This is a genomic window from Bacillus marasmi, assembly GCF_902168435.1.
Classification (GTDB): domain Bacteria; phylum Bacillota; class Bacilli; order Bacillales; family Cytobacillaceae; genus Bacillus_BU; species Bacillus_BU marasmi.
Genome location: NZ_LR656171.1, coordinates 1 through 115,343, shown reverse-complemented (window position 1 = coordinate 115,343; position 115,343 = coordinate 1). Strand labels below are relative to the sequence as shown.

General features: G+C 37.7%; 114 protein-coding genes, 3 pseudogenes and 3 riboswitches (1 of these 120 running past the window's edge). Of the genes and pseudogenes, 90 read left to right on the top strand and 27 right to left on the bottom strand.

All coding sequences use genetic code 11. The annotated features are described in order from the left end of the window. The 4 genes from FXW34_RS12320 to FXW34_RS12305 form a co-directional block, all read left to right on the top strand. On the top strand, positions 1-1,768 hold the 3' portion of the coding sequence (locus tag FXW34_RS12320) for a M3 family oligoendopeptidase (RefSeq protein ID WP_147534302.1). The gene continues 38 nt to the left of window position 1, outside the view; the window shows 1,768 of its 1,806 coding nt (coding positions 39-1,806); its start codon lies beyond the left edge, outside the window; the stop codon is at positions 1,766-1,768. Between the two features lie 567 nt (positions 1,769-2,335). After that, positions 2,336-3,136 (top strand): DUF2935 domain-containing protein, encoded by an 801-nt coding sequence (locus tag FXW34_RS12315; RefSeq protein ID WP_147534301.1) that lies wholly within the window; start codon positions 2,336-2,338, stop codon positions 3,134-3,136. A 297-nt stretch (positions 3,137-3,433) separates the two neighbouring features. Then, the gene (locus tag FXW34_RS12310) at positions 3,434-3,874 is read left to right on the top strand and encodes a BclA C-terminal domain-containing protein (protein WP_147534300.1); all 441 of its coding nucleotides are present in this window, start codon (positions 3,434-3,436) and stop codon (positions 3,872-3,874) included. A 110-nt stretch (positions 3,875-3,984) separates the two neighbouring features. Then, complete coding sequence (locus FXW34_RS12305) at positions 3,985-4,368, top strand: DUF4183 domain-containing protein (protein WP_147534299.1); 384 nt, start codon at positions 3,985-3,987, stop codon at positions 4,366-4,368. Between the two features lie 54 nt (positions 4,369-4,422). On the opposite strand, the gene FXW34_RS12300 is transcribed toward FXW34_RS12305, so the two are convergent. Next, on the bottom strand, positions 4,423-4,776 hold the full coding sequence (locus FXW34_RS12300; RefSeq protein ID WP_147534298.1) for a DUF4183 domain-containing protein: 354 nt from the start codon (positions 4,774-4,776) through the stop codon (positions 4,423-4,425). A 264-nt stretch (positions 4,777-5,040) separates the two neighbouring features. Between FXW34_RS12300 and FXW34_RS12295 the strand changes: the two genes are divergently transcribed. After that, positions 5,041-6,009 carry a PstS family phosphate ABC transporter substrate-binding protein gene (locus FXW34_RS12295; protein WP_147534297.1) on the top strand — a complete coding sequence of 323 codons (969 nt, stop codon included), beginning with the start codon at positions 5,041-5,043 and terminating at the stop codon, positions 6,007-6,009. 75 nt (positions 6,010-6,084) lie between these two features. Here FXW34_RS12295 and FXW34_RS12290 read toward each other — a convergent pair whose 3' ends face one another. The 4 genes from FXW34_RS12290 to FXW34_RS12275 form a co-directional block, all read right to left on the bottom strand. Beyond that, positions 6,085-6,360: a hypothetical protein gene (locus FXW34_RS12290; protein WP_147534296.1), complete on the bottom strand. Its 276-nt coding sequence runs from the start codon at positions 6,358-6,360 to the stop codon at positions 6,085-6,087. Positions 6,361-6,739: 379 nt separating this feature from the next. Then, positions 6,740-7,903, bottom strand: coding sequence for an iron-containing alcohol dehydrogenase (locus tag FXW34_RS12285; RefSeq protein ID WP_147534295.1), 1,164 nt, complete (start codon positions 7,901-7,903; stop codon positions 6,740-6,742). A gap of 109 nt (positions 7,904-8,012) precedes the next feature. Next, positions 8,013-8,366, bottom strand: a complete 354-nt coding sequence (locus FXW34_RS12280; protein WP_147534294.1) for a hypothetical protein — start codon at positions 8,364-8,366, stop codon at positions 8,013-8,015. Between the two features lie 80 nt (positions 8,367-8,446). Further along, positions 8,447-8,848 (bottom strand): hypothetical protein, encoded by a 402-nt coding sequence (locus tag FXW34_RS12275; protein WP_147534293.1) that lies wholly within the window; start codon positions 8,846-8,848, stop codon positions 8,447-8,449. Between the two features lie 157 nt (positions 8,849-9,005). Here FXW34_RS12275 and FXW34_RS12270 point away from each other — a divergent pair, with 157 nt between their 5' ends. Further along, complete coding sequence (locus tag FXW34_RS12270) at positions 9,006-10,196, top strand: DUF885 domain-containing protein (protein ID WP_147534292.1); 1,191 nt, start codon at positions 9,006-9,008, stop codon at positions 10,194-10,196. Positions 10,197-10,275: 79 nt separating this feature from the next. Next, the gene (locus FXW34_RS12265; protein WP_147534291.1) at positions 10,276-10,536 is read left to right on the top strand and encodes a DUF2621 family protein; all 261 of its coding nucleotides are present in this window, start codon (positions 10,276-10,278) and stop codon (positions 10,534-10,536) included. A 342-nt stretch (positions 10,537-10,878) separates the two neighbouring features. Here FXW34_RS12265 and FXW34_RS12260 read toward each other — a convergent pair whose 3' ends face one another. Continuing rightward, positions 10,879-11,298: a ribosomal maturation YjgA family protein gene (locus FXW34_RS12260; protein ID WP_187118935.1), complete on the bottom strand. Its 420-nt coding sequence runs from the start codon at positions 11,296-11,298 to the stop codon at positions 10,879-10,881. A gap of 194 nt (positions 11,299-11,492) precedes the next feature. Then, a riboswitch (glycine riboswitch) is annotated at positions 11,493-11,572 on the top strand. Positions 11,573-11,719: 147 nt separating this feature from the next. On the opposite strand from FXW34_RS12260, the gene FXW34_RS12255 reads away from it, so the two are divergent. The 8 genes from FXW34_RS12255 (at position 11,720) to FXW34_RS12220 (ending at position 17,696) form a co-directional block, all read left to right on the top strand. Beyond that, positions 11,720-13,096: an amino acid permease gene (locus tag FXW34_RS12255; RefSeq protein WP_147534289.1), complete on the top strand. Its 1,377-nt coding sequence runs from the start codon at positions 11,720-11,722 to the stop codon at positions 13,094-13,096. Between the two features lie 257 nt (positions 13,097-13,353). Continuing rightward, complete coding sequence (locus tag FXW34_RS12250; RefSeq protein WP_246141021.1) at positions 13,354-13,716, top strand: ArsR/SmtB family transcription factor; 363 nt, start codon at positions 13,354-13,356, stop codon at positions 13,714-13,716. A gap of 12 nt (positions 13,717-13,728) precedes the next feature. After that, positions 13,729-14,733: a permease gene (locus tag FXW34_RS12245; protein WP_147534288.1), complete on the top strand. Its 1,005-nt coding sequence runs from the start codon at positions 13,729-13,731 to the stop codon at positions 14,731-14,733. Between the two features lie 24 nt (positions 14,734-14,757). After that, on the top strand, positions 14,758-15,003 hold the full coding sequence (locus FXW34_RS12240; protein WP_147534287.1) for a thioredoxin family protein: 246 nt from the start codon (positions 14,758-14,760) through the stop codon (positions 15,001-15,003). A gap of 191 nt (positions 15,004-15,194) precedes the next feature. Further along, positions 15,195-15,527, top strand: a complete 333-nt coding sequence (locus FXW34_RS12235) for an ArsR/SmtB family transcription factor (protein WP_147534286.1) — start codon at positions 15,195-15,197, stop codon at positions 15,525-15,527. Between the two features lie 31 nt (positions 15,528-15,558). Beyond that, entirely contained in the window at positions 15,559-16,614 is a 1,056-nt protein-coding gene (gene arsB / locus FXW34_RS12230; RefSeq protein ID WP_147534285.1) for an ACR3 family arsenite efflux transporter, read from the top strand. A gap of 25 nt (positions 16,615-16,639) precedes the next feature. Next, entirely contained in the window at positions 16,640-17,062 is a 423-nt protein-coding gene (arsC, locus tag FXW34_RS12225) for an arsenate reductase (thioredoxin) (RefSeq protein WP_147534284.1), read from the top strand. A gap of 265 nt (positions 17,063-17,327) precedes the next feature. After that, positions 17,328-17,696, top strand: coding sequence for a Gp49 family protein (locus tag FXW34_RS12220; RefSeq protein WP_147534283.1), 369 nt, complete (start codon positions 17,328-17,330; stop codon positions 17,694-17,696). Between the two features lie 15 nt (positions 17,697-17,711). On the opposite strand, the gene FXW34_RS22930 is transcribed toward FXW34_RS12220, so the two are convergent. Then, positions 17,712-17,852, bottom strand: coding sequence for a hypothetical protein (locus FXW34_RS22930; protein WP_187118934.1), 141 nt, complete (start codon positions 17,850-17,852; stop codon positions 17,712-17,714). A 143-nt stretch (positions 17,853-17,995) separates the two neighbouring features. Further along, positions 17,996-18,137: riboswitch (cyclic di-AMP (ydaO/yuaA leader) on the top strand. A gap of 147 nt (positions 18,138-18,284) precedes the next feature. Between FXW34_RS22930 and FXW34_RS12215 the strand changes: the two are divergent. The 6 genes and pseudogenes from FXW34_RS12215 (at position 18,285) to FXW34_RS12190 (ending at position 23,638) form a co-directional block, all read left to right on the top strand. Then, positions 18,285-20,110: pseudogene (locus FXW34_RS12215) on the top strand (APC family permease). Between the two features lie 167 nt (positions 20,111-20,277). Continuing rightward, positions 20,278-20,724: a MarR family winged helix-turn-helix transcriptional regulator gene (locus FXW34_RS12210; RefSeq protein WP_147534282.1), complete on the top strand. Its 447-nt coding sequence runs from the start codon at positions 20,278-20,280 to the stop codon at positions 20,722-20,724. Between the two features lie 138 nt (positions 20,725-20,862). Beyond that, a complete protein-coding gene (locus FXW34_RS12205) occupies positions 20,863-21,711 on the top strand; it encodes an SDR family oxidoreductase (protein WP_147534281.1) in 849 nt (282 codons plus the stop codon). Between the two features lie 108 nt (positions 21,712-21,819). Further along, entirely contained in the window at positions 21,820-22,914 is a 1,095-nt protein-coding gene (locus tag FXW34_RS12200) for a DUF6920 family protein (RefSeq protein WP_147534280.1), read from the top strand. A 153-nt stretch (positions 22,915-23,067) separates the two neighbouring features. Continuing rightward, positions 23,068-23,253: a hypothetical protein gene (locus tag FXW34_RS12195; RefSeq protein WP_246141019.1), complete on the top strand. Its 186-nt coding sequence runs from the start codon at positions 23,068-23,070 to the stop codon at positions 23,251-23,253. Between the two features lie 115 nt (positions 23,254-23,368). Then, positions 23,369-23,638, top strand: coding sequence for a hypothetical protein (locus tag FXW34_RS12190; RefSeq protein ID WP_147534278.1), 270 nt, complete (start codon positions 23,369-23,371; stop codon positions 23,636-23,638). Positions 23,639-24,105: 467 nt separating this feature from the next. On the opposite strand, the gene FXW34_RS12185 is transcribed toward FXW34_RS12190, so the two are convergent. Next, on the bottom strand, positions 24,106-24,582 hold the full coding sequence (locus tag FXW34_RS12185) for a PAS domain-containing protein (RefSeq protein ID WP_147534277.1): 477 nt from the start codon (positions 24,580-24,582) through the stop codon (positions 24,106-24,108). Between the two features lie 469 nt (positions 24,583-25,051). Beyond that, positions 25,052-25,384, bottom strand: coding sequence for a hypothetical protein (locus tag FXW34_RS12180; protein WP_187118933.1), 333 nt, complete (start codon positions 25,382-25,384; stop codon positions 25,052-25,054). Between the two features lie 501 nt (positions 25,385-25,885). Here FXW34_RS12180 and FXW34_RS12175 point away from each other — a divergent pair. Next, on the top strand, positions 25,886-26,239 hold the full coding sequence (locus FXW34_RS12175) for a hypothetical protein (RefSeq protein WP_147534276.1): 354 nt from the start codon (positions 25,886-25,888) through the stop codon (positions 26,237-26,239). A gap of 583 nt (positions 26,240-26,822) precedes the next feature. Here FXW34_RS12175 and FXW34_RS12170 read toward each other — a convergent pair. Continuing rightward, a complete protein-coding gene (locus FXW34_RS12170) occupies positions 26,823-27,671 on the bottom strand; it encodes a bifunctional 5,10-methylenetetrahydrofolate dehydrogenase/5,10-methenyltetrahydrofolate cyclohydrolase (protein WP_147534275.1) in 849 nt (282 codons plus the stop codon). Positions 27,672-27,715: 44 nt separating this feature from the next. Then, a riboswitch (ZMP/ZTP riboswitch) is annotated at positions 27,716-27,800 on the bottom strand. 446 nt (positions 27,801-28,246) lie between these two features. On the opposite strand from FXW34_RS12170, the gene FXW34_RS12165 reads away from it, so the two are divergent. The 5 genes and pseudogenes from FXW34_RS12165 to FXW34_RS23360 all read left to right on the top strand — a co-directional run bounded on the left by FXW34_RS12165 (position 28,247) and on the right by FXW34_RS23360 (position 31,680). Further along, complete coding sequence (locus FXW34_RS12165) at positions 28,247-29,080, top strand: DUF2238 domain-containing protein (protein ID WP_147534274.1); 834 nt, start codon at positions 28,247-28,249, stop codon at positions 29,078-29,080. Between the two features lie 46 nt (positions 29,081-29,126). Beyond that, the gene (locus FXW34_RS12160; protein ID WP_147534405.1) at positions 29,127-29,489 is read left to right on the top strand and encodes a hypothetical protein; all 363 of its coding nucleotides are present in this window, start codon (positions 29,127-29,129) and stop codon (positions 29,487-29,489) included. A 145-nt stretch (positions 29,490-29,634) separates the two neighbouring features. Beyond that, positions 29,635-30,207: a class I SAM-dependent methyltransferase gene (locus FXW34_RS12155; RefSeq protein ID WP_147534273.1), complete on the top strand. Its 573-nt coding sequence runs from the start codon at positions 29,635-29,637 to the stop codon at positions 30,205-30,207. Further along, positions 30,208-30,786 (top strand): annotated as a pseudogene (locus FXW34_RS23365) (DedA family protein); the annotation flags it as partial. It abuts the gene before it with no gap. A 33-nt stretch (positions 30,787-30,819) separates the two neighbouring features. Then, complete coding sequence (locus FXW34_RS23360) at positions 30,820-31,680, top strand: RCC1 domain-containing protein (RefSeq protein ID WP_246141033.1); 861 nt, start codon at positions 30,820-30,822, stop codon at positions 31,678-31,680. Positions 31,681-31,813: 133 nt separating this feature from the next. Here the strand turns inward: FXW34_RS23360 and FXW34_RS12145 are convergent, their stop codons facing one another. Then, positions 31,814-32,431 carry a hypothetical protein gene (locus FXW34_RS12145; RefSeq protein ID WP_147534271.1) on the bottom strand — a complete coding sequence of 206 codons (618 nt, stop codon included), beginning with the start codon at positions 32,429-32,431 and terminating at the stop codon, positions 31,814-31,816. Between the two features lie 195 nt (positions 32,432-32,626). Between FXW34_RS12145 and FXW34_RS12140 the strand changes: the two genes are divergently transcribed. From FXW34_RS12140 to FXW34_RS12130, 3 genes are all read left to right on the top strand, one after another. Then, positions 32,627-33,094 (top strand): hypothetical protein, encoded by a 468-nt coding sequence (locus tag FXW34_RS12140; RefSeq protein WP_147534270.1) that lies wholly within the window; start codon positions 32,627-32,629, stop codon positions 33,092-33,094. 347 nt (positions 33,095-33,441) lie between these two features. Continuing rightward, the gene (gene katG, locus FXW34_RS12135) at positions 33,442-35,643 is read left to right on the top strand and encodes a catalase/peroxidase HPI (RefSeq protein WP_147534269.1); all 2,202 of its coding nucleotides are present in this window, start codon (positions 33,442-33,444) and stop codon (positions 35,641-35,643) included. A gap of 622 nt (positions 35,644-36,265) precedes the next feature. Next, the gene (locus FXW34_RS12130) at positions 36,266-36,907 is read left to right on the top strand and encodes a DUF421 domain-containing protein (RefSeq protein ID WP_147534268.1); all 642 of its coding nucleotides are present in this window, start codon (positions 36,266-36,268) and stop codon (positions 36,905-36,907) included. 100 nt (positions 36,908-37,007) lie between these two features. On the opposite strand, the gene FXW34_RS12125 is transcribed toward FXW34_RS12130, so the two are convergent. Next, positions 37,008-37,571 carry a lysophospholipid acyltransferase family protein gene (locus FXW34_RS12125; protein ID WP_246141017.1) on the bottom strand — a complete coding sequence of 188 codons (564 nt, stop codon included), beginning with the start codon at positions 37,569-37,571 and terminating at the stop codon, positions 37,008-37,010. A gap of 167 nt (positions 37,572-37,738) precedes the next feature. On the opposite strand from FXW34_RS12125, the gene FXW34_RS12120 reads away from it, so the two are divergent. The 4 genes from FXW34_RS12120 (at position 37,739) to FXW34_RS12105 (ending at position 40,944) form a co-directional block, all read left to right on the top strand. Then, complete coding sequence (locus FXW34_RS12120) at positions 37,739-38,539, top strand: hypothetical protein (RefSeq protein ID WP_147534266.1); 801 nt, start codon at positions 37,739-37,741, stop codon at positions 38,537-38,539. Continuing rightward, positions 38,536-39,030, top strand: a complete 495-nt coding sequence (locus FXW34_RS12115) for a hypothetical protein (protein WP_147534265.1) — start codon at positions 38,536-38,538, stop codon at positions 39,028-39,030. Before FXW34_RS12120 ends, FXW34_RS12115 begins: the two co-directional genes overlap by 4 nt. Before the next feature lie 53 nt (positions 39,031-39,083). Beyond that, positions 39,084-39,473 (top strand): iron chaperone, encoded by a 390-nt coding sequence (locus FXW34_RS12110; protein WP_147534264.1) that lies wholly within the window; start codon positions 39,084-39,086, stop codon positions 39,471-39,473. 295 nt (positions 39,474-39,768) lie between these two features. Further along, positions 39,769-40,944, top strand: a complete 1,176-nt coding sequence (locus FXW34_RS12105) for a coiled-coil domain-containing protein (RefSeq protein ID WP_147534263.1) — start codon at positions 39,769-39,771, stop codon at positions 40,942-40,944. 118 nt (positions 40,945-41,062) lie between these two features. On the opposite strand, the gene FXW34_RS12100 is transcribed toward FXW34_RS12105, so the two are convergent. Further along, positions 41,063-41,629 (bottom strand): NAD(P)/FAD-dependent oxidoreductase, encoded by a 567-nt coding sequence (locus FXW34_RS12100; protein WP_147534262.1) that lies wholly within the window; start codon positions 41,627-41,629, stop codon positions 41,063-41,065. Between the two features lie 238 nt (positions 41,630-41,867). Between FXW34_RS12100 and FXW34_RS12095 the strand changes: the two genes are divergently transcribed. From FXW34_RS12095 to FXW34_RS12075, 5 genes are all read left to right on the top strand, one after another. Continuing rightward, positions 41,868-43,706 carry a diguanylate cyclase domain-containing protein gene (locus tag FXW34_RS12095; protein WP_147534261.1) on the top strand — a complete coding sequence of 613 codons (1,839 nt, stop codon included), beginning with the start codon at positions 41,868-41,870 and terminating at the stop codon, positions 43,704-43,706. Positions 43,707-44,279: 573 nt separating this feature from the next. Next, entirely contained in the window at positions 44,280-44,636 is a 357-nt protein-coding gene (locus tag FXW34_RS12090) for a hypothetical protein (protein ID WP_147534260.1), read from the top strand. A 226-nt stretch (positions 44,637-44,862) separates the two neighbouring features. After that, the gene (locus tag FXW34_RS12085; protein ID WP_147534259.1) at positions 44,863-46,830 is read left to right on the top strand and encodes an ABC transporter ATP-binding protein/permease; all 1,968 of its coding nucleotides are present in this window, start codon (positions 44,863-44,865) and stop codon (positions 46,828-46,830) included. Between the two features lie 123 nt (positions 46,831-46,953). After that, positions 46,954-48,135: a methionine gamma-lyase gene (megL, locus tag FXW34_RS12080; RefSeq protein ID WP_147534258.1), complete on the top strand. Its 1,182-nt coding sequence runs from the start codon at positions 46,954-46,956 to the stop codon at positions 48,133-48,135. A 254-nt stretch (positions 48,136-48,389) separates the two neighbouring features. After that, a complete protein-coding gene (locus FXW34_RS12075) occupies positions 48,390-49,214 on the top strand; it encodes a YitT family protein (RefSeq protein ID WP_147534404.1) in 825 nt (274 codons plus the stop codon). A 49-nt stretch (positions 49,215-49,263) separates the two neighbouring features. Here FXW34_RS12075 and FXW34_RS12070 read toward each other — a convergent pair whose 3' ends face one another. Continuing rightward, positions 49,264-49,719: a CBS domain-containing protein gene (locus FXW34_RS12070; RefSeq protein WP_147534257.1), complete on the bottom strand. Its 456-nt coding sequence runs from the start codon at positions 49,717-49,719 to the stop codon at positions 49,264-49,266. A gap of 185 nt (positions 49,720-49,904) precedes the next feature. Here FXW34_RS12070 and FXW34_RS12065 point away from each other — a divergent pair, with 185 nt between their 5' ends. Further along, positions 49,905-50,342 carry a MarR family winged helix-turn-helix transcriptional regulator gene (locus tag FXW34_RS12065; protein WP_147534256.1) on the top strand — a complete coding sequence of 146 codons (438 nt, stop codon included), beginning with the start codon at positions 49,905-49,907 and terminating at the stop codon, positions 50,340-50,342. Between the two features lie 165 nt (positions 50,343-50,507). Beyond that, positions 50,508-51,767, top strand: a complete 1,260-nt coding sequence (locus tag FXW34_RS12060) for an ATP-binding protein (protein ID WP_147534255.1) — start codon at positions 50,508-50,510, stop codon at positions 51,765-51,767. 81 nt (positions 51,768-51,848) lie between these two features. On the opposite strand, the gene FXW34_RS12055 is transcribed toward FXW34_RS12060, so the two are convergent. Together FXW34_RS12055 and FXW34_RS12050 are read right to left on the bottom strand one after the other, a co-directional pair. Next, positions 51,849-52,127, bottom strand: coding sequence for a phage holin family protein (locus FXW34_RS12055; protein WP_342780721.1), 279 nt, complete (start codon positions 52,125-52,127; stop codon positions 51,849-51,851). A 101-nt stretch (positions 52,128-52,228) separates the two neighbouring features. Continuing rightward, a complete protein-coding gene (locus FXW34_RS12050; protein ID WP_147534253.1) occupies positions 52,229-52,639 on the bottom strand; it encodes a vWA domain-containing protein in 411 nt (136 codons plus the stop codon). Between the two features lie 230 nt (positions 52,640-52,869). Between FXW34_RS12050 and FXW34_RS12045 the strand changes: the two genes are divergently transcribed. From FXW34_RS12045 to selB, 7 genes are all read left to right on the top strand, one after another. Then, on the top strand, positions 52,870-53,088 hold the full coding sequence (locus FXW34_RS12045) for a DUF1659 domain-containing protein (protein WP_147534252.1): 219 nt from the start codon (positions 52,870-52,872) through the stop codon (positions 53,086-53,088). Between the two features lie 37 nt (positions 53,089-53,125). Then, positions 53,126-53,341: a DUF2922 domain-containing protein gene (locus FXW34_RS12040; RefSeq protein ID WP_147534251.1), complete on the top strand. Its 216-nt coding sequence runs from the start codon at positions 53,126-53,128 to the stop codon at positions 53,339-53,341. 125 nt (positions 53,342-53,466) lie between these two features. Further along, a complete protein-coding gene (locus FXW34_RS12035) occupies positions 53,467-53,610 on the top strand; it encodes a YvrJ family protein (RefSeq protein ID WP_147534250.1) in 144 nt (47 codons plus the stop codon). Between the two features lie 203 nt (positions 53,611-53,813). Continuing rightward, complete coding sequence (locus tag FXW34_RS12030) at positions 53,814-54,014, top strand: cold-shock protein (protein ID WP_147534249.1); 201 nt, start codon at positions 53,814-53,816, stop codon at positions 54,012-54,014. A gap of 171 nt (positions 54,015-54,185) precedes the next feature. Next, complete coding sequence (locus FXW34_RS12025; RefSeq protein WP_147534248.1) at positions 54,186-55,328, top strand: exonuclease SbcCD subunit D; 1,143 nt, start codon at positions 54,186-54,188, stop codon at positions 55,326-55,328. 1 nt (position 55,329) lies between these two features. Further along, positions 55,330-58,467, top strand: coding sequence for an AAA family ATPase (locus FXW34_RS12020; protein ID WP_147534247.1), 3,138 nt, complete (start codon positions 55,330-55,332; stop codon positions 58,465-58,467). Positions 58,468-58,492: 25 nt separating this feature from the next. Beyond that, positions 58,493-60,382 (top strand): selenocysteine-specific translation elongation factor, encoded by a 1,890-nt coding sequence (gene selB / locus FXW34_RS12015; protein WP_147534246.1) that lies wholly within the window; start codon positions 58,493-58,495, stop codon positions 60,380-60,382. 65 nt (positions 60,383-60,447) lie between these two features. Here the strand turns inward: selB and FXW34_RS12010 are convergent, their stop codons facing one another. Both FXW34_RS12010 and FXW34_RS12005 read right to left on the bottom strand, forming a co-directional pair. Further along, positions 60,448-61,677, bottom strand: a complete 1,230-nt coding sequence (locus FXW34_RS12010; RefSeq protein ID WP_147534245.1) for an NAD(P)/FAD-dependent oxidoreductase — start codon at positions 61,675-61,677, stop codon at positions 60,448-60,450. A 257-nt stretch (positions 61,678-61,934) separates the two neighbouring features. Then, entirely contained in the window at positions 61,935-63,143 is a 1,209-nt protein-coding gene (locus tag FXW34_RS12005) for a TIGR04053 family radical SAM/SPASM domain-containing protein (protein ID WP_246141031.1), read from the bottom strand. A 307-nt stretch (positions 63,144-63,450) separates the two neighbouring features. Between FXW34_RS12005 and FXW34_RS12000 the strand changes: the two genes are divergently transcribed. From FXW34_RS12000 to FXW34_RS11990, 3 genes are all read left to right on the top strand, one after another. Continuing rightward, complete coding sequence (locus FXW34_RS12000; protein ID WP_147534244.1) at positions 63,451-64,668, top strand: MFS transporter; 1,218 nt, start codon at positions 63,451-63,453, stop codon at positions 64,666-64,668. A gap of 124 nt (positions 64,669-64,792) precedes the next feature. Further along, a complete protein-coding gene (locus FXW34_RS11995) occupies positions 64,793-65,437 on the top strand; it encodes an IMEF encapsulin system ferritin-like cargo protein (protein WP_147534243.1) in 645 nt (214 codons plus the stop codon). A 17-nt stretch (positions 65,438-65,454) separates the two neighbouring features. Beyond that, complete coding sequence (locus tag FXW34_RS11990; RefSeq protein ID WP_147534242.1) at positions 65,455-66,303, top strand: family 1 encapsulin nanocompartment shell protein; 849 nt, start codon at positions 65,455-65,457, stop codon at positions 66,301-66,303. A gap of 87 nt (positions 66,304-66,390) precedes the next feature. Here FXW34_RS11990 and FXW34_RS11985 read toward each other — a convergent pair whose 3' ends face one another. Continuing rightward, the gene (locus FXW34_RS11985; protein ID WP_147534241.1) at positions 66,391-66,855 is read right to left on the bottom strand and encodes a hypothetical protein; all 465 of its coding nucleotides are present in this window, start codon (positions 66,853-66,855) and stop codon (positions 66,391-66,393) included. A gap of 176 nt (positions 66,856-67,031) precedes the next feature. Here FXW34_RS11985 and FXW34_RS11980 point away from each other — a divergent pair, with 176 nt between their 5' ends. The 3 genes from FXW34_RS11980 (at position 67,032) to FXW34_RS11970 (ending at position 70,255) form a co-directional block, all read left to right on the top strand. After that, positions 67,032-67,391, top strand: a complete 360-nt coding sequence (locus tag FXW34_RS11980) for a 2Fe-2S iron-sulfur cluster-binding protein (protein WP_187118932.1) — start codon at positions 67,032-67,034, stop codon at positions 67,389-67,391. Between the two features lie 256 nt (positions 67,392-67,647). Then, entirely contained in the window at positions 67,648-69,096 is a 1,449-nt protein-coding gene (locus FXW34_RS11975) for a tryptophanase (protein WP_147534239.1), read from the top strand. A gap of 196 nt (positions 69,097-69,292) precedes the next feature. Beyond that, positions 69,293-70,255, top strand: a complete 963-nt coding sequence (locus FXW34_RS11970; RefSeq protein WP_147534238.1) for a PDR/VanB family oxidoreductase — start codon at positions 69,293-69,295, stop codon at positions 70,253-70,255. Between the two features lie 97 nt (positions 70,256-70,352). Here the strand turns inward: FXW34_RS11970 and FXW34_RS11965 are convergent, their stop codons facing one another. Next, a complete protein-coding gene (locus FXW34_RS11965) occupies positions 70,353-71,084 on the bottom strand; it encodes a hypothetical protein (protein ID WP_147534237.1) in 732 nt (243 codons plus the stop codon). A 318-nt stretch (positions 71,085-71,402) separates the two neighbouring features. On the opposite strand from FXW34_RS11965, the gene FXW34_RS11960 reads away from it, so the two are divergent. From FXW34_RS11960 to FXW34_RS11935, 6 genes are all read left to right on the top strand, one after another. Further along, positions 71,403-71,819 (top strand): cupin domain-containing protein, encoded by a 417-nt coding sequence (locus tag FXW34_RS11960; protein ID WP_147534236.1) that lies wholly within the window; start codon positions 71,403-71,405, stop codon positions 71,817-71,819. 97 nt (positions 71,820-71,916) lie between these two features. Continuing rightward, a complete protein-coding gene (locus FXW34_RS11955; protein ID WP_147534235.1) occupies positions 71,917-73,137 on the top strand; it encodes an acyl-CoA dehydrogenase family protein in 1,221 nt (406 codons plus the stop codon). A gap of 60 nt (positions 73,138-73,197) precedes the next feature. Continuing rightward, complete coding sequence (locus tag FXW34_RS11950) at positions 73,198-74,589, top strand: ammonium transporter (protein ID WP_147534234.1); 1,392 nt, start codon at positions 73,198-73,200, stop codon at positions 74,587-74,589. A 31-nt stretch (positions 74,590-74,620) separates the two neighbouring features. Beyond that, the gene (locus tag FXW34_RS11945; protein WP_147534233.1) at positions 74,621-75,157 is read left to right on the top strand and encodes an FAD synthetase family protein; all 537 of its coding nucleotides are present in this window, start codon (positions 74,621-74,623) and stop codon (positions 75,155-75,157) included. A 72-nt stretch (positions 75,158-75,229) separates the two neighbouring features. Then, positions 75,230-76,225 (top strand): heme-dependent oxidative N-demethylase family protein, encoded by a 996-nt coding sequence (locus FXW34_RS11940; protein WP_147534232.1) that lies wholly within the window; start codon positions 75,230-75,232, stop codon positions 76,223-76,225. A 6-nt stretch (positions 76,226-76,231) separates the two neighbouring features. Beyond that, complete coding sequence (locus FXW34_RS11935; RefSeq protein WP_147534231.1) at positions 76,232-76,648, top strand: dimethylamine monooxygenase subunit DmmA family protein; 417 nt, start codon at positions 76,232-76,234, stop codon at positions 76,646-76,648. 74 nt (positions 76,649-76,722) lie between these two features. Here the strand turns inward: FXW34_RS11935 and FXW34_RS11930 are convergent, their stop codons facing one another. Beyond that, positions 76,723-78,546, bottom strand: a complete 1,824-nt coding sequence (locus tag FXW34_RS11930; RefSeq protein ID WP_147534230.1) for a helix-turn-helix domain-containing protein — start codon at positions 78,544-78,546, stop codon at positions 76,723-76,725. A gap of 301 nt (positions 78,547-78,847) precedes the next feature. On the opposite strand from FXW34_RS11930, the gene FXW34_RS11925 reads away from it, so the two are divergent. The 16 genes from FXW34_RS11925 (at position 78,848) to FXW34_RS11850 (ending at position 93,526) form a co-directional block, all read left to right on the top strand. After that, positions 78,848-79,987, top strand: a complete 1,140-nt coding sequence (locus tag FXW34_RS11925; RefSeq protein WP_147534229.1) for an acyl-CoA dehydrogenase — start codon at positions 78,848-78,850, stop codon at positions 79,985-79,987. 90 nt (positions 79,988-80,077) lie between these two features. After that, on the top strand, positions 80,078-81,721 hold the full coding sequence (locus tag FXW34_RS11920; RefSeq protein ID WP_147534228.1) for an AMP-binding protein: 1,644 nt from the start codon (positions 80,078-80,080) through the stop codon (positions 81,719-81,721). A 21-nt stretch (positions 81,722-81,742) separates the two neighbouring features. Further along, a complete protein-coding gene (locus FXW34_RS11915; protein ID WP_147534227.1) occupies positions 81,743-83,110 on the top strand; it encodes an acetyl-CoA carboxylase biotin carboxylase subunit in 1,368 nt (455 codons plus the stop codon). Between the two features lie 12 nt (positions 83,111-83,122). Beyond that, positions 83,123-83,338, top strand: coding sequence for an acetyl-CoA carboxylase biotin carboxyl carrier protein subunit (locus FXW34_RS23355; protein ID WP_147534226.1), 216 nt, complete (start codon positions 83,123-83,125; stop codon positions 83,336-83,338). A gap of 38 nt (positions 83,339-83,376) precedes the next feature. Beyond that, complete coding sequence (locus tag FXW34_RS11905) at positions 83,377-84,282, top strand: hydroxymethylglutaryl-CoA lyase (RefSeq protein ID WP_147534225.1); 906 nt, start codon at positions 83,377-83,379, stop codon at positions 84,280-84,282. Between the two features lie 25 nt (positions 84,283-84,307). Then, positions 84,308-85,090 carry an enoyl-CoA hydratase gene (locus FXW34_RS11900; RefSeq protein WP_147534224.1) on the top strand — a complete coding sequence of 261 codons (783 nt, stop codon included), beginning with the start codon at positions 84,308-84,310 and terminating at the stop codon, positions 85,088-85,090. Positions 85,091-85,200: 110 nt separating this feature from the next. After that, complete coding sequence (locus tag FXW34_RS11895; protein ID WP_147534223.1) at positions 85,201-86,745, top strand: acyl-CoA carboxylase subunit beta; 1,545 nt, start codon at positions 85,201-85,203, stop codon at positions 86,743-86,745. A gap of 30 nt (positions 86,746-86,775) precedes the next feature. Then, positions 86,776-87,477 (top strand): CoA transferase subunit A, encoded by a 702-nt coding sequence (locus FXW34_RS11890; protein WP_147534222.1) that lies wholly within the window; start codon positions 86,776-86,778, stop codon positions 87,475-87,477. A 39-nt stretch (positions 87,478-87,516) separates the two neighbouring features. Continuing rightward, entirely contained in the window at positions 87,517-88,158 is a 642-nt protein-coding gene (locus tag FXW34_RS11885) for a CoA transferase subunit B (protein ID WP_147534221.1), read from the top strand. Positions 88,159-88,478: 320 nt separating this feature from the next. Then, a complete protein-coding gene (locus FXW34_RS11880) occupies positions 88,479-88,775 on the top strand; it encodes a rhodanese-like domain-containing protein (RefSeq protein WP_147534220.1) in 297 nt (98 codons plus the stop codon). A 50-nt stretch (positions 88,776-88,825) separates the two neighbouring features. Then, positions 88,826-89,422 carry a sulfurtransferase TusA family protein gene (locus tag FXW34_RS11875; protein WP_147534219.1) on the top strand — a complete coding sequence of 199 codons (597 nt, stop codon included), beginning with the start codon at positions 88,826-88,828 and terminating at the stop codon, positions 89,420-89,422. Position 89,423: 1 nt separating this feature from the next. Then, positions 89,424-89,819, top strand: a complete 396-nt coding sequence (locus FXW34_RS11870; protein ID WP_147534218.1) for a DsrE/DsrF/DrsH-like family protein — start codon at positions 89,424-89,426, stop codon at positions 89,817-89,819. A 69-nt stretch (positions 89,820-89,888) separates the two neighbouring features. Continuing rightward, positions 89,889-91,016 carry an MBL fold metallo-hydrolase gene (locus FXW34_RS11865; RefSeq protein WP_425457431.1) on the top strand — a complete coding sequence of 376 codons (1,128 nt, stop codon included), beginning with the start codon at positions 89,889-89,891 and terminating at the stop codon, positions 91,014-91,016. Between the two features lie 65 nt (positions 91,017-91,081). Then, the gene (locus FXW34_RS11860; protein WP_147534216.1) at positions 91,082-91,858 is read left to right on the top strand and encodes a sulfite exporter TauE/SafE family protein; all 777 of its coding nucleotides are present in this window, start codon (positions 91,082-91,084) and stop codon (positions 91,856-91,858) included. Positions 91,859-92,320: 462 nt separating this feature from the next. Continuing rightward, entirely contained in the window at positions 92,321-92,971 is a 651-nt protein-coding gene (gene cdaS, locus FXW34_RS11855; RefSeq protein WP_147534215.1) for a sporulation-specific diadenylate cyclase CdaS, read from the top strand. Positions 92,972-93,067: 96 nt separating this feature from the next. Further along, a complete protein-coding gene (locus FXW34_RS11850) occupies positions 93,068-93,526 on the top strand; it encodes a branched-chain amino acid aminotransferase (RefSeq protein WP_147534214.1) in 459 nt (152 codons plus the stop codon). Between the two features lie 57 nt (positions 93,527-93,583). Here FXW34_RS11850 and FXW34_RS11845 read toward each other — a convergent pair whose 3' ends face one another. The 3 genes from FXW34_RS11845 to FXW34_RS11835 all read right to left on the bottom strand — a co-directional run bounded on the left by FXW34_RS11845 (position 93,584) and on the right by FXW34_RS11835 (position 96,045). Then, positions 93,584-94,561 carry an MBL fold metallo-hydrolase gene (locus FXW34_RS11845; RefSeq protein ID WP_246141015.1) on the bottom strand — a complete coding sequence of 326 codons (978 nt, stop codon included), beginning with the start codon at positions 94,559-94,561 and terminating at the stop codon, positions 93,584-93,586. Positions 94,562-95,106: 545 nt separating this feature from the next. Continuing rightward, positions 95,107-95,325 (bottom strand): hypothetical protein, encoded by a 219-nt coding sequence (locus FXW34_RS11840; RefSeq protein ID WP_147534212.1) that lies wholly within the window; start codon positions 95,323-95,325, stop codon positions 95,107-95,109. A 102-nt stretch (positions 95,326-95,427) separates the two neighbouring features. Then, positions 95,428-96,045: an RraA family protein gene (locus tag FXW34_RS11835; protein WP_147534211.1), complete on the bottom strand. Its 618-nt coding sequence runs from the start codon at positions 96,043-96,045 to the stop codon at positions 95,428-95,430. A gap of 163 nt (positions 96,046-96,208) precedes the next feature. On the opposite strand from FXW34_RS11835, the gene FXW34_RS11830 reads away from it, so the two are divergent. After that, positions 96,209-96,502 (top strand): hypothetical protein, encoded by a 294-nt coding sequence (locus tag FXW34_RS11830; RefSeq protein ID WP_147534210.1) that lies wholly within the window; start codon positions 96,209-96,211, stop codon positions 96,500-96,502. 67 nt (positions 96,503-96,569) lie between these two features. After that, a complete protein-coding gene (locus FXW34_RS11825) occupies positions 96,570-99,773 on the top strand; it encodes a DEAD/DEAH box helicase (protein WP_147534209.1) in 3,204 nt (1,067 codons plus the stop codon). Between the two features lie 496 nt (positions 99,774-100,269). Here the strand turns inward: FXW34_RS11825 and FXW34_RS11820 are convergent, their stop codons facing one another. Beyond that, positions 100,270-101,088, bottom strand: a complete 819-nt coding sequence (locus tag FXW34_RS11820; RefSeq protein ID WP_147534208.1) for an SGNH/GDSL hydrolase family protein — start codon at positions 101,086-101,088, stop codon at positions 100,270-100,272. Between the two features lie 190 nt (positions 101,089-101,278). Here FXW34_RS11820 and FXW34_RS11815 point away from each other — a divergent pair, with 190 nt between their 5' ends. Then, positions 101,279-102,298: a DUF3231 family protein gene (locus tag FXW34_RS11815; RefSeq protein WP_147534207.1), complete on the top strand. Its 1,020-nt coding sequence runs from the start codon at positions 101,279-101,281 to the stop codon at positions 102,296-102,298. A 493-nt stretch (positions 102,299-102,791) separates the two neighbouring features. Here FXW34_RS11815 and FXW34_RS23680 read toward each other — a convergent pair. Next, a pseudogene (locus tag FXW34_RS23680) lies at positions 102,792-102,932 on the bottom strand (LPXTG cell wall anchor domain-containing protein); the annotation flags it as partial. 146 nt (positions 102,933-103,078) lie between these two features. Beyond that, positions 103,079-104,152 (bottom strand): hypothetical protein, encoded by a 1,074-nt coding sequence (locus tag FXW34_RS11805; protein WP_147534206.1) that lies wholly within the window; start codon positions 104,150-104,152, stop codon positions 103,079-103,081. 256 nt (positions 104,153-104,408) lie between these two features. On the opposite strand from FXW34_RS11805, the gene FXW34_RS11800 reads away from it, so the two are divergent. The 11 genes from FXW34_RS11800 to FXW34_RS11755 all read left to right on the top strand — a co-directional run bounded on the left by FXW34_RS11800 (position 104,409) and on the right by FXW34_RS11755 (position 115,149). Then, positions 104,409-105,995, top strand: a complete 1,587-nt coding sequence (locus tag FXW34_RS11800) for a class I adenylate-forming enzyme family protein (RefSeq protein ID WP_246141013.1) — start codon at positions 104,409-104,411, stop codon at positions 105,993-105,995. A 246-nt stretch (positions 105,996-106,241) separates the two neighbouring features. Next, complete coding sequence (locus tag FXW34_RS11795; protein ID WP_147534205.1) at positions 106,242-108,023, top strand: TIGR04190 family B12-binding domain/radical SAM domain protein; 1,782 nt, start codon at positions 106,242-106,244, stop codon at positions 108,021-108,023. A 216-nt stretch (positions 108,024-108,239) separates the two neighbouring features. After that, positions 108,240-109,382 carry a hypothetical protein gene (locus FXW34_RS11790; protein WP_147534204.1) on the top strand — a complete coding sequence of 381 codons (1,143 nt, stop codon included), beginning with the start codon at positions 108,240-108,242 and terminating at the stop codon, positions 109,380-109,382. After that, a complete protein-coding gene (gene fdhF, locus FXW34_RS11785) occupies positions 109,360-111,495 on the top strand; it encodes a formate dehydrogenase subunit alpha (protein WP_147534203.1) in 2,136 nt (711 codons plus the stop codon). The genes FXW34_RS11790 and fdhF overlap by 23 nt, the downstream gene beginning before the upstream one ends. Positions 111,496-111,509: 14 nt before the next feature. After that, the gene (locus tag FXW34_RS11780; RefSeq protein WP_147534202.1) at positions 111,510-112,079 is read left to right on the top strand and encodes a 4Fe-4S dicluster domain-containing protein; all 570 of its coding nucleotides are present in this window, start codon (positions 111,510-111,512) and stop codon (positions 112,077-112,079) included. After that, on the top strand, positions 112,076-112,576 hold the full coding sequence (locus FXW34_RS11775; protein ID WP_147534201.1) for a QcrA and Rieske domain-containing protein: 501 nt from the start codon (positions 112,076-112,078) through the stop codon (positions 112,574-112,576). The genes FXW34_RS11780 and FXW34_RS11775 overlap by 4 nt, the downstream gene beginning before the upstream one ends. A 70-nt stretch (positions 112,577-112,646) precedes the next feature. Further along, complete coding sequence (locus tag FXW34_RS11770; protein WP_147534200.1) at positions 112,647-112,841, top strand: hypothetical protein; 195 nt, start codon at positions 112,647-112,649, stop codon at positions 112,839-112,841. Between the two features lie 12 nt (positions 112,842-112,853). After that, the gene (locus FXW34_RS11765) at positions 112,854-113,219 is read left to right on the top strand and encodes a group I truncated hemoglobin (RefSeq protein ID WP_147534199.1); all 366 of its coding nucleotides are present in this window, start codon (positions 112,854-112,856) and stop codon (positions 113,217-113,219) included. Positions 113,220-113,424: 205 nt separating this feature from the next. Then, entirely contained in the window at positions 113,425-113,583 is a 159-nt protein-coding gene (locus FXW34_RS22925; protein WP_187118931.1) for a hypothetical protein, read from the top strand. A gap of 224 nt (positions 113,584-113,807) precedes the next feature. Beyond that, a complete protein-coding gene (locus tag FXW34_RS11760; protein WP_147534198.1) occupies positions 113,808-114,599 on the top strand; it encodes an ABC transporter ATP-binding protein in 792 nt (263 codons plus the stop codon). Between the two features lie 151 nt (positions 114,600-114,750). After that, positions 114,751-115,149: an RDD family protein gene (locus FXW34_RS11755; protein ID WP_147534197.1), complete on the top strand. Its 399-nt coding sequence runs from the start codon at positions 114,751-114,753 to the stop codon at positions 115,147-115,149. Positions 115,150-115,343 lie beyond the last annotated feature (194 nt).

Genomic DNA, 115,343 nt, shown 5'->3' with positions numbered 1-115,343 from the left:
TCCAGGTGGGACAAAATCACCGGAATTACAAACAAAATTACAAAGTGTACAAAAAGAAATACAAGAATACCGACAATTAATTCAGCAATGGAACTTCGCGGAAGATTCTACTGCTGCTCCGCTGAAAGCGATTCTAAAAAAACAGGAAAGCATCGGGAAAGGTTTAGGGCAGGCTGGCACCTTTGTACATATGTATCACGACGCCAAAATGAATGATGATTATGCGAATGTAGTTAAAGGACAAGTCATTGAACTTTCAAGTGAGGTAGAAAATCTCTCGAAGGCATTTACGAAAAAAATGGTTGCCTTGCCAGATGAGGACTGGACAAATCTTTTGCTAGACCCCGAGCTAACCCAAGTTTCCTTCGCGTTGAACGAGCTTCGAGACCACGGAAAACGACTGTTGTCAGAGGCAGAGGAAAAATTGATCACTGATTTGAATAAAGATGGTTTAACCGCATGGAGTCGTTTATACGATACGGTCGTTTCAATCATGACGATTCCATTTACGGATAAGGAAGGAAAGACAACGGAATACTCAGTTGGTCAGGCGATGAACCGGATGTATGCCGACCCTGACCCAGAGGTGAGAAAGCAGTTATTCGAAAACTGGGAGGCAGCCTGGACAAAATATGCACCAATATTTGCCGATACCCTGAATCATTTAGATGGCTATCGAATTACTTTGCAGAAAGCTCACGACCGGGAAGGTTATTTAGATGAGCCATTAGAGTATAATCGCATGACAAAGGAAACGCTCGATGCGATGTGGACGGCTGTTGCGAATCATAAACAACCATTTATTGATTTTCTCAATCAAAAAGCAAAGCTTTTGGGCATGGAAAAATTAGGCTGGCAGGATGTTGATGCCCCTGTTGCGCTCGGAAATGTAAAACCACCGCGTTTTACTTATGATGAAGCTTGTGATTTTATCATTGAGAACTTTGCAAGTTTTGGCCAGGAAATTTCAGCCTTTGCCAAGCATGCTTTGGAAAATCGCTGGGTAGAAGCGGAGGATCGTCCGAATAAGCGCCCGGGAGGCTATTGTACAGGACTACCAGAATATGAAGAATCTCGAATCTTTATGACATTTACCGGTTCACCTTCTGATGCTAGCACTTTAGCACATGAGCTCGGCCATGCATTTCACAGTCATGTAATGAGAGATTTGCCAACCTTAAACCGCAACTATGCGATGAATGTTGCTGAAACAGCTAGTACCTTTGCCGAAACGATTATTAATAATGCAACGGTAGCTAATGCAAAAACGAAGGAAGAGAAGATTACACTATTAGATGCTAAGATGGGGAACGCGATTGCGATGTTTTTAAACATCCATGCTCGCTATCTGTTTGAAAATAAGTTTTATAAAGAGCGTTCTAAGGGGATTGTCTCTGAGCAAAGATTGAATGAATTGATGGAGAATGCGCAGAAAGAAGCATATGGTGACAGCTTAGCTAGCTACCACCCGCATTTCTGGTGCAGTAAATTGCACTTCTTTATCGACGATATACCATTCTACAACTTCCCGTATACGTTTGGATTTCTGTTTAGTTTAGGCATTTATGCCGAGTTTTTGAAAAATCCTGCTGGCTTTGAAGAAAAATACATTGCTCTCTTGCGCGACACTGGTAGCATGAAAGTTGAAGATTTAGCGCTGAACCATTTAGGAGTAGACCTGACGAAACCGACTTTCTGGGAAGCTGGAATTAAATTGATGGAAAAAGACGCTGAGGAATTTATTCTCTTAACGAATGAAATTAGCTAAAATAACGGTTAACTGCGATTGTGAGGAGTGCTCAGTGTTGATTTTTATGTAGGTATGAGAATAAATAAGGGGAGAATTTCCCGTTATTGTATGTCAGGGAGGCTAATTGAGCTGAAATAAGAGGATAATTTCCGCTTAACTACTTCCCAAAAGACAAAATCCTGTGATTTTTATGAAATAAGCGGAAAAACTCCTTTTATTCTTAGCGAAATAAGGGCATTTATCAAAATAAGCGGAATTCTTCCACTTATTTTCAAATACAGGGAAATCAACATTCGGGTTAACAGACTCACATGCCAAAAATTTAACAAACCAATGAAATCCACAGTTGTTTCAGGGTAGTGCCTATTGTAAAAGTAACAAAAATTAAAAAATCGAACTATTAGGAAATTCTAAGTTAGAATTTCGCATGATAGTTCGGTTTTTTTGTTTAGCTGAAATACTTATGTCTCTGCCTCTTCCTTTATGCTTACCCCAATTCGGGTGGTGACTAGGCACGCATAAAAACGAAGTTCGAGAATATATATTTTATAGCGAGGATATTTTTCAGGGAGGAAGATGCATGCCATGAATGATGTGTTTGAAACAACAGCAAGATTTGAACATAAGTTTTGGCTTCAAATACTTGGCGATCATTCAAGGTTTATCAATGAAGCACTAGCTCCCATCCAAACAAAGGAAATTCGCAAGGCTGAACAATTTATCAAGGTCTTTGACACACTATTGGAACAAGCAAACACCAATGCCCTTGCACAACTGACTATTCAGGCTGAATCAGAGGCAAAAAAATTACGGATCTTCAAATTGGAGCTTATAAAGGAGCACCTGGTTGGAAATATCAAAATTCATCTGCCCCCTACATTCATCAATCATATGGTGAATGAATTAGAGGAATATTTAAGAATCTTAACCCATTTAAAGGCAGGTGAGGTTCCTCCGATTTATCATGAGGTTCATCATCATCTCCTATGGTTATTGGATGCCGCTGGTCACGCAGAGGCGATAACCTCAAATTTAGATGGCGTCGAGAAGAAATTAAAAGAAAAAAGTAGTGAATTTACGAAAACATTTGAAAGCTTTTATTTAAAGGCAGTCGAGTTTGCAGGGTATTTAAGAACCAATGTGTCGGAGTTTCCGGCATTGTCAAAAATGAATCTTGATGCCCAACTCGAAATAAAGTTGTTTCAAGGTTTCTTACTAGAATTAGAAGAACTTAGGCTTACAAAACAAGCATTGGGAACGCTAGCACCACTCATGGCAGATCATATGTATCGTGAAGAGTGCTATTATTTATTGAAACTGGCACAATCAGGAAAGATTGACCCACCAAACTGTAACCCAGCAAAACCTCGATTAAAAGAACTGTGAAACACTCTGTGAAACAAGAAAATTCGGGTGGTGACAGGCACTCGGAAAAGGGGGAATTGATCATGGAGAGATGTATTTCATGTGGTGTTGAGCTGTGCAGAATGGAGAGAAACCGGTGCGAGTGTTGGGAGTGCCGCGAGAGGACGTATGAAGCTTACGGCGAGGAACAAGCTGAAGAATAAAGCTCTATAATGAAAGATTTTAGAATAAAAGGGGTAGTCTCCAATTGTGGAGGCTACCCCTTTGGAATATCGCTAAACGAATGTAATAAATTACCAGCAAGAAGGAGAGGCACTGATGAGTTTAGAGTATATGAAGGCCGTTGATGCAACGGAAGACTCGATGTATGCATCGAATACTACGGGGTCTGTCATTTCAGTTGTGTTAGGAGGAACCAACGTTCCATTACCAAACAATCAAAATCTTAGTAGTTTTTCCGTTAATGGAGCAAACGACACCTTTACTATTCCGATGAACGGGCTGTATTTTATTTCTTATCAAGTCAATATAACCGCAGCACTTGCAGTAAACTCAAGGCTAATCCTTAATGGGTCAACGCCTCTTCCAGGTTCAATTATTGATCCTGTTTTAAATGCCTCAAGCTTTCAAAATAGTATGATTGCTACACTTAATCAAGGTGATACGATTACACTTGAGCTTTTTGGGCTGCTAGGTCTCGCTACACTTCTTGGAGGTGGTGCAACAGGGGCTGCACTAAATATTATTCGCTTAGCATGATAGCAATCTGAGAAAATAGGCAAGTAATTTCGGAAAAGAAAATGGTTTGTCCAAGCACCTCCATTTTTTACGAATAAACTATAAAAGATTCGTGGAAAGGAGGAAAATGCATGGCACTCCAATTAATGAAGCTTTATGTTGGTGTCACAACAACTGTGGATGCTGATCCGGAAAATACTAGATTCTTTTACGTAACGGGTGCTCCAACCGCTGCAGGAGCAACTTTGAATATTGATGCAGCTGCATTCTTTATGGATAACGGGGATCCAAACGTTGAATTACCGGTTCTTGAAGCAGATAATAGCTATTACAATGTGTATGTCAATGGAGTATTACAAATGGAAGGTCTTTCAACGTATACACCTGGTATAACAGCTGTTGGTTCACTTGCAATTGATGTTCCGGCAGGAGGACCTGGAATACCTATGAGCACTCCAGTTGTGTTAGAAGTAGTGAACTTCACTCCTACCGCTTCAAATACTGTGGAAACATAATCATCAAAATAGCCAAAAAACGGGTCCAAACACGAGACCCGTTTTTTCTATTTACTAATTAAGATAAAAATCAACCATCTCAATAATAATTGGAGTGCCGGCAAAAATCGTCCCACTAACAGCGTTGATGGTTAAGCCTTTTGTTGATATAGAATAAATGCTTCCCTGCTGCATTAACCCATTGATAAATAAATTGTTATAGCCATTAGGCTTTTTGTATGGAAATCCAGTAACCAATATACCTTGATCATTTGTGAAATTGTTAGCAGGAATCAATTGTTTTACCGATAGGTCGATATCTTCTTCACAAATGTAAAAGAATCGCTTGACCGCCGGGGTAATTTTGACAAAGTTGTTTTGGTTTGATGAAGAACGATTACTTTGTTTTTTAGGAGGTTTAGGGGGCATAAAAAACGCTCCTTTCTATAAATATCCTTGTATTATACCTATTTTAATATCGTACAAAGGGTATAGGCGTATGTTTATTTTTGAAAAATTTTTAAAGCAAATGCCTAATATACATGAGTGGGCAATAATCGAGACATAGTGTTTACAAAACTACATTGTAAATTTACTGAAATTTACAAACTGTTTAAACCAGATTAATAGTGGGCTTGTATATTGTTACTTGTAAGACAAACAATAACCAATTCACTAGGGGGAACAAGTCAAATGAAGAGCTTTAGAAAATGGAGCGTACTATTATTAATCGCTGCAGTCATGATGTTCACAGCAGCATGTGGGGGGAAAGATTCTGCAAGTGGTAACGATAGCTCAAGCAGCAGTGAAGAATTAGAAGGAACAGTCATCATCGATGGATCTGGTACGGTTTATCCATTAATGGCTAAAATGGCTGAAAATTACATGACGAACGAGCAAGAAGGCGTTTCAGTTGAGGTAAGCCGTGCCGGAACTTCTGCAGGGTTTAAAAAATTCTTGGTGAAAGACGGAAATGATTTTAATAATGCATCACGTGAAATGAAAGAAGAAGAAAAAGCTGAGGCTGAAAAGTTAGGCATTGACGTTCAAGAATTGAAAGTTGCTTTAGATGGTATCACAATCGTTATTAATAAAGATAATGATTGGGCTAAAGAACTTACGAAAGAAGAAATTGTTGATATTTTCTTAGATAGCAAGGGTATGAAGAAATGGTCAGATGTTCGTGCTGACTTTCCTAATGAGCCAATCAAAACATACGGACCAAATGAAAACCATGGAACTTATGAATTCTTCTTTGAAACGATTTTAGAAGAGCAAGACCTAGTAAAAGGCATTAATTTACAACAGGATTATTCAACACTAGTTGACCTAGTTTCTAAAGACAAAAATGCAATCGGATTTTTGGGATATGGCTACTATGCGAGCAATAAAGACAAGCTAGCTGCAGTCAAAGTTGACTTTGGAAAAGGGGCAGTTGCACCAACACTTGATACGATTTCTGAGGATGGAGATTACGCACCATTCACACGTCCAGTATTCACATACTTAAACATTGGACATGCAAAAGAGAAGCCAGAAGTACTTGATTATGCAAAATACACAATGGAAAATGCCCAAAAAATTGCCGAAGAAACCGGATTTGCGCCATTAGCAGATGAAGACATTGACAGTGCAATGAAAGCATTAAACGAAATTAAATAATTTATGTAATAAAGAAAATAAAAAAGTGTCTTTTAGTAGTTTTGGTTACGTAAACAAAACACTGAAAGGCACTTTTTATATGCATTGAAAAATATTAAACTCCTTAAAAATCGGTTGTAGCTTGAACATAACAGAATTGTAGATTTCATTTTTGTAAGCATGTAATAGGGCTTTTTTTATCTGCAAAGAGTTGAAGTAGAAATCGATTTTCTTTTTAATAAAACGTACAATTTGTTCTTTATAGATTAATTCTTTTTTAGAGATTTTTTCACGTGTTTCGTTAGTTAAGGTAAAGACAAGCTTCATGGCTGATAATTCAATAGTGTTTCCGCAATATTCCTCTATGCCCAAATCTATTTCTCCTTTCTGTTACAAGGTCTTGTAATAAAATTTACAAAACTTAATATTTCCTTTACATTAGTTTAATATTTTCTTCGTAAAAGTCAATGGATTTGACAATGAAAGACAAAAGATTCATGTTGATGGTTTGGGCGGACACAGAATACCCTATTTGCATTAAAACGCCTCCATTTAATAGTTTTGCGGACACCAGATACTTTATTTAGTGAGAATCTTCAAAATCAGACTGTTTTGATGGCAAATAGAGGATCGTATGTCCGGTTTCACTTTGAAATTGTTGATTTTCGTCTAAATAAGGGCTTCATTGTCCGAAAATAATTTTCCATACAAAAAAATCCACTCACGCTATCAACAGCGGAGTGGATTATAGTTATTTTGCTAATTCGAAGATTTCGATAAGGTCTTGTTCATGTAATTTTACAAAATTGCCAAGCGGACCATTCTCAGTTCCTTTTTTAGCCATTTCTTCAAAATGCTCGTCGCTAATGTTTGCTTCCGACAAGCGGACAGGCAAGCCGATGGAACGGAAGAATTGTTCGGTTTTTAAAATCCCACGCTTTGCGGTTCTTTCTAAATTATTCACATCAAATTCAACGTCCCAGACGCGATGGGCAAATTGAGCAAAACGGTTGATATCATGCTTGTACACGTATTTCATCCAGGCTGGGAAAATGATTGCTAGTCCGGCGCCGTGAGCAATATCATAAATGCCACTGATTTCATGCTCGATATCATGACTGCCCCAATCTCCGATTCGTCCAGTACTTAGCAAATCATTATGCGCTATCGTTCCGGCCCACATAATTTCAGCACGCGCTTCGTAGTTGGTAGGGTCATCAAGGACGATATGTGCGTTGTTGATAATCGTCTTAAGTGTTGCTTCACATAGCCGATCCGTTAGCTCGACGTTCTTTTCGTTTGTGAAGTATCTTTCTAAAATATGTGCCATCATATCGGTTATCCCACAGGCAGTTTGATATGGAGGCAGAGTATAAGAAAGCTCTGGATTTAGGATCGCAAAACGCGGACGCAAGCTCACATGACCAGTCGAGCGTTTGTACCAACCATCTTCGTTTGTGATGACTGTACCACTGCTGGATTCGCTTCCTGCAGCCGGAATTGTCAGGACAACACCAATTGGCAGTGACTCGGTAACCTCAGCTTTGCCATCAAAGAAATCCCAAACATCTCCTTCGTATGTAGCACCAATCGCTATCGCCTTAGCAGAATCAATAACACTTCCTCCGCCAACGGCGAGGATAAATCCAATCGAATGTTCTCTACAAAGAGCGATGCCTTCACGGACAAGACTAACTCTTGGATTTGGTTTCACTCCACCTAGCTCGAAAATTTCTATTTCTTGTTCATGAAGAGAGTGAATTATTTTTTGATATAAACCGGTTTCCTTAATACTTCCTCCACCGTAATGCAAAAGAAGCTTCTTACCAAATAACAATGCTTCTTCGCCAACTGTTACCTCTTTATTTTTGCCAAAAATAATCTTGGTACTGTTTTGAAATATAAAATCTTGCATGACATCCATCCTCCTAAAGTGCAATTAAATCTTACTTTGTTATTTTAATATAACTAATTATCAAAAGGAATAAATGTAATGGTAAAATAAAACAAGGGAAGATGATGGCTTAGTATCTTCCCCAGATTTTTGTATCGTTTTGATCTTTCATTAATTTTACCTTAGAATCACCAGGATATGATTCAGTGGTTTTCTGATATTGTTTGTTAACTTCCAGTAATTTTTCAACAGCTTCTTCAAATTGCTGACGGTCAATTTGCTTGTTAGCATAGGATAATACCAAAAAGGCAAGTGCGATTGGCATTGTATCTACATTTACGTTGACCTTAACATCAACATCTGAATTTCCACTGTGATTGACGGCAGATGAAGCGTCTGTTTTGACCTGATTGACTGATTTTGCTTTTCGTAGCATTAGATCATCAAAAAAACGGCTGGAAGATTTAGCATCTTGATCGTTCATGATAAATCCTCATTTCTATCCTAAATTTTTAAGAAGGGGAATGTATATACATTCCCCAATTTTCCTAGCTTCTGTTTACATTAATACTTGTGGTTTTTACCAGAGCCAGAGTCATGACCGCCATCTTCTTGACTTTGTTTGCCGAAGAAATAATCGTGTTGTTTGTTTTTCATGTGTTGTTTTTGGTCTTGGTCTTGATCTTGGTCTGATTCAGCTTTCGCACGAACTTTCGCGCTAGTGTCGGAGTAAACTTTTGCATCAACATAAACTTCAGAGTTACCACTTTTGAAAACCTTAGCAACAGCAGAGTTTTTGTTTCTTGATTTACTAGCGCTATCTACTTCGTTATCGAATTCATTGTCAAAGTCAAGATCTGATTTTGACTTTGAATCTGAATCGCTGTGTGATTTGTTGTCGCTTTTGTTGTACCCCTTGTTGAAGCCTTTGTTATAGCCATTGCTTGAGAACCATGGATTGCTCAATAAAATCCCCCCTTTCAAGCTTTCTACATTCAATATATGCAAGCTTGTCATATATGGTTGGACAAACTGATTAGGGGATTGGTGGAATTTTAAAAATATATTAAAATAATTATTTAAAGTTGTTTTCATGCAGTATTTGTCAGGGAGGAGTATTTCGATGAGTTTAACCTGGATACAAAGATATGTTCTTCTTGTACTCAGAATCGGTAAGGCGATCCAAAATGAAACGAATGATATATTGTACGATTTTTATGGAAATCAAAGTATAAAAAAACAAGTGGACAGTGAGCCTGTTTGGTCAGGTAAGCAACTTTTCGAAGAAGTAACTTTATTAATAAATGATGTGTCACAACAGGGATTTGATGCCAGGCGAGAGGACTACCTAACTAAACACTTAGTTGCTTTAGAGACAGTCTGTCGTCGAATCGCGGGGGAAAGAATAACGTTAAGAGAAGAAGTGCAAAAGTATTTTCATGTACCGTCTGAATGGATTTCAGAAACTGTGTTTGAGGAGGCATGGGAGCTTTATGAGAAGTCCTTGCCAGGTAAAGGCAGCATTGAAGAGCAATTAGCAAATTATCAACTAAAGTATTTACTTCCGATTGAAAAGAAGGAACTCTTGCCAGAACTGATTCAACGTGCAGCTGCTGAAGCTTTTAGAAGGACTAATGAAAAATTAATCATGCTACCCAAAACACAGATTCATGTTGAAAAGACGGATTTACCAGTGAAGGCAATGGCTGAATATTCCGGACATTATCAAGCCAAAATCTATGTGAATACCAATATGCCCTTTAATATTGCTGAATTATTATCGATTGTTTGCCACGAGGGATACCCTGGCCATATTGCTGAATTTTTGCTGAAGGAAGAACACTTGGTGAATCGTCAAGGATACGAGGAGCAGCAGGTAAGTTTGTTGCTGACGCCTTCTTTCGTTGTTAGTGAAGGTATTGCACTAATGGCGATGAAATCAATATTTGCACCAGGCGAGGCTGAACAATGGATGGCTAATCATATTTATCCAGAATTGGGGATTGAACCTGAGGAAATGGATTTACTTGGGATTCAAAAAGCAATAGATTTGATACGTGGTACTTGGTGTAACGCAGCCTTGCTTCTCTATGAAGGGAGACCAACTTCTGAGGCAGTCAACTACCTCATGAAATATGCCAAATATGATGAAAGTCGAGCAAACTATGCTATCCAATCATTACAACGCCCTTATTGTGAATCTTATATATTTACATATTTTTATGGAAGAAAGTATATGGAAGCGGCATTAACGCAAAAATCGAATTCCAAATGCCTCGCCTATTACTTAACAGAACAGAATTGTTTTAAATAACATTTAAATGGTGTTAAATGTGTTAAAGGGTGTATAATAGATTTTGTATATTTTTAAAATAAGGAAGGTATTGAATATTATGGAATGGAATCAAGATGCAAAAGACCTATTGGAAGAGTTAGTATCACCAATCCCAGTTTTTGTTCGCCCAATGGCGAAAAAGAAAATTGAAAATGTGATTTTGGCCAGTGTTGAAGGCGATGTAGTTACTAAAGACGCTGTTGTAAAGGGCTATATCACTTCATCACCTGGAGATATGCAGGACCGTGCTGTTAAGCTGTTAAAAGCAAAGGGTGTTGACCTTACTCCATACGAAGCATTACTTCAACAAACAAAATAATAGAAATGAGGCTGGACATAAGTATTTCAGCTAAAAAAAATCGAACTATGATGCGAAATTCTAACTTTGAATTTCCGAATAGTTCGTTTTTTTGATTCTTGAAAATAAGCGGAAGAATTCCACTTATTTTGGGTAATGCCTGTATTTTGTTAAGAATAAAGGGAGTTTTTTCGCTTATTTCATAAAAATCACTGGATTTTGTCTTTTTGGGAGCAGTTAAGCGGAAATTCTACTCTTATTTCACCTCAATTAGCCCTCCATACATACAATAACGGGAAATTCTCCGCTTATTTATTCTCATACCTACATAAAAATCAACACTGAACTTTACTCATTCGGTTTTTACTTTTGTCCCAGCCTCTTTTTTATTACAATCTTATCTAACACCACCGCGAGAATAATTCCTAACAGATATCTTACCAAATCAATTACAAGAAACCCTTTCCCTAAAACAAGCGCTCCGAGCACAGTACCCCGAACAGCATTTATCCAATCAGCTTGATAAAGCTGGCTTAGTTCAATTGAAAAACTAAACATAACACTAAGTACCATTGCGAATAACAGAGTCCTACGCACAAATAATAATCGAAATCCAAAATAAACCATCATCGCCCAAAGGGCATCACCTGCGTGCCCTGCAACAAAAGCAGGTAGTCGTTCAGCGAATGCTCTTGAAGCCAAGCCGAGTGCTATTGTAATGATTACAGCAACTATATAGATTCCTCGTTGTGATGGAGGTCGTGCAGCTTTTAATAATGCCAAATTTATCACTACCTATAAATAGTATTGAACAAATTATATATTTTTAATTTTTGACTAGCAAACTATTCTATAAGGCTATTGACCATTAGAAATAATACTGATAAAATTTTATATTATTCCGAAATAATTAAAGTGTGGAATACGGCAAACAAATTAAATAGCTAGCTATGATTGCTGTGGATCAAACTATAGCAGGAGCAGCTTCTGGAGAGACCGCGAATTTCCGCGGCGCCGAAGGGTTCACAATCTCAGGCAAAAGGACAGAAGAGTATCGAATCGAATTGTTATTTCCCCGTGGAAGTAACCATTTTGATTTGTTATTCTGTCAAACCGTGAGATTGGAGAAATTCCAATCTCATTTTTTATTTTTCTAGAAAAGAACACAGCTCAGAATGACAAATGATTATTGGGGGAATCACATGTGGAACACAAAGAACTAAAGAAAGATTTGAAAAATCGGCATGTCCAGCTTATCGCAATTGGAGGAACGATTGGAACAGGGTTATTTCTAGGCTCAGGAAAAGCAATCCAATTGGCAGGACCTTCGATTATCTTTTCCTACTTAATTATCGGAATTATGGTATTTTTTGTAATGAGAGCATTAGGAGAATTGCTGCTATCGAATGCAGGCTATCAGTCTTTTACCGATTTTGCAGCAGATTATATCGGACCATGGGCAGCTTATGTAACTGGTTGGACGTATTGGTTTTGCTGGATTATGATTGGAATGGCCGATATTATTGCCGTTGGGATGTACGTTCAATATTGGTTTGACATACCGCAATGGATACCTGCGGTCGTTTGCTTAGTGATACTATTAGGCTTGAATTTACTAACCGTAAAGCTGTTTGGTGAATTGGAATTTTGGTTCGCTTTAATCAAAGTGATTACCATTTTGGCCCTAATCGCTCTCGGAGTTATTTTATTAGTGATTGGCTTTAAAACAGATTCAGGTGTTGTCTCAGTTTCGAATTTATGGAACTATGGAGGCTTTTTTCCAAATGGCATCGGAGGATTTTTATTATCCTTCCAAATGGTTCTGTTCGCCTTTGTTGGGGTTGAGTTAGTTGGTGTGTCGGCAGCAGAAACTTCCGATCCAAAGAAGAATATCCCGTCAGCTATCAACAAAATTCCCCTGCGAATTCTATTTTTCTATGTCGGAGCGATTTTTGTTATTTTAGCAATCAATCCATGGGAGCAATTAAATGCTTCGAATAGTCCATTTGTGCAAGTATTTAGCCTCGTGGGCATTCCTGTTGCAGCCGGGATCATTAATTTTGTCGTATTGACTTCTGCTGCTTCAGCTTGCAATAGTGGATTGTTTTCAACAAGTCGAATCCTTTATAACTTAAGTCAAAATAAGCAAGGTCCAACACATTTTGCTAAATTAAATAAAAACCATGTTCCAAGTAATGCATTGTTTACGTCGACGATTGTGATTTCAATTGGCGCTCTTTTAAGCAAGCTTATTCCTGGCCAGGCATTTGGTATCGTAACAACCATCAGTGCAATTTGCTTTATCTGGGTTTGGGGCGTTATTTTAGTGTCTCACCTTCGCTATATGAAAACTCGTCCAGACTTGCGCAAAAAATCAAGCTTTAAAGCGCCACTCACACCATTTATTAACTATGTCGTGCTAGCATTTTTTGCTTTTCTACTTATTATCATGTTATTTGCAGAAGAAACACGCGTTGCGTTGTTATTAACCCCTCTATGGTTTGTGCTATTGTTCGGCTTATATGCTATGAAAAAGAAAAAGGAAGCTGTGGTCGACTACAGAGAAGAAAAAGCGGTTTAATTCTGTTGATGATTCAAAAAAGTCATTGTAAGAAAAGAAGTTTCGTATACCCCTTTGGAATTTATCCAAAGGGGGTTTTTTATAGTTTTACAGAAAAGGGGATTTAGAAGGTGAAAAAGAAAGGGAGTTTTATACCATTTAAGGGAACAAGCTTCATTTAGAATATCATCAATAATTAAACTACAAAACTAGAAAAATAGGTGTATAATATTAATTAACTTAACGCACTAAGTATTAAGGCAAGGAGGCATTAAATTTTGGATGCAAAAACAGTGTGGGATATAAAGTCTAATGAGGAAATGGATAAAATCCGTCAATTAGCTGAAGGGAAATTCCCAAAAGTATTAAACAGTGGAGAATTGGAAAGCATCGCTGCTTTTTTTAAGGGATTAGGAGATGAAACGAGACTAAAAATTGTATCGCTGCTTTGGATCGAGGATATGTGTATGTGTGAAATTGTATCTGGCTTAAATGGGGCTTCTTCAACCATCAATCATCATTTGAAGATTATGGAAAAGGGAGATATTATAGAATCAAGACGAGAAGGGAAATTTACTATTTATCATTTAAATAAAGAAAAATTAGAACATCTAATTCCTTATTTAATCGAGGATAAATAAGGAGATGATTTTATGATTATTTTTGAATGGTTAAATAATCAGCTATTAAAAATGGAATGGCTTCATAATCTTGTAACCTTGCTTGTAAGAGATGTTTTCGGTTTAGATGTGGATGGTAGGGTTGGTGCAAGCGTTCATTTCTTTATTTATGATGTTATCAAAATATTTATTTTGCTATCGGTTTTAATTTTTGGCATTTCCTATATTCAAAGTTTCTTTCCACCTGAAAGAACGAGAAAAATTTTGGGGAGATTTAATGGAATTACTGCCAATATTTTAAGTGCCTTACTGGGTACGGTTACACCTTTTTGTTCTTGTTCATCGATTCCATTATTTATCGGCTTTACAAGTGCTGGATTACCGATTGGCGTTACTTTTTCATTCTTGATTTCCTCGCCTCTTGTAGATTTAGCTTCCGTTATTTTATTGGCTAGTATTTTTAATTGGAAGATTGCGATTGCTTATGTTGTAGTAGGATTAATCCTCGCTGTTATTGGTGGAACAATCATAAGTAAACTGAAACTCGAAAAGTATGTAGAACCATTTGTGTTTAATAATAAGATGCTTGATTCTCAACAAGAAGAATTGACAACTCGTGAAAGGATAGATTTTTCGAAGGATCAAGTTATCGACATCATAAAAAAGGTATGGCTATACATTTTGATTGGAGTCGGAATTGGTGCTGCTATTCATAACTGGATTCCTGAGTCCATCATCACGGCATTACTTGGTCAAGATAAATGGTATTCGGTTCTTCTAGCAACGCTCGTTGGAGTTCCTATGTATGCTGATATCTTCGGAACATTGCCAATAGCAGAAGCTCTTGTTGCGAAGGGAGTAGGTATTGGGACTGCGCTAGCCTTTATGATGGGTGTTACAGCACTTTCTTTACCATCCTTAATTATGTTGAAGAAAGTGGTGAAGACAAAGCTGTTAGCTACATTTTTTGTCATTGTATCAGTTGGGATCATCATCATTGGATATAGTTTTAATGCTTTTGGGTATTTATTTTTATAGAAAAGACAATAGGAGTGAAGTTTTATGGTAATTAAAATTTTAGGTACTGGATGTAAAAATTGTATTATTTTAGGTGAAAACACGGAAGCAGCATTGAAAGAGTTAGGTATGGAGGCTGAAATTGTTAAAGTCACAGAAATACAAGATATTATGGCATATGGCATTATGTCAACACCTGGATTAGTCATTGACGAAAAGGTTGTTTCGTTTGGCAAAGTTTTAAAACCAAAGGATATTGTTAGAATTTTTGAGAAGGAAAACCTAGTATAAAAAACAAAATTCTAAAGGTAAAAAGGGTTTGGAAATGTATCCAAGCCCTTTTTGATTTGAGGTAAAATGTAAAGACTATGTAAAACTAGGTCTATTTCTCTTGATTTATATAAGTAACTAGTTATATACTTGTTTCGGATTAATAAGCATATAAGCAAATAATTATATATCAATAGAATGGAGGGAATCAAATGGAACAAGTATCGCATGTGTTAAAGTTATTAGGTGACAAAACACGCTTAACAATGGTGACAATCCTCAAACAACGAGAATGTTGTGTTTGTGAGTTCTCGGAAGTATTTGAAATGAGTCAACCATCCATTAGCCAGCACCTGCGGAAGTTGAAGGATGCCGGTTTGGTGAAAGAAGAGCGAAGAGGTCAGTGGATTTATTATTCATTAAATGTACAGAATCAATATTATCGCTTGATTGATGATATTTTGAAACATATCCCTGAGCAGGATGAGAAAATTAATCAAATTATTCAATGCAATCCCACAGCTAAGTGTGGTTGCGAAAGTTAGTAGGAAAACGTGATAAGGGAGTGTAGAAAAAATGAGTACTTCGGAGAAAAAAAGGTTAGGATTCTTGGATCGATACCTTACACTTTGGATATTCCTTGCGATGGCATTTGGTATTGGATTAGGGTTTATCGCACCAGGGTTTGTAGATAGTCTTAATAGTATGCAAGTAGGTACCACATCGATTCCATTAGCAATAGGTTTGATATTAATGATGTATCCTCCACTTGCGAAGGTGCGCTATGAGGAAATTGGGCGAGTGTTTAAAGATGTAAAAGTTCTTTCGTTGTCTCTTGTTCAAAACTGGATTATTGGGCCTATTCTAATGTTTTTTTTAGCAATCATTTTTCTTCAAGATAAACCAGAGTATATGGTTGGCCTGATCTTGATTGGTTTGGCTCGATGTATTGCGATGGTTATTGTATGGAACGATCTTGCAAAAGGAGACACGGAATATGCAGCCGGACTGGTTGCCTTTAATTCTATATTTCAATTGTTATTTTTCTCGGTTTATGCATACGTGTTTGTGACCGTAATTCCTGAATGGTTCGGAATTCAAGGGGCAGTAGTAGATATTACTATGGTTGAAGTGGCAAAATCTGTATTCATTTATTTAGGGATCCCATTTATTGCTGGAATGATTACCCGTTTTACTTTGGTAAAAGCTAAAGGCAGACATTGGTATGAGAAAGTATTTATTCCAAAGATTAGTCCAATGACTTTAATTGCACTGCTATTCACGATTATCGTTATGTTCTCCTTAAAAGGGGACGCGATTGTAAGCTTGCCGTTAGATGTAGTTCGTATCGCCATCCCATTATTAATTTACTTTGTTGTGATGTTCTTTGTATCTTTCTTTATGGGAAAGAAAATTGGAGCAAACTATCCTGTAACAACAACTCTTGCATTTACAGCTGGAAGTAATAACTTTGAACTAGCAATTGCAGTTGCTGTCGGGGTATTTGGAATTCATTCTGGTGCAGCGTTTGCAGCAGTTATTGGACCACTTGTCGAAGTACCGGTCATGATTGCCCTGGTAAACGTGGCATTGTGGTTTAAACGGAAGTATTTTAAAGAACAGTCAGTATAATGACAACTGAAAGGTGGTAATAAACATGGATAATAAGAAGAAACTATATTTTTTATGCACTGGAAACTCATGTCGTAGCCAAATGGCTGAAGGATGGGCAAAGAAGCATTTAAGTAAAGAATGGGAAGTTCGCAGTGCTGGAATCGAAGCACACGGCTTAAATCCGAATGCAGTGAAAGCAATGAAAGAAGCTGGTATCGACATTTCAGAACATACTTCTGATATTATCGACCTTGAATATTTAAACAATGCAGATCTAGTAGTGACTTTATGTGGTGATGCTGCTGATAAATGTCCAATCACACCACCGAAGGTAAAACGCGTTCATTGGGGATTTGATGACCCAGCAAAAGCGCAAGGAACAGATGAAGAAAAATGGGCCTTCTTTCAGCGGGTTCGTGATGAAATCGGAGATCGAATTAAACAATTTGCTGAAACTGGTGAGTAAGAATTTAATGAGGCTGGGACAAAACTAGCTTATATACATGAAAAAGGCAAAGCCTGTGAAATTTTACCCATCGTAAAAATGAGCTTTTGTTTAACAAGCCTCTTTTATTCTCATTTGTGATGTAGTTCTATCGGAAATTTAGAACCTCCCCTTCGTTCGATTATTCAAATAAACTTCATATGTTGGTGAGTTGCCTTGAATTTGTATATGCGATAATTTCCGTAGAATCATTGATAATAAATTCGTTTTAGAAGGGGAGAGTAGAATGGTTATTGAAAGTATTTGTCCTAAATGTGGTGAGATTAATAACGTAGAACACAATGGGGAGCAAATTCTTATTGTACAGTGTAAGAACAACCATTTTTACGATCATATTGTGGTGCCCTATTCTCGAACAGCTGAAATTAATGATGACAGACGTAAAAAATTGGAAGAGATGATCATCGAGAAGAAATTTTGCAGAATGAGTGATAAATCAACCATTTGTCTTCTAATCTTTGAAAATGGTTATGAGGTAGAAGGGCGCTCAACTGTTAAAAATAAAGATGATTTCCATATAGTAATTGGTAAAGATAAAGCATACGAACATGCATTAAAAAATGCCATGGTTGCATTAGGAGCATATTTAGTTTGAAATAACAGATGATTTTTAGGATTTATTTTCTTCATCTTTTTTTGGTAGTGTTTCATCTTGCTTTTTTTGAGTATTACTACCATATAGTTGATTTATTTCATTTGCTAGTTCGTCTAAGTACTCATCCGATAATAAGGGTTTTCTTTCTTTTGGCACGTTCGTTCCTCCTTGAAGTATAGGGACATGGACTCTTCATGCTTCCGTTACATAATATTGCCTTCTTTTAGTTTTTTTATCTTTTTCAAAAAAAAATCGTTTACTTTAGTCAAATAGAGGAATAAAATATTCACAGTTTCAAATTTCTTATTTCGCTGAAACCAATTGGTACGGGGGAACCATTTTTAGGGTGATGATCATCCTGGGGGTGAATCCTTTTTAGGTAGGGCTACTCAATGGCCCGAATCCGACAGCTAACCTCGTAAGCGTTATATGAGAAGGAAGGTGGAGCTTGTGATACTTTAAATGTGTCTACAGGTCTTTTAACTATGACTTGTAGGCTTTTTTTTATTGTACTGATGATGTTTAAAAGATTAATTTGGGCAATATATTACTTAGCTAAAAAATACACTTCAAGGCGGTGATGAATAAATGCTTTCATCCATAAAGAGGCTCTTAATTGGAAGACCTTTAAAATCACATGAATTAGGAGAACAAAAAATTAACAAACCAAAGCATTGGCAATCCTTTCTTCAGATGCATTATCATCTGTAGCATATGGTCCTGAACAAATTCTAATCGTATTAGTTACATTAGGAATAGTCGCATTTTGGTACTCCATTCCTATCGCGGTGGGAGTATTAATTCTGTTAGCTGCACTTATATTATCTTATCGACAAATTATTTTCGCTTATCCGCACGGTGGAGGAGCCTATGTTGTTTCTAAGAGTAATTTAGGCGTAAATCCAGGCTTAATTGCTGGGGGTTCACTTTTAGTTGATTATATCCTAACTGTTGCAGTAAGTGTGTCAGCTGGAACTGATGCCATCACATCAGCTTTTCCAAGCCTACATTCCTATAATGTGGAAATTGCTATTGTTTTTGTAATTTTTATTACATTATTAAATTTAAGAGGAGTAACAGAGTCAGCATCCGTATTAGCATACCCTGTCTATTTATTCGTGCTAGCATTATTCATTTTAATTGGTGTGGGTATCTACAATATCGTAACAGGAAGTGTGTCACCACAATTACACACTCCGATAGGAACTCCGGTGGCTGGTGTCAGTTTATTCATTCTATTAAAAGCTTTTGCTTCGGGAAGTTCAGCCCTAACCGGAGTCGAAGCAATATCCAATGCGATACCAAACTTCAAAGACCCAGCACCAAACAATGCTGCGAAAACATTAACCATGATGGGGCTTTTGTTGGCTATCCTTTTTTCTGGGATTGTTACCCTTGCTTATTACTACGGTGTGTCACCTAAAGTAGAGGTGACAGTCGTTTCCCAAATTGCAGAAGAAATATTTGGTCGAAACTTTATGTATTACTTTATCCAAGGCACTACAGCACTCATATTAATTCTTGCAGCAAACACGGGATATTCAGCATTCCCGTTACTTGCAGTGAATCTTGCTAAAGATAAATTTATTCCTAGGATGTTTCTTATTAGAGGGGACAGGTTAGGATATTCAAATGGAATTATCATGCTCGGTGTTGCGTCAATCATTTTAATAATTGGGTTTCATGCAGAAACAGAGCATCTGATTCCACTTTATGCCGTTGGTGTGTTTATCCCATTTACATTGTCTCAAACTGGAATGATGGTAAAGTGGATGAAAGAGAAGCCTCAAGGATGGATTTTGAAATTTGTGGTAAATACAACCGGTGCCGTTATAAGTTTTGTTGTAACCATCATGTTCTTTATTACAAAATTTAAGCAGGTTTGGCCGGTTTTAATCTTTGTTCCAATTATTATTTTGATGTTTCACCGAATTAAAAAACACTATGATGCCGTTGGCGATCAATTGAGAATAACATCGTATGATACTAACATTAAGATTGAAGGAAATGTCATCATTGTTCCTGTAGCGGGGATAACTCATGTCGTTGAAAATTCGATTAACTATGCGAAATCTCTTTCTCCAGATCAAATTATTGCGGTATATGTTGCATTTGAAAGAGAAGACGAGCATAAGTTTGAAGAAAAATGGAAGAAGTGGCAGCCTGACGTAAGACTAGTAACACTACACTCGCATTACAGAAGTATCATCGCTCCATTAACAAAGTTTGTTGATACAGTTGAACACAAAGCGAAAGAAGCCAACTATCAAGTGACCGTCATCATCCCGCAATTCATTACAAAAAAAGCTTGGCATAATATCCTTCATAATCAATCTAGCTTACTTATCCGAGCTTTCTTACTTTATCGGAGAGACGTGATTGTTTCGACAGTACCTTTTCATTTGAAAAAATAATACAGGGCAACTATCGAAAAAATTTTAAAAATTTTTTATATCGAGTAAAAAAACAAGTCTCTGTTCTTCCAAGTCAGAGACTTGTTTTTTTGATTGACAAAACAAGATATAGTTAGTACGCTAAGTATATCGTTAGTATACTAACTATCTTCAAGGGGTGGTATATATTGGACAATATAGGGTATTTATTGATGAAGGTTTCCAAGGAATTGAGATATACATTGACTAAAGAATTATCGACATATGGTCTTACAACCTCACAATGGTCGGTTTTAAAAAGAGTTGAAATAGAAGAAGAAAATAACTCCTCACTACTTATGAGAACAGCTGTCGAAATTGCCTCAAATCTCAATTTAGATAAACCAACAATATCTGGGATTGTTAATCGTCTTTTTGAAAAAGAAATGTTAAGAAAAGAACAGCATCCAAACGACAAAAGAGCATTTATTTTATTTTTGACTCCAAAAGCAAAAGAAATGATCCCAATTCTTGAATCAATAAGTGATCGTGTTATTGAAGATTCTTTAATAAACTTTACTGCTAAAGAGAAAGAGATATTTGTTCGTTTATTAAGTAAGATGGATATGACGTTAAGCAAGGATAAGATATTATGACAAGAAAATTATTAACAATTCACTAAAAATCTTTGAGTTAATGTAAAAACCAAAGGGGAATTCTATCATTTTACAAAAAACAATATTTTCCTTTGTTCTATATCAAACTATAAATATGAAACGAAAGTTGGGCTTCTTGTGAAGATTCTAGTTACTGGTTTTAATGGTAAAGTTGGATTTGAGGTTGCAATGAAGGCGAAAGAAATGAATATTTCCTTAGTCTGCGCTGTTAGAAATGTTGAACTAGCAAAGAAAAAATACGGTGATCAATTTGAGTTTGTTTGCCTTGATTTTGCAAGACCAGAGACATTTTCAGAAGCATTAAATGGTGTAGATAGAATTTTTTTAATGTACCCACCTGGAGATAATATAAAATTTGATACTTTTATTGATAAAGCAAGAGAAAACGGAATTAAACATGTTGTATACCTTTCATTAAAAGATGTTCAGTTTATGCCTTTTGTTCATCATTTTAAAAATGAAAAACTTATTAAAAGGTCAAAAATTCCATACACTTTTTTGAGAGCTGGCTATTTCATGCAAAACCTTACTGATTTTCTCTATAAAGAAATAAAGGAAAGGAAACGTATATTCGTTCCTGCTGGAAAAGGGAAAACAAGTTTTGTGGATGCAAGAGATATTGCCGAAATGGCGGTGGTATCCTTACTACATATTGAAGACCACAAAAATAAAAAATATGTTATAACAGGTGATGAAGCATTAAATTTCTTTGAAGTAGCAAAGATTATGTCAGAGGTGCTAAATACTGAAATTATTTATGAAAATCCTTCAGCTAAAGAGTTTAAAGCATTTATGATTAAGAATGGAGGAAACGAAGAGTTTATTAATGTTGTTGTAGGGATTCATATTCCAACCAAATTAGGCTTGGCAAAAGGAATAGTAGTTGATGATATTAAAAAATTAACTAATAAAAGTCCAAGAAGATTAAGAAACTACATTGAGGATTATAAAGAAAGTTGGATTTAGTCTTCATTATGTTGCAGACTTCTAGTTGCATAAGAAGTCTACTAAATTAAATAAATACATATTGAAGCATGTTAAGAAATCTGAATAGTAAAGGAGGTTATGGTTGGAATGAGGATATTCATCTCTATTATTATGTTTATGCACGGACTCATCCATTTTCTTGGTTTCATGAAGGCGTACAACCTTTTAGAATTACCTCAATTAACCTTAATGATTTCGAAACCAATAGGAGTTTTCTGGTTGCTCTCAGCACTACTACTTTTAATAACTAGTATTCTTGTTTTATTCAAGAAAGACTGGGTGTGGATGCCTTCAAGCATGGTTCTAATTTCATCTCAAATCCTTATTCTTCTATCTTGGAATGACGCTAAATTTGGTACTATTCCTAATATCATTATTCTCTTATTTATCATTTTTTCATTTTCGTCCTGGAGTTTTAATGCACAAATAAACAGGGAAATTAGTAATCTATTATCACATGGGAAAATGTCGAGAAATAACATTATTACTGAGCAAATGCTTGACCAATTACCAATAGCAGTACAAAAATGGTTAAAGTATATTGGCCTTGTTGGGAAAGAATCGATACAAACGGCCTATTTTAAGCAAAAAGGTCAAATGAAGCTGAAACCGAATCAAAAAGAATGGGCTGAGGCTTCAGTGGAGCAATATGTCATAACAGGTAAGCCGGGATTCCTATGGAAAGTAAATATGAAGATGAATCCACTAATAGTCATCTCAGGTAGGGATAAATATCAAGATGGGATTGCAAAGATGACTATAAAACTTGGTTCAATGATCCCTGTTGTAAATACAGTCGATGATTACAAGACTAACCAGTCTACAATGCAGCGATATTTAATGGAATTACCTTGGTATCCTTCAGCTGCGCTGAACCCATATATTAGTTGGGAGGAAATAGATAAAAACTCAGCAAAGGCAACTATGACTTATAAAGGGATAACAGGATCAGCAATATATCACTTTAATGATTTTGGAAAATTGTTAAAAGTAAGCGCGTTGAGATACAAGGATAGCAACGAAAATTCTGAACCTGTAGAATGTATTGGAGAAGTGAAAGCATACAGTTCAATTGACGGAATTGAGATTCCAACAAAAATGAACATTATTTGGGTATTGGATGATGGATTATTTAATTGGTATAAACTTGAAATCATAAATGCTAAATATAATTCTTTGTAATGAATTTTTTGGTATTGCATAATTTTATCCTCAATATGAAACTCTTGTCGGTGCATTTCAAAAGAATTGCGCCCTTCTTTTTGGGTAAGGGGATTTGGTTGAAAACGCACATGGATATTTATGGTAATATGTATTTGAGGATGGTGAAAAATCTTGAAAAAAAATTATACTGTGTTCTTTTTATTTTTGTTTAGTGCATCTATTGCTGGCGGTATGGCACTTAAAGATATTTTTGAGTATTCAATGATTGTTGGTGTGGGATTAGCATCAGTTTTTCTTTTAGCAGCTGCGTTTTCACTTGGGAAAAAGAACAGGGATAATCATAAAAAAAGGGTGTAAGTTAATCGATAATTGGGAGCGTTTCAAGGGTCAAAGTAGCATTACACTTATAAATATGTAGTAGTTGGGGGGGCTTTTTTCCAAATTAGTTTGAATTTAAATAAGGGGGATTATAGTGGTTATAAATTCTATTCTTAATCCGGTGTTCGCTTTAATACTTTTTGTGACAGGAATTTGGTTGGGAAGCATGATCAATCCGTTTTTTGGATTAATATCGATTTTAGGAGGCTTGTTACTAGGGTTTTCAAACTTCTTTAAAAACGGTGTTGAAATGAATAAACAATCAAAGGTGTTACTTTATGCATCTTTTGTTTTCTTGCTAAGCTTAATGTTATTAGCTTATTTAACTATATCTGGATTTTATCTTTATTTATTAATGTATTAAATTATACAAGCTAATATAATAGACAAGATATACCAGAAAAGGCCGATTCAAAAAGAGTCGAGCCCTTTCATTGTCGGGGAGGCTTTAAGGATTCAAATTCATAGGTTTAACATACGCTACTAATAAATAGACGGAGAAATTCCACTTATTTTAAAAATAGCATTGAAACTAGCCTAAATAGACGGAGAAATTCCACTTAATGACTCAAAAAAACGAGAAGATAGTCAATTTATATGAGCATAAGCGGAAAATCTCCACTTATTTACCCCGAAACGGGCTCTATTCTATTATTAACGGGAAAATCTCCGCTTATTTTACTTTTGTTGGTGGCCTTGCTTTAAGGAAACTGACCCAATAATTGTTTAACAATAATTTTGATGCTTTATATGATGGAAGCTGTCATCAAAGCATCCCGGGGGATCTAGTGTGTTTTTCATCATCCTCTCAAATTCAAAAGATATTTTATATTAAGGCTTTAAAGCTATAAATTCGTCAATCGTTTCAGGTGTATGTTTACCTTCTTTTCCTTTGAAAAAGTCAAGATTAATAGTTACATCCATGCAGCCAAGGTATTTTCCATTTTCATCACGTACTGCCATGAACTTTTGGAAAATTTGGCCTGTTTCTTCTCCAGAGCGTTTTGGAAACCAAAATTCCCACTCGTCTCGTGCTCCTGAACGGAAATCATTCAACAACTTTTCAACGTGATGTGCCAGTTTTGGGTGAAGCTCTAGCACATGTCGACCAATTGCCTCTTTACGACGACCATGGACACGGTTCGGATTATTTGAATACCAGCGGAAAATATCTTTAGCATCACAAAAACCCATTTCAAATGGTAATAGATTGATAATTGAATCTAAAGTGCTCGCTTTAATTGCACCTGTTTCAAAATTAATGATAGCTTCAGGACTAATTAATTCTGACAGTTTATTTTCAGACATGTATAACACTCCTTTATGCAATCTCTCTTTATGAAAACACTATAATAGTAGCGTGAAAATACTTCCGCCTTTAGGTGTTTATTATCTAAGCTCATTTATAATGATAGCATTAAGAAGGTTAACTGATTGTGATTTATCTCACAAAAAAAGCGACTCTTTTTTCTGATCAAGATTATGGTACAACTTTCTAATGACCATAAAGGAAAATAATGTTTATTTGTGAAGCAGCTGTAAATATTAATCGAGGGTGCCTTAATTTGAGAGCGCCCTCGATTCTCTTAGTAGTTTATCCCCAGAAACAACGATGTAAAATCTCATTAATTGTGAACAGTGTAAATGGAAAAAGGTAGATATTTAGTCTTAGTTGTATATGAATGATATTTAGTGGGGATATGTATCGACATAAGTAATTGAAGATGGTCAAATGACTGGAGGGTTATTTGGAGAAATTCATAAACATTTAAACAATTTAGCCAAAATACACCTTTACGCAGCCTTCCTTTTGCGCTGTTACTAAACATTTTTTAATAAAATCTTCTATTTGTTGTTGATCCATTTTTAAATATTTATCGTTTGGTAGTAAAGAATCATCATATTTGTATAAATGTTTATATTTTTTTAGTGCTTTCTCAATTTGTTTTTTTGAAAAAGTTGAAGTGCCGCCACAGCCGCTGACGCCCGCATAAAAATTATTGGCATCTAATAAAGAGTAAAGGATGGTAGCATTGCTATTCCACATATTAAAACGCGCATAAGCAACTTCTTCTCCAGATTGATTGAAACCTAAGATATCATGGCCCATTTATTTTTCCTCCTAAAAAAATCTCCATGGCATGAAAACGACAATATCTCAAATTTAGACGATCAAAAATCGTTTACATTGTTAATCACTCCTTTCATGTTTCTAATGAAATGAAAAATAAACTATGAAAACATTATTGTGAAAAAGAAATGATAAGAAGAATGACATGAAAAAACACATATGAGGTTGACTTAAAATGGCATATTTGTAGAATTGTTTAGTTGAATTAAATATGGATTTACTTTAATGGATGATAATTGGAAGAGTTTCTTTGTACATTTTGAATGTATAAGTGGTTGGGTCAACTAAAAGAATAAGAGGTTTTCGATATTATATTTGCATAATCTACAAAACCTGTCAACAATTAATCAATCAACAAAATCACAAAATTTTAAAAAGTTAACAATTTTAGGGAGAACAGTCTATTAGGAAATATTTTACAAGCTAATATCAATAGTGTAAAATTACACTATATAAAACTTTTAAAAGAGTGATATTGTAATGACTTACAATAATGGGGGCGGGAAGGTTTTGAAAATTATAGTCTATATACCAGCTATCATTTTTTCAATTTTTTATGGTGTGATAGCGATTAACGATGCTGGAGCTATTTCTTCTATTGTTTTAGTTTGGTTAGCCTTTTTCTATGTTAGTGGTTTTATGTTAAATAAGAATATTTTTTGGGGTAGCTTAATGGGAGCATTACCTGGAATTCATCTAATTTATATGGGAACACAAGAAACAGGACAAATAATAAATGAAAAGCCATTAGGAATTGTTATTTTAATTTTTTATATTATATGTGGATATATTATCCATAGAAATAACATAAAAGCAAAGTGTAATGTATTATGATTGCTATGTGCATAATCTTAGGAATATTGTCTTGAATTCTAACAGAATGAATAATATCGGGAAGCTATTGATGATATTGAATCAGCTATAAGTATGAATCTTTTTTGATTGTAAAAGAAAGAGGCAAGGACATAAGTATTTCAGCTAAACAAAAAACTGGACTATTATGAAAAATTCTTACTTAGAATTTCCTAATAGTTCGGTTTTTTTATTCTATTTTCCAATATGCACTACCTTGAAATAACTGTGTGCAAATTTTTTTGCACGTGAGTCTGTTAACCAGAATGTTGATTTACTTGTGGTTAAAAATAAGCGGAAGAATTTCGCTTATTTTGAGAAATACGGGTTTTTTGCTAAGAATAAAGGGAGTTTTTCCGCTTATTTCATAAAAACCATTGGATTTTGTCTTCTTGGGAGCATTTAAGCGGAAATTCTCCTCTTATTTCAGATCAATTAGCTCCCCTTGCATATAATAACGGGAAATTCTCCGCTTATTTTTTCTCATACTTACATGAAAATCACTCTGACCTTTATATAGACTTCCGTAAGATCATTTAGATCTGTCACAGCTTTATTTTGATTATTAATGGGACTGTTCGGTAGAAGTCTCTGCCGATATTACTGTATGTTTTAACAACATTGAGATTGTCACCGGACCAACACCACCTGGAACTGGAGTGATTGCTCCTGCCTTTTCGAAACATTCCTGATAGTCAACATCACCTATGTTTCCTTTATTATAACCCGCATCAAGGACAACTGCGCCCTCCTTAATCCAGTCACCTTTAATAAAGTTTGGCTTCCCTACAGCTGCAACAACTATATCAGCCTGTTTTACTATTTCTGATAAATTTACAGTGTGAGAGTGACAAGTAGTTACGGTTGCATTCCCATTTAAAAGTAAAGCAGAAACTGGTTTGCCGAGAATAGGGCTTCTTCCCACAACCACAGCAAATTTCCCATTAATAGGGATTTGATAATAATTTATGATTTCCATGATTGCTGCAGGGGTACAAGAGGGATATTTTCCAAAACCAAAGGCAGTTTGACCAAAACCCAAACTTGTCACGCCATCTACATCCTTCGTAATAGCAATAGCTTCAAATGCTTTTCTCTCATCAATATGTGAAGGGACGGGATGTTGAAGGAGTATTCCATGCACTGACTTATCTTGATTTAATTCTTCAATTACGTTTAACAGGTCATCTGTAAGGGTTTCTTTTGGAAGATGAATCCTTAACGATTTTATACCAATTCTTTCGCAAGCATTTCCTTTCATTTTCACATATGTTTCTGACGATGGATCATCACCTACCAAAATTGTCGCCAGGCAGGGAGTTACTCCTCTTGCTTTCAATTCCTTGACACGGTCAACCAACTTTTCTGTAACATGTTTAGCAACAGTCCTACCGTCTAAAATGATCTTTTCCATTGGAAATCCTCCTTAAAAAAAAAAGAGATAGGAATACATATCCCTATCTCTGCCCAGACGACCCGACTAATTAATAATGCGGCTTCCTTGTGGTTAATTCCACAATTGCCGTCAGTTACCGCACCAAAATATGATTATTTCTTTGAGCATATCATACATAAATTAGCTGTTCAATAGTTGTGTGTCTATAAAAAGCGTTACAATGGAAATATATTACATTTACCAAGGTGTACTAGTAATTGCTTAACATTATTGAGACACCCTCAAAAATGTGGTTTATGATTTCCTTCGTGTGCTTTTTGTTCGTTGGAGTGTCAAAGCTATACTTAGAAAAAAAGAAAAGCAAGATTTACAAAAATAAACTGGCTTGATTTGTTATAAACGGGAAAACTGTAGATTAATACAATTGAAATTCCTGTATTTCGTAATTTTGAGCATAGGCAAATTGCCTGTGCTTTTTTGCTTGCTACATAATGGTCATTTTTTCAATGTGGATTAGAAGTGTTTACAAAGGGATTATTAAGCAAACGATATGAAAATGAGATGTTATTGTAATGAGTTGGAGGATGTGGCACATGAATTTAATAAAAAAATTCTTTACTAGTAGCACGAAAACAGCTGACAAAAAGGTTGTTGTAGTGTATGTAGTATTTCGAGCAATCGCTATTTTTATGTTAATCAATCAAATATTTATGCAAAGATGGGGAAACGCATTTATTCTTGTGCTAACGCTTGTTTTATTTGCTATACCACTTGTAGTGGAACGATTGTTTAACATTGAATTTCCAAATATGTTGGAAATGATTATCATATTATTTATATTTAGTTCGACTATTCTGGGAGAACTGAGCGATTTTTACGGATATTTCAAAATTTGGGATACAGCACTTCATACGCTCAATGGTTTTTTAGCTGCGGGTGTCGGTTTTTCACTGGCCTATCTATTAAATAAGAATGCAGAGGGGATGAATTTAACCCCATTGTTTCTTGCGATAGTCACGTTCAGTTTTTCAATGACGGTTGGGGTTATGTGGGAGTTTATCGAATACTCCGCAGACCGTTGGATGAATCTCGATATGCAGAAAGACCGCATTATTACACAAATAAACAGTGTAAGTGTGGGCGAGGAAAAAAACACAGTCTTACATATTGAGAATATTCAACGCACCATTATTGAAAGAATAGACGCTTCGGGAAATAAGATTGAAACCGTTATTAATAACGGATACCTTGATATTGGTATTATCGATACAATGAAAGATTTATTTGTAAACCTGCTTGGTGCAGTCGTCTTCAGTGTGTTCGGCTATCTATACGCTCGGCATGATCAGAAAAGATATAAGTTTGTACGGAATTTTATACCCAAAAAAGGGAGTAAAGAATTGAATTGGATTGTTGAATCGCCATGATTATGCAATACTATATTTCTAAAATGAAAAGGGAGGGGATGTAATGATGAAGAATGTTAGCGAAGAAATCCAAGAATTGTCGATCAATTCCTTAGAGTCGACTTTAAAAAAACTATCAAATGCTTATCATAGCATGAGCGATAAAGGTTCAAATACAACCCTTGTCAAAAAGAGACGAGATGCAGTTAAAATCGGTTTAGAAAGCCTCAAAGATGATTGGAATGGGTATACTTTTATTCGTGACAAAGAAGCCATTTTGAATTCAAAGGATGTTTTACTAGGGGTTCTTCCATCTATCGAACGACAGATAGAGAAAGCAAAAGAAGGTAGCTCACAAAAAACATTAAATAAACGTCGCTTAACTGCGCTTCAACTGGCAATTGAATCCTTGGAAAACCGTCTAAAATAATTAGAGTTTTTTATGTAATGCTGACGGTCACGAAAGTGTCTCTATCGGAAGTAAATCCTAATAAAATATTAAGAAATACATCTACTAATTCTTAATATCTGTCCTTCATACTTGAAGAAATATGACGGGTATGAGGTGAAGTGGGATGCAAATGATTACTTTCATTAACGAGTTTATTAAACATCCTCGATACATTGGAGCTCTAATGCCTAGTTCAGCGATGCTGGCGAAGAATATGATTGCGGCAATTAACTTCGAACATTCAAAAACGATTGTGGAATTGGGACCAGGTACAGGAGCATTTACTGAAAAAATTGCAAAACAAAAAAAGAAGGAAACATTGTTAATTCTCATTGAAATTAACGGAACTTTTGTGAAAAATTTAAAGCAACAATATGCTCAAGATCCAAGTGTCCAAGTCATCCATGGTTCAGCTGAGAATTTGAAAAAATACTTAGAAGTGCTAAATGTAGATCGTGTAGACTATGTATTATCCGGATTGCCGTTTGCGTCAATGCCTTTAGACGTGTCAGAACGAGTTTTACGGAATGTTAGAGACTCACTTCTTCATAGTGGCAAGTTCATTACTTTTCAATACTCTCTTGTAAAAAAGAAATTCATTCAGAGGTTTTTCCCGAGAATAATAGAAAAAAGGGTATTGCTTAATTTTCCTCCAGCCTTTGTTTTGTCATGCGAACAATGGCAGGAGACACGATAAATGGAAACGAATGAACTATTAAGCTATATTCACCAATACGGTTATTTCGCCTTATTTTTTTGTTTATGGCTTGGGATTATCGGTATGCCTCTTCCGGATGAAATGATTGTTGCGACTGGCGGCTTCGTTGCTTCTTTGGGGATATTAAAGCTTGTCCCTGCTTTTATCATTACTTACTTAGGTGTGGTATCCGGGTTATCACTGGGGTTTATTCTAGGCAGAATACTTGGTGCAAAAGTGATCGATAGATTCATTAAAAAGGAGTCTAAACATTATAATAAAGCTGAGGAAGTCATACGAAAATATGGAAATGTCGCTTTGGTCTTTAGTTATTTTATCCCGGTAGTCCGACATATTGTCCCATATATTGTTGGGATGAATAAAATGACCTTTAAGAAGTATTCCCTTTACTCTTATTCAACTGCATTTGTATGGACTATGATTTATTTTATCCTAGGTTTCCTATTTGGTGACAACATAGAGACCATAGTAGATTTGGGGACAAAATATGGTCTTGTTTTTGGGGCGATTGCTGTAGCCTCTATTTTCATAATTTATAGACTTCGTCCTAATATGATTGAGCATGGAAGAAATAATGATAGAGGTGTTAACATGGAATGGTGTTCTAGAGATACCATTGCCGCAGGCCGTCGTCATACCGTGGGGCTTAAATCTGATGGTACGGTGGTGGCAGTGGGTGATAACAAATGTCGCCAATGTGATACAAGCGGATGGAACGATATTGTGGCGGTAGCGGCTGGTAATGTTCATATGGCAACAAACACGGGCAACGCCCACACAATTGGTCTTAAATCTGATAGAACTGTGGTGGCTGTGGGTTGGAATAAGTATGAACAATGCGATGTAGGTGGATGGTGCGATATTGTAGCGGTTGCAGCGGGTTGGCGTCGTACGATTGGTCTTAAATCGGATGGTACAGTGGTAGCAGTGGGCAGAAATAATGAAGGCCAATGCAATGTAAGCAGCTGGCAGGATATTGTGGCGCTTGCGGTTGGTGACTGGCATACGATTGGTCTTAGGTTGGACGGCACATTGATGGCAACAGGTAATAATCGGTATCGCCAATGTAATATTGGCGATTGGCGCGATATGGTGGCGGTCGCAGGTGGTTATCTTCATACAATTGGTCTAAAAGCTAACGGTTCGGTGACGGCGGTGGGTTTGAATAAACATAATCAATGCAATGTAAGCAGCTGGACCAATATTGTGGCGATAGCAGCAGGAAGTAATCATAGTATTGGCTTAAAATTGGACGGTACTGTTGCGGCGGTAGGTTGTAATAGGTATGGTCAATGTAATGTAAATGATTGGTGCGATATTGTTGCGATAGCGGCTGGTTGTGCCCATACAGTTGGTCTAAAATCAGACGGCACAGTGGTTGCAGCGGGTGATAATGAATATGGACAGTGCGATGTTAGCAGCTGGCGAGACATTCAATTGCCTAGCAAATAAATATGGAATATTAAAGTTTTTCACACAACTCAAAAAGGTTAGCATTCAACAGGGATTGTATCGTTTTCATAAGGCTTCACGAGTTTGTCTTTTAATAGTAAAGAAGAATCCATGAAGCCTTGTCGTACATGTATCAATCTCTCATTTCATTTCCATCGTAAATCATCTTTCCATCATGATTATATACTGTCACCTCTACAGGCAATTTGATGTTTTTACTCCGAATAATAGCATACCAAACCGATAAATTATCACGAACAAAAAACCTGTTCGGCTGTATGTTGCCCTCACTATTAATCATGATCGTCTTTGCTTCATCTTCAGCAAATCCGTATATTATGGAAAGTCCTTCTTGAGCAATATTATTAACGCGCCAGTCTATTGGACCACGCTCTACTTTTTCTTCTTTAAACTCCTGAAAGTCCATCATTGGAAAAATAAACTTTTTAAAGTTAGTAAACTCTTCGTTCGTAAGGACTGGGATGATTCCGGCGCTACTCTCTGCAAAAACGATTTTATTATCGGAATCATACAAAAGAATTCTTTTGCAATCACCAAATTGTTTCGATACTTTTTCACAAATACTTTCCTCCAAGGATGTACTATGAATACTGGCTGGAGGAGAGGTAGTCGGATTATTGATGTTATTAGAAATAGGCTTAGAAGGAGAAGGATTAGGGCGCAAAACAAAAAATGAAATGACAAACACTACTCCCAAACATAGTACGGCTATTAAAACTTTTTTACCCATAATTAACTCTCCTAATAATTCAAGTCTTTAACAAATTGTACAACATTTTGGATAGGATTAAAGTGATAATGAATACTTCCATTGTAATCCTCATTCTTTTTTGTGTATACTTTACGCCATATTAGTAAATTTAAAATTAACCAGGGCTGGTATTTCATTCTTACCCGAGCGAGGTTTGCAATTAGGAGGAGAACAATGAAGGGAATAGAAAATAGGCTGGTGTACTTATTTTCGGGAGAATTTTTTGCGGTAGTAGCTTTTACACTTGTGTACTTTTACCAATTTTCCTCGTATCACAGTTATTCACTGATGTATACATTGTTTGTTTTAAACTTTATCTTATTACAAGGCAGTTTTTTCTGGGTTATTAAATGGAGAAGAATGAGGGAAAGAAGAACTATTTTACCTAATTTAAACAAGTTTTTTTTAGCCCTGAAGAAAATTAATCTAGTTCTCATATGTATTGGGCCTTTTATTGTGATTATAGATAAAATTGTGGACCATAGTTCGTTTTTTATTTTATGGCTAGCTTTAATTATTTACGTATTTACCATTATCGAATATATTAACTATTTTCATATACAATTAACCAATTATAAGGACGGAAAGGGAAAGAAATCTACAATTGCAAAAGATATTGAGCGAATGACAAAAAAGTTATAAATTTGAGTATTGAATCCTACATCACTCCTCGAATACTGGGCGCAAATGGTACCACCTTCAAAATGTGCCCAGTCCACAACATCCGAATCCAAAAATTTATCTTAATTTTTAATCCTTTAATTATAGTGTTTTTCGGAATTTTTTATCAATTGGACAAATAATATATAAACAAGCGTATTATGATTCATTGCCTGAGAATACACTATTTAACAGATACGATGACCTATCGAGACATTTTGTTGTCATGTTGGTAAATGAGTCTAAAAATTGGGAGTTTAGTATAATTTCAGTGTAAGAATCTTTCCACTAGAAGTATTTTCATAAATACATAGAAAGGGGAAAAGTATATGGATGCTAAAAACAATGCTAACACTGGAGGCTGCCCATTTCATGGTGGAGCTACAAGTAACACATCTGGAGGTACATCAAATCGAGACTGGTGGCCAAATCAGTTAAACTTGAATATACTCCATCAGCATGACAGAAAATCTAACCCTATGGGAGAGGACTTCAATTATGTTGAGGAGTTTGAAAAATTAGATTATTTCGCTCTTAAGCAAGACCTTCGGAATTTAATGACAGATAGTCAAGATTGGTGGCCTGCAGACTATGGACATTATGGTCCATTATTTATTCGTATGTCGTGGCATGCCGCTGGAACGTATCGCGTTGGTGACGGCCGAGGTGGCGGTGGATCAGGATCACAGCGATTTGCTCCACTCAATAGTTGGCCTGATAACGTAAGCCTTGATAAAGCCCGTCGACTGCTGTGGCCAATAAAGCAGAAGTACGGTAACAAGATTTCTTGGGCCGACTTGCTTGTTTTAGCAGGAAATGTTGCGATTGAATCAATGGGCGGTAAGACACTTGGTTTTGGAGGAGGACGTGAAGACATCTGGCATCCAGAGGAAGACATTTATTGGGGTGCAGAAACAGAATGGCTTGGTGATAAACGTTATTCTGGCGAGCGTGATTTGGAGAATCCACTTGCTGCTGTCCAAATGGGGCTAATCTATGTTAATCCAGAAGGTCCAAACGGAAAACCAGATCCGATTGCAAGTGCGCGTGATATTCGTGAAACCTTTGCACGAATGGGAATGAACGATGAAGAAACAGTTGCACTAATAGCTGGTGGGCATACATTTGGTAAAGCACACGGTGCAGGAGATGCTGCACATGTTGGTCCAGAGCCTGAAGCTGCGCCTATTGAAGCACAAGGTTTGGGGTGGTTAAGCACCTTTGGAAAGGGTAAAGGGCGCGACACCATTACCAGTGGTCTTGAAGGCTCTTGGACTGCCAACCCGACACAGTGGGATAATGGTTACTTTGATTTGTTGTTTGGATATGATTGGTGGCTGACTAAGAGTCCAGCAGGTGCTTTTCAGTGGCTCGCAGTGGATCCTGATGAGAAGGATCTTGCACCGGATGCAGAAGATCCATCGATTAAAGTTCCAACGATGATGTTTACGACGGATATGGCATTGCGTTTTGACCCAGCATACGAAAAGATTAGTCGACGTTTTCATAAAAATCCAGAGGAATTTGCCGATGCATTTGCCCGTGCATGGTTTAAACTTCTTCATCGCGATATGGGTCCTAAAACGAGATATCTTGGCCCGGAAGTTCCAGAAGAGGAACTTATCTGGCAGGATCCTGTACCAACAGTTGATTATGAATTATCAGATGATGAAATAGAAGCTCTGAAAGAAAGAATCCTCACTTCAGGACTTACAATCAGTGAGTTAGTAACAACTGCTTGGGCTTCGGCTAGCACATTCCGTGGCTCAGATTATCGAGGTGGTGCTAATGGTGCCCGTATTAGACTAGCCCCACAAAAGGATTGGGAAGCCAATCAGCCTGAACAACTCGCAAAGGTTCTTCATGTACTTGAAGATCTTCAAAATAAGTTAGATAAGAAAGTCAGCTTAGCTGATTTAATTGTACTGGGTGGAAGTGCTGCAGTAGAAAAAGCAGCACGTGATGCAGGCTTTGATGTAAAAGTTCCTTTTAGTCCAGGGCGAGGTGACGCAACAGAGGAGCAAACAGATATTGAAGGCTTTTCAGTGTTAGAGCCAATCGCTGATGGGTTCCGCAATTATCAGAAGAAGGAATATAGTGTAAGTCCAGAAGAATTATTGGTTGACAAGGCACAGCTTCTAAACCTATCTGCACCAGAAATGACTGTACTTGTTGGCGGTATGCGTGTGTTAGGCACAAACCACGGTGGCACAGAACATGGTGTATTTACTGATCGTGTTGGCAAACTCACCAACGACTTTTTTGTAAACCTACTAGATATGGGAATTGAATGGAAACCTGATGAAGCAAATGAAGCAAACGTGTATGTAGGACGTAATCGCAGTACAGGAGAAGTGGTGCGTACAGCAACTAGAGTCGATCTAGTGTTTGGCTCAAATTCTGTTCTGCGTGCGATTGCGGAGGTTTATGCTCAAGAGGATAACAAAGAGAAGTTTGTTCGTGACTTTATCGCTGCTTGGGTAAAGGTAATGAATGCAGACCGCTTCGACTTAAAGTTGAGGAAATCTTAAGCATCAAAACAATAGTGTATCTAAAGTTATTCTTGAAAAGAAACTGGGACAGAACTAAATCGTTCGCTATTAAAACCAAATGATTTTTATGGAGGAATATATTAAAGTTCAGTGTTGATTTTCATGTAGGTATGAGAATCTAAATAAGAGTAGAATTTCCCCTTATTGTATATAAGGGGGGCTAAATGAGCTGAAATAAGAGTAGATTTTCCGCTTAACTACTCCCCAAAAGACAAAATCAACTGATTTTTGGAAAAACTCCCGTTATTATAAGGGAAATATGGGTCTTTTCCAAAATAAGCGTAATTCTTCCGCTTATTTTCAAACACAAGGAAATCAACATTCGGGTTAACAAACCCTCAAGCAAAAAAACTGCACTTAATGTGTGATCCAATCCACATTTATTTCAGGGTAGCTCTATAGTAAATAGTAATATAAAAATCGAACTATTAGGAAATTCTAAGTTAGAATTTCGCATGATAGTTCGGTTTTTTGTTTAACTGAAATACTTATGTCCCAGCCTCTTTTTAAGGAATAGTTTGGACATGAGCGATTGGATAATGGAGTGAAATTTGGGAAAGATAGCATTAATTCTTTTTAATCGAATGGTGGTTTTATTTATATGGAATGGGATTTTATATGGAAAGCAATATTAGTTGTTGTTGCGGGCACAGTGCTATTGAGAATTGCAGGTCGGAAAACTATCTCACAAATGACATTGGCTGAAACAGTCATAATGGTGGGAATTGGGTCCCTGTTGATTCAACCTGTAGCTGGAGATAATATTTGGACGACGATATTGGTTGGTAGTGTTCTGGTCGGAACATTATTGGTAATGGAATATATTCAAATAAAATCAGACACACTTGAAAAAATGATTACTGGTAAAGCCAAGGTGATCATTAATAACGGATCGTTAAATGAAAAAAACTTGAGGAAACTTAGATTATCAGTAGATCAGCTTGAAATGAAGCTTAGACAAAATAGTGTATCTAAAATAAGTGACGTAAAATGGGCAACATTGGAACCGAATGGTCAATTAGGTTTTGAGTTAATAGAGGATGCCCAACCTGTAACGAAAAAGGATTTCGAGGATTTTAAACAAATAATAATTAATTTAATGCCAAGTAATTCCCAAATTACTCAGATTAACGAAATATTAAACGTTATTAATAAAAAGTTTGAGGTCGATAGCCAAGAGGACCTATTCGCAGAAGTTCAGAATAAGGCACATGCTAACAATCCACCAAAGCATTTACAATAATTGACGAAGTAGTACTTTGGGAATTAAGCTGATGTAATCAAAAACCGCACGTTGACAATTAAGCTACGTGCGGTTTCATTTGTTTCCTTGAGATTATTAGTTATTGTTCTGGCTTCAGTTTTTTAATTTCTTCAGCGATTTTATTTGCAATTTCTTCAGGATTTAAGCCATCCTCAAAAGTCATCGGTTTCCCAAAAATCATTCCAGCTGGTTTAAACCAACCGTTTTTTGTCCCGAAAACATAAGTAGGGACAACAGGTGCTTTACTTTTTGCGACAATAAAGCCAATGCCTTTTTTAGCTTCCTGCATTTCACCAGTTTTGGAACGAGTTCCTTCTATAAAAATAGAAAAAATATTTCCTTCTTTTAAAAGCTTTAACGTATGTTTAAGAGATTTGATATCAGCTTGTCCTCGTTTAATAGGGAAGCAGCCTAACTCCGTAATTAGCCAAGCAAAAAACTTTTTACGGAATAACTCCTCTTTTCCCATAATATACATTTTTCTTGGAGTATAGACGCCAACCATCGGTGCATCGAAATTACTCGTATGATTCATGGCTAATATCGTTGCGCCTTCAGGGATATTTTCTAATCCAATAATTTTCATTTTAAAACGGATATTTAAAAAGACTCTTACGACAAAAATAGCTATTTTATAAACCAATCCAACCAACCTCTCCAATTTTTAAGCATAATATCTGTATATTACCACATGTGCAAAGTTAAAAAAACACTGATTTAAGAATAAAAACACCGCCTTCCATATTATGTATTTTATTAGCGTTAATTCCAAATACTACAGGCATTATGATGAAGAACAGGATGATTTTTTTGAATGATAATAGTTCCAAATTTTACAAAAATCAATCAGTTGTCGCATCCGTCAATCCTTTTGTAATGAATACAATAGGGATTTATCATCCTGGTGTAATTGCCTGGTGGTCAGCAGCATTACCAGGTTTTGGTCACTTGATATTAGGACATTATTTAATTGGCTTTATTCTAATCACGCATGAAATGATTACAAATACGCTGTCAGGATTAAATTCTGCAATTGTATATTCAATGATCGGGGATTTTGAGATGGCCAAACAAATGCTAAATAAAAAATGGATTATCGCTTATATTTGTCCATATATTTTCGCGATATGGGATGGCTATCAACGGACAATTCAACTAAATAATGATTATAAGATTGCAATGAAAAGAGGCTATGAAATTGCTTCAAAGGATTATTCAATTTTTGGTTTAAACAGACTAAGTATCAAAAATCCGATTCTTGCTGTGCTATGGTCCATATTTGCACCGGGAATTGGCTATGTTTATATTAATCAAATGCTCATGATTCTATTGGTACCGTGGTTTGTGATGGTTTTTCATTTATCACATTTATTACCCGCTTTCCACTTTACCTTAGAAGGAGATTTTCTCAAAGCAAAACAAAACATCGATCCGCAATGGGTGTTATATCTCCCTTCCATATATTGCTTTATATGGTACGATGTTTTTGTTCAAACGTTATCAAACAATAAAATTTATATGTTGCAGCAGAAACGATTCTTGAAAAAATTTTATCAAAATCAACATTTTCCAATTAGTAGTATTAGAGGTATGAAGGAGAAAATAAAATGATGAACGTAGTCGCATCTTTTAGAATAACAGAACAATTTGAACATGCGATTGCAGAACTAGAAATGATTGGGATTGAAAGTGATGCTATTTTAGCCTTACCACTTGAAACAAAAATTGAACGAGAATTACTTCCGGAAAAACAGAGGATGTTATTCGAGTCTGCTCCAATTGTTGGGATGATATTGATGTTACTTGGAACGATTTATGGCTATGTACTTAAATGGGGCCCAATAATCTGGGCGATTATTGGATTAGTTATTGGAATGGGCATAGGATTTTTTATTGATTATTTAAGAGTGAAGCAAAAGGAGAGGAAGGGAAGTATCCGAGACAGAGCTACAACGGAAGTTTTTCTGCTGATTTATTGCGAGAATAAAGCCCAAGCGAATATTGTAAAAGAAAAATTATGGCAGCACTCACCGAACGGTATTACAATGTACGGTGTTGCAAGTAAAGAAACCAGTAAAAATGATTATTTTACAGAATTATAGTGGATGGTTTGGTAAAATAATTTCTAATGAAGCAATTAAATGAAGGAGTGATCATGGAAGTGAGCAAACAGGCTGTTGATGTAATTAATGATTACATATCCCAATTTCCTCCTGATGTACAAGAAAAACTACATGAAATTAGAAAGGTGATAAAGGAGGCTGCACCGACTGCTACAGAGAAAATTAGCTATCAAATGCCAACTTTCTATCTCTATGGTAACCTTGTTCATTTTGCAGCGCATAGTCATCATATTGGTTTTTACCCAGCACCAAGCGGAATCGCCAATTTTACAGATCAATTGAATGGCTACAAACGCTCAAAAGGAGCGGTTCAATTCCCTTTCGATCAACCTCTACCAATCAAAACCATCTCAAAAATAGTCCAGTTTAGAGTCGAAGAAAACACACAAAACGCTCTCGAAAAACAAAAAAAGAGAAAATAGATAATGTAGACAATCTCCATTAATCGATGGGAATTGTCTTTTTTTGTGAAAAAAGAACAAAATAACTGCTTGATATGTGAACGTTTTGTGTAAAATGTCGCATTGTGTAGCAATTGAAATATATTTGTAATGTTTTTATAACGTAACTGACAAATTACAGTGCTATACTTCGGTTTGTGTGTTGAATATAAAAGGGTTTCAACCTAATTGCACAATGTAATAATTCAAAACATTAAAACTATGATTACATGTATCTACAATACATAAATAGAATGATAGAGAAAGCAGGGAAAAAATGATTAAGAAGAAGCTCCTAGTGCTAAATACAACCGTGTTGATTGGCTTAGGAAGCGTTTTCTCGCTTCCGGTTGCACATGCAGACTCAATCTCGACTCAGCGTTCTAGCCTCCAGGCTCAAATTACACAAGCAAACCAACAAATCTCAGCTGTACAGAATGAGCTTGCACAACTTAATGAACAAATTAAACGTACTGAAAAAGCGATTCAAGATAATGAAGCAATGATTGCAAAAACTCAAAGCGATATCGATGCTGCTAATCTCGAAATTCAAAAGCTTGAAGAAGAGATTGCGAGTTTAAAGGAAGCAATTGAAAAACGAAATGAGATATTAAAAGAACGGGCACGTTCTTATCAAGAGACTGGCAACGTAAAATATGTTGATGTAATACTTGGCTCATCAAGCTTTACAGATTTTGTTGATCGTATTGGAGCAGTTGCTACCATTATGAATGCTGACAAGGAGCTTCGTGAAAAGCATGAAGCAGATGTAAAAGCAGTTGAAGAAAAGCAGGCTTCTGTTAAAGGTAAGCTTGGTGATCTTAACAATATGAAAGTTGAATTAGAAGGAATGCGTACTGGAATTATGATGCAAAAGGAGCAAAATGACAATTTACGTGCGGAGCTTAAGGCGCAGGAAGCAGCAGGTCTTTCCACAAAGGCATCTTTGCAGCAGCAAGATCGTAGCTTAGCAGCGCAACAAGCACCAACAAAAACTCAAAGCACTTCAGGTGGGAATTTTAGCACAGGCGTACCATCATATGTTGCATCAGCTTCTGCAAGTGAAAAAATTCAAATTGTTACAACTGTAGGAAACCGATATATTGGCAATTCTGTCTATGTATTTGGTGGCGGTCGTAATGCATACGATGTGGCTAACGGTAGATTTGATTGTTCAGGGTTTGTTCACTGGGCGTTTTCTCAAGCTGGAATTAGCATTGGGGCAAGTACAGACTCTTTGAAAAATAGCGGTCGCAGAGTATCGACTAATGAAATGCGTCCTGGAGATTTAGTATTCTTTAATACTTACAAAACAGATGGACATGTAGGCATTTACTTGGGTGGAGGTCGATTCATCGGATCTCAAGACTCTACTGGTGTGGCAATTGCTAATATGTCTAGTGGTTATTGGGCCAATACTTTTAGTGGTCGTGTAATTCGAATTATCGAATAGTAGATTGATATAAAAACAAGGTTAGCAATCTCAGCTAACCTTGTTTATTTTTTTCTAATGTAATATTTTAGTGAGATTCCCGGAATCCCACCTGGAAAATTCAACAAACATCTATTGATTATTTATCATGCCACATATATTTTTCGCCAGTGGATTTCTGAGCAATCCTTACTCCGACTGCTGCACCTTGACCAGCGACTATCATAACCTGGCTAGCAACACCAGCAAGTAGACCTGCAATAAATAGATTTGGAATGGATGTTACTCCTTCCCAATTTACCCCAACAACTTTTTTTATTTTTCCGCTTTTTATATTTTCATTTATTCCAATTTCAAGCCCCATATTTTCTAAAAGTTGAGTTTGAAGATTTGTTGATACAACTACTGTATCCGCTTCATAACTTTCACCAGCTGCCTTTACAATAAAGACATCGCCTTCTTTTTGAAGAAATTCGACTTCCGCATCACGGTACTCTACAAATTCATTAACCTGCTCACGGTATTGATTCAGAAGCTGTTCACCTGAAATACCTGGTGTCCCTAAATTGTTATTTAAAGTTGATACTTGTTTAATTTGTGAAGCTCCGGAATCGAACACCAAGGTTTTTAATCCAGCATGACCAGTGAACAAAGCGGCTGAAAGACCAGCAATTCCTCCGCCAATAATCGCTACATCTATTTTCATGTAAAGCACCTCTTTTTTCAAATTTTAACTTAAGTATAAAACAACTTGTCAACACAAACTACAGTATAGTGACAATATTTTAACTTATCAAAAAAATAGGGTAAAACCCTTATCTCACAATGATGAATACTATAATGAAAGGATGTTTCAATAAGTGTTAATATTTTATTAGAATAATTAATATTGGGATTTTTTTGAAATGTATAGTAAAATTAACCTATAAAGGGTGGTGATTCTTATGGATGATGACTCACTAATAAAATATCGTAATAGTTTAATGGTGAAAGGAGTATGGATTTTCATCATTTTAGATATTCCTTTAAATATGATTTTTGAGGATATCGAAACGGGGCTTCTAATTGCTTCTTTTACCATACCTCCAATGTTACTTTTAACCTTTTTAATTAAAAAGGGATTTGGCCCTAAGCTTACTATGTATTTTTTATCAATATTAAGTATTACAGTTTTATTTATTTTGAATACGATTGAAGAACATTATATAAATTTATTTTTCCTTTTAATACCGCCAATGTTAAGTGTAGCATATCGAAATTGGCAGAACATCATTTTTACGACTCTATGTAGTGCTGGAGCTTTTACTTATTTTATGATTTTTAATGGACAAGGCTTTTTCGTTCAGTGGAAAGAGACAGATATTTACTATTTTTTATTGTTCTTTTTTAGCTATTCTCTATTAAAAATATATGAATCCCGTTTTACAGAGGGTGTACGTGGACAATTAATCAATGAATTGAATCGGGTTAAGCTATTGCAAAATAAGCTTCATGATAGTGAAATACGCTATCGTTCGATGTTAAAACAATCTACAGAAGGCATTTACGCATTTAACCCTTTTAATAAAACGATAGTAGAGACGAATGAACGGTTTTGTGAAATGCTTGGTTATAAGGAAGAAGAGTTACTTAAGTTAACGCTTGAAGATATTATCATATCCGATATGGCTACGGTTGAGGGAAATATTGAAACTGTACTGAAAAAAAATCAACATTTTGTTGGTGAGAAGGTGTACAGACGGAAAGACGGGAGCTCCATCATTGTTGAAGTAAGAGGTTCGCTCATTCATTTTAATAATGAATCTGCCATTCTAGCAAATATCCGTGATATTACTGATCGGCGAGAAATGGAAGAAAAGCAAAAAAGAAATGCTGCAAGACTTGAAGCGATTATTTCACATATGCCTTATGGAATTGTGGCTGAAGACAAAGAAAATAAAATTACTCTCATAAACGAACAATTCAGTAATGTATTTAAATTATCTGTATTACCTACTGATGTTTTAGGGATGAAACATGTGGATTTATTTAATTTAGGTAAGGATCAATTTTTAGAAGGTGACTTAATAGAAAATCGTATTAAAGAAATATTCGCAAGTCGAGAAAAGGTGATAGGGGAGGAATGGAGATTAAAGAATGGAGATTTAATAAGCCGCGACGCTATTCTAATTTTTACAAATGGAGAATTCGAAGGTTATCTATGGCAATTTAAAGATATAACGGAACAAAGAAAACTAGAGCTAGAACTAAAGGAAGCCTCCATTGTTGATGGATTAACGAATATCCTTAATCGTCGTTTCTTTGATGAAGCGATTAATAATGAGTGGGGACGTTGCTCAAGAGTTTCGAAGTCTCTTACTTTAATCATGCTCGATATCGATTGTTTTAAAGCCTACAATGATACATACGGACATCAAAGTGGTGATGAGTGTCTCATAAAAGTTGCCCAGACAATTAAAGATTGTATTCGTCGACCATCTGATATTGTGTGTCGATATGGTGGGGAAGAGTTTGCCATTATATTACCGGAAACAAATCAACAAGGTGGTCTGATTATTGCAGAGAAAATAAGGCTAGCAATTGAGGGGCTGGAAATCCCACATATTTCCTCAATAGTAAGTAATGTTGTAACCTGCAGTCTTGGAGTTGCTACTGTTATCCCAAGTCGCTTTTTGACACCGATGGATATTATAAGAATGTCTGATAACGCACTCTATACATCAAAAAATGCCGGAAGAAATCAAGTAAATCTATATAAAAGGGAACCTAGTTTAAAACGTTGATATTTCAACCAAACCAATATTGATTAACAAAAAAAGGATGAATCATAGCAAATAGCTTATGAGATATCCTTTTTTTATCATTCTAAGTCGAAAAGACCACTTCATCGAGGAATGTTTGTGCATGAGGCATATTTAGCCTAATGCAGTTTTAATATATTTTTTGTGTTGGTGTTTAGTGAATCTATGTGTATGAACCAAATATCAAGTTGAATTTGCGTTATTTCTTGTGATTTTATCCAAATGCATTGTTAATAAATAATAAATATGTTGACACAACCCAAGAATATCATGTATATTAATATTAAATATATTCAGAATTTTCTAAATTAATAATTTATTCGCGCGAATAATTTGGAAAGCTTCTGAACCATAGGGAATATGAGTAATTTGCAGCTAAAGTAATATGTGCTTTATTTTTTGCAATGGCTTGCTCATTATCGAACATTTGAAATCAAATGAAACAATCCCTGTTCAAGCCTCTATAACTAGTGGGCGTTTAAGAATGAATCATTTTGATTAGAATGACCATTAATATTCTAATCTAAATACCTAAGTTATTAAGGAGGTTTTATTATGAAGAAAAATTCAGGGAAACTAGCACACGAACATGCACTAAAGGCTCTATCCATTTTATTAAATGAATCTTGGTCATTTGAACTACTAGGCTTAGTCCGGTATGAGCTGGGGCAGGCATATTACAACATGAATAAACACTTGAAGAAAGGTAGTTGTACTTGCGGTGATAAGACTGAAGATCTAGAATTCTATCGTGAACTTTTAATTGATGTACATTCAGCAATTTCTAGTTATTCAATGAATCCGATTCCGATTGTTGTAGAAGAGCTTAAATCCTTTTTTGCAAATCGCAAAGATGCGCATCGTTGTATAGCTTTTATTTTAAATAAATACTCCATGACACATGATATTTAGAGGGCCCAGAGGTAAGGAAAGGCACTATAACAATGAAAAGCAGAAATAATAATAATATGCAATAAACAAAGGTCATGTTCCTACATGGCCTTTGTTATTTTATTTGAAGATATTAGGTGTTATCACTATTTTGTTAAATTTTCCTACCCCTGTGAATGCTATAATTTATGAGAGAATACAACCATTGCGAACGGCACCTCAAAGACACAATTAAGGGGATAGTGGGATGGAATTGCTGCAATTAAAAAATATTAACAAATCCTATAAGCTATATGACAAGGAAAGAGTTCAAGTACTTTATGATGTGAACTTGAGCTTTGAAACAGGAGAATTTGTCTCGATTCTCGGTGAATCAGGCTGCGGGAAATCAACCTTGATGAATATCATCGGCGGGATGGATTCAGATTTTGAAGGGGATATCCTAATTCAAGGGCAGAGCTTTAAAGCGATGAAGGAAAAGGAAATTGATGATTATCGGAAAAATAAAATAGGTTTTGTGTTTCAAAGCTTTAATTTGATACCACATTTAACCGTACTGGAAAATGTCACGATTGCTATGCAAATGACTGATACGAGTGAAAAGGAACGCAACCTTCGAGCTAAAGAAATATTGACCGAGCTTGGTTTAGCCGATCAACTAACAAAAAAGCCAAATCAGCTTTCCGGTGGTCAAAAGCAGCGTGTTGCAATTGCCAGGGCGCTTGCGAATGATCCGGAAATTATCTTAGCTGATGAACCGACAGGCGCACTAGATCAAGACACAAGTGAACAAATTCTAGATTTACTCGATAAAATCGCCCAAAAAGGTATTTTAATTATTACTGTGACTCACTCACAAAAGGTAGCAGATAAAAGCAGTAGAATTGTGAAAATTGAGGATGGAAAAATTAAAGAGGATCGCAAACTAAAGGAACGATATCAAACCTTAACTGAAAAAGTACATAATAAAGCAAAATCGTTTAGTTTAAGCGCTTCGTTTAAGCTCGCAATAAGAAATATGCGGTTAAAAGCTAGTAGAAATTTATTGGTCGCATTAGGAAGTTCGATTGGGATTTTAAGCGTCATTTTAATGTTAAGCCTCGGAAGTGGTGTAACAAATTATATCAATGATGAAATAAATGCCAGCTTGAATCCTTTAATGATTGATGTAACGAAGCCCGATAAAAGCGCACCATCTGAACAAGCACATCCGGGAGCAGCTGTTCAACAAACCTTGCTACCTTTTGAACAAGAGGATATTGATAAAATTAAAGCAATTAACCATGTCGAAAGTGTTGATAGCGTTGCCTCATTAATGCGGCAAAGCAGTGTTGTTTATGGCGAAAACAGAACAGAAATTAATCAACTTTCAACTTTGACGAAGGATACAGATGAAAGTATTTTAGTAGTAGGAGAATTCCCAGCTTCAAATGAAATTGTCCTAACTGCCGATCAAGCGAAGGCAATCAGCAGTGAAAAAAGTTATAAAAAGCTGGTAGGTAAAAAATTAATGTTTTATGTGAATGATATTAATGAACAAAATAAGCCGATCATTCTAGAAAGAGAACTTACGGTATCTGGAATTGCGGATATTGAAAATGCGAATGTTGCCAATGCCAATATCGCATATTTACCATATGAGACTCTGGAAAAAATGTATGAAGGTAGTGGAAAGACGCTTAAACCGATGCAATTGAATGTTTATGCCGATGACCAGGATCACCTCGAAGCGTTAAAGACTAATATCGAAAAGGCGGGCTATTCAAGCGCGAATTTAGAAAAACTGTTAAAGCAGGTGACCAACTATTTGGACATGGCTACCTTTGTTTTAGCTGGCATTGCTGGAATCTCTTTAATCGTTTCAGGAATTATGATTTTAGTCGTCCTGTATATTAGTGTGGTAGAGAGAACCAGAGAAATTGGGATTTTACGGGCGATCGGAGCACGAAAGAAGGACATTAAGCGTATCTTCTTTTCTGAATCAGCTCTATTGGGACTGTTAAGCGGATTGATTGGCGTCGTTGCAGCGGTAGCCATAGGTGCGATATTAAACAGTGTCCTCCAGGACAGTTTTGGTGCAGAGTTGATAAATCTTTCGTTAGGGAACATCCTGTTTGGCTTGGCGACCAGTACGATCATCAGTATCGTTGCTGGATTATTACCATCTTCAAAAGCCGCAAAGCTCGACCCAATTGAATCGCTGAGATACGAATAAATGAATGAAGCTGAAATATGCTTCATTTTTTTTGGGTTGAGAATGCGACTATTGCATCCCATAATACAGGTTCACTCATATACTATAGGAAAAGGCCTATATGTTGGCAAAGGAGTGCGCCAAATGGAAGAAAAACAGGTCCGATTCGAAACCGAGGTCATTCATTCTGGATATTCACCAGATAAGCATCAGGATAGTTTAGTTCCACCCCTTTACCAAAGCTCGACGTTTACGTTTTCATCGGCAGAGCAAGGGGAAAGAAGATTTGCTGGCACAGAAGCTGGATATGTTTATTCAAGATTAGGGAATCCAACCGTAACAATATTGGAAAGTCGTATAGCCGCATTGGAAAAAGGAGAAGCTGGATTAGCTTTTTCATCGGGGATGGCAGCCGTTTCCGCCGTTTTATTGGCTTTAACAAAGACGGGTGATCATATCCTCGTTTCAAAGGGTATTTATGGCTGTACTTTCGGCTTGCTTCAGCTTTTAAGAACAAAATACAAAATAAATCATGATTTTTCAGAAATGAAGTCAAAGGAAGAGTTAGAGAAACAAATTCTTCCTAATACTGCTTGCATTTATATCGAAACCCCAATCAATCCAACGATGAAGCTTATAGACTTAGAGTTAGTCGTGCAGGCAGCCAAGCAAAAGGGAATACCCGTTGTCGTCGATAATACGTTTTGTTCGCCTTATTTACAAACACCATTAACACATGGTTGTGATATCGTCATTCACAGTGCCACAAAATACATTTGTGGACATGGTGATGTGATTGCAGGTTTGGTAGTTGGAGGAAAGGAATTTATCGCTGATGTGTCTAAGACGACACAAAAGGATATCGGGGGAACAATCTCTCCGTTTGATGCCTGGCTGTTGCTTAGAGGAGTTAAAACACTGGCAGTTCGGATGGACCGTCATAGTGAAAATGCTGCAAAGCTTTTTGAGTATTTACAGGGGCATCCGAAGATTTCAGCCGTTTACTATCCGGGCGACCATCAGCACCCTGATTATGCCATAATGAGAAGGCAAATGAAGCAAGCGGGTGGTCTTATTTCTTTTTGTATAGAAGGAACAAGGGAAACTGCCCAGGATTTTATGAATCGGTTAAAATTAATCAAGCTTGCTGTTAGTTTGGGCGATGCGGAAACATTAATTCAGCATCCGGCAACAATGACGCATGCAGTGGTCCCGAAACAGGAACGTGAAAAAATGGGTATTAGTGACACGTTGTTAAGATTATCCGTTGGCTTGGAGGCTTGGGAGGACATAAGAGATGACCTCGACCAAGCATTATCGGAATGAGCATGAATGGATTATAGGCTCCTTGCATCTAAATGCTAGGGGCTTTTTTTCTGAGAAGGTCATTAATTAATATGATACAATGCAAAATATTAGGAAAAAGTAAACCCCGAAATTACCATAGGTTAGGTATATTTTGATATAATAAACTGTATTTATAATTTATAAGAGGTGGTTGTGTGACAGAATTGACAAAAGCGGCGGAATTAGCTGGTGCTGTAGCAAAGCATCGTAAGCTTACAGCAAGAAAAAAGATTATGAGAACAATAGGGATTACTCTTGGGGCTATTTTAATGGCTACTGGATTAGAAATATTTTTAGTTCCAAACCATGTTATTGATGGCGGAATAACCGGGATATCCATCATGCTTTCACATTTAACAGGCGTGGCACTAGGAATCTTTCTTTTCCTATTAAACTTACCTTTTGTATATCTTGGATTTAAACAAATGGGAAAAACATTTGCAATCTCCACTATATATGGAATTATCGTGTTATCTGTGTTTACATCACTCTTTCATACAGTTCCAGCCTTTACAGATGATATCCTGTTAGCAACCGTTTTTGGAGGGATTATCCTTGGTGTTGGAGTGGGCTTGGTTATCCGAAATGGTGGAGCTTTGGATGGCACTGAGATTCTTTCCATTTTAATAAACAAAAAGGTTCCATTCTCAGTCGGCGAAATTATTATGTTTATTAATGTTTTCATTCTCGGAACAGCTGGTTTTGTATTTGGTTGGGATCGTGCAATGTATTCATTGCTTGCCTACGTAATTGCTGCAAAAGCAATTGACACAGTCGTAGCTGGATTAGAAGAATCGAAATCAGTTTGGATTATTAGTGATGAAGCGGACAAAATTGGTGAAGTAGTGAATGCGCGTTTGGGTCGAGGTGTTACCTATTTAAAAGGTGAGGGTGCATTTACTGGTGATGATAAGAAGGTAGTCTTTTCGATTATCACCAGGTTAGAAGAATCAAAATTAAAATCAATTGTGGAAGAAATCGATCCTTCAGCCTTTTTAGCGATTGCTGATATTACAGAAGTAAGAGGCGGGCGCTTCAAAAAGCGCGATATTCACTAAAATGAGAGGACCTGTCACTATTTGTGACAGGTCCTCTTTAATAAAAATATCAAATCATCGACTTAAAGGCGTGTCTAATTATGTCACCACGACTGATGATTCCCACCAAGACACCATTTCTAACGACTGGCACTTTCTTAATTTGTCTGTTACCTAATAATGCAGCGATGTCTTCAATATTCTCGTTCCAATCTACCGTGACACTTTTCCTCTTCGCTATTTCCATGACATTTAGACCTAGCAACCTTTGTTCGCGTTCTTGGAAATCCTCTAAATCATCCTTTATAACAAAGGAATAATAAAAATTGTCAACATAGTAATCCTTCCGCTTACCGATATAACGCATTATATCGCCATCACTAATATAAGCAACAATTTCATTATGGTCATTTACCACCGGGAGACCACTAATGCGATATTTGATGAATTTTTCAATTACCGTTCGGACCGTATCATATTCCATTACTTTGTATACCTCGCGAACCATGATATCATGAGCCTTCAAGTTATAATCACCAACTTTAAGTTAATCTATATGATTATTTTATATTAATCCTTTGATTGTGTCATACAACTATTAATTGGGAATAGTAATATTAATTCACTTATGTGAAAAATCATACAAAAAATAACTTTTGCATGCTATGATTGGCATAATAATAATATTGTTCATTGCGAGGTTGGATAGTCATGGAGCAAGATGGTTTGGACTTAATCAGTATGGAATTAGCTGTATTAATCCGAGGAGTTACTTATATATCAACAAAGCAAAAACTTGGAAATCTAGATCGATCTGGTTTTTTATTATTGCATCAAATTTCAACACATGGGTCAGTCGGAGTTAAAACACTAGCAAATGAGTTTCATTTGGATATTTCGACAGTAAGTCGTCAAGCAAGTGCGCTTGAGAAGAAGGGCTACTTAACAAGAAAGCCTGATCCTTATGATGGAAGAGCCTATACTTTACACATTACAGAACTAGGGGCCAAGGAATTCAACCTTTACAAAAATAACCGATTAAACGCAATTAGAGAGGTTTTGGAAGAATGGTCTGAAGAAGAACGTGTTGCCTTTGGTAAATACCTAAGAAAATTTAATCAATCGCTTATTTCAAAAGACTATCCGTAATGGATGGTTTTTTGTTTACAAGGCACTTTTGTTTCTATTTATGAAATTATTTCGAATTATTCACCATTATAATTATATTTATATAAAGAAATAACTTGATAAACATTGCCAAATGAATGGGATTATTTTAAAATTTTAACAGTGGACTTTTTTGGTGGTGATTAGATGGAAATGGCAAAACACTTGCTTTTTAATTTATCTCTATTATTAGTTTTACTATTTTTTATGCAAATGTGGTTTGAGAAAAACTTTTCATATAACAAACAAACAAAGACTGCATATATGTATGGTATCATCGCGATTGTCCTCTGCATGCTTTTTTCCAGTTATCTTAATCCTGGAGTTCGCATGGACTTAAGGCTTGTACCATTAATCATTTCGGGTTTATATTTAGGTTCAGCCTTTTTATTTGCCGGTGTTGCTATTTTCGTCCGGGCGATAATCGATTTCGATTCCGGCTTTTTAGTAACGGTCTTCTTAAACTTATCAGTGGCTTTATTGCTTTTATTAGTAAAGCCATATTTTTTAAAGCTTACAAGCAAAAATAGAATCGTAGTCTCCATCATGTTAAGTATCATTGCGTCAATGATATTTTCAGCTTTTGTTTCTATATTTACCCAACTAGCGTATGGTTTGCAAATATGGATTCCTTATTTTATTATTGCTGCGCTAGGTACGGGCATTATCGCTTACTCAATAGAATCAATGCATTCAAACATGAAAATGCGTGAACAATTACTAAAATCAAAAAGGATTGAAGCGGTCAGTCAAATGGGAGCGGCCATATCTCATGAAATCCGCAATCCACTAACATCAGCAAGAGGTTTTTTGCAATTTTTGAATGAAGGAAAAAATCTCGACCAAACTCAAAGAATGTATATTGAAATAGCAATATCAGAATTGAATCAAGCTGAGGAAGTAATTGGAAATTATCTAACCTTTGCAAAACCCGCCATTGAGAAGGTAGAAGAAGTGAATAGTCATTGGATTTTTCATCAAATATTAAGTGAATTATCACCTATGATAAGTAATCAAGACATTAAAATTGTGAAAAAATTCACATCCAAAAGCACTCTTGTTGCCGATAAAGAAATGCTGCGCCGTTGTTTTCATAATTTAATAAAAAACAATATCGAATCGATGCCAGAAGGTGGTAACTTAACGATTCAAACCTCGGATCACAAAGGATTAGTCATTATTACGATAACTGATACTGGATATGGAATGTCCGAGGAAATCCTTAACAGATTGGGTGAACCATTTTACTCAACTACTGAAGGGCATGGAACAGGGCTCGGGATGATGGTTGCCCACAGCATTATTCGAGCGATGAACGGAACAATTGAAATTATTAGTAAGCCTAAACATGGTACGCAATTTATTGTAAAATTTCCAAATACTGAGAGAACGAGGCGTGTAATTTAGCCTCGTTCTTTTTTGGGGATTCAGAAAAATAACCGAAAAGAGATTATGGTGATCGGAGTTTAAAGTTAGTGGTTTTCTTAGTTATTGTTTATTATTGTTATTTTTTGATAGAATGGAATGTTTTACTAACTGGTGACCATAAACGGCTACACCGGCCGCGACCAGGCCATTGGTAATAGCATCAACGTTAAAACCATAGGCAAATACAGCCAAACCTAGCGACAGAATTGTTAAAATCCAAATAATAGACCAGTTCGGAACCTTTGGCGTTTGTTTTAATGCAAATCCCAATACCCATAAAGCTGGTACTAGCATTAAATAATTTTCATTTAAAGCACTTAGTAGGTCCAATCTATTCACCTCCATTCATAGCTATTAGCATTGTATGGAAAAAATGGTGGAATGGATTGGACAAAAAACTAATCAGTTAAAATAATTACTAGAATGAGGTAGAGCTTGATTTAAGCCACTTTAATGGCTTTTCCAAACGGTACTTTAGGGATGAAATCATTCGGAACCAACCAAAACATTTCAAAGTTTAGTTCTTCCATATCTTCATAAAAATAACCAGTTACATCGGTAATATAAAAAACAGTGTCTATCTGTTCTGTTTTTGCCCACTCTAATACAAGTGTATAGGATGATTTACCATGACTGTAATACTTTATCGTATCAGATTTAATCGGGGTTATGCTGCGGATTTTATAATCAGCCTGAACTAGCAGCGTATCAGGCTTTAATTGTTCAAATAATTTCACAATATTATTTATTAATATGGTGTTTACTTGATTGGAAGAGGTATCAATCGCTAATGCTACCTTCTTTGCTTGACGCTCCTGAATTAATGATAATACCTTTTTATGCCATCTCAATAAGACCAGCTCCCTTTGTAAGAATGAAACAACAGTTGTTATTTTGACAAAATACCCGTCAAAATATAATGGAGTTCTTTTGATATTCTACCATTTAATTCTAAAGATAGAATTAATTTTTACCTCCACTTAAAAAAATAGTTCACTAATTATTCATAAAGAGGCGTAATTTACCATGTCTTTTTTTACCCTTTCTCCCTATATAAGGGGTGAAAGGAGGTGAGGAAAACATGGCACAGGAAATGTTAAAAAGCACTCAGTTGCGTTTGATTTTTGAGACGGGTCTAAATGATAAAGGCGAACCAATCTTCAAAACAAAGTCATTTAATAATGTGAAGAAGGAGGCAGAAGCAGAACAGATTTATCAAGTAGCACAAGCGATTTCGACATTATGCACACATCCACTTGTTACAGTCGAACGTAACAACAGCTTTGATGTGATTGCGTAATGAGCATTACAAATAAATTAACAGGGAGGTGTATAGAATGGCTAAAACATTGGAACTTGTTTTTGGAACCGACTCTGGAAAAAGTGCTAAATTATCATTTGAAAGTCCGATTGAACCGATTGATCCTGCTGCAGTAACGCTAGCAATGGAGCAAATTATTACAGCTAATGTTTTTCATACAGCAAATGGAAACTTAGCTTCAGTTAGTGGAGCGAGAGTAATCGATCGGAATGTTACTGAATATGAACTTTAATCATTAAGTTCCGACAAGGCTGGTTTCATTCACGATACCGGCCTTGTTTTTTTGAAGCAAATCTCACGCCCATCCTATGTTGGTTTGAGCGGAATTCAGCATTAGAAGAAAAGGAGTGTATAACTGTGGATCAAGTCATACCTTTCATTAGCGATGTCGGCTTTCCTATCGTTGTTACTTTGTATTTATTGCATCGAATCGAGGCAAAATTAGATACTGTTGTAATGTCGATTCAAAGCCTCCCAGAGCGCATGAAGGAAGGGTTGTAAACCATTGGGAATATTGACATTATGGGCAAAAAATGTTATATTTAACTAAGCCGTTGCACCGTGTTAGATTTATGCAAAAGCTTGTTCTAATGTCTTTGAAAACGTTTGGATAAGTAATGAAGGTAAAGCTATCAACGTTGTAAATTGGTGAATTTACAAATGGTCACTCCTAAGAGGACCAGCCAATAGGAGGATTTTGTTACATGAAAAACGGTAAAGTTAAATGGTTCAACTCAGAAAAAGGTTTCGGATTTATCGAAGCTGAAGACGGAAATGACGTTTTCGTTCATTACTCTGCAATCCAATCAGAAGGTTTCAAAACATTAGAAGAAGGTCAAGAAGTATCTTTCGAAGTTGTTGAAGGTGCTCGTGGACCACAAGCTGCAAACGTTCAAAAGTTATAATAATCATTACATTCCTAACAGCTCAACCCGAAGAGGTTGAGCTGTTTTTTGCGTTTAAGCTGAAAAGTTTTATAGAATTCAGTCGCTAGCCAAAATCATTACGAAGATATGTTTGGTATAATAGAGAATATTGATGAAGTAAGCTGTATTTAGCTAGAAAGGATGATAGGCATGAAATTTATTCATACAGCAGATTGGCATTTGGGTAAGCTTGTTCATGGAAAGTATATGACAGAAGATCAAAAATTGGTACTTGGTGAATTTGCAGATGTAGTAGCAGAAGAGAAGCCAGATGCCGTTATTATAGCTGGTGATTTATATGACAGATCTGTGCCACCTACCGAAGCGGTCGAACTATTAGATGAAGTACTATATAAGCTAAATGTTGAATTAAATACGCCAATCGTTGCGATTGCCGGTAATCATGATAGTGCAGAACGACTTTCCTTCGGTAGCTCATGGTATCGCAACAGTCATTTTTACTTAACAGGCAAGTTGACGAACGATTTTCGGCCTGTTCACATAAACGGTGTTAATTTTTACTTAATTCCATATGCAGAACCCGGAATTGTCAGGCAGCTATTGGGGGATGACTCAATCCATTCTCATCAAGAGGCGATGCGAGCGATTATTGACCAAATTGAAAAAAATATGAATCCTAATGAGCCAAATGTTTTAGTCGGACATGCGTTTGTATTAGGCGGACAAACTTCAGATTCTGAACGGACGTTATCTGTTGGAGGCTCTGGCTGTGTTGGTGCAGAATTGTTTGCGCCATTTTCCTTTACCGCATTAGGTCATTTACATAGCCCCGATGCGATTCGGCACGAAACTGTAAAGTATTCTGGTTCATTATTAAAGTATTCTTTTTCAGAAGCAAAGCAGAAAAAATCAATATCGATCATTGAAATGGACGATAAAGGGAGATTTGAACAGCGTTATCGCTCGTTATCACCAAAATTTGATATGCGCGAATTAGAGGGACATCTCGAGGAACTACTCGACCCAAGTTTTTATGAAAAACAAAAGTGTGATGATTATTTAAAGGTGACTCTTCTCGATGAAGGAGCATTAATTGACCCCATTAACAAGCTGCGTCAAGTATATGGGAATGTGCTTCACCTTGAGCGGAAACTCTCCCAGACGGATACAAAGAAAAAAGGTTCATTTTCAATTCAAAGAGATGAACGAAGATCAGAATTGGAGCTGTTTGAACAATTTTACCAAGAAATGACGACGGCTGAATTTAGCGATGAAAAGCGTGAAGTGATGGCGACGGTTATTAATAAGGTCCATAAAGAGGAAGGTGTATAGGATGAAGCCAATCCATTTAATGATGCAAGCATTTGGTCCATACGCCGGAAAGGAAGAAATAGATTTCTCGATTTTAGGAAATCGGACGATGTTTGTAATTTCAGGAAAAACCGGTGCCGGAAAAACGACGATTTTTGATGGGATTAGCTATGCCATTTACGGCAAAGCTAGTGGTGAAGATAGGAACGGGCCTGAACTGCGCAGCCATTTCGCACATGAAGATGCTTTAACTGAGGTGTCGCTTGATTTTACATTGCGCGGAAAACGTTATTACATTTGGCGCTCCCCGCAACAGCAAAAGAAAAAAAAGAGCGGTGAAGGATTTACAACGATAAACGCCAAAGCAGAGCTATATGTCTATGATGAACATGGAAATAAACAACTCCTTGCGGCAAATGTCCGTGACGTGGATGAGCGCATAAAGGAAATTATGTTAATAGATAGCAATCAGTTTCGCCAGATTCTCATGATTCCACAAGGAGAATTCCGCAAGCTATTAACTTCTGATAGCAAGGATAAGGAAGTCATATTACAACGGCTTTTTCACACTGAAATGTATAAAAGGATTGAGGAAAAACTTAAAGAAGAAGCAACGGAATTAAAGCGGGCAGTTGAAAAGCAAATCGATGAACGAAATCAAGCAATACGTGGAATACAAGTGCTTGAAAATGAGGAATTAAAGGACTACTTAGCTGCTGATAGTGTGAATGATACATTAATCCTTCCATTGCTTAAAGAAGAAATCAGCTTCCAAACCGAAAAGCTTCAACAATTAAAGCAAGAGTCTGACCGTAAACAGCTTGAACGCGATGGCCTCCAACAAAGCATTTACGAGGCTGAAGTAATTGTGAAGCAAATGAATACAAAACAAGAGCTTCTAGCAAAAAAGAAGGAATTAGAAAATCAAAAAGATAGCTATGATCAAAACGAAAAAATGGTAGAGCTAGGACAAAGGGCTGCACTCTTAGCTAAGCAAGAAGAGATTTGTCATCATTTAAAACGAGAACTAAAACAAGCCGAAGATACTAAGAAGCTTTTACATAATAAGGTAGAACAGCTTACGATTACGGTAGAAGAACTTAAGCAGCAATTCGAAAAAGAGAAGGCACGCGAGCCTGAGCGTCAAGAAGCAGCAGATCACCTCAAGCGCCTCCAGTTAATAAAGGAAGATGTCTTCTCTTTTGCCAACTTAGAAGCAACTGTCCAAAAGTTGAATCAACAGCTTTTAAAAGCGAAGCAAGATCAGCAACAAATGGAGAAAGAGAGCGAAAAAGCTAGCGAAACGCTCGTAATGCTGCAGGCTGAAAAGGCAGAAATTGACCAAGGGCAAATTTCGTTTTTAGAAAATAAACGGAAATTAGAGTTGCTACAAACGGAACTGGAGCAGTTGCAAAAATACGGGGTCCTTTTTACCCGAATTGAAAAATCAAAGGCAGTGTTAGTAAAAGCGAAGCAATTTTTTGAAAATGCTGTTCTACGCTTGCAAGATGGTAAGGCATTAGTAGACAAACTTGAGCAAACCTGGCTACAAAGTCAAGCTGCAATTCTAGCTAGCACATTATCAGAGGGAGATGACTGCCCAGTTTGTGGTTCGAAACATCACCCGTCTCTTGCAAAGCATGACGAGGGTCATATTGTAACACAGCAAGACATTAAAGCCGCAAAAGCTCAGGTTGTAGAATTAGAATCTGAGAAAAGCAAGGTAGAGTCAGATTATTATAAATACCAATCTGCTCAAAGTGCACTTATTCAATCTTTACAGGAGCTAAAAGAAGAAATTGTGCAAAATCGTCCTGATTTTTCAGACGAATCCTTTGACCTTTTACGAAATTCAATTCTGACTGAGCAAACAAAATTAAATGAACAGCAACAGCTATTGGCTACAAAAATAAATCGGCTAGATGCTTTAAACAAGCAAATAGAAGCAACGGAAGCGGCAAAGCTTCAATTTAACGATAAAAGTAAGGCGTTAGGTGAAAGCATTAATAGCTTAACGATCCAATATACAGAAAAGCGAACCACTTTGACTAGGATGGTTGAGCAGATACCAGAAGAGCTTCGCTCGATTCAGGCTTATGAATCAGCAGTAAATGCAGCATTTGAACAAAACGCCAAACTGCAGGCACAGTTTGAAAAAATAAACCAGCAATATCAAGATTCTCGGGAAAGCATTGCTACCGAAACAGCTCGGCTTGACACGGTAAATACGCAAGTTGTCAGCACAGCAATGAAGCTAGAACAGGAAAAAGCAGCTTTTTTAGAAAAATTGACTGAGCAAGGCTTTTCAACCTATGCTAATTACAATGGAGCAAAAAGGTCGGAGCAAGAGCTTAAACAATTGGCTGAAATGATTCGTGCCTATCGCGAAGAGCTGCGCTCTGTTTCAGACCGCTATACTGAGCTCGTGGAGCTGTTAAAGGATGTTAAGACTCCAGATTTAGAAAAACTGAACGAAGCATTTGCAACCGTAAATCAGGAATTGAGCATCCTTCAGAATCAATACATGAACATTTATTCGCAAAAACGGACGAATGAAGATATTCTGACTAGAATCAATGCACTGAACGAACAGCTAAAGGAATTTGAAGAACGATACAAACTAATTGGCCATTTACATGAAATTGCCAAAGGTCAGAATACTTATCGAATAACGTTTGAACGGTTTGTATTAGCGTCTTTCCTTGATGATATTTTAACTCAGGCGAATGTTCGCTTAACAAAGATGACAAGTGGACGATATCAATTGCAACGTAAAACAGACCGTTCTAAAGGTGCTGGGCAGAGTGGTTTAGAATTACTTGTTTTTGACCAATATACAGGTCAAGAGCGCCATGTCAAAACACTTTCAGGTGGTGAAAGCTTTAAAGCCGCGCTTGCACTTGCTTTAGGTTTAGCCGAAGTGGTTCAGGCATATGCCGGAGGGGTCTCCTTAGAAACGATGTTTATTGATGAGGGCTTTGGAACATTGGATCCGGAGTCATTAGATCAAGCAATTGAAGCGTTAATTGACATACAAAGTAGCGGTCGTCTTGTCGGCATCATTTCACATGTTCCAGAGTTGAAGGAAAGAATGGATGCCCGCCTTGAGGTATTTGCAACTCAAACTGGAAGTACAACAGAATTTCAGCTTATGAATTAACTAGATAGAAGAGTAGGTGTCATAAATGGAGCACAAAAGATATTTTACCATCGGCATGGCTGGTCATATTGATCATGGCAAAACGACATTAACGAAAGCATTAACGAATGTTGATACAGATCGTCTTAAAGAGGAAAAAGAAAGACAAATATCAATTGAATTAGGGTTTGCACCACTTTATGAGGATGAAGAAATTCAAATATCTGTTATTGACGTACCAGGGCATGAGCGGTTTATCCGGCAAATGATTGCTGGAGTAGCAGGAATTGATTTAGTTGTGTTAGTGGTCGCTGCAGATGAGGGAGTTATGCCACAAACGAAGGAACATTTAGACATTCTTGGATTTTTGGGAATTAAGAATGGGATTGTGGCGATTACTAAAATTGATCGTGTTGAAGAGGAATTTATCGATCTAGTCAAGGATGATATTTTTGAAGAATTACAGGGAACGGTGTTTGAGCACGCTCCATTTGTTTTAGTAGATAGTTTATCTAAAAAGGGAATCGATTATTTGAAAAAATTGATCATTGATACGCTAAAAGAACAAGAAATGCGCGATGCAAAAGGAGCATTCCGCCTCCCAATTGATCAAGTATTCACGGTTAAAGGGCAAGGGACTGTTGTACGCGGAACGGTTTATGAAGGAACCGTTGAAGAAGGCCACGCACTAAAGATTATGCCAGAGGGGATTGAAGTCCGTGCAAGACAGCTTCAAGTCCACCATCAGCCAGCAAAAATGGCTTTTGCTGGTCAACGTGTAGCTATTAATCTTTCCAATGTTTCTAAAGAGGATTTAGAACGAGGCGATGTTTTAGTTTCTTCCGAACATTTTAATGTAACGCGTACTCTTGATGTCGCAATTCGAGTTGTCGAGGATCTCGATTACATGGTGAAGCAACGGATGCCAATTAAATGTCATATTGGCACAGCCGAAGTAATGGGACGTATTGTTTTCTTTGATCGGAATGAATTAAAGGAAGAGAATGGAGAAATCCTTTGTCAGCTTCGCTTGGATGAAGAAATTGTCACTAAGCGTGGCGACCGCTTCATTATCCGGCGCCCAAGTCCCCAGGAAACGATTGGTGGCGGTTGGGTAATTGACCCAAGAGGTGAAAAGCATCGCTTTGGTGTTCAAACGATTGAAGAGCTGGAGAAGAAAAAGGTCGGGACCCCGCATGAGCGAATCGTTGCAGCGTTGACTGAGGGCAAAAGCCTAGGATTATCAGAGTTAATTAAAAGAACGGCATTGGATGAGGAAACATTATTAAGTGAACTAAATAGTGAAGACTTCCTATTATACAATGGGAAGGAATACACTTTGAAATCGCTCGTAATGATGATTGAGGATGAATTGTTTGATCGTTTAGGTGATTATCATCGTAGCTATCCAATGAAGCAGGGGATCAATAAAGCGGAAATATTGCAATCTATGCAAAAGCAATATCCAAGAGCTTTGCTTGATTTTGTCATTGAGCAAGGTGTTAGTAACGGAACTTTTGGACGAAAAGATCAGTTTGTTTCGCAAAAGGAATTTGTTCCTCATGTCCCAACGAACTGGGCAAAACGTACAGAGAACATGCTTCAGGTGATGAAAAAAGATGGCATGAAGGTCCGTTATCTGCTTGATTATTTTAAAGAAGCTGGTATTCCAGAATCGTTAACAGGGGATTTAAAGAGATTCCTTGAAGATCAAGGGCAAATCGCACCTCTAGATGATCAATATTATTGGGATGGGGAGATATTTGCCAATGCGGTAGAATTACTGCGCAGTAAGACAGGTCCGGAGTTTGAGGTAGGGGATGCAAAGGACGTTTTAGACCTTTCAAGAAAATATATGATTCCATTTTTAGAGCGCCTTGATGCGAAAGGCTATACGAAGCGAATAGATAACAAGCGAGTGTGGCAAAAACAGTAACTAATAAATTAGGGCTGCCCGATAAATCAATACTGATTTACCGGACAGCCCTTTTGTATTAATCATTACTGTGCTTGTTTAATTTGTACTTCTGTTGGTTCTGGTTTACGCTTTAAGAATTGCTTAATCATAAATCCTGGACCGTTCAAATGGAATAAGTATCTACATTCGATTACTTCCTTCATGAACGCTGCGAATTTACCTTTAATGACAACTGGTCCAACTTTACCAACAGCGTAACCACCGCCAATTGATGCAACGGAACCTTTATGGTGGTATTCAAATGCTTCTAGTTGTTCACCACGAATTGCAGCAACGATATTTTTTGCACAAACTGGAGCTTGTTGAAGGGCAACTTGTGCAGTCGGAGGAAGGGCAGTTTTTTCATCCTTCATGAACCATGCATTGTCACCGATACAGAATACATTATCTAACTCAGGCACTCGTAATTGCTTATCAACTGGCAATTTGCCACGAACAGTCTTTAGTCCAGCTTTTTCGAATAGCTCATGTCCGCGAACACCACAAGACCAAATCAAGGTTTTTGTCGGAATTTCAACTCCTGGAGCTACTTTAACATAGTTTTCAGTAACCTCTAGGATTTTAGTAGAGGTCATTACTTGAACTCCGCTTTCGATTAGTAGTTTGTTTGTATAATCAACAGCTTCTTTTTCGAATCCAGGCAATACCGTTGGAGCTGCTTCAATGTTGATGATTTTTACTTTATTGAAAGGCACACCACATGATTGGGCGATTTTAGGAAGCTTCTCAATTAATTCACCAATCATTTCAATTCCAGTGAAACCAGCACCTGCAACGGCGAAAGTTAAACGTGATTCATCTTGATCCTGCTTGTATAAAGAAAATTGCTTAATGATATGTGGGAAAACAGCTTTTGAAGTACGGAAGCTTCGTAGATTAAAGCCGTGTTCATTAACGCCAGGTGTTCCAAATGTTTCTACTTTAAAGCCAAGCGCAACAAGAAGGTAGTCGTAGCTAATTGTTTCTCCGCCTTCTAATAGAATCTGTTTGTGATCAAAATCTAGCGAGTCTACTGTGGCTTTTTTAAACGTGATTTTATTGCTATCAATTAAGTCACGGATTGGCATAGCGATTTTTTCATCTGAAGCTGTGCCAGCACAAGTTTTGTGTAATTGTGTAGTAACGTAATGATAATCATGCTTGTTAATTAACAGAACTTCAGCTTCATTTGCCTTCAGTTGTTTTTCTAAATTTTTTGCAGTCATAATACCGCCGTAACCTGCTCCTAGAATGACGATTTTTGGTTTACTCATGATAATCTCTCCTTTTAATTACCGTTAATGTGAAAGTATTCACATTTGAAAATAAAAATAAAAGTACTAAATAAGTGCTATAAAAAAGTTATTGTGAAATCATTCACATTTTAGTATGTATACATATTACGATATGTAATGCACTGATACAAGGTATTAATACTAAGTAAATGTGACAAATTGATTAATTCACAAAGATAAGAAAAGGAGGCTACAAAATGATTCTTAAACCTGCTGTAGCCTCCTGTTTGTTTTTATTATTTAACTGGTTCTTTTTCTTTTTTGCGCAGTGCTTCTGGAATATAAACGCAGTATGGTTCGCTCTCTAAATAATCACCTGTTGCACCGTAAGCACGGGAACGTGATCCACCACATACAAAACGGAATTCACAAACTCCACATTTTCCTTTGTAGTTGTTAGGGTCACGTAATTCTTTAAGAACTGGTGATTCACGGTAAATTTCTGCAAGTGGCTGTTCACGAACATTTCCTACAACAATCGGAAGGAGGCCACTTGGTAATACCTCACCAATATGTGAAACGAAAATGAAGCCAACACCATCGTTTACTCCTTTAGGAGCGCGCTTTAAGCCGTCAATTTTTGAAGCCATATCTTTAGTTAGTGTATCTTCGTAATTAATATCATGCTTATCAACACCATCAACATGCTCGCGTGCCTTTTGTTGGAATACGACGCGGCGGTAGTGTTGGGCAGCTGTTGTTTTAATATCGTAAGGCGCAGTTTTACTTAAATCGTATAACCAGCGGAATACTTTTTCATGCTCCGCAGGCGTAATACAGGCATCCTCTTGACCGCGGCCAGTTGGCACAAGCAAGAAGATATACCACATAATGGCGCCAAGTTCTTCAACTAATTTCGCCATTTCTTCTAGATGATCATAGTTATACCGTGAAATAACGGTATTGATTTGCAGTGGCATTCCAAGTTCGACTAATTGTTTGATTTTTTCAACAGTTAAATCAAAAGAGCCAGGAGTCCCACGGAATTGATCGTGAATTTCTGGTGTAGGTCCGTCTAAGCTGAAGCCCCATCGTGATAGACCAACCTCTTTTGCCTTGATCATTTTTTCCTTCGTTACATTATCAGTTGCACTCGGTACCATCGATACACGCATGCCTTTTTTTACTGCGTAATCAGCTAACTCGAATAAATCTTCACGCATCATACAATCCCCGCCAGTAAAGACTAGCATCGGGTTATTCATATCGTAGATTTGGTCGATAAGATTAATGCCTTCCTCATGTGTTAACTCGCGTGGATCTGGAGTAATCTGTGCATCAGCACGGCAGTGAACACATTTTAATTGACAGGCTCTAGTTACTTCCCAAATAACAATAAATGGATTTTCGTTATAATCAATCTGTGCTGAGGCTCCATGAGGGTGTCCGCCTGGATGTCCTCCAGGGTGTCCGCCCGGATGTCCTAAACTATGTGGATGCCCCATTCCATGTGGATGTCCATTCATATTTATCACCAAACCTTACTAGTTTTGTATTGCACCAATCACTATTGGCATGCAGTTTATCATTTTTATCCCTTACAAACTCATTATAAAGTGAGAAAAAACATAATGCCGGTAGTGGTTTTTACAAAATTGCTACAGAAATGAACCAATTTTGTGAACAAAACTATCACTATTTTTAAAATGAACAAAATGACCGAAAACTGGACATTGATTTGCTATGATTGATAAAATAAATAAGTTATTTTCTGAAAATTAAATTAACTCAACAGAAGGAAGAGTGTTCACTATGACTTATATAGAGAAAGGGTCAATGGATTACAAACACGCTAGTATTGCATTATTCATTGGTGCGTTTGTGACATTCGCGATCTTATACACAACTCAACCATTGATGCCGGTTTTTGCTAAAGAGTTTCATGTTTCAGCTCCAATTGCGAGCTTAACTTTGTCGTTGTCGACTGGCGTGATGGCGGTTTCCATGTTAATTGCCGCCTCACTTTCCGATTTAGTAGGTAAAAAAAGAATGATGGTATTCTCAATGTTCTCTACTTCTATCCTTAGTATACTAACGGCTCTGAGTCCAAATTTTGGGGTGCTGTTAGCTTTAAGGGCAGTGCTAGGAGTGGTTATTGCGGGAGTACCATCAATAGCAATGGCTTATGTCGCTGAAGAGTTTAATCCAAGTGGAATTGGCAATATTATGGGGCTATATATTAGCGGTACGAGCATTGGCGGAATGGCAGGGAGGATGTTGACAGGTGCAATCACTGATGCTTTTTCGTGGAGATTTGCGATACTAGCGATTGGCATGATTACTTTTGTGTTAAGTGTTTTGTTTATTTTCTTACTGCCGGCACCTAAAAGGCAAATGGTTATTTCAATTGACGACAAATTGGGCTGGCGTGTATATCTGGAGCATTTTAAAAATAAACAACTATTGCTGCTGATCATTTTACCGTTTTTATTAATGGGAAGCTTTGTCACGATATTTAATTATATTGGTTTTTTATTGGAACAAGCACCTTACCATTTAAGTCAGACCGTGATTGGCTTCGTTTTTATTCTGTATTTATTTGGCACGTTTAGTTCGGTTTACATGGGTAAAAAAGCTGATTTGTACGGTGCCAGTATCGTCTTAAAAATCAGCATTTGCATCATGCTGATGGGCGCGTTTACTACGTTACTTCCATTTTTGTTAGGTAAAATCATCGGGATATCGATATTAACATTCGGATTTTTTGCAAGTCATTCAGTGGCAAGCTCTTGGCTTGGCGATTTTGTCACAAAAGATAAAGCCCAAGCGTCCTCACTTTATCTTTTTGCATATTATTCTGGCTCAAGTATTGTTGGTTCTGTAGGTGGATATTTTTGGCAACATTACCATTGGGTTGGGGTGATTGGTTTTATCTCAATTTTGACTATGTCTGCACTCATTATCGTTTACGTAATCGAAAGAAGTAGTACTGTTGTTTCACCCTATCATTCAAATGTCCATCGTTACTGAGTGGTTAGCTTCTTTTAAATAATTGAAAAAACGTTTTGAAATAGCGTCGAAAGCCAAGGTTTATTTTCATAAAATCTTGGCTATATTTGCTAATAACCATTTTATTAGCGGAGGGGAATAGGGTTTGGAATCAACATTTTCTGAAATGGATTCAATCTTTCAAAGAACTAGAAACGCTTTAACTGATTTCAAAGGAATGATCACACCTATCATCGATAATGCTACCGATGACCACGAGCGTCTGTATTGGCACCATATTTATGAAGAAGAGGATCACCGCGATGATCGTTTAAATCTGCTCATGCCAAAATTGGAACAAATTGTATCTGAAGGAATTAATCTGACTGAAAAACATGGAGATTTTCTCCATCTGCTTCAGGATATTAGTTTGGAGAAGTTTGGCTTACACAATTTTCTCGAGCATTTAGACTTGTCACTTTTTCAATTTAAAGGAACAGAATTTGAACCAAAAATCCAGGAGCTTAGAGATTTTACATACGAGGATTATCAACGCATGAAGGGGATTTTGGATACACTGAATCAAGAATTTAAGGGTGGTATCCAATTTAATACCTCTATTCCGACTGATGAAAAAGAGGGAATAAGTGAGCAATTAAAAATTGCTGCATATGCCGGAGAACATGACCATGATCATGATCATGAACATCAACACCAAAGTACGGGAACTAAAGCTTTAGAACAGAATGTTTCTGGTGTATCCCAACCTTATGCGAAAAAAGGCTTAACTGTAGGTAGCTTGAAGCATTAATAATAGGAGTGAACGATATGGACAAAACAATAGCATTTCCAGAAGCACCATTGTTGAAAGAGGAATGGCATGAACTTGAACAAACTGTATTTGAAAGTGTAAAGAAGCAATTAGTAGGAAGAAGATTTATTGATATATATGGCCCGCTTGGAGAAGGGGTTCAATCAGTAACAAATGATATTTACGAGAATCCAGAATCAGGTGCGATAAGTTTTCATGGAGAGGACTCAGAATTATCGGTACCCACGCGTCGTGTCACATTAACGATTCCGATGCTGTATAAGGATTTTGTTTTATATTGGCGTGATATTCAGCAGGCAAAAACGTTAAGAAGCCCAATTGATTTTTCTGCATCAGCCAATGCAGCACAACAATGTGCTTTGCTTGAGGATGATATCATTTTTAATGGCTCCAAGGAATTTCATATTCAAGGCATTATGAATGTGAAGGGGAAGTTGTCTCATATTCGTAGTGATTGGATGGAATCCGGAAATGCGTTTAGCGATGTCGTGGAAGCGCGCAATAAGTTACTGAGAATGGGACATACAGGTCCTTACGCGCTTGTGTTATCACCGGAATTGTATGCGCTTGTGCACCGTGTTCATCAAGGCACACATGTGCTTGAAATTGAGCATATTCGTGAATTAATGACAGCTGGTGTGTACCAGTCTCCGATGATCAAAAGCGGTACAGGAGTTGTAGTCGATGCAGGTAAACAAAACCTAGATTTAGCGATTGCAAGCGACTTTGATACAGTCTTTTTAGACTTGGATAATATGAATTATCACTTCCGTGTCTATGAAGCAATCGTCCCAAGAATCAAACGCCCGACAGCCATCTGTACATTGGAAGATTTTAATGAGTAATAGCGAAAAGCGGAAGCGGCTCGTTTAGGGGTGAAATCAATTCGCAAAAAAAGAGGCTGACCTCTTGGCAGCCTCTTTTATATTATTTTATGCAATAGATACTAATTTCTTATCAGGATAGACAATAGTCGTATCAACTTCTTTATTAGCTACTGGTAGACCAATATCATCAATAATCATTTTTGCTTCCTCACGGAAAATAGGAGTTGGGCTGCCTTCATTTACTTCAAATAAGCGCTTTAGGTATCTCAATTTATCCATCGTTTTCATTTGCTTATAGGCTTCATTATTTAGTTCAAATATTTTTTTGTGCTTTGGTTCATGAAGTAAACCAAGCTCTGAAATATTGATGATTAGGTTTTGTCCATCGGCTGTGACGAAGCCGATAGAATAAATTGAAAGACCAATATAATCGATATTCGTAATGACTGCATGGTGGTAGGTTTCACCAGTGCGAAGACGAAGAGTTTCAACCTCGATTGCACCACCAACTTTGCGTTCGTTTACAATCACTTTATGAATATCCTTTAAACCATTGATTTGAAATTTCATGTTGTCAGCCTCCTATGAGAGGATAGATTTTTTTAAATAAAATTTAAGTTTTATCAGTGATAACCGTTATCATTTTCAAGTATGGCTTTATTCTACAATGATAATCATTATCAGTCAATACAATTAATGGTGTCGATTTTGTTAATAATTTATTTTGTGAAAATGGAGGGATGAGATTGGAGAAAAAATTAACGATTGGTTCATTAAAACCGGGAGTAAGAAAGCCTTCAACACAAAGTAAATCCATTGTCATTACTAAAAACAAATTCAAGGAATTAAAACGGATCTTGGAAATTGAACAAAAGCAGAACTATTTCAAATTTGAAATATATCCTGGTCAAAATATCCTTGAAGCGGCGCTCGAGAGCGGCGTAGGGTTGGATTATAAGTGCAAAAAGGGCACGTGTGGCAAATGTACGCTAAGAATTGTTAATGGGCAATCCTATCTAACACAGCCAAATCAAGCAGAGGCAAAAAAACTCGAAAGCCTCGTCCAAAAAGGCTATCGACTAGCCTGCCAAGCATCAGCGCAGTAAAGCGGTGGGGGACTGTCCCCCACCGCTTTACTGCGTTTCTGTAGTAGAAAGTGATTGTGTATTATTTGAGTCTTTTAAAAATTTCAAAAATATTGTAGAATGGTGTCGAGGGTTTTGCGCCAAAACGCTTTAAAGCGGTTGGGTAATAAAAACAATTATTTTAGAAAAACATCGATTGGTTTGCTTAAATGACGATTCATTGAATACCTTACATCCGGATTCGGCATAACGATAAATAAGTAGGAGTGGGGAAATGATGTCAAAAGTTAAGTTTTATTCAGGGGAAAATGTGCCTTTAGAGATGCACAAAGTGCGGATTGTTCAAAAGTTAAACTTACCGCCGATTGAACGCCGTCTCGAAGCGATGGAGGATGCGGGCTACAATACGTTTTTATTAAAAAATGTCGATGTATTTATGGATATGCTTACTGATAGCGGTGTTAATGCGATGAGCGACAAACAGCAGGCTGCTATGTTAGAGGCCGATGACAGCTATGCTGGTTCAGCTACTTTCACAAAGCTAGAAAATAAACTAAAAGAAATCTTTGGGAAGGAATATTTCCTTCCAGCACACCAAGGTCGTGCCTGTGAGAATATCATTTCACAAGCCTTCGTAACAAAAGGCTCGATTGTGCCGATGAACTATCACTTTACGACAACTAAGGCGCATATTGTTTTAAACGGTGGCCGAGTTGAAGAAATTTTTATGGATGAAGCTTTAAATACGGAAAGCACGAACTTGTTTAAAGGGAATATGAGTATTGCTAAACTAACTGACCTGATTGAAACAAATGGTGCTGATAAAATTGCTTTTGTTCGCTTTGAAGCTGGTACGAACTTAATTGGCGGACAGCCTTATGCCGTTGAAAATATGCGTGAGGTTCGTAAAGTTTGTGACGAGCATGGGATTATGCTTGTACTAGATGCGAGCTTATTAGCAGATAATCTTTATTTTATTAAAGAAAGAGAAGAAGCTTATAAGGACAAGAGCATTAGAGAAATTACCCGAGATATTGCGGACCTTTCTGATATTATTTATTTCTCTGCTCGAAAATTAGGCAGTGCACGTGGTGGCGGTATTTGCACAAGTCGAAAAGATCTTTACATGAAAATGCGCGAATATATCACGCTTTATGAAGGCTTCCTAACCTATGGTGGGATGTCTGTTCGCGAAATGGAAGCATTAACGGTTGGTCTGGAAGAGACGATGGATATCGAGATGATCAATCAAGGGCCGCAATTTATTGCCTATATGACTGAAGAATTGTTAAAAAGAGGCGTTCCCGTTGTAACTCCGGCTGGTGGTTTAGGCTGCCATATCAATGCTTCGAAATTTGTGGAGCACATACCACAAACAGAATATCCAGCGGGTGCCCTTGCTGCAGCATTGTATATTGTCAGTGGTGTACGTGGAATGGAACGCGGCACCTTGTCAGAACAAAGAGACGAAGATGGTAATGAGACATTATCGCAAATGGAATTGGTTCGCTTAGCGATGCCTCGTCGCGTGTTCACACTTTCTCAAGTAAAATATGCTGTGGACCGTGTGGCTTGGCTTTATGAAAATCGCCATTTAATCGGCGGTTTGAAGTTTGTGGATGAGCCTAGTGTATTACGATTTTTCTTTGGAAAATTAACGACGACTTCCGACTGGCAAACAGAATTAGTCGCCAAATTCAGAGCCGACTTTGGCGATAGTTTGTAAATCTTAGATAAATAAATGTGGCAGAGGACTGCGATCCTCTGCCACAGCAAAGCGGTGGGGGACTGTCCCCCACCGCTTTACTGTGTTGAAATGTTTTTTCATCTTAATATTTGAGAAGATTCGCTTGTTTCAGTTTTTAATTTTTGAAAAGATACTCATATAAGAAGGGTTTTTTGATATAGGGGAGGAAGTTGACATGGGAAAGCAGGGAGTTATTGAGGCTGTTGTAAGTGAGGTAATTGAAGAAACTGCACAGGTGAAAAGATTTCGGTTAATTTCCTCAACAGATTTACCATTGCCAAGATTCAGTGGTGGTGCTCATATTACTACTTATATAGAAGAGAGTAACGGAGCACTAATTGAACGTCATTATTCATTAACCAGTCATCCAAAAGAGGTTGATTACTATGAAATTGCTATTCAGCGTAATCCACTTTCAAAAGGGGGATCTGTGTTCTGGCATGATCATGTTCGAAAAGGGACAAGGCTTGAAATAAGTCTACCCAAAAATCATTTCCATCTTAGCTTCAGTGCCAAACACCATGTTTTCTTTGCAGCCGGAATAGGGATAACGCCATTTATAGCGATGGCGGCAGATTTAAAAAGACAAGGAAAGACATTTGAGCTTCATTATGCAGCACGTTCACAAAAAGACTGTACTTTTTATGATTGGCTTAAGAAAAATTATCCAAATGAGACTCATTTTTATTTTACAAAGGAACAAAGTCGCATGAGCCCGGAGATAATGAAAAAGCTGCTTATCGGAACACATGTTTATTTCTGTGGCCCGGAAACGATGGTACGAGAGTTTACAGATTCAGCCCGTTCATACGGCTATCCAGAAAAAAGCATCCATTTTGAATTGTTTTCCCCACCTGATTTCGGACCTGCTCATCCATTTGAGGTAAAACTGGCAAAAAGTAATCAACTTTTACAGGTTGGAGCAGAGGCTAGTCTTTTGGAGGTTCTTCTAAAAAATGGGGTTGATGCTCCTTACTCCTGTAAAATTGGCGGGTGTGGCAGCTGTGAGCTAGAGGTTCTGGAGGGCACAGTTGACCATCGGGATGTGTACCTTTCTGATGAGGAGAAAAATCAAAAGAATGTAATTCTCACATGTGTTTCGCGTGGGAAATCAGATCGTTTGATATTGAAACTTTAACGAAAGCTGAATATGCTTATCAAAAGCGACCGGGTAAATCCGGTCGCTTTTGTAGCCTCATTTATGAATTCTTAACCAAGACACTACCAAACTATTATCACAATAACGAAATATAATGCTTAGTTGTTGGACCAGGCTCGGTCGAATCGCTTAGCATATTCAACGCATCGTCTACTTTAATTCTTCGAAAGGTTTCCTCCACCCAATCATCAACTACCAACCCGTCTCTTGCGTTACATATTTCTTGATAAAACTCAGACGAAATACCTTTCGTTCGTTTCAAGGAATCTCTAACGTATGTTTCAGCTTGTGACCTATTTCGAATCCGAACATCGTCGTTTTCCACTCTACCATTTGCGGCATAAGCTAATGCGCTTTTAATCCGAAGTTTGGCGTTTGTGACCGTTTCACGAAGAAAGGTAGCTTGATTTGGTGACATATCTTCTACTATCAATCTTGTAATACCTCGATCGTTAATCGCCTCGAGTATTTGCTCAGGATCGTTTTCAACTATAACTTCCTTATGGGGCGGCCAAACATCGAGCCAGTAGTGATCCATATGCCAATGATTAATATGGAATGCAAAGTAATCCGGATAAATCCAAAGCTTATCTTTTTCGGCTCCTAATAGAGGTCGATGAAAATCATAAAATTTTGTAATTGCAGCCATGAGCAAACTGCTAGCTCCTGCGCTGCCTCCAGGGCTACGGAGAACAATTCCAATTCTGTCGGTTTCGTTAAAATCAGGAAAAATATCTTCAAAGCTGGCTTCATGATTATTTACTGAAAATGTAAACTGCGACAAATTTAGAGAATTAGTAGTATGCAATAAGATTCACTCTCCTTTTAATTTTGTGTTATAAATCATTACATAAATAAAGATAAAGCTGTAGCAAGGAATCTCGGGAATTGAGAAAAAGTCAAAATTATGTAATGAAAGCTAACATTGAATTGGCGAGAAGTAATAATTTTTAAAAAAATGCGGTCTTTTGTGAGGGTTTCTTACAGATTATTTGGATTCATCTCACTGTTTGGGAAAATCGATTTTCGCATTGGTGATATTTATGAGAATATAGGGTCAACCTAATAAGAATATTAAAAATATTCAGAAATTAATAGGTAAAATTCATACTAGGAGTGGTGGGAAATGAGTAAAAAAACAGCATCCAACACAGTCGAGTACAACTATTTAAGCGTGGAGCCGGGTATCCAACTAATCAAAGCTGGGACTTACGTCAAAAAAGAATTGAATGGTTTATTAGGGATTCCTGCACTAAAGAGTCAAATTATTGACGTACCGATTTGTTCAAAAGAAAACGCGCTATCTATGGGATATTTTTCAATGCAACCTTCAGAGGACTTTGAGTTTACCTACACTTACCTAGAGGTAAAGGTCATTATTAAAGGGAAAATTGTTGTCCGAGATCTACAAGGTACCAAATATGTTGCAGAAGCTGGAGATGTACTGGTGTTTACGCCTGAAACCACAGTTATTTTTGACAAAGATAGTGATGGAGAAGCAATTTATACTGGTCACCGTTTGCCAGAGCCATCATTTATGTAATCTAAAAAAATTTTCCGTTTACGGTGTCGTGATGAATCCAATCGGCCATTAAACACAGGGTGGTCGATTGGAAAATTTTTATATAGGGGTGAGGAGAATGGCTGTAGAAAATCAAATGTATCAAGAAGGGGTAATGGAAATTCCAAGTTGGTGGAAATGTCCAACTGGATACGAAAGTTTGCAAATGGCAGCACATGAATTAGGTCGGAATGAATTGTTGGAGCGAGCGGAAATTTCTGATCGCAATAGCTGCTATCCTTCTGAAAGTCTAAAGGCAATTGCCAATGCTGGCTGGGGTGCGGTAACTATTCCAATCGAAGATGGTGGTCTTGGTAAAGGGATCACAGGCTTTGCGGTTTTAGCAGAAAGCTTCGCCCAGTATTGTGCATCTTCAACCATGTGTTGGGTTATGCACAATGCGGCTGTTCAAACCCTTTATTCAGCGGGTACAAAAGAACAGCGTAAGCGATTTATACCTGGTGTTTTGAACGGGGAAATTGGCGCACTAGCCTTCAGTGAACCAGCAACTGGTGGACATTTTTGGAATGTGGTGAGTTCTGCACCTCGCATGGGACAGGGGTATGTGTTAAATGCTGATAAATCCTTCGTCACAAGCGCCGGTGAAGCGGATTGGTATATTGTTTGCACTAGTTCACAAGATAGTAAAAATGAGGATAAACTAATGTTTTTGCTTGTAGATAAAAATCAGGATGGTGTCAACTATTTCCCATATTCAGCAATGGGATTGCGCGGAAACTCAAGTGGTCCAATGACATTTAGGGACGTCTATGTGCCTAGTGAAAATCGAATTGGCACAGAGGGTGGAATGCTTTATTACAACGATAATGTCATCGACCCGTTGTTTCTATTGGGAACATCAGCCTGCTGGATTGGCATTGCTCAAGGCGCACTGAATGCTGCGTTAAAAGGAGCTAAGACAAAGGTTCATGCTGACACAGGTTCTGCTGTTACAGGGTATCAAGTCATAAGACATGAACTAGCTAAAGCGCAAATCCAAATTGATTGTGCGAGAAGTATGCTGTTTAGGGTAACGGAGGAGATGGATCGTGTCTTAGCGAGTGGAGAAGAACTTTCTACTTGCTTGTATCCGCTATGGGAGTTGAAAACATTAGCGGCAGATATGGTAATTGGCGTGACCAATCAAGCGATGCAAATTTCAGGAGGAAGAGGCTATTTAACTGGTCAAATTGAAAAGTTTGTCCGTGACGGCCGTGCTGGAGCATTAATGGGACCAACAAATGAAATTTTGCGTGAATGGATTGGTCGAACTTTAATTGAAGTGCCATGGCTAGAATAGGGGTCATCCCATTTTTAAAAAAACAACTGCCAATGACTATTTTTAAGAAAGGGGATTACAATGAGGAATTTATTAAAAGGAAAATTCTCGCTGTTACTCATGCTAACCTTTGGCGTTTTGTTTCTGTTTCCAATCGGAGCTTTGGCACAAGGGGAAAGTGTCACAGTAGATACTGGTGATACTACTTGGATTTTCGCAGCAACAGCAATTGTGATGTTTATGCATATTCCCGGCCTCGCCCTTTTCTATGGCGGTTTAGTTAGCGAAAAGAATGTAGTGTCGACGATGATGCATAGCTTTGTTAGTCTCCTGGTGGTCACGATTGTATGGGTACTCTGGGGCTACAGTCTTACATATGGTACAGATATTAACGGTATCATTGGAGGACTAGATTATCTTGGCTTTAACAATGTCGGTACGGAAGCAACCTTTGGAACTTTAACAATTCCTCATTATTTATTTGCGATATTCCAAACCTTGTTTGCAGCCATTACTGTGGCAATCGTCTCAGGTGGTATTGCTGGGAGAATTTCATTTCCAGCTTGGATCCTATTTGCGATTCTTTGGCCAACTTTTATATATGCCCCAATGGCTCATTGGGTTTGGGGGGGAGGTTGGCTCTCAGGAATCGGTGAATTGGATTTTGCCGGCGGTACAGTTGTCCATGTGTTGTCTGGTGTAAGTGCATTGGTAGCAGCGCTGATGATTGGACCAAGACATCGGAAAAATAAAGGAGCACCTCACAACATCGTGTTGTTTCTAATCGGTGCAGCAACACTATGGTTCGGCTGGCTGACCTTTAATGGCGGCAGTGCCCTTGCTTCTGGCGGCTTGGCCTCTCTTGCAGTGGCTAACACCCAAGTGGCAGCAAGTGCTGGTGGACTTGGATGGTTAGTTGTTGAATGGATAATACGAAAACGCCCAACTTTAGTCGGAGCAGCAACTGGTGCCATTTCAGGGTTAGTTGCGATTACACCAGCAGCAGGCTATGTAACGGTTTTATCTGCGATAATTATCGGCTTTACTGGTGGGATGGTCTGTTATTACGGAGTTAACTTTATCAAAGCTAAGTTCAAATATGATGATACCTTGGATGCATTTGGGGTTCACGGACTTGGTGGAATTTGGGGGGCATTATTAACTGGCTTCTTTGCGACAAAAGATGTAAATCCTGCTGGTGGAAACGGTTTGTTCTATGGTAATCCGGAGCAGGTGCTTCATCAGCTAACGGGAATTGGAGTGACATTAGCACTCGCTACAGTGGGAACCTTTTTAATTTTAAAATTCATCAGTCTATTTACGCCTTTACGTGTTTCTGAAAAAGAAGAATTGCTTGGCCTTGATCTGAGTGTCCATGAGGAACTAGCCTATAATCTTACTACGCAACCAACAACAGCAAACATACCAACAACAAAACCTGGTATCATGCCCGATCAGCCAATCAGTGGATAAAAGAAAGTAAGTAGAAGCAAGGGGGGAAATGATGCAGATACATCCAGTTCATGCGTTGCATCTATTTTCATCAATCGTGACGGTTGGAGCTCTTGATGGGGTCCATTTAGGACATCAAGCATTAATTAATGGGGCGAAATGCCGAGCAAACAGCCTCGGTGTTCCGTTAGTTGTGTATACATTTGATCCTCCACCAAAGGTATTATTTCAAGGAGTTCAACCATTAACAACGATTTATGAAAAGCTTAGTAGATTAGAATTACTTGGTGTTGACCATACAGTGGTGGCACCCTTTAATGAACAGTATGTAAATCGTTCTGCTGAGAGTTTTCTTCATGAATTAAGTCAGTTTATGCCGGTGGAAATCTGGTCAGGTCCTGATTTCCACTTCGGAAAAAATAAGCGGGGCGATATTCAAACCCTGAAGGAGAAATATGAGGTTCAAGTGGTTAGTCCTGTTAGATGTCAACAAGGAGAGGCAATTTCCTCAAGTCGCATCCGCAGGCTCACTTCACAAAAGAGGTATATGGAAGCAGATGTCCTTATGGGCTGGTCAGTTCAAGGATAAGAGGTTAAGACCGTTTCTGTATAGTGACTTTTAAAAAATTAACCAAAAAGTTTGTATGAGAGGAGTATATCGATGGTAAATTCGGAAATTGTCAATTCTATCGTGATTAAAAATGAGCAGCCGCAGATTACTAGATTCCCCTTCCCGTTTAAAAGTGATTCCTATCGTTACTCAAATAACTCTGTCAGCTTGGAATCTGGTCAAATTGTTACAATCACTCCAGAGTACTTTGCTGAAATCGGGATAAAACGTCACTTACTTACTACTGTACACCATCGATCCTATCAATCATTTTCACATTCACTCGAGGCTCAATGGGAATGCATGGAGATGATCATTGATGAATTATGTGCAAATTACCCCGATTATTTTACTATTGAAAAAGATGGAAATCACTGGATTTTTGTAAATCATTTGTTAAATGAAACCATAGCGTTTATTTTTGGCGACAGCTCTTCATTGCCTTATGAGCCACTTGATTTTATTGGAAGACATGTCCAGGAAGATTTATTTTATATATCCCAAAGAGACGGGGATTTATATATGGATGCTGGTCAGCTTTGTTTTCCAGCAAATTGGTCGATTGCCTTTGATGCGGGAATGACCTTTACTGAATGGCATTCGCCTGTCCCTCATTTTTCCGATAGTGGTATGGCTGAGAAGGTGAAGAAGTTCTTGATGAAGATGGAAGCAGGTAAACCTTGGACCCGCCTGAATTGGACGTTAACAGTTGAATCAATTCTTGATACTTTTCCGGAAACCTATGCCGAATGGGGTGTGAAAAAGGATCAAATCTCGCCTCAAAATGTCGGCAAGCTTGTTCACCTTAGAACAGAGGATCAACGACTATTCCGAATGCCAGGCAGTAATGGTATATTATTCAGCATTCATACCCATCTTCTTCCAGTGTGTGAATTACCGAAAAATCCAGCATGGCTAAAGCGTTTTTATCATGTATTGTTAGATTTACCGGAATATATGGCAGATTATAAGGGGTTTAGCTCATATAAAGCAAAACTATTAGCGTATTTAGAAACAGAAATTTCTAAACTTCAAGAGAGTAGGTGAGAAAATGTGAAACAGGAGCTGCTAACGATTTTTCTTTCGCAGAAAAAGCAAAAGGATCATATTATTGAAAAATTAACGCCAAAGATCAGTAGCGCTGTCCATCTTGTTTCTGATTTTTCAGAGGAAGATATACTCCCCATCCTTAAAAATGCTACTATGGGGTCAAAGTTAGTGTTGATCGGCGAATGGGAATTGGTCATGAGATTGAAGCGACTTGCCGTCACGACAGGATTTTCAGATGAGGAAATCATCATCAAGGGTCTCGGAGATAAGGAAGAGCAAGTATTTTGTGTGAAATGCTATCAGCATAGTCAAAAAACAGAAGCGAAGGTGATTACCTGTCACCATTGCGGTCAAACTTTAGAAGTCTCAAAGCACTACTCCAAAAGGCATGATGCTTATTTGGGATTTATCAGTTTGTAAGTTTGTATGTAATAAAAACTTAACTAGCAAGAAATCAAACACTCCAGGATAAAATGAATCCTGGAGTATTTCTATTAGCTGCTTTGCATCTGAAAGCTTGGTCGTTCTTTTACATATTGATAAATATTGATTGCTAAATGAATATTGAAGATTTGTTTATTGTCCATTAAATCGACTGAGAGAATTTCTTCGATTCGCTTTAGACGGTAGTTTAAGGTGTTTGGATGAATATGAAGGGCATCAGCTGTTTTCTTGATATTCTGGTTTTGATCAAAATATACAAACAAGGATTGTAATAACTCAGCTTTGCGAGTTCTTTCATATTCAATTAGTGAGCCCAGTACCTCGTGAGTAAAATCTACTAATTCCTCCTCTGAGTTTTGCAGAATAAATCGTTGTACGCCTAGGTCGGTATAACAAAGGACATTGTCCTCGAAATGATAGTTTTCGATAAAATTAATACATTTTGTTGCATCCTTGAACGATTGATGACCATAAATTAATCCAGATTTAACCCGCCCAATTCCAATCGTTCCGTCAAGGTCATATTTAACTTGTATTTCCTTTAAATACGTTTTTGCCAACGCTTTCAATTGAGAAACGATGGAAGACGCAGACATCTTGCTATCATATGATAGTAGAACAACGATTTGTTGGTCAATTGGAACGGCCATTCCATGCGGATTAAATTGAAGGAAATTTTGATTCGCGAAATGAAGGAGGTTCCTCATCATATTCTCGCGATTGATTTTAAGCTTATTCGAATCGCCAAAATTAATCATCAAGGTTACATAATTTCGATTTGGATCTAAATTTAAATTTTTCGCTCTTTGCAGCAAGGTTTCATCCATTTGTCCGGATAAAAGCTTGCTGACAAAATCCCCGCGTAATCTCTGCTGCGTATCGAATATTGCCTGCTCCTTTACAAGCTCTAAAGAAATAACGGTACAGGCATGCTCTAGAGCTGCAATATCAAGCTGAGCCATTCGCTTTTTGGATAAAATTAACAAAATCCCTAAATTCTTAGGTTTTGAGCCAAGTGATAAGGCAATGAGTTGATATGATTCTCCATACAATTCGATATCTGTTACTGAACGAGAATTTTCAATTGAAAGGATAAATTGGATTGCTTGCAGCTTTATGTAATTCAGAGCATCTGGTGAAAGTGAAGAATCATAAGCTGAAGCGATTAACTCACCTAGATCATCAAATAGGAATGTTGGTTCACCAATTGTACTTTGGATATAGCTCATAATTGATTGTAAGCCTTCACCGTTTAATACGAGATTAGCTAGATTGGTATGAGCGTCGATAGATTTAGTTAGCATTTGTACCGTTTTTTCTTTTTCCTGATAAAGGCTTGATTTATCTAGGGCAATGGCCGCCTGATGGGCGATAGCCTCTAGTAAATTAATATCCTCTTGTTTAAATGTTAACGAATCTTGAAACGAATCTAATGTAATGACACCGATACATTCACCTTTTAATTTAATAGGAGAAGAGATGACCGACGTGAAATGAAAGTTATTGGCAATAGACTGATCTAATAATTCTCGATTATGAGGTTTTAATGTTGTCAGCGCTTTTTTGATTTCCTCAGCATTTGGGTAATGAAGTCCTCTTTCAGCAGCAAATGTCATACCAGTCATAGACTCGCCCGGTTTAAGACGAATTTGTCTGAAAATATGCGGATAAAAATTTCCTTGTGCGGACTGGGCAACGAGGTAGTCTTCTTCTTTATTATATAACCAAAAAGAGCCTCCACCTGCTGCCTCAACAACAGAAATCGTTTCAATCATAATGGAATCAATAATCGTATCGATATCGAATGACGAGTTAATGACGTTGGAAACATGGATTAATGACTTCAACTGACGGTGTGTTAACGTATCTTGCAAATTCTATCATCCTTATCTGTTGTGGTATTTATATTACATATTTTTACTAAAATTCATTTTTGTGTAAATTACACAAAATTCTGAAAATATATTCAGAGGATTAAACATAGTATTCTAATTTCTAATTGTTATAATTATAAGAAAGTTTTGAAAATAAAGAAAGGAGTTGATATATAAGGATTTGTGAGGTGTTTTGACAAAATCCTTTATCGTTTTCATTAGGAGATATTATTATTTTGCTACAATATGCGAGATTATGTCGAAAGAAGTCAGAATATTAAGAAAAAGGGGATGTAAATAGATGAACTTTGAATTAACAAAAGAACAAGAAATGATCCGTAAACTTATTCGTGATTTTGCAGAAGCAGAGGTTGCACCAGGTGCCGACGATCGTGACCGTACAGGAGAATTCCCGAAAGAGATTTTTGCGAAATTGTCTGAACTAGGTATCATGGGTCTTCCATTCTCAGAAGAATATGGTGGTGGCGATGCCGATACAACAAGCTTTGCAATCGTCGTTGAAGAATTAAGCCGTGTATGTGGGTCAACAGGGATTACATATTCCGCTCATATCTCACTAGGCGGAGCTCCACTTAACTTATTTGGTACACATGAACAAAAGCAAAAATACTTAACTCCAATTTGTACAGGCGAATCTTTCGGAGCTTTTGGATTAACTGAGCCAAATGCTGGATCTGACGCATCTGGTACTCAAACAACTGCAGTACTTGATGGTGATGAGTGGGTGCTTAACGGTTCTAAATGCTTCATTACGAATGCAAGCTATGCGAAACATCTTGCAGTAACAGCGGTAACTGACCGTTCAAAAGGCATTAACGGAATCTCAGCATTTATCGTTCCAACTGACGCACCAGGTTTCACTGTCATCAGCAATTACGAAAAAATGGGTCTTCACTCTTCTAATACAACTGAATTAATTTTGGAAAATGTACGCATTCCAAAAGAAAACCTTTTAGGAGTAGAAGGAAATGGCTACAAACAATTCTTAGCTACTCTTGATGGTGGACGTATCGGTATTGGTGCAATGGCTGTCGGTCTTGCTCAAGGGGCTTTTGAGAAAGCGCTTCAATATGCACAAGAAAGAAAACAATTCGGTAAAAGCTTATCAAACTTCCAAGCAATCCAATTTAAATTAGCAGATATGGCAATGTATATCGATCTTGCTAGAACAGCAGTTTATAAAGCGGCATGGTTGAAAGACCAAGGTAAAAACTTCAAAAAAGAAGCAGCATATGCAAAGCTATTTGCTTCTGAAATCTGCATGAAGGTTTGTGATCAAGCAGTACAAATCCACGGAGGTTATGGCTACATGAAGGAATACCAAGTAGAACGCTTCTTCCGTGATGCGAAATTGCTTGAAATTGGTGAAGGTACATCTGAAGTTCAACGCATGGTAATTGCGAAACAAATTGGCTGTTAATCTCTTATGTCTTAAGCATCCATAAGGTTGCGAAAACTATAAATTTTTTCAATCTAAATAAAAAATTTAAATAAGAGGTGGAACTTCAAAATGGGTGAGATTTTAAAGATTTCGGTTGGTAAATTGCTTGAAAAGGTTGCGAAGGAAAGACCAGACCATGAAGCGTTGGTTTATCCAGATCGTAATCTCCGTTATACGTATAAGCAGTTTGATGAGCTTTGTCGGAAAGTCGCAAGAGGATATATGAAGCTCGGTTTAGATAAGGGCGATCATATGGCGATTTGGTCAACGAATTATCCTGAATGGGTTACAACTCAATTTGCTACAGGAAAAATGGGTGCTGTTCTAGTTACAGTTAATACTAGCTATCAATCAGCAGAACTAGAATACCTATTAAAACAATCGGACTCTACTACCTTAGTTTTGATGGAAGAGTATCGCGGAACCTCTTATATCGATACACTTTACGAGATTGTTCCTGAATTGAAGACTTCAGAACCAGGTCAATTAAAATCAGAGAAGCTTCCATTCTTAAAAAATGTCATTGTGTTAAGTGAAAAACGCTACCCAGGTATGTTCAACTGGTCTGATCTCTTAGAAATGTCAAATGAAATCACCGAGGAACAACTAGATGCAAGAATGTCTACACTTGAGGCAGATGATGTAATCAATATGCAATATACATCAGGAACAACCGGATTTCCTAAAGGGGTTATGCTCACCCATAGTAACCTAGTAAATAATGCAGTGAACGTAGCTGCATGTATGAATTTAACGCATGAGGATCGCATGTGTATTCCAGTACCGTTCTTCCATTGCTTTGGATGCGTACTTGGAACTCTCACTTGTGTAACAGTAGGGGCAACAATGGTTCCTGTTCAAGAATTCTCTCCGTTAGAAGTATTAAAAGCTGTTGAAGCTGAAAAATGTACGGCATTACACGGAGTTCCAACGATGTTTATTGCTGAATTAAATCATCCTGAATTCTCAAAATTTGACTTATCTTCATTGCGAACAGGAATTATGGCTGGCTCCACTTGCCCGGAAGAAGTCATGAAAGCTGTAACAGAAACAATGGGAGCAAGTGAAATTACCATCACTTATGGTCAAACTGAATCTTCTCCAGGAATTACGATGACAAGAACGAATGATCCACTTCATTTACGTGTTGCATCAGTTGGTAGGGCTATGCCGGAGGTCGAAGTGAAAATCGTTGATCCAACAACTAATGAAGAAGTTCCGTACGGAGTTTCAGGTGAGCTTTGCACAAGAGGCTACCATGTGATGAAGGGATATTATAAAAATCCTGGTGCAACTCAAGATGCTATTGATGAAGAAGGCTGGTTGCATACTGGTGATATCGCTGAAATGGATGAAAACGGCTACTGCAAAATCACTGGTCGTCTGAAAGACATGATCATTCGTGGCGGTGAAAATATTTACCCGCGTGAAATCGAAGAATTTTTATATACACATCCAAAAGTACTTGATGTTCAAGTTGTTGGTGTTCCAGATCCGAAATTCGGTGAGGAAGTCATGGCTTGGGTTCAATTAAAAGAAGGCGAAACTGCTACTGTTGAAGAAATCAAAGAATACTGTAAGGGGAAAATCTCACGCTTTAAGATTCCTAGATATATTGAGTTTTGTGACTCATTCCCAATGACAGCATCTGGAAAAATCCAGAAGTTTAAGCTTCGAGAAAATGCTGAAAAAGTATTGAACGTACTTAAATAATATAGAAACGGGTGAAAATCAATGTTCAATAAAGTTCTAATCGCTAATCGCGGGGAAATTGCAGCTCGAGTAATGCGCACATGTAAAGCGTTAGGGATTTCTACTGTAGGTGTATATTCAGAAGCTGATGCAGAGGCGCCTCATGTGAAATTGGCTGATGAAGCTTATTTCATTGGTGGCTCCCGCGTATCTGAAAGCTATTTAAATATCGAAAAGATTTTAGAGGTTGCAAGACTTTCAGGTGCAGAAGCCGTCCATCCTGGTTATGGTTTAGTATCTGAGAATGCCGAATTTGCTCGGCGCTGTGAGGCGGAAGGACTTGTTTTCATCGGTCCTTCTCCAGAAGTTATATCGCAAATGGGCTCAAAAATTGAATCTCGTAAAGCAATGGAGGAAGCAGGTGTTCCTGTTGTTCCTGGAATTACTTATCCATTAGCTGACGCTGAAGAAGCGGTTCAAGTAGCAAACACATTTGGCTATCCAGTGATGCTTAAAGCATCAGCTGGTGGCGGCGGAATTGGCATGCAAGTCGTTAAAAGCGATGATGAAATCCGCAAAGCATTTGAAGGAAACCGTAAACGTGCGACCGATTTTTTCGGCGATGGAGCGATGTATGTTGAGAAATACGTTGAAAACCCACGTCATATCGAAATTCAAATTTTAGCAGACGGTCAAGGGAACACGGTATATCTCTGGGAACGTGAATGTTCTGTACAACGTCGCCATCAAAAAGTCGTTGAAGAGGCTCCATCATCATTCATCTCTGAAGAAACTCGTCAGAAAATGGGGCAAGCAGCTGTAACGGCAGCTAAGGCAATAGGCTATAAAAATGCAGGAACAATTGAGTTTCTAGTTGATGAACAACAAAACTTCTATTTCCTAGAAATGAACACTAGATTACAGGTTGAACACCCTGTAACAGAAGAAATCACAGGCTTAGATTTAGTTGAGCAGCAGCTTCGCATCGCCTTTGGTGAAACACTGCGCTTCAACCAAGACGATATTAAGCGCTATGGCCATGCGATTGAAGTGCGAATTTATGCGGAGGATCCAAAAACCTTCTTCCCTTCACCAGGAAAAATCACCAAATTGGTGTTGCCTGAAGGTGCAGGAATCCGCCATGAGTTGGCAGTCCATGATCAATCAGCTGTCACTCCGTTTTATGATCCGATGATTGCGAAACTCATCGTAAAAGGAAGCAACCGTGAAGAAGCAATCGAAAATATGCAGGCAGCATTAGAGGGTTATGAAGTAGAAGGAATTAAGACGAATATCCCAATGCTTAAGGAAGTCATTGCCCATGAGGCTTTCCGTAGTGGTGATACACAAACGAACTTTGTGGAAAAGCACCTACAACCCCAAAAAAAATCCGCAAAAAGCGTGAAATAGGAGGAAATCAAGATGAATGAAGTATATGCAAGCATGGCTGGAAACGTATGGAAGGTATTAGTGAAGCCAGGTGACGTAGTTGAAGAAGGTCAAGATGTTGTCATCTTGGAATCTATGAAAATGGAAATTCCAATTTCTGCAGAAGTCGATGGAACAGTTAAAGACGTAAAAATTAACGAAGGTGATTTCGTTAACGAAGGCGATATCATTGTAGAAATCGAGGAGTAATCCACACTGCAAACTTTTTGAAAGAAGGTGGAAGACAGATGAATTGGCCGCAAAATGTCACGATAAAAGAAGTAGGCCCAAGGGATGGATTGCAAAATGAAAAAGCATTCATTCCAACGGAAGATAAAATAGCTTGGATTAATCAACTGTCCGAAACAGGATTAAATCATATTGAAATTACTTCCTTTGTAAATCCAAAATGGATTCCAGCACTTTCAGATGCCGTTGCAGTTGCAACCGGGATTACCCGCGCGAAAGGTGTTACCTATTCGGCACTCGTTCCAAACCAGCAAGGTTTGGAGCGGGCCTTTGCCGCTAACATAGATGAAGTTGCTGTATTCATGTCATCAAGTGAAACTCATAATTTAAAAAATATCAATAAATCTATCGATCAAACCTTTCCAATATTAAAAGCAATCGTCCAGGATTCTATTACAGCAGGAAAGCAAACAAGAGGATATGTCTCAACCGTATTTGGTTGTCCTTATGAAGGAAAAGTAGACATCGAGCAAGTTGTTCGTGTTTCAGAAAGCTTATTCGAAATGGGAATCGATGAGCTATCACTCGGGGACACAATCGGTGTGGCAAATCCAAAGCAGGTCGTGCAAGTCTTAGAGGTATTGTTAAAACGTTTTCCTCCAGAAAAATTAGCGATGCACTTCCATGATACACGCGGAACAGCCTTAGCCAACATTTTAGTTTCATTAGATATGGGAATCACTACTTTTGATTCTTCAATCGGTGGTTTAGGTGGCTGCCCGTATGCTCCTGGAGCAAGCGGAAATGTTGCCACAGACGATTTGATTTATATGCTACATGAAATGGAAATTCAAACAGGTATCAATCAAGAAAAGCTTTTAAACGCTTCAAGATTTATTCAAGAGAAAATTGGAAAACCGTTACCAAGCCGGAGCCTTCAGGTAGCATGTTCCACTGTAGGTTAGGATTGATTTTTAGGAGGGAATATTCATGGGGAATCCTGTGTTGGTTACGAAAAAAGATAATGGAATCGCAATCATTACATTGAATCGGGCAGAAGCGGCAAACGCTTTGTCCGTGCAAATGTTAAAAATACTTCAAGAAACAATCAATGATATCAAATTCGATAAAAATGTACGCTGCGTGATTATTACAGGAGCTGGCGATAAAGCATTCTGCGCTGGAGCTGATTTGAAAGAACGCGCTGGAATGAATCCGGTTGAAGTTCGCAAAACAGTCGCGTTAATTCGCGGTAATATCAATGCAATTGAAGCACTACCACAGCCGGTAATTGCAGCAATCAACGGTGTTGCCTTTGGTGGTGGAACGGAGCTTGCGCTTGCATGTGACATTCGCATTGCTTCAGAAACTACGAAAATGGGCTTAACTGAAACATCACTTGGAATTATCCCTGGAGCAGGCGGCACACAGCGTTTACCCCGATTAGTAGGAAAAGGTCGTGCCAAAGAACTTATTTTTACAGCTAGACGAATTGATGCTTGGGAAGCACGAGAAATCGGCTTAGTCGAGTACGTAACACCAGCAGGCTCGTTGCTTGAAAAAGCAATGGAAGTAGCCGGACAAATTGTTAAAAATGGTCCAATCGCAGTAACTCAAGCAAAATTTGCTATTGATAAGGGTTACGATGTTGATCAAAATACAGGTCTTTCTATTGAACAAAACGCCTACGAAATTACCATCCCAACAAAAGACCGTCTAGAAGGCTTACAAGCATTCAAAGAAAAAAGACCACCTGTATACATAGGTGAATAAATAGATAGGTAGAAGAGACGGGCTTATGCCCATACAGTTGATTGTAGTAGAAAGCGAAATGCCTGAAGCGGAAATCAACTATAAATACTAGACGAGAAGGAGAGAATGATATGACAGTTGATGTACAGTCCCTTCAAAACTCACTTGAAGAAAAAATAGACCAAATTAAAAAGGGTGGCGCCCCTAAATACCATGAGAAAAACCAAGAACAAGGCAAGCTTTTCATGCGTGATCGCTTAAAACTTCTTTTCGATCCAGGCTTCGAACTTGAAGATGCATTATTTGCCAACTTTATGGCGGGCGACCTTCCAGCAGACGGTGTATACACAGGTATGGGTAAAATCAATGGCCAGCTTGTTTGCGTAATGGCAAATGACTCTACGATTAAAGCGGGTTCTTGGGGTTCACGGACTGTAGAAAAAATTATCCGTATCCAAGAAACAGCTGAAAAGCTTCGTGTTCCACTACTTTATCTTGTCGATTCAGCTGGTGCTCGTATCACTGACCAAGTGGAAATGTTCCCAGGTCGCCGTGGTGCCGGCCGTATTTTCTACAATCAAGTAAAATTCTCTGGCCGAGTTCCACAAGTATGTATTTTATTCGGACCTTCAGCAGCAGGTGGTGCATACATCCCAGCTTTCTGTGATATCGTCATCATGGTTGATAAAAATGCATCAATGTACCTTGGATCACCTCGTATGGCTGAAATGGTTATCGGTGAGCAAGTAACATTAGAGCAAATGGGCGGAGCGCGTATGCATTGTTCAGTTTCAGGTTGTGGTGATGTTCTTGCGAAAAATGAAGAAGATGCAATCGCTCAAGCTCGTAAATATTTGTCATACTTCCCAGCAAACTATTCTGAAAAACCACCGGTTCAAGAATCAGTTGCACCTAAGCAATTAAAGAAACCATTAGAAGAAATCATTCCTGCGAATCAAAATGCAGCGTTCAATATGCTTGATTTAATTAACGGAATTATTGATGAAGGTACTTTCTTTGAAATTAAAAAGCTATTTGCTGGTGAATTAATTACTGGTCTTGCTCGCATCGACGGTAAAGCTGTCGGAATTATCGCTAACCAACCGCGCGTAAAAGGTGGCGTACTATTCCACGATACAGCCGATAAGGCAGCGAAGTTTATCAACCTATGTGACGCTTTCCATATTCCATTATTGTTCCTTGTGGATGTTCCAGGCTTCATGATTGGTACAGCTGTAGAGCGTGCTGGAATCATTCGTCATGGTGCGAAAATGATTTCTGCTATGAGTGAAGCATCTGTTCCAAAAATCTCTGTCATCGTTCGTAAGGCATACGGTGCAGGTCTATACGCAATGGCAGGCCCAGCATTCGAACCTGATGCAGTGTTAGCATTACCATCTGCTTCTATCGCAGTAATGGGACCTGAAGCAGCAGTAAATGCTGTTTATGCTAATAAAATTGCGGCGTTACCAGAAGAAGAGCGTCCAGCATTCATTGCTGAAAAACGTGAGGAATACACAAAGGATATCGATATTTACCGTCTAGCATCTGAAATGGTCATCGACGGAATCATCCCAGTAACATCACTACGTGACGAGTTAATCAACCGTTATGATGCTTACTCATCAAAAGATGTTCAATTCACAGATCGCAAACACCCAGTATATCCAGTTTAATACTTAAGTTTTTACAGGGAGGTTACAATAATGACGAAAAGTAAGGTTGTCAATTCATTTGCTGAAGCAGTTAAAGATATTAAAGATGGGGATACACTTATCGTTGGTGGATTTGGTCTTTGCGGAATTCCTGAAAAAGCTATTCTTGCACTACGGGACCAAGGCACAAAGGATTTAACAGTCGTTAGTAATAACTGCGGCGTTGATGACTGGGGCTTAGGTTTACTTCTTGCTAACAAGCAAATCAAGAAAATGATTTCTTCTTATGTAGGTGAAAATAAAATTTTTGAAACTCAGTTCTTAAGCGGTGAGCTTGAAGTTGAACTAGCACCACAAGGCACGCTTGCTGAGCGGATTCGTGCCGGTGGCGCTGGAATCCCAGGCTTTTACACAGCAACAGGCGTAGGTACACCAATTGCAGAAGGTAAAGAACATAAGGAATTCAACGGCAAGACTTACCTTTTAGAAGAAGGGATCGTTGGTGATTTTGCCCTAGTAAAAGCATGGAAAGCAGATCCACTTGGAAACCTTGTCTTCCGTAAAACAGCTCGTAACTTCAATCCAATGGCAGCAACTGCAGGTAAAATCACCATTGCTGAGGTTGAGGAAATCGTTGGTATCGGCGAATTAGATCCAGACGAAATTCACACTCCAGGAATCTACGTTCAACGCGTATTACTAGGAACAAACTACGAAAAACGCATCGAACGCCGTACTGTAGTTCAAGCTTAATTTTTGCGAAAAATAATCAAAGAGACGAGGGAATAGATAATGAAGGATACACGCCAAATCATCGTTAAACGTGCCGTAAAGGAAATTCAAGATGGTATGAATGTTAATCTAGGAATCGGGATTCCAACCCTAATTGCTAACGAGATTCCTAGTGATTATAATGTATTGCTGCAATCAGAAAACGGTCTATTAGGTATCGGGCCATACCCAATTGCAGGATCTGAAGATCCAGATTTAATTAACGCCGGAAAAGAAACCGTAACCGCAGTTCCTAGCGCTTCATATTTTGACAGCGCAGAATCATTCGCAATGATTCGCGGTGGTCATATCGACCTAGCAATCCTAGGAGGAATGGAAGTTTCTGAATCTGGAGACTTAGCAAACTGGATGATTCCTGGAAAAATGGTAAAAGGGATGGGCGGTGCAATGGACCTAGTGAATGGTGCAAAGCGCGTCGTTGTTATCATGGAACATGTGAACAAGCATGGTGAATCCAAAGTGAAAAAGGATTGCACACTACCATTAACTGGTAAAGGTGTTGTTCACCGCTTAATCACTGATTTAGCAGTGTTCGATTTTACCCCAGAAGGTATGGTTCTTGTTGAAACACAAGAAGGAGTTACCGTTGAGGAAGTAATTGAAAAAACAGAAGCTAAATTTAAAGTTGCAGTTTCTAGCTAATTTTAGATTTTGAATTTTGGATGAAGGGTGTCTAGAAAATGGGACACCCTCTCTTTCATTACTAAAAAAATGAAGGATATTTCTCAGAAATGAAGGTTTTTCACCGAAAATAACTCATTTTTTTCAAAAAACCAAACAAAACTTCCCACTCAATCAAAAATCCTGTAAATTTTATAAACACAATCAAACTATCAATTAGGATTTTTTAAAAAAATCTCCAATTAACTTTGCTTAATATGTTGACAATGTTTTTAATTCTTAGTAATATACCCTTAGGGGTATACAAAAAGAGGTTATTTTCGAACAAGGGGGCTTATTTAATGAAAGAAATATCAACAACTGAAGTGGAAGCATTACTAAAAGAAGGAAAAACATTAAATCTTATAGATGTACGTGAAGCAGATGAGGTTCTAGAGAGAAGTATTCCAGGTATTATCCATATTCCATTGGGATTGATTCCGAACAGTTTGCATGAATTGGATCAAGAAAAAGAATACATTATGGTCTGCCGTTCAGGTGCTCGCAGTGGTCGAGCTACTCAGTTCCTTAAAAGCCAAGGTTTTAAGGTTACCAATATGAATGGAGGAATGCTTGCCTGGAAAGGTGAGGTTAAGTAAAAAATTTTACGCAAAAATATACCTTATAGGGTAATTAGTGAGGGATATACATGGAACCGATTAAAACAGATTTCGTATTAGATGCAAAGGGTCTTGCTTGTCCGATGCCGGTTGTCAGAACAAAAAAGGCAATGGATGGGCTAGTTGAAGGACAAGTGATTGAAATTATTGCAACAGATAAGGGTTCAAAAGCAGATCTAAAGGCTTGGTCAAAAAACGCAGGTCATCAATATTTAGGTGTGATTGAAACAGACGGTGTCATTATTCATTACATTAGAAAGGCATCAAGTGAGGAGACAGTCGAAAAAAAACACTCTCAAGTAGCGACTAACGAAGAGTTGGCCATGAAAATTGATGCTAATGATAACTGCGTTGTTCTTGATGTGAGGGAAGCGGCAGAATATGCTTTCGATCATATCCCTAATGCGCTATCAATTCCGCTAGGAGACTTACAAGATCGATTAAACGAATTAAATCAAGAAGCTACGATTTATGTTATTTGCCGGACAGGAAACAGAAGTGATTTCGCCGCACAGCTTTTAGCAGAAAACGGTTTTAAGAGCGTATTTAATGTTGTGCCTGGCATGAGTGAATGGATTGGGAAAACAATTGGTCTTAACAATTTAACAGAATTGAGGGGGAAATAAGATGAGTGGAAAAGTAGCTATTATTGCTAGTAATGGTGGTTTATTTGATGCCTATAAGGTTTTCAATATAGCAACTGCAGCAGCTTCAATGGATAAAGAAGTTTCTATTTTCTTCACTTTCGAAGGGCTTAATCTTATTCACAAACAAGCAAACCAAGCATTGCCAATCCCTGCGGGTAAGGAGCATTATGCCCAAGGGTTTAAGAAAGAAAACGTTCCTGCAATACCAGAATTGATTGAGATCGCAAAAGAGTTAGGTGTCAAATTCATTGGCTGTCAAATGACAATTGATGTCATGGGACTAGAACTTGCAGATCTTCTTGACGGGATTGAAGTTGGTGGGGCTGTAACGTTTCTAGAGTATGCGAAGGATGCAAATGTAACTTTAACTTTTTAACTAAAATAGCTTAACATTATTTTTTTTATAAAAAATAAATACCTATATAGGTATAAGGAGGATTTGTTCATGAAAGCTATTACTGCTAAGGAAATTAATCAATTGATTGTGGATAAACAACCAGTCTTTATGCTTGATGTTCGTAATCAGGATGATTTTAATGATTGGAAAATTGAAGGGGAAAATATTGAATACTTGAATGTACCTTATTTCGATTTGATTGATGGTGTTGAGCCAATCTTAGAACAAATTTCAACTGACAAAGAAATCATCGTTGTTTGTGCTAAGGAAGGTTCTTCGATGATGATAGCTGAGATGCTAACAGAAAAGGGTCTAGAGGTTTCCTACCTAGAGGGCGGTATGAAAACTTGGAGTGAATACTTATACCCAGCTAAAGTATATGAAGATGAAGATATTACTGTACACCAGTTCATCCGCGTTGGGAAAGGCTGCTTGTCATATATCGTGACATCTGGGGAAGAAGCATTAGTGGTTGATCCGTCACGATTTATTGATACCTATACTGATTTTGCGGCGTCACAAGGCGCGAAAATAACTCATATTGTTGACTCGCATTTACATGCTGACCATATTACTGGTGGGCGTGAACTCGCTGAAAAAATCGGTGCGAAATACTACTTAATGAAATCTGAAGGTGCTGTATTTGATTTCGAACATCTCGAGGACCACAATAAAATTGAATTTGCGAACGTGAAATTAGAAGTGTTGGCAGTGAAAACTCCTGGACACACACCAGGAAGTGTTTCTTTCTTCGTAAATAATAAATTACTATTCTCTGGTGACACCATTTTTGTATCTGGTTTAGGTCGCCCTGATTTAGGCGGTAAAGCTCGTGAATGGGCAGTTGATTTATATGATTCCATTTATAGCAAAGTGTCTCAAATTGCTAATGACATCATCGTTCTACCTGGCCATTATGCTGATTTCCATGGCGAAATTAACGAAGAAGGCTATATCGGAAATACATTAGGAAACATTCGAAAAATCAATGATATGATGGCTGGCAAAACGGTTGAAGAGTTCGTCGACCATGTAGCTTCATCGGCATCTACAGACACACCTCCAAACTTTGAAGATATTGTCGCCATTAACAGAGGGGTAAAAGCGGCGACAGATGAAGAGCAGCAAGAATTAGAAATTGGGCCAAACCGCTGTGCAGTACACCATACGCATTAATTAGTTCTGGCCAATTTGAAAGGGAACCAGCCTTGGTTCCCTTCGCTTAATAGGGGGCTTAAATCGTGGATTTAGGATTTATTATTACAATTTTTCTGATAGGATTTTTAGGATCATACGTGTCTGGAATGTTAGGTATTGGTGGCTCCATCATAAAATATCCGATGTTGCTTTATATTCCACCATTAATGGGATATGCGGCCTTTACGGCTCATGAAGTATCTGGTATTAGTGCAATACAAGTATTTTTTGCAACCATTTCAGGTGTTTGGGCCTACCGTAAAGGTGGATACTTGAACAAACAGTTAATCCTATATATGGGTGGAAGTATCTTAATCGGGAGCTTTGTCGGTGGCTACGGCTCTAAGCTTATGAGTGAAGGTGGCATCAATGTCATTTATGGAATTTTAGCTTTAATCGCCGCAATCATGATGTTTATCCCGAAAAAGGGCATCGATGATATTCCTTTTGACCAGGTAAAGTTTAATAAATGGCTAGCAGTAGGGCTTTCGCTACTTGTTGGTATAGGAGCAGGGATTGTAGGTGCAGCAGGAGCATTTTTACTTGTGCCGATAATGTTAGTGGTATTAAAAATTCCAACAAGAATGACGATTGCATCTTCACTTGCGATAACGTTTATATCATCGATTGGAGCGACAATTGGGAAGGTGACAACTGGTCAAGTTGACTATTTTCCTGCATTCATTATGGTCATCGCCAGCATCATTGCCTCGCCACTAGGGGCTGTTGCTGGAAAGAAAGTCAATACTAAAGTGTTGCAAGTAGTGTTGGCGCTATTAATAGTCGCAACGGCAGGTAAGATTTGGATTGATATACTTTAAGTAATTTAGATAGTTTTTCGAGTAGACTGTTATCGCTAAGAAGGCTGTTTATTAGCCTAGCAATTAGGCTGTGTATTCATTTGAGCGGACACAGAGGTCCTTATTTGCAGACGAATGCATTTATTTGGAAGTTTTGCGGACAGTAGAGACCTTATTAGGTCAAAAATTTAAAAGTTAGACTGTTTTTTAGGCAAATAAGGGACTCTATGTCCGCTTCCAACTCGAAAATACAGATTTATGCAAAAATAGCGGATTCTATGTCCGCAAAAACTATTGGTTCCATGCTTTTTAAAAAGAGCTAAGAATTTGGTTCTATGAGACAAATGAGTGCCGGGATTTAAATCCGCCACTCTTTTTTTGTTGTCTTAAAAAACATTTTGAACAACAATCAAGGGAACAATGATTATATATCTAGCTAAAAAAATAATTTCACACTATAGAAAACGAGCTGGAGGTACAAGTATGGATAGCATTAATTGTGATTTTTCACCCTTAAAAGAGAATGTAGAGGTTGGTATGAAACGCCTCATACATTTACTTCAAGCAAATTTACAAGTACTTGGGAATGAAAACCATTGTGTTTTGGGTGGCATAGAAGATGTTAAAAAACTACTAAATTCAATTGAGGCAACGGCGGCTTCTTATTATTTAAACTGTTATTTAGCCTCTTTTACCGATACATATGAGGAATTATCGATAACGGTACAGCATCTTTCTAAGCAGAATCATGGAGCACTGATTGTGGTGGAACGCAGTCAATCGATAGAACCGATGATTCAAAAAGGAACATCCATTGGAGCAACGGTATCGTCCAAATTATTGGAATCCTTTTTTTACCCCGGAAATCCACTGCATGATGGTGCAGTGTTAATCCGTGAGAATGTAGTGGTATCGGCAGCAAATGTCTTGCCTTTATCAAAAAAAGTATATGAGGGGAGAAAGTTAGGAACGAGGCATCGTGCGGCTCTAGGGATTTCGGAACAAAGTGATGCGCTTGCATTAGTTGTTTCTGAGGAATCAGGAAACATTTCATTTGCGATAGATGGTAATCTATATCCAATTAATACGTTTCAACCAAGTGTTTTGAAGGCTTCAATTTCCAAAGGTCCGTAGAAAATTGTTCATTATTTTCGATTAAAATCCTTTGTGACGAAAAAATAGGATATACTGATGTTGGGTTTATTTTATAAGTGTGGGAGGTTAGAATTCATGACTCAATTTAGTGATGCATATATTGAGCGTCTTGATAAAGAAACAGAAGAAATATTAGCTAGTGAGGAGCAAGGCTTCTTAAATCAGTCAATTTCCTATTTTCAACAACATAAAAATGAATTTATGTATTTAGAAGCTGGAGCATTTAGTGAGCTTGGTGTCGATGGTATCTCATTTGAGGTTGATGATGTGTTTGAAACATACGAGGTGTTGCTAGGCTTAAAGCTGCAAAAGAAATTCCAAGCATCAATTAAGGAATATTTACAAACTACACTTCAAAGTGAAGAGGCAAGATTTAGTCTCATGTTTAATGGTGATGACGGCCTTTGGGATTTAAATTTTGGTTTAAATTATGTTGAGGGATTTAAGGAAGAGCTTACAATTGCCGAGGCATATCAGCTCGTTTACACATATCTGAAAAATTTAGTGGAAGCGGTTAAGTCGAAGCAATCTTAATATGGAGTTATACATAACCAAAAGGAAATCTCCATCAATGGCTAGGAGATTTCCTTTTTATTTGTTCTGTTTTGCGTAATAATGCCAGACTCCTTGGACCAATACCTTTTCGACTTTCCCCTTAACTTCTAAATAGTCGAGATGACCAATGATTTCTGACATCACTAATTGGAAAAGTGGACTGTATCTCTTTTTATAATAGGTTTGGGCAAGTTCATTTGCTGTCGTAATGCCGGATTGAATCATGTTTAAAAATCGTTCGGATTTTTCCTCTATTCCGTCTAAGCGTTTCTTAATTAGTTCATACGGCTGATGAATCAACTCGCCATGTCCGGAATAAACAACCTCAAGCTTCAAGTCATTACATCGTTTAAGTGATTGGACATGCTGGCTTAGGGTTGGTAATCTGTTTCCGAAGTCATCGGGTTCAACGAGCGCATTACTGGAAATATGCTGAATAAGCAAATCACCTGCAAATAACGATTTTTGCTGGCGATGATAAAAAGCAAGCTGATCAGGTGCGTGCCCGGGATATTCCAAAATGTCAAATTGAAACAATCTTTTTTCAGTTATTTCGTGGACCGCTGCCTCAATCGCTTGATTTCGATTTTCCTCAATTGACTTTCTCAAGAAAGCTACTCGCTGTTTGCCAACTTCACCACATCCCATTTCTTCATAAAGCTTTGCATAAAACTCCATTCGCATTTCCAGAAATGCTTGGTCGCGTTTTAGGCGGGGGAGCGAGATGGGTGAGGCGTAAACTGGAATAGGATGCTTAGCAACGATGGCATTCACTAAACCGATGTGGTCTATATGGTGATGGGTAAGGATGATTTCAGTAAGATTAGTTAAGCTCCAACCGTGCTTTTGTAGCGTCGAGATTAAGGCATCCCAACACGCTTTATTGTTCATTCCAGCATCAATCAATGACAGTGATTGACCATGCTTTACAATATAAAAATTAATACTTTTTAGTCCGTCCTCTACCGGTACGATAACCGGAATGACCTTTTCGTAATGTACATGTAAATTCAACAATCTATTCACCTCAGTACTTGATGCTGTAATCATATCTGAAAATTCTTACTATTAATCATAATAAACAGCTTTAGAAAAAACAAATATTATGAATCCCCTAGAAATGAAAAAGGAGGCTGGGACATAAGTATTTCAGCTAAACAAAAAACCGAACTATCATGCGAAATTCTAACTTAGAATTTCCTAATAGTTCGATTTTTTAATTCCTTTTTACTATAGAGCTAGCCTGAAATAAATGTGGATTGGATCACACATTAAGTGCAGTTTTTTTGCTTGAGGGTTTGTTAACCCGAATGTTGATTTCCTTGTGTTTGAAAATAAGCGGAAGAATTACGCTTATTTTGGAAAAGACCCATATTTCCATTATAATAACGGGAGTTTTTTCGCTTATTTCATAAAAATCAGTTGATTTTGTCTTTTGGGGAGTAGTTAAGCGGAAAATCTACTCTTATTTCAGCTCATTTAGCCCCCCTTATATACAATAAGGGGAAATTCTACTCTTATTTAGGTTCTCATACCTACATGAAGATCAACCCTGAACTTTAATATATTCCTCCATAAAAATCATTCGGTTTTAATAGCGAACAATTTAGTTCTGGCCCAGTTTCCTTTTGCTTTTCTTTTTCTAGCTCCAGGCGCCATCGGCTCGAGGTCACAAGCCAATCCGTGCAGAAGGTAAAAGGCAACCTTCCGGCCGGCTCGTCTTGTGCTTGTTGCCGATAAACGGGCGCCTTCCGCTTTTCTATTATGTCTAGCTCCATCGGCTAGGAGCTCGGGTCATAAGCCAAATCCCTCCAGAGACTAACGTCTCTTGAATGATTCGTCTTATGCCTGTCGCTCCTGAGCAAGCCGCTTCCGCTTTTCTATTTCCCGAGGTTTTTGTCGATAAAAGCGATAATGGCTTCGCGATTACCTGAAATTTTTGCTTCACGCTCTTCGTCTTTTTTGATTTTATTGACCGCTTTTTCATATACCTCTTGTTCAATTGCTCGAGGAATCACGACAACACCATCCGCATCGCCGACAACGATATCACCAGGATTCACCGCTTGGCCACCGCAAGAAATGGGTACATTGATTTCACCAACACCAGCTTTGCCGCTAGCTGCAACCGTTGTGCCTTTTGAAAAAACCGGGAAATTTAATTCTTTAATCGCAACCAGGTCACGAATCACCCCGTCAATGACCATTGCTGAAACACCCATTGTCTTTGCCATACCGACAACAAAGTCTCCAGCCATCGCGCGGTATTGATCACCTTTAGCGTCGACTACGATAATATCGCCTTCTTGTGCTACGCGAATAGCTTTTTGCACAGCTAGGTTATCGCCAACAGCAGTTTTTACTGTTAAAGCACGACCTGCAAAAGTGTATTCTTCCTTTAAAGGTTTTATTGCAGGGTCCAAATTGAATAAACCGTCCAACGCATCAGAAATTGCTGTAGTAGGAATTCCTTTAAATTTTAATACTAATTCGTCCATTCGTAATTCTCCTAACATTATGTATTGTGCTTCATTCATTATACACAATTCAGAGTATATTGAAAATTACGAAAAAACTATAACGCTTTATAAGAAAAATTAATACTAGCTAATTTACAAATGGGCAACCTAAACAAGTAATCCACCATTAGGGGTGAACAAAATGAGACATCAACCGAAAAAACGTAAAATATTTAAGCTAAATGAGGATGACATATTAGACGTTGTAACTGAATATTTGGCTGGGGAAAATGGCTATGATACCTATCAATCAATGGCTTTAATCACAGGCGACCCTGGCGAAAATTTACGGGTAATCGCAGTAATTGGCGACTTTGATGATGAGGAAATGAACCAGCTTGATTTAGAAAAATTAGACCAAAAGATAGATTATAACGGAACCATCACCCATATAGATGAACATCAATATGTAAACCAAGGATTAACCGAGGGATAAGTTCGTTTCGAAATAACTCTCCACCGTGTGATATAATTCAATTAAGTCACCGGAAGGAGTAAGCCCATTGAATATTAAGCTTAATCATAAAATCATTCAAGATATGTGCGGTGCAGTCTCCTTCAAAAGAGGAGACTCTTTTTGTCGCGGAAATAAAGTATCTTTTACTAAATATAACGAAGACCATTGTGAAGCCATCGTAAGTGGGAGCGAGGATTTCTTTGTAAAAATAAACAAGCATGTTGACGGAAGAATTGAAATGAATTGCAGCTGTCCAAAGCTCGCCTCGTTTCAAAAGGATTGTCAGCATATAGCAGCAGTTTTGCTAAAGCTATATAACCATCAGCAGACTTCAACTGTTCCTAATTTAGTTGGGGAAAGTCAATTTGCAGACGAGCACGGACAATCTGTGATCACAAACGACTTTATTAATCTTTTCACTGAGGGATTAGTTCGTTCAGCTGGACACCAGCATTTTTTTGAAAATCGGAAAGTGCTTGATGTGGCTTTTTTAATTGTACCCATAACGGAACAGACGTCCACTATGCTTGCAGTGAACATAAAGCTATCGAATGCAAAGGTTTCGGATATTCGCGGTTTCCTAACGATTTTAAAAGAAGGTAAGCCATACCATATTGGAAATCAAAAAGTGTTTAACCCACAGACACAATGTTTTTCAAAAGAAAACAACGACGTTCTAGGAGAACTGATTAAGGTTGTTGAAGATGAAAGTGTGTATGGTACCTTCCAGCAGAAGGGCTCTGAAGCTTTGATTTTACCTCCCTCGGCATGGGATCGGCTATTGCCAAAGCTAGAACAAGCACCGCAAGTAGAGTTTAAATATCACGATGAAGTCTTTGAAGGAATTCACCATGCAATGGGTGGTCTCGGTCTTCTGTTTGATTTTTCCAAAACGAACGAAGAGGAGTACGGTTTACATATTGCAGGTCTTGATAAAATACTATTTTTACCAGAATATTATACCGTCTTCAATAACGGGAAAATCATACAAATAAACCAAGGAAATGCACAAAGACTGAACTATTTTAAACAACTAATCGATCAATCCGGCTCAAACTTAATACGGATTCCAGCTTCACAAAAAGAAGTATTTTTAGAAAAAGTCTTACCAAGTTTAAAATCTTTAGGAAATGTTAGTATTTCCGGAGTATTAATGAACCAAATCGAGAAACCTCCACTCATCGCGAAGCTATATTTGGATCGCGTAAAAAATCGTTTATTAGCAGGCCTTGAGTTTCAATACGAAAATCATGTGATTGACCCATTAGAGGACAACGTCGAAACTTCGGGGAAAATCATCATGAGGGACAAAGATAAAGAAGATGTGATTTTGGACTTAATAGAGGAGGCGGAATTCACTAAAACCGAGGGTGGTTATTATCTTCACAATGAGGATTTAGAGTATCAATTTCTATATCACATTTTGCCAAAGCTACAAAAGCATGTTCAAGTATATGCAACAACCGCAATTAGGAATCGGATTTTTAAAGGAAATGCCAAGCCAAAAATCAGAGTCAAGGTGAAAAAAGAGCGCATGAACTGGCTCGAGTTTAAGTTTGAAATGAGCGGTATTCCTGAACAGCATATTCGCGACGTTTTAGCAGCCTTGGAGGAAAAGCGTAAATACTATCGTCTCCGCGATGGCTCGCTGTTGTCGCTCGAAACAAGAGAATTTCAGGAAATCCAAAGATTCTTAACAGCCTTACCTGTGCAAAATGAGGACCTAGAGGCAGGTTTGAATTTGCCGATTATAAGTGGGATACGCTTTTTGGATGGATTTGACGGTGGTGGTGTTCTTACTGCTGAGGAATCGTTTCGGGAGTTTTTGGAGCAATTGTACCATCCCGAACGCTTAGACTTTGCGGTGCCCGAGGGTCTTCAGTCAATATTGCGAAATTATCAAATTCACGGCTACAAATGGATGAAAGCTTTAGCGAGCTACGGCTTTGGTGGGATTTTAGCGGACAGCATGGGCTTAGGGAAAACGCTGCAAGCCATCACGTTTATTACATCGGAACTAAGTGAGATTCGTGAATCGAAACAACCGGCATTAATCGTTTGTCCTTCGTCGCTCACATATAACTGGCTTAGTGAATTTATGAAATTTACTCCCGCCGTTCAAGCTATTGTGGTTGATGGGGCGCATGCCGAGCGGATGAAGCTTCAAAAAGAAATAGGTGAAGTCGATGTCATCATTACCTCCTATCCATTATTACGTAAGGATGTCCATTGGTATGAAAAGCAAACCTTTCACACTGTGTTTTTCGATGAGGCACAAGCGTTTAAAAATCCGATTACACAAACATCCAAAACAGTTAAACGGCTCAAGGCGCAACAACGCTTTGCTCTTACTGGTACACCAGTTGAAAATTCGCTTGAAGAGCTTTGGTCGATTTTCCATGTTGTCTTTCCTGAATTATTCCAAGGGTTAAAGGAATACAGCCACTTAACCCGTAAGGATATTGCTCGAAAAATTAAGCCATTTTTATTGCGACGGATGAAGGAAGATGTCCTAAGTGAGTTGCCGGAGAAAATCGAAACGCTAGAAACCTCAGAACTCCTGCCTGAGCAAAAAAAGCTGTACGGGGCATACTTAGCTAAACTCCGTCACGATACATTGAAGCATTTGGACAAGGAGACGCTCCGGAAAAATCGCATCAAAATTCTCGCTGGCTTGACGCGCCTACGCCAGATTTGCTGTCATCCGGCTCTATTTGTAGATGGATATCAAGGGAGTTCCGCAAAGTTTGAATTGTTATTTGAAATATTAGACGAGGCAAAAGCATCGGGACGGCGCGTTTTGATTTTTTCACAATTTACAAAAATGCTCGGAATTATTGGTAGACAGCTTACGCAAGCTGGAGATTCCTTTTTCTATTTGGATGGGAGCACGCCTAGTGAAGAGCGCCTTGAGATTTGCAATCGATTTAATACCGGGGAACGTGATTTATTTTTAATTTCTTTAAAAGCAGGGGGAACTGGACTAAATTTAACCGGTGCAGATACGGTGATTTTATACGATATTTGGTGGAATCCAGCTGTTGAAGCACAAGCAGCCGATCGGGCCCACCGAATTGGTCAGGAAAAGATTGTTCAGGTGATTAAGCTTGTCGCTAGGGGAACAATCGAGGAAAAAATGAATGAGCTCCAGGATAAAAAGAAGGATATGATTAATGAAATCATCAATTCTTCTGGCAAACGCCTCTCAACATTAACAGACGAAGATATCCGCGAGATATTGATGATATAGAATGAAACGTTGACCGTGGTTAGAGTAGGTTCAGTCGCCATGAGACCAAAACAATGAGCGAAAATGGGAGAAGTGGTCTCATGAGGCTTTCATGAGACCTAATCCAGTCGGAAAAATGAGTGAAGTGGTCTCATGAGGCTTTCATGAGACCAAATCCAGTCGGAAAAATGGAAGAAGTGGTCTCATGAGGCTTTCATGAGACCAAAACTAGTCGGAAAAATGGAAGAAGTGATCTCATGAGGCTTTCATGAGACCAAAACTAGTCGGAAATATGGAAGAAGTGATCTCATGAGGCTTTCATGAGTCCAAAACGAGTCGGAAAAATAAAAGAAGTGGTCTCATGAGGCTTTCATGAGTCCAAAACGAATCAAAGTAATGTCAGAAAGTGGTCTCATGAGCCCTTCATAAGACCAAAACAAGGGGAAAACATAATAGAAGTGAACTCATGGACTACTTTTAGTTAATAAGGTTAAAAAACCTCCAAAGAAAATTTTCTTTAAACTGCCACACTAATCCGAACCCTTTTCAATTGATTAATCATCAAATCAGAAATGGCAGCATGACCATTTGAATTTGGATGAATCCCATCAATTGAAAGGTTTTGAAGATTCTCCCCATTGATGACTTCGGTAGTCTCAATCACCAACGCACCTGGGTGCTTTTGTGCGATTTCATAAATGTTGATATTCCACTTTGGTAAAAGCTGATCGGCAATTGGATAAAGACTATCATTAGGGTTCATTGGATTATATAATTCTAAAAACAAAACGGTAGCATTGGGATTTATTTGTTTAATTTTGCTTGAAACACCGGTAAGATTTTTAATAAACGTCGATTGGACCTCATCAAAGCCTTGTAGTGCCTTGGAATAGTTGAGTTGTTGTGCGCCTTTTAATACATCATTACCACCAATATTAATCGTTATGATATTGGCTTTGGCAATTTCAGCATCAAAATGACCATCCTCAATTAAACTCATCAATTCATTGCTGGTACTTCCGTTTATTCCGGCATTTGAAAAATCAACATTTTTTCCAGTCAATAATGATAGTTGATGAGAAAATCGACTTACTAAATTTTCGTTATCATTGACCCCATAACCACGAACAACAGAATCTCCAAGCGCTAAATGATAGATCACCTCTTGATTCATATTTCTGTAATGCTCAAAAATCGAAATGGTATCCTCTATTTTCTCCACCGATATTGACTCCTGCTTAAGTTTATTAATTTTGAATTGTGGATAATACATCCAGGCAGCGCTACTAATGCCAATTATGATGATGAAAAGAAGACTGTACTTCAATATCTTCACTAGTTTGCCTCCCTTCTCTCAAAACAATATTATAACAATGTAAATAAAAATATTAATTAGGTGCTTGTTTCCAACAGGTACATTGAGTTTTGGTAGTAAATTATGAACTGCAAAGGTACAAACGAATAAGTAAAACGTAATGGCGAAAACTAAGATAATTCTAAAATCCATTAGATACGGAGGCTTTAATATGGATAGAGGGAAGCAAGTGAGGTTGACGTCTTCAGAAATTGCTCAGCTGTGGGCACAGTATATGAATGATAGTGGAAGTATCTGCATCCTTACCTATTTTGTAGAAAAAGCAGAGGATGAAGATATTAAGCCTATCATTGAACACGCTTTAGAACTATCGAAACGCCATATAGAAAAATTAACTCATCTATTTAAGGAAGAAAAATTTGCAATCCCACACGGTTTTAATATTAAAGATGATGTTGATTTAAGTGCGCCTAGATTATTTTCAGATAACTATGCTTTAAACTTTGTGCACCAGATGTCTATGATTGGACTTACAATTTACTCAGCAAGTTTGTCAGCTTCCGCTCGAGCTGACATAACCGATTATTATATGGAATGCATTTCAGAGACGATGCAGCTTTATAAAAAGTCAAAAGAAGTGCTTTTATCAAAAGGACTTTACATAAGGTCGCCATATCTTCCGAATTTAGAAAGACCAGAGTTTGTAAAAAAGCAAGGGTTTGTCTGGGATATTATTGGTGAAAAAAGACCCCTAGTGGCTTCTGAAATAACAAATTTATTTGCTAATATTCTGAGAAATGCTTTAGGTGCTGCTACATTAGCAGGGTTTTGTCAAGTTGCTCAGGATAAAGAAGTAAAACAATTTTTTATTAGAGGCATTGAAATCGCCAAAAAACATATCAAATTATTTGGAAAGAAATTCGAAGATAGCTATCTATCGGTGCCGACTACTTGGGCAACAGAAATTACTAATAGCACGGCTTATACTTTTTCGGATAAGCTCATGATGTTTTATACATCAGCACTAATCGGATTGAGCATCGGATATTACGGAACAGGTATCGCTCAAAGTCCAAGGGTAGATATTGGAGTGATGTATAGTAGGTTAATGGTAGAAGTTCAGCTTTATTCTGAGGATGGAGCGAATATCATGATAAAAAATAAATGGTTAGAACAGCCTCCGATTGCCTCAGACAGGGATGAGTTAGCTAAAGCGAATCTAAATAACTGAGAAAGAAGCTGCGATAGAACTAAATTGTCCACTTATTAAAACCGAATGATACTTATGGAGGACTAAATTAAAGTTCAGCGTTAATTTTCATGTATGTATGAGAAACAATAAGAGGAGAATTTCCGCTTATTGTATGTAAGGGGGGCTAATTGAGCTGTAATAAGAGGAAAATTTCCGCTTAATTACTCTCAAAAGGACAAAATCCAGTGATTTTTATGAAATAAGCGGAAAAACTCCCGTTATTTTTAAGGAAATATGGGCATTTCCCAAAATAAGCGGAATTCTTCCGCTTATTTTCAAACACAACGGTAACAGCCCCGCATGCAAGATCATTTACACATCTATGTTAACCACAGTTATTTTAAGGTAGTACATATTGTAAAAAGGGAATAAAAAAGATCGAACTATTAGGAAATTCTAAGTTAGAAATTCGCATGATAGTTCGATTTTTGTTTAGTTGAAACACTTATGTCCCGGCTTTTTTTCTATATAATCATCTTAAGTGTAATAGAAAGTTACAGACGATTAAATTAGCATTTTGCATTTTTCTAAACGCCAATAATGTTCCTAGAGCAAGTACTACAGTCCCAAACAACAACGCATTATAGGAATTTGTTGCAGTGTTTGGTAATTCCTGATTAGCTTTTAGTTCAGATGTACCACTGTCTGAGCTTGGAGTAGTGTTGTTAGTTGAGGAAACGTTTTTTGTACCAGCATATCCACGAAATAAAAATGGTCCTCAAATGAGGCATAGATTGCACTCAATGAGAACCGATTAGATTAGTATTCAGATCTTCTTCGCTCAATCATTTCATTTAGTTTAAACTGAAATTGATTCGGCTCATCAACGCTTACAAGGATTCTATCAGCTTTACTTTTTAAACCATACATTAAGCGAACCGTTACGGGCTCTGTTAATTGGATTTCAAACATCGGTTTTTCCATAATAAAATCAACAGCACGAGCATCGAAAGAATTTTTTGCATCTTTACGCTTGATTTTTTCTGGACCCTCATAATGCTTTACTAATTTGATTTTATCAAGCGGGATCTCCATGCTTTTTGATAAACCGACCTGTAAATAAAGGGCTTGATTTGATAAATAAAACGGTGTCAGCCTTGTTGCTTGAATTTCACCGAGAAAATAAAGAACGGCATACACATTTAAAAATAGTAAAACGTAAGCAACAATTGCGTTCCAGGAGTGTAATAAATAATGAAAGCCTACCGATTCTAAAACGGTAGCATGAATCAACAAAATATAGACGGAAATGGTGCTCGTTTTTTGATGATAGGTGTAGGTCTGACCGTTAGCAACGGTAGCTTTTGCACGCCAAGAAAATAGCGAATAATAAAAAATCGAAAGCTCTGATAAAAATACATGTAACATCGGCATATGATTTAAATGCTTTTCAATCGCATTTCTTAAGTTATATTGAAAAAAGGAGTTTTGCTGGGAGATACTGCGATACTCACGAATTATCGAAGGTAATTTCGTGAGGACTTTATATATAATGTAAAGCTCCAATAACACAAGCGAACCTTCCGAAATAGCCACGATATAATGGATAAAGGGATACTGCTGCAGGTGTTGGTTGGGAATGATGAAATAGGCTGCTCCGTAACCGGCTAATATGACTATTCCGATATACTTTAAAGAATATCGTTTTCGAATGATAAAAAAATACGTTAATAAGGGTATAAGAAGCATTAAGTCAAAAATTGAACCAAGAACTGCCCCGTTTGGAATAGGTTGCATAACTGGTAACCGGTATAAAACAAAGTTGCTGAACAAGATTAGTGAAATTAACCCAAAGTATAGAATGAGTTTTTTCTTCTTTAAGGCTGTAGCCATATTCATCACCTCTAATGATAAGTATACCAAATAATTTCTAATATTTGGATTGTAATATTAGGGAAAAGCGTGCAAGAAATAAACAAAAAATGTGTAAAATTTTTGAAGTAAGTAGTATAATGATTACGAATATTCAAAATATTAAAAATAAAAACAAGTTAACTGTTCAGATTTTAGAAAGCCTTTACATCTTTGCAAGATTCATTCGATATCACTTTGGTCAACTGAATTTACGTAGCTTGGAGGTGGGAGAAAATTGCCAGGAGTAAACAGGAAGCAAAGTGTGACGGAATTACTGTTAAGCGCTTACAACAGAAGTACGGATCATGAAGCTTCCTATGATGGTTACAAACGGATGTCGTATCGAGAGCTGTGGAAAGATTCGCAGGTGCTAGCCGCAGCGTTAAGTGAACTTGGAATTCAAAAAGGGGACCGTGTTGCTGTTTGTTTACCAAATTGGAATGAATATGTTGTTATTTACATGGCTGTTTCTAACCTAGGAGCAATTCTTGTTCCCATTTATCACGGTCTTAGCACAGATGAATTTACTTATATCTTAAACCACTCTAACGCAAAAGCGATATTTATCACTAATGAATTCAACGGTGTTGATATTCTAGAAAGATTAATGTCTACTTGGAAGGATGTTCCATCTTTACAAAGTTTTATATCAGTTCGCTGCGAATTGGCTGAAATGCATAGTTATCAGGATTTAGTCAAACAAATTTCGGGTGGGGTGGATTTTACTCCTGTCCCTATTAATCCAGCGGATGATGTATACACGATTCTGTATACACCAGGTTCAACAGGTACACTTAATGGTGTGATGCTTACGCATTCTAACGTCGTTTCCATAGCAGTAGCCTCTGCTGAGAAAATGGATTGCAGGCCAAACGATGTGTTTTTAGTTGCAGTACCTGCCTTTCATGTGTTCGGAATGATCCCTACCATAATAAGTACGATTGCTGTTGGAGCAAGAATGGTGTTGATGGAGGAATATAAACCAAAGGCAGCCTTGGAGTTAATGGAATCGGAACAAGTGACAATTAAAAATGGTTATCCAACTATGTTTATTTCTGAATTAAATCTTTATGAATTCCCAAATTATGATCTTTCTGCACTTCGGACTGGTATTATTACTGGGGCAACTTGCCCAGTGGAGGTTGTGAAACGAATCCGTAAGGAAATGGGGTGCGAAATTGTTGTAGCCTACGGGATGAGTGAAACCTCACAAATTTTAACGATGACATCATTTCCTGATGACGATATGACACGTGCTGAAACTGTTGGAAGACCTCTTCCTGGAACAGAAATTGCAATATTAAATAGCAACGGTGGTGAAGCACTCCCCGGTGAATTAGGGGAAGTGGCATGTCGAGGACCTGGGGTGATGAAAGGATATTACTTAATGCCTGAAGAATCAGGCCAGGTGTTAGGTGAGGATGGATGGTTTACCACCGGTGACCTTGGTGTAATCGATAACCGTGGAAACCTTCGCATAGTTGGCAGAAAAATTGAAGTGATTAATAAAGGGGGTTTTATTATTTATCCACGTGAGATTGAAGAAATTTTGTATTCGAATCCAGCTGTTTTGGAAGTGGTGATTGTAGGTTTACCTGATACTGCTATTGGTGAGATTTCATGCGCGTGTGTAAAACTAAAACCAAATTATGTGGTGGAAGCCCAGGCGCTTATTGACTATGTAAAACCAAGAGTTGCAGATTATAAGGTACCTGATAAACTTATCATAATGAAAGAGTTCCCAATGACTGCAAGTGGTAAAATTAGAAAAATGTTTTTGCAAAATCAGCTTCGTGAGGCACTCTCAACTGAATTGGGATAATGAATATCACATATAAACGATATGATGTATTTGATTTTGGATAGCATTGTTGGAATGGAAATTCTGACAGTTAGCTATCCTTTTTTGTTTGCGAAGATAATCACATAAATTAAGTATTTACCGTAAATAAGTTGTTTGAATTGTAAGATAATTCAACGAATGTTCACGACCATTTCTTGCTAATTTAGGTTATAGTAAATTTAAGGAAATAACACTTTCCTAATATATTAAATAGAGGGTGATCCAATGATCTACGACCTGGTCCTACTACATCCACCGACAGTCTACGATTTTCGGAAGGAAATGATTTTTACCGGTCCCATCAGTGACGTCGTCCCTTCATCGCCGGTTTTTGAAATGTACCCAATTGGCTTAACAAGTATTGGAGACTATCTAGAACGATATGGCCTAAAGGTGAAAATTATCAATATAGCAAATCGAATGCTATTAGATCCTAATTTTGACGTCGAGAAGAAGCTAAGAAAGATTAAAACGAAAGCATTCGGTATTGATCTGCATTGGCTACCACATGCACACGGAAGCGTAGAATTGGCAAAGGTAGTGAAAAAACTACACCCAAATGTTCCAGTCATTTTTGGCGGACTTTCATCTACTTATTTCCATAAAGAACTGATTGAATATCCTTATATTGATTTTGTTATGCGTGGTGATACAACGGAAAAACCGTTGCTCATGCTCTTAAATCGTCTTGAAAATGGACATAAAGAGTTTACGACTATACCAAACTTAACTTGGAAAAAAGATGGCGAGTATCATTACAATCCGATTACTTACGTCCCAGATGATCTTGATGAGTTCGAGCACCCAGGTTATCGGTATGTTATCCGCTCAGTCTTTAAATATGGTAATCTACTTGATCCACTACCATACAAAGGCTGGCTCCAATACCCTAATACAGCTTTACTTACCTCTAAAGGTTGTACGTACAATTGTTTAATATGTGGTGGCTCAAGAACTGCCTACGATTTAAACTGTAATCGAAAACGAATTGTGATGAAGTCACCGCAAAAAATGTTAAATGATATTGCTTTTATTCAACGGTTTAGCCGCGCACCGATTTTCTTATTAAATGATATTAGACAAGGTGGACCGGAATACGTTGATGAATTTTTAGCAGGCTTAAAGAAGATGGATTTAAAAAATGAAATCGTATTTGAACTTTTCCAGTTTGCGGATGAAAAATTCTTTAAAAAGCTACAAGAAGCCATACCAAAATATAGTATTGAACTGACACTTGAAACAGCGGATGAGGACTTACGCCGCTTAAATGGCAAGCTTCCTTGTTCAAACAAAAAAATCATTGAAACACTGCAACTCGCTTTGAAATATGGCTGTGCGAAAATCGACTTATTCTTCATGGTTGGTATTCCAGGACAAACCTATCAAAGTGCTTTAGACAATATTGCGTTTTGTGAAGAGATTCACAAGTTGTGTGATGAGGATCCACGTTTAGCTTACTTTGTTGCACCGCTGTCACCATTCCTTGATCCTGGGAGCCCAGCGTTTGAAAACCCAGAAAAGTATGGTTACAAAAAGTTTTATACGAAGCTTGAAGAGTTCCGTTCGGCGATGGCTCAACCTTCGTGGAAATATATGTTAAGCTATGAAACCGATCAAATGAGCCGTGAGGAAATCGTAAAGGGCACCTATGATTCTGCATTGTTATTAAATCAGTTTAAGCTTAAATACGGTCTGATTGACCAGGCGGCATACGACGACATTGAAACAAAGATTACGAAATCACTCGAATTCATTGATCGGATCGATGGTATCTTAGCATTACCTGAAGCGGAAAAAGAAGCAGGACTTGCTGAAATTAAGCGTGAAGTGCTTGAAGTTAACCGTCACAGTATTTGCGGTAAAAATGAACTAAAATGGGAAACAAAGAAACTTTACGCTAATTTTGCATCGTTAACAGTCATTGGCATGGAGCTATTGATTGATGAAATGGTAAGAAATGTGAAATGCCAACTTGGTAAAGTTGATCGTCACAAAGTAACGCTGTAATTTCATTTTGATTTAACAAAATAATAAAGGTCTGATTTCTTTTATCGGTGGATACTAGTTGATTACTAGCATCAGTCCATGAAGGAGTTCAGGCCTTTTTTGATTTTCAAAAAAATAAAGCTATTTAATACTATCTACAAATTGATCGTAAGAATAATAATTTCTTGCCTTTGTAGAATAATACCAATTAGCTAGTAATTGACAAGGGGGATGTACATGATCGAAAATGCGCGAAACTATCAGGCTTATACCATCTCACAAGGCACATTTGCTAAAAAAGCCGCAAGAAATGCATTTATTGTTTTAGTTATCCTAATTATATCTATTTATATCGGCTCTGAAGCCTTTGGCTATTTAGATATGGCGCTTTATGGATATTTGTGGGCCTCAATTGTCAGTTTTATGATGCTGTCAATACGTATTACCGCTTGGACCATGCGGCCTCCAACTCGTCGATTATGGCAGCAAGGAAGACGGATGTTTTCAAAAAAAGCTGGTTGGAAGTTCATGTTTGGGGCTTTGGGGAAAAATATCGGTGCGCAAAAGTTCATTTCAAAGAGATCGATATACCGCTGGATGCAACATATGCTTATTTCTTGGGGCGTATTACTTTCCTTTGCTATCACGTTTTCGCTTGTTTTTAGCTGGCTTCATTTTGAATTAGTTAATCCAAGAACGTACCAAGTAGTCGTGTTTGGAATTCCTACCTTTCGCATGCCTGTCGATTCAACACTGGCGTTTCTTATTTACCATGGGTTAAACTGGACTGGGATTGCTGTGATTATTGGTTGTGGGATGGCGATGTACAGAAGATATTCCGAGGAAAAGAAGCTGGTGGAACAAGCAAAGGAATATGACTTTTTTCCGCTTATCCTGCTAATTGTTATTTCTATCACTGGATCGTTATTAACGTTTTCAACTTATTTTATCGAAGGACGATTTTATTTAGGGATATCTATTAGTCATCAAATTGCCGTGATTGTCTTTTTGTTGTATTTTCCGTTCGGGAAATTTTGGCATATTCCGTTAAGGTTTCTTGCGATAGTAATTCCGGCGTACCATGCTTTGGAAAGTCAGAAAAAATGCTCTCGCTGCGGGATTGATTATGCAACAGAAACCCAAATTGAAGATGTTCAACTGGCTTTAAGTAAACGGAGCTTGTCAGTGCCGATTGAACAAACGGATTTACATATGTCTGATTTATGCTCAGAGTGTCGGAGGGTAACAAATCGGTTGGCTGCCTTTGGGACCGCTGTTCATTTCGGTGAAGCTGGTGTTAAAGTGATGCCGAATGGTAAAAACGGCTTAATGTTAAATAAAGGGGGAGGACTTGAAAATGGGGCATCCACAAAACGCTGATTACGCTCAGCGAGAATTTGACCCAATATTACGAGAGGGAGAAGAGAATATTGCGACCCATTGTTGTTTTTGCGGAATGCAATGCGGAATGAACATCCGGGTTGAAAAAGAATCAAAAAAAGTAGTTGGTGTTGAACCACGATATGATTTTCCGATGAACGGTGGCAGATTGTGTCCGAAGGGTGCTTCCGCATATCGTCAGGCGGAATTAGGCGATCGCTTAAAAAATCCATTAATTCGCAAAAATGGCCAATTGGTCGATGCCACATGGGAAGAAGCGCTTGATTTAGTGGTGTCAAAAATGAAAGAAATTCAAGCAGAGCACGGCAAGGATGCCTTTGGTATTTATAGTGGCTCATCGATGACAAATGAAAAATGCTATCTTGTTGGAAAATTTGCTCGTATTGGTCTTGGAACGAAAAATATTGATTACAATGGGCGGTATTGTATGTCTTCAGCAGCAGTTGGTTTTAATCAAAGTGTCGGTATTGACCGGGGCTCGACCAACCCATGGTCTGACATTAAATTTGCTGACGTCCTGTTAATAGCTGGATCAAATACGGCTGAATGTCATCCACTTTCTATGCCGTACATTTGGGGAGCGCGGGACAGGGGCGCCAAGATGATAGTCGTTGACCCAAGGCAGACCAAAACCGCTTTAGTAGCTGATGTTCATCTTGATGTTCGTCCTGGAACTGATATCGCACTCGTCAACGGGTTGATTCATCTTTTAATAAAAGAAAAAATGATTGATAACGATTTTATTAAGGATCATACAGTGGGCTTTACAGAGCTTGATGATTTAACCAAAAACTATACGCCTGAGCGGGTATCTGAAATTACTGGTGTTTCGGTTGAAAAAATCACCGAGGCTGCTAGGCTGTTTGGTCAGGCGAAAAATGGCTATGTTCTGTTTGCACGCGGAATTGAACAGCATTCAAACGGTTCTGATACAGTATCAAGCTATGTGAATTTATCCTTACTCACAGGAAAAATTGGCCGTAAGGGTGCGGGATTTGCCACATTCACTGGCCAGGGCAATGGCCAGGGCGGTCGTGAACATGGCCAAAAAGCTGACCAATTGCCTGGTTATCGAAAAATCACCGATCCGGAAGCACGAAAATATATCGCAGGGGTTTGGGGAATTGATGAAGCGGAAATCCCAGGGCCAGGGATGTCAGCTTTCGAGTTGCTAAAATCACTTGGGGATGAAGTGAAAGGCTTGCTATTAATCTGTAGTAATCCGATGGTTTCTGCTCCATCTGTAGGGGATGTAAAGAAGTATTTAGAAAAGCTAGATTTTTTCGTCGCAATCGACATGTTTTTATCAGAATCAGCCGAACTAGCTGATGTGGTGTTACCTTCAACTGTATGGATTGAAGATACTGGAACAACGACCAATGTTGAAGGGAGGGTCGTCCTGTTAAAGGGATTAGATCGCACTCCTGGACAGGCTAAGCGCGATTGGCAAGTGTTATGTGAAATAGCTGAAAGGCTTGGAAGAGGGCAGTATTTTCAATACAAATCATCGCAAGAAATATTCGAGGAACTGAGAATTGCCTCAAAAGGAGGTAAGGCTGATTACTCTGGTATTACATACGAGAAGCTTGAAAAAATGGATGGCGTTTTCTGGCCGTGTCCAGATGAAGAACACGAAGGGACTCCGCGTTTGTTCGAGGATTTACAGTTTCATTTCCCTGATGGACGAGCACGGTTATTGGCGTTTGAATATACAGGGGCAAATGAAAAGGTCGATGGGGAGTTTCCATACATATTAACAACGGGTCGAGTTGTTTATCATTATTTAAGTGGAAATCAAACGAGAAGAATTGAAGCATTGAACAAGTTTTGCCCTGAGCCGTATGTCGAAATTCATCCTGAGACGGCAAAGAAATTAGGGGTACATAATCAAGAATTGGTGAAGTTGGTCAGTCGACGTGGAGAACTTTCTGTACCCGCAAAAATTACAAAAGCGATTAGAGAAGATACATTTTTTGTGCCATACCATTGGGGTAAAACAATGGCGATAAATCATTTAACAAACCCAGCTCTTGATCCTAAATCGAAAATACCAGAATTCAAAGTGTGTGCAGTCAGGCTTGAAAAAACATAGAGAAGGAGTCCTTCATGACAAAGGTTCTTTTTATCGATTTTGAACGATGTATTGGCTGTAAAGCGTGCATGATTGGTTGTGAAGAGTGCAGCGGGCACGACCATTTATCGAGAATGTTCGTCGATGAACTTATGCCAGGTGAGACCGTCGCGAAATCACCGACCCCTTGTATGCATTGCTACACTCCGGCATGTGCTGAGTCATGCCCAGTGCAAGCTATACAATTAACTGCGGATGGAACGGTCCTGTCAGCCTCTCACGAAAAATGTATAGGGTGTAAAAACTGTACATACGCTTGTCCGTTTGGGATCCCGCGCGTTGATGATGACCGCAAGCTTATGTATAAATGCGATTTATGCTATGACCGGACATCAAAAGGAAGACCACCAATGTGTGTAAGCGTCTGTCCCACTGACACAATACAATTTGTTGAGGAAGAGGCGATTAAAAAAATGGCCAAAAAACCTGTCCAATACGTATGGGATTTTGGGGGCACACAAATTGAAACAAGAACGGTGATTGGGATACCTGATACAAAAACACACAAGTATGGATACTATGATATACAAGGTGAAGTGACATGAAAAAATTTGATCAATTCCTTCAGCAGCTAACCTTTAATGTCAGAAGAGATAAAGAAATCGATTTAAACAGACGTGGATTTATCGCATCAAGCATGGGCTTAATGGGGTTGATGTTTGTATCGGCCATTCCATTAGCCAGTCAAGCTGGTAGTAAAATACACGATGATGAGAAAACAGTGAAAATTGCCGAACTCGATGAACTGGAGATTGGGGATAGTAAGACCTTTTCGTACATTGATGAGGACGAACCGGCGATGATTATTCGTATTAATGCGGATGAATACCGTGCCTATCATATTAAATGCACACACCTTCAATGTCCGGTTTATTTCGACAAGTCCTCCAATCAAATGGTATGCCCGTGTCATCATGGGTTCTTTTCGGTAAATGACGGTTCTGTATTGGCTGGTCCACCGCAACGAGGCCTGCCAGCCATTTCGATTGAAACACGAAACGACGGTATCTATGCCGTTGGAATGTCCGAACAAACCGTTTGAAATTGTAAAACCGTTTAGGAATAAATGAAGTATGTCCACTTTTCTTTTGAAGATTAAAGGAGTGATACCAGTGAGAATGGCCTGGTGGCTGTTTATGGCTCTTTTGTCCGTACAAATCATCTTCTTACAATACATGGTCGAAGTATATTTAGCCGGACACTATGATGAATTAGTTTATTATTTAGGGGCGTTAGGATTTATGTTTTTGTGCGCTATTCTCGTTTATATTTTCTTTAACAAAACCGATCAAGTCAGCGAAGAATAAGGAGCGTGTCAGATGGACCAACTAGAAAGTATTTATGAGCGATTCGGTGGAGAAGAGAAGGTAGGACAAATGGTCGATGAATTTTATAAAAGTGTTCTGGAGGATCCCTCTTTAGCAAAGTTTTTTTATGATGTAGATATGGAGACACAAAAAAGACATCAAACTCATTTTTTAAGCTTTATAATGGGTGGTCCTAATCGTTATTCTGGAAGAGCATTAGCGGAAGCGCATGGTGGAATTAATACGAAGGAGGATCATTTTGATACATTGATCAATCATTTGCGTACTTCGATGGAAAACCATGAGATGAATCATGAAGAAATTGAAGCAGTTGTCCAATCTATTTCCGCTTATAAGCAGGATATTATCAGTGGTTAAATTATACTGGCATATTATTGGTGGGATTGTAAATATAGCTTGTTTTTTCTTCACTTTTTCTTTAGTGTAATGTCATATTGTTGTAACAAAAAAGCCCAGATAATGGTGTTATAATGAGTCCGTTCAATAAAAATTACTCCTTCAAACGTAGTGAAAAATGGGTAGGTTGTTTCCAGGAGTAAATAAAAAAGGAGATCTTATTATAATGTGGGTAATCACAGTTCATTCAAAGGATCAAACGACAATGTACGAATTTGAGACTGAGTGTGAAGCAAGAGAGGCATTCAAAAACATCAAAGGTTGTAAAATTCTGTCTGAGGTAATTTATTTTAATGATCCATGCTTTGAATTAGCTGCCGTGTAAGAATAACGATGTAATTGGTGAATTATTGATATAGATATAATAATGTAATGAAATGGCTTAGTGGAGGATGATGCATTTATTTGTGTCATCCTTTTTTATTTTATTAAGATGGACAGTAGAGAACTAGAAGTAAAACAAGCTTTATAATTTGACTTTTATAGGAAATCGCCAAAAAATAAAAGGATAAGGTGTTTTGGAAATTGGGCAAGAAAGGGTGATGCACGATGGTATTAGAGTTGGTAAATATATCCTTGAGGAGAAATGGCAAGTGGATTTTAAAAGAGATTAATTGGAAAGTGAACAAAGGCGAGCATTGGGTGATATTTGGATTAAATGGCGCCGGTAAAACGGCCTTGCTCAATGTATTAAACGCCTATGAATATCCAACTAAAGGAAAAATCACGGTCCTCGGTAAGGAATTCGGAAAGGCGCCATTGGCAGAAAGCCTTCGGAAAAAAATTGGACTTGTTTCTCAGAGTCTCCAGCAAAAGCTACATAACGGTGATAATGCCTTTGAAATCGTCTTAAGCGGCGCATTTGCTTCGATTGGACTATATGAAAGTCCCACCGATGAAATGCGAGAAAAAGCGATTTCCTTATTAAGAGAGTTAGGTTGCTATGATTATGCGAATCGGAATTATGAAACTCTTTCACAAGGAGAAAGACAGCGTGTCCTAATTGGTCGGGCGTTAATGGCTGACCCCGAGCTGCTCATATTGGACGAGCCAACGAATGGTCTTGATTTTCTGGCTCGAGAAATGCTGCTAGAATCGGTGGAGAAAATCGCTAAAGAAACGAATGGACCAACAATCATTTATGTAACCCACCATGCTGAAGAGATTTTGCCAGAGTTCCAACATACACTCTTACTTAAACAAGGTGAGGTTTTCGCTGCAGGGAAAACGGACGAAATGATATCGGATCATACTCTGTCAGACTTCTTTGGTCTTGATGTAGGGGTCATCTGGAAAGATGGACGTCCATTGTTAACTAAAAATAAGTTGACCGTAAAATAGTGCTAATATTGTAAGTAACTTAATAAACTAGATTAAGGGCAAATATAAGTAGCTTAATTTTCGCAACTAATCCAGTACTCATCAGTGTAATAGTATCGGTTTATACAAGGACAAATGACCGTTGTCATTACAAGATGAAAGGGGAATGTTTATGGTTTCAAATCCTGCGGGATTTTGGCGAAGATTAGGTGCAGGTCTTATCGATGGTATTATTATAAGTGTCCCTTTAACTTTTTTATTTGGGTTGTTTCTGAGTGAAACATCGTTAAACTCTGCCGTGTCTATTATTGAATTGCTGTATGCAATTATTCTCCCAGTAGTTTGGTCGGGATATACAATTGGGAAAAAGCTCCTTGGCGTGAGGATTGTAAAAGTGAATGGAGAGCGAGTTGGGTTTGGTACGATGTTAATCCGAACGATTGTAGCGGGCTTCATTTATGCGATTACCTTAGGAATAGGAGTAATCGTTAGTGCGTTTATGGTCGGCTTGCGTTCAGACAAACGGGCCATCCACGACTTTATCGCCGGAACCTACGTAACACATGATTAACGCAGTAAAGCAGTGGGGGACAGTCCCATTAGTCTTGCATGAGTGTCTTTAAATTGAATTTATGTAATTTTTTTACATTCACTCAGAGTTGTTAAATGAAAAAACGGGAACATGGTTCTATAAAAGACCTTGTTCCCATTTTTTTACTTATTTAAAATGTCTTATTTCTTACGTTTTTCTTTACAAATGGCGAC

Bases quoted from the DNA above. Each gene is read 5' to 3' on its own strand.
- FXW34_RS12315 (WP_147534301.1), top strand. From the start codon at position 2,336: ATGAATGATGTGTTTGAAACAACAGCAAGATTTGAACATAAGTTTTGG.
- FXW34_RS12310 (WP_147534300.1), top strand. From the start codon at position 3,434: ATGAGTTTAGAGTATATGAAGGCCGTTGATGCAACGGAAGACTCGATG.
- FXW34_RS12305 (WP_147534299.1), top strand. From the start codon at position 3,985: ATGGCACTCCAATTAATGAAGCTTTATGTTGGTGTCACAACAACTGTG.
- FXW34_RS12300 (WP_147534298.1), bottom strand. From the start codon at position 4,776: ATGCCCCCTAAACCTCCTAAAAAACAAAGTAATCGTTCTTCATCAAAC.
- FXW34_RS12295 (WP_147534297.1), top strand. From the start codon at position 5,041: ATGAAGAGCTTTAGAAAATGGAGCGTACTATTATTAATCGCTGCAGTC.
- FXW34_RS12285 (WP_147534295.1), bottom strand. From the start codon at position 7,903: ATGCAAGATTTTATATTTCAAAACAGTACCAAGATTATTTTTGGCAAA.
- FXW34_RS12280 (WP_147534294.1), bottom strand. From the start codon at position 8,366: ATGAACGATCAAGATGCTAAATCTTCCAGCCGTTTTTTTGATGATCTA.
- FXW34_RS12270 (WP_147534292.1), top strand. From the start codon at position 9,006: ATGAGTTTAACCTGGATACAAAGATATGTTCTTCTTGTACTCAGAATC.
- FXW34_RS12265 (WP_147534291.1), top strand. From the start codon at position 10,276: ATGGAATGGAATCAAGATGCAAAAGACCTATTGGAAGAGTTAGTATCA.
- FXW34_RS12245 (WP_147534288.1), top strand. From the start codon at position 13,729: ATGATTATTTTTGAATGGTTAAATAATCAGCTATTAAAAATGGAATGG.
- FXW34_RS12240 (WP_147534287.1), top strand. From the start codon at position 14,758: ATGGTAATTAAAATTTTAGGTACTGGATGTAAAAATTGTATTATTTTA.
- FXW34_RS12235 (WP_147534286.1), top strand. From the start codon at position 15,195: ATGGAACAAGTATCGCATGTGTTAAAGTTATTAGGTGACAAAACACGC.
- arsB (WP_147534285.1), top strand. From the start codon at position 15,559: ATGAGTACTTCGGAGAAAAAAAGGTTAGGATTCTTGGATCGATACCTT.
- arsC (WP_147534284.1), top strand. From the start codon at position 16,640: ATGGATAATAAGAAGAAACTATATTTTTTATGCACTGGAAACTCATGT.
- FXW34_RS12220 (WP_147534283.1), top strand. From the start codon at position 17,328: ATGGTTATTGAAAGTATTTGTCCTAAATGTGGTGAGATTAATAACGTA.
- FXW34_RS12200 (WP_147534280.1), top strand. From the start codon at position 21,820: ATGAGGATATTCATCTCTATTATTATGTTTATGCACGGACTCATCCAT.
- FXW34_RS12185 (WP_147534277.1), bottom strand. From the start codon at position 24,582: ATGTCTGAAAATAAACTGTCAGAATTAATTAGTCCTGAAGCTATCATT.
- FXW34_RS12180 (WP_187118933.1), bottom strand. From the start codon at position 25,384: ATGGGCCATGATATCTTAGGTTTCAATCAATCTGGAGAAGAAGTTGCT.
- FXW34_RS12175 (WP_147534276.1), top strand. From the start codon at position 25,886: ATGACTTACAATAATGGGGGCGGGAAGGTTTTGAAAATTATAGTCTAT.
- FXW34_RS12170 (WP_147534275.1), bottom strand. From the start codon at position 27,671: ATGGAAAAGATCATTTTAGACGGTAGGACTGTTGCTAAACATGTTACA.
- FXW34_RS12165 (WP_147534274.1), top strand. From the start codon at position 28,247: ATGAATTTAATAAAAAAATTCTTTACTAGTAGCACGAAAACAGCTGAC.
- FXW34_RS12160 (WP_147534405.1), top strand. From the start codon at position 29,127: ATGAAGAATGTTAGCGAAGAAATCCAAGAATTGTCGATCAATTCCTTA.
- FXW34_RS12155 (WP_147534273.1), top strand. From the start codon at position 29,635: ATGCAAATGATTACTTTCATTAACGAGTTTATTAAACATCCTCGATAC.
- FXW34_RS23360 (WP_246141033.1), top strand. From the start codon at position 30,820: ATGGAATGGTGTTCTAGAGATACCATTGCCGCAGGCCGTCGTCATACC.
- FXW34_RS12145 (WP_147534271.1), bottom strand. From the start codon at position 32,431: ATGGGTAAAAAAGTTTTAATAGCCGTACTATGTTTGGGAGTAGTGTTT.
- FXW34_RS12140 (WP_147534270.1), top strand. From the start codon at position 32,627: ATGAAGGGAATAGAAAATAGGCTGGTGTACTTATTTTCGGGAGAATTT.
- katG (WP_147534269.1), top strand. From the start codon at position 33,442: ATGGATGCTAAAAACAATGCTAACACTGGAGGCTGCCCATTTCATGGT.
- FXW34_RS12130 (WP_147534268.1), top strand. From the start codon at position 36,266: ATGGAATGGGATTTTATATGGAAAGCAATATTAGTTGTTGTTGCGGGC.
- FXW34_RS12115 (WP_147534265.1), top strand. From the start codon at position 38,536: ATGATGAACGTAGTCGCATCTTTTAGAATAACAGAACAATTTGAACAT.
- FXW34_RS12110 (WP_147534264.1), top strand. From the start codon at position 39,084: ATGGAAGTGAGCAAACAGGCTGTTGATGTAATTAATGATTACATATCC.
- FXW34_RS12105 (WP_147534263.1), top strand. From the start codon at position 39,769: ATGATTAAGAAGAAGCTCCTAGTGCTAAATACAACCGTGTTGATTGGC.
- FXW34_RS12100 (WP_147534262.1), bottom strand. From the start codon at position 41,629: ATGAAAATAGATGTAGCGATTATTGGCGGAGGAATTGCTGGTCTTTCA.
- FXW34_RS12095 (WP_147534261.1), top strand. From the start codon at position 41,868: ATGGATGATGACTCACTAATAAAATATCGTAATAGTTTAATGGTGAAA.
- FXW34_RS12090 (WP_147534260.1), top strand. From the start codon at position 44,280: ATGAAGAAAAATTCAGGGAAACTAGCACACGAACATGCACTAAAGGCT.
- FXW34_RS12085 (WP_147534259.1), top strand. From the start codon at position 44,863: ATGGAATTGCTGCAATTAAAAAATATTAACAAATCCTATAAGCTATAT.
- megL (WP_147534258.1), top strand. From the start codon at position 46,954: ATGGAAGAAAAACAGGTCCGATTCGAAACCGAGGTCATTCATTCTGGA.
- FXW34_RS12075 (WP_147534404.1), top strand. From the start codon at position 48,390: ATGAGAACAATAGGGATTACTCTTGGGGCTATTTTAATGGCTACTGGA.
- FXW34_RS12065 (WP_147534256.1), top strand. From the start codon at position 49,905: ATGGAGCAAGATGGTTTGGACTTAATCAGTATGGAATTAGCTGTATTA.
- FXW34_RS12060 (WP_147534255.1), top strand. From the start codon at position 50,508: ATGGAAATGGCAAAACACTTGCTTTTTAATTTATCTCTATTATTAGTT.
- FXW34_RS12045 (WP_147534252.1), top strand. From the start codon at position 52,870: ATGGCACAGGAAATGTTAAAAAGCACTCAGTTGCGTTTGATTTTTGAG.
- FXW34_RS12040 (WP_147534251.1), top strand. From the start codon at position 53,126: ATGGCTAAAACATTGGAACTTGTTTTTGGAACCGACTCTGGAAAAAGT.
- FXW34_RS12030 (WP_147534249.1), top strand. From the start codon at position 53,814: ATGAAAAACGGTAAAGTTAAATGGTTCAACTCAGAAAAAGGTTTCGGA.
- FXW34_RS12025 (WP_147534248.1), top strand. From the start codon at position 54,186: ATGAAATTTATTCATACAGCAGATTGGCATTTGGGTAAGCTTGTTCAT.
- FXW34_RS12020 (WP_147534247.1), top strand. From the start codon at position 55,330: ATGAAGCCAATCCATTTAATGATGCAAGCATTTGGTCCATACGCCGGA.
- selB (WP_147534246.1), top strand. From the start codon at position 58,493: ATGGAGCACAAAAGATATTTTACCATCGGCATGGCTGGTCATATTGAT.
- FXW34_RS12010 (WP_147534245.1), bottom strand. From the start codon at position 61,677: ATGAGTAAACCAAAAATCGTCATTCTAGGAGCAGGTTACGGCGGTATT.
- FXW34_RS12005 (WP_246141031.1), bottom strand. From the start codon at position 63,143: ATGGGGCATCCACATAGTTTAGGACATCCGGGCGGACACCCTGGAGGA.
- FXW34_RS12000 (WP_147534244.1), top strand. From the start codon at position 63,451: ATGACTTATATAGAGAAAGGGTCAATGGATTACAAACACGCTAGTATT.
- FXW34_RS11990 (WP_147534242.1), top strand. From the start codon at position 65,455: ATGGACAAAACAATAGCATTTCCAGAAGCACCATTGTTGAAAGAGGAA.
- FXW34_RS11985 (WP_147534241.1), bottom strand. From the start codon at position 66,855: ATGAAATTTCAAATCAATGGTTTAAAGGATATTCATAAAGTGATTGTA.
- FXW34_RS11975 (WP_147534239.1), top strand. From the start codon at position 67,648: ATGTCAAAAGTTAAGTTTTATTCAGGGGAAAATGTGCCTTTAGAGATG.
- FXW34_RS11970 (WP_147534238.1), top strand. From the start codon at position 69,293: ATGGGAAAGCAGGGAGTTATTGAGGCTGTTGTAAGTGAGGTAATTGAA.
- FXW34_RS11960 (WP_147534236.1), top strand. From the start codon at position 71,403: ATGAGTAAAAAAACAGCATCCAACACAGTCGAGTACAACTATTTAAGC.
- FXW34_RS11955 (WP_147534235.1), top strand. From the start codon at position 71,917: ATGGCTGTAGAAAATCAAATGTATCAAGAAGGGGTAATGGAAATTCCA.
- FXW34_RS11950 (WP_147534234.1), top strand. From the start codon at position 73,198: ATGAGGAATTTATTAAAAGGAAAATTCTCGCTGTTACTCATGCTAACC.
- FXW34_RS11945 (WP_147534233.1), top strand. From the start codon at position 74,621: ATGCAGATACATCCAGTTCATGCGTTGCATCTATTTTCATCAATCGTG.
- FXW34_RS11940 (WP_147534232.1), top strand. From the start codon at position 75,230: ATGGTAAATTCGGAAATTGTCAATTCTATCGTGATTAAAAATGAGCAG.
- FXW34_RS11925 (WP_147534229.1), top strand. From the start codon at position 78,848: ATGAACTTTGAATTAACAAAAGAACAAGAAATGATCCGTAAACTTATT.
- FXW34_RS11920 (WP_147534228.1), top strand. From the start codon at position 80,078: ATGGGTGAGATTTTAAAGATTTCGGTTGGTAAATTGCTTGAAAAGGTT.
- FXW34_RS11915 (WP_147534227.1), top strand. From the start codon at position 81,743: ATGTTCAATAAAGTTCTAATCGCTAATCGCGGGGAAATTGCAGCTCGA.
- FXW34_RS23355 (WP_147534226.1), top strand. From the start codon at position 83,123: ATGAATGAAGTATATGCAAGCATGGCTGGAAACGTATGGAAGGTATTA.
- FXW34_RS11905 (WP_147534225.1), top strand. From the start codon at position 83,377: ATGAATTGGCCGCAAAATGTCACGATAAAAGAAGTAGGCCCAAGGGAT.
- FXW34_RS11900 (WP_147534224.1), top strand. From the start codon at position 84,308: ATGGGGAATCCTGTGTTGGTTACGAAAAAAGATAATGGAATCGCAATC.
- FXW34_RS11895 (WP_147534223.1), top strand. From the start codon at position 85,201: ATGACAGTTGATGTACAGTCCCTTCAAAACTCACTTGAAGAAAAAATA.
- FXW34_RS11890 (WP_147534222.1), top strand. From the start codon at position 86,776: ATGACGAAAAGTAAGGTTGTCAATTCATTTGCTGAAGCAGTTAAAGAT.
- FXW34_RS11885 (WP_147534221.1), top strand. From the start codon at position 87,517: ATGAAGGATACACGCCAAATCATCGTTAAACGTGCCGTAAAGGAAATT.
- FXW34_RS11880 (WP_147534220.1), top strand. From the start codon at position 88,479: ATGAAAGAAATATCAACAACTGAAGTGGAAGCATTACTAAAAGAAGGA.
- FXW34_RS11875 (WP_147534219.1), top strand. From the start codon at position 88,826: ATGGAACCGATTAAAACAGATTTCGTATTAGATGCAAAGGGTCTTGCT.
- FXW34_RS11870 (WP_147534218.1), top strand. From the start codon at position 89,424: ATGAGTGGAAAAGTAGCTATTATTGCTAGTAATGGTGGTTTATTTGAT.
- FXW34_RS11865 (WP_425457431.1), top strand. From the start codon at position 89,889: ATGAAAGCTATTACTGCTAAGGAAATTAATCAATTGATTGTGGATAAA.
- cdaS (WP_147534215.1), top strand. From the start codon at position 92,321: ATGGATAGCATTAATTGTGATTTTTCACCCTTAAAAGAGAATGTAGAG.
- FXW34_RS11850 (WP_147534214.1), top strand. From the start codon at position 93,068: ATGACTCAATTTAGTGATGCATATATTGAGCGTCTTGATAAAGAAACA.
- FXW34_RS11840 (WP_147534212.1), bottom strand. From the start codon at position 95,325: ATGGAGCTAGACATAATAGAAAAGCGGAAGGCGCCCGTTTATCGGCAA.
- FXW34_RS11835 (WP_147534211.1), bottom strand. From the start codon at position 96,045: ATGGACGAATTAGTATTAAAATTTAAAGGAATTCCTACTACAGCAATT.
- FXW34_RS11830 (WP_147534210.1), top strand. From the start codon at position 96,209: ATGAGACATCAACCGAAAAAACGTAAAATATTTAAGCTAAATGAGGAT.
- FXW34_RS11815 (WP_147534207.1), top strand. From the start codon at position 101,279: ATGGATAGAGGGAAGCAAGTGAGGTTGACGTCTTCAGAAATTGCTCAG.
- FXW34_RS11805 (WP_147534206.1), bottom strand. From the start codon at position 104,152: ATGGCTACAGCCTTAAAGAAGAAAAAACTCATTCTATACTTTGGGTTA.
- FXW34_RS11795 (WP_147534205.1), top strand. From the start codon at position 106,242: ATGATCTACGACCTGGTCCTACTACATCCACCGACAGTCTACGATTTT.
- FXW34_RS11790 (WP_147534204.1), top strand. From the start codon at position 108,240: ATGATCGAAAATGCGCGAAACTATCAGGCTTATACCATCTCACAAGGC.
- fdhF (WP_147534203.1), top strand. From the start codon at position 109,360: ATGGGGCATCCACAAAACGCTGATTACGCTCAGCGAGAATTTGACCCA.
- FXW34_RS11780 (WP_147534202.1), top strand. From the start codon at position 111,510: ATGACAAAGGTTCTTTTTATCGATTTTGAACGATGTATTGGCTGTAAA.
- FXW34_RS11775 (WP_147534201.1), top strand. From the start codon at position 112,076: ATGAAAAAATTTGATCAATTCCTTCAGCAGCTAACCTTTAATGTCAGA.
- FXW34_RS11765 (WP_147534199.1), top strand. From the start codon at position 112,854: ATGGACCAACTAGAAAGTATTTATGAGCGATTCGGTGGAGAAGAGAAG.
- FXW34_RS22925 (WP_187118931.1), top strand. From the start codon at position 113,425: ATGTGGGTAATCACAGTTCATTCAAAGGATCAAACGACAATGTACGAA.
- FXW34_RS11760 (WP_147534198.1), top strand. From the start codon at position 113,808: ATGGTATTAGAGTTGGTAAATATATCCTTGAGGAGAAATGGCAAGTGG.
- FXW34_RS11755 (WP_147534197.1), top strand. From the start codon at position 114,751: ATGGTTTCAAATCCTGCGGGATTTTGGCGAAGATTAGGTGCAGGTCTT.